This window comes from Mycobacterium sp. SM3041 (assembly GCF_039668335.1).
In the GTDB taxonomy this organism is placed as follows: Bacteria; Actinomycetota; Actinomycetes; order Mycobacteriales; family Mycobacteriaceae; genus Mycobacterium.
Window position 1 is genome coordinate 1 of the sequence record NZ_JAYXBQ010000069.1, and the last position, 115099, is coordinate 115099.

The following is a 115099-nucleotide window of genomic DNA, read 5'->3' on the forward strand; positions in this document are numbered from 1 at the left end:
GTGACCCCGGTTGGCGACCAAGGTGCCGACATCGCACGGACCACCGTCCTGGCCGCCGGGCTTCCCGACACGGTGGGTGGCGTGCAGCTCAACCGCTTCTGCTCATCGGGTCTCGAGGCGGTCAACATGGCCGCCGCGCGGGTGCGGGCGGGTTTTGATGAACTGGTTATCGCCGGCGGCGTCGAGTCGATGTCGCGGGTTCCCATGGGCTCCGACGGTGGAGCCATGTTCGCCGACCCATGGACCGCGTATCAAAACTACATTGTTCCGCAAGGTATTTCGGCTGACCTGATTGCCACGATGGAAGGCTTCACACGGACCGATGTCGATGCCTATGCCGTACGCTCGCAGGAGCTCGCGGCTGCGGCGTGGTCCGGCGGCTACTTTACGAAGTCGGTTGTGCCCGTGCAGGATCTGAACGGCTTGACCGTGCTTGATCACGACGAACACATGCGTCCGGGGACCACGCTCGAGGACCTCGCCAAGCTGACCCCATCGTTCGCCGCGATGGGTGAACTGGGCGGATTCGATGCGGTCGCGCTGCAGCGCTATCACTTTGTTGAGAAGATCGACCACCTCCATCACGGCGGCAACAGCTCCGGCATCGTCGACGGTGCCGCGCTGGTTTTGGTCGGGTCAAAGGAAGCGGGCCAAGCTTCGGGGCTCACCCCACGCGCCCGCGTGCTCGCTGCGTCGATCACCGGCGCAGATCCGACCATCATGCTGACCGGGCCCACCCCCGCTGCACATAAGGCGCTGACGCAGGCCGGCCTGACGGTCGACGACATCGACCTCTTCGAAATCAACGAGGCCTTCGCTTCGGTGGTGCTCAAGTTCCAGAAGGACCTGAACATCCCGGACGAGAAGCTGAACGTCAACGGTGGCGCCATCGCGATGGGCCACCCGCTGGGCGCCACCGGCGCCATGATCACCGGAACCATGGTCGACGAGCTCGAGCGCCGCGGCGCCAAGCGTGCCCTCATCACGCTGTGTATCGGCGGCGGCATGGGCGTGGCCACCATCATCGAACGAGTTTGAAAGGAAAACCGATGACAGACAACATGATTGCGTGGGACAAAGATGCCGACGGCATCGTCACGCTGACCATGGACGACCCAAACCAGGGCGCCAATACCATGAACGAACTGTACTTCAGTTCGATGACCGCCACGGTGGCCCGACTAGAGGCCGAACGCGACGACATCGCCGGCGTCGTGCTCACCTCGGCGAAAAAGACCTTTTTTGCCGGCGGTGACCTCAAGAACATGATGAAAACCGGGCCCGCCGATGCCCAAGCGATCATGGACCAGCTCACCTCAGCGAAGGCGGCACTGCGTCGGCTGGAAACCCTCGGCAAACCGGTGGTCGCCGCCATCAACGGGTCAGCGCTCGGCGGTGGGCTCGAACTCGCCTTGGCGTGTCATCACCGCATCGCCGCTGATATCAAGGGCGTTCAGATCGGCCTGCCCGAAGTCACCCTTGGGTTGCTACCCGCCGGCGGCGGCATCACTCGCACGGTGCGCATGCTCGGCATACAAAACGCGCTGACTCAGGTACTGCTACAGGGCACCAAGTACTCCCCTGCCGCGGCGCAATCAGTCGGGCTGGTCAGCGCAATCGTGAACTCGGTCGACGAACTCGTTCCGGCTGCGAAGGCGTGGATCAAAGCCAACCCCGAGAGCTCGGTCCAGCCGTGGGACGTGAAAGGGTACAAGCTGCCCGGCGGTTCGCCCGCCGACCCGGCATTCGCCAGCAATCTGACCGCATTCTCAGCCAATCTGCGCAAACAGCTCAAGGGCGCGAACATGCCTGCGCCCCAGGCGATCCTGGCGGCCGCGGTTGAAGGTTCACAGGTCGACTTCGACAATGCGTCGCTCATCGAGTCGCGGTATTTCGTGCATCTGCTGACTGGTCCCGTTGCCAAGAACATGATCCAGGCCTTCTTCTTCGACCTGCAATCGATCAACAATGGTGGGTCGCGGCCCGACGGAATCGACAAGCGCGATATCAAGAAGATCGGCGTTCTCGGCGCCGGGATGATGGGTGCTGGTATCGCCTACGTCTCAGCCAAAGCCGGGTATGAAGTCGTGCTCAAGGACGTTACGGTCGAAGCCGCGCAGAGGGGCAAGGACTACTCGGCGAAGCGTGAGGCGCAGCTGATCGGCCGGGGCACGACCACCGAAAGCAAATCGCAAGTGGTGCTGGACCGTATCACGCCGACTGCCGACGTGAACGACTTCAACGGCGTCGATTTCGTGATCGAAGCCGTCTTCGAGAACACCGAGCTCAAGCACAAGGTGTTCGCCGAAATTGAAGACATCGTCGCTCCAGACGCACTGTTGGGTTCCAACACGTCAACGCTGCCTATCACCGGTCTGGCCGCGGGAGTCAAGCGCCAAGAGGACTTCATTGGGATCCATTTCTTTTCTCCGGTCGACAAGATGCCGCTGGTCGAGATCATCAAGGGCGAGAAGACCTCCGACGAGGCTCTCGCGCGGGCATTCGACTATGTTCTGGCGATCCGCAAGACCCCGATTGTGGTCAACGACAGCCGCGGCTTTTTCACTTCTCGGGTGATCGGCACCTTCGGCAACGAAGCCATCGCCATGCTGCTCGAGGGTATCGATCCGCAAACCATCGAGCAGGCAGGCCTACAGGCCGGGTACCCCGCCGCACCACTGCAGCTGGCCGACGAACTGAATCTGAAGCTCATGCAAAAGGTAGCCCACGAATCCCTGGAAGCGGCCCGCAGCGGCGACACCACGATGGGCTCCGAACCGCACCCAGCATTACAGGTCGTTGACTACATGCTCGCGCAGGGACGCCCCGGGCGACTCGAACATGCCGGCTTCTACGAATACGACGAGCAGGGAACGCGCCTGGCGCTGTGGCCAGGGCTGCGGGAGCATTTCAGTACAACCGCCGACCCCCGTGCGCCACTGCAGGACCTGATCGACCGGCTACTGTTCATCGAAGCCATCGAAACGCAGAAGTGCTTTGACGAGGGCGTGCTGACGGCTAGCGCCGATGCAAATATCGGCTCAATCTTCGGTATCGGGTACCCCGCCTGGACCGGCGGGGTCCATCAGTTCATCGTCGGTTATCCCGGTGGTGGCCAGGCCGCGTTCGTCAAACGGGCAGACGAACTCGCCGCCGCGTACGGCAGGCGATTCGAAGTGCCGACCTCACTACGCGTGTAGCGAGTGGACAGCGGGATGGCCGTTGACCCGCGGGAGAGCGCAACGGCCGTCCTGCCTGCCTGCGAGTGCGAGCTATGTAGTTCGTTCGGCGGTCAGCGCGTGCTGCGGGCGTGGACTCCAGATATGGCATCGACAAAGGCATGTGCGACCAGTTCCGCGTAGTCAGGGCCTGACAACGCGATTTCGCCTCGGAGCCAGGCCATTGCGACGTCCGCCTGGCCGATCACGATCACCCGGATCGCGGTATCGATCCGGACACGCGTGTCTTCGTCGAGCTCGCCGAGAACGGCCCTCACATGGCCAGAGGCGAAATCGACACTTCGGCTGATGGCCGCCGCCCGGGCCGCCGCGAGCAGCGGGCTACTCGCGGCCTCGACATACAGACGGATCAGGCGCGGATCGTCCAAGAAGACACCGAGAAACTGGTCCATCGCCACGCAAGCGCGGGTGTGCAGGTCAAGTGGCACCCCTTCAGTTTCTGCCATCATGCGTTCGGCGATCTTGCGCATCATGTCATCGAACAACGCCAGCACTAGATCATCGCGGTTGGGAAACTGCTCGTAGAAGTAGCGCCGAACCAGCCCGGAGCGCTCACACACCGACCGCATCCGCAATCCGGCAACACCGACCGCAGCAATCTCGTCGAGGCCGGCGTCCAGAAGAATGGCGCGGCGCTGGGCGAGCCTGTCCTCTGCGCTGACGCCACGAAAAGGCCGGACTACCGTTGCCACGCGACGATGTTGACATGTTTTGTCGTCGAGTGCCATCAGCGCGCCCGGGCGCCTCCGTCCCTATCTGTGCTGCTGAAGGTCGAGGCAGGATGAGTTCTACCGTCCGAATTCATTGGTGAGCAATGTGATTGCCGACATCAGCAACCACGTCGCCGGCGATGTGGAGCGCCGTTGGGATGGCGCGCGGCATGCTGAGAAACCCGTGTGGCATCCCGTCATAGCGACGTACCGTAGTCTGCACTCCCGATTCAGCGAGCCGCGCCGCATACGCGAGCCCCTCGTCGAGCAGCGCGTCGCAACCGCCCAACACGATCAGCGCGGGCGCTAGACCTCGAAAGTCTGCCGCGCGCAGCGGCGATACGCGCGGGTCTCGTCGGGCGACCGGGTCAGGCACGTAGTGGTTGAAGAACCACTCCATGTCGCGACGGTCCAACAGAAAGCCGTCCCCGAACAGCCGGTAGGAGTCCGTGTCCAGATCGCAGTCCAATACCGGATACAGCAGGACCTGCAAGGCGATGTTGGGCGAACGGTGCAGTCGTGCACGCTGAGCCACGACAGCCGCCAGATTCCCGCCGGCGCTGTCGCCCGCAATGATCAGCGGTATCGACGGCGCAAGGGTCGAGGCAGCCCAGCACACCGCCGACCATGCATCCTCCACCCCCGCCGGATGTGGTGCCTCCGGTGCCAGCCGATACTCCACGTTCAGCACAGCGACTCGGGCGTCACGGGCGAGCAGCCGGCAGAACGGATCGGCCTCGTCGATACCGCCGAGCACCCAGCCTCCACCGTGCAGGTAGACCACCAACGCTCGTGCTTCGACAACATTGCCGTATAGGCGTGCCGGGATGCCACCCGTAGTCGTCGGGACGACGACGTCCTCGATACGGGTGAGGCCGATTGGTTCCATGCCGAATCTGCGCGAGAACGCCACTTGCAATGCCCGTGCCCGCTCTGGTGTCCCGCCAGTTATTCGCGGCGCGTTGCTGCGGCGGAGCTCACCGATGAATGCCGCCGCACCAGGATCGAGTACCGCGGTCACGCCGTCGCGCGCCTGCCGGTCACCAGCGGGACGAACAGCGTGCGCGCAAGTACCGCGGCCTGCTCGTCGTCCTGGAACGGCAGCGAAGTAGTCGGAGTCAGCACCAGCGAGTGGGCTACTCGAGCCAGCAACTCGGCGATCTGGTCCCGGTCCGCGATGAGCTCCGCATCGCCGGCCGCGCCCGCAATCCACATCTGCGCCATCGTGAGGATCGGTCCGGCATCGGTCGTGAGCATGGGCAGGATTGTGTCGCGATCAGTGGTCAACAGCCGCTGCAGGAGATCATGTTCACGGAGCGTTCGCGCAAAAACCACGCAGGCCGTCACCAAACGCTCGGCGTCGTCGTCGATCCCCGCGAGGGCGTTGTCGACGCGGGTCATCAACGCCGAAATTTCGCGACCGACCAGCGTGCGCAGCAACGCATCCCGATCTGCGAACCGCCGGTACAGCGTTCGCTCGGATACCCCCGCCGACGACGCGATATCGGCGAGCGAGGTCTTGCGTAACCCGAACTCCAACAAGCGGGCATGTGCCGCCTCAAGAATGCGCTCGCCGTAGGGGTCCAGCTCTTCGCCGGCTGACGCCAGGAGCCAGCCACTGGCGTCAGCCAGCGATGTCACGCGGTTATCCTCTCGTCTACAACAGCGTTGAACTGGTCGGCCGACGATGTCCCTTCCGCTTGCGCGAACAGACGGCTGAAGAGATCTTCCCAGATCCAGTTCGCGACGCGATCGGTTAACCGATTCGCTCCGGGCACATGCACCCGTACAGATTCCCACGCGGAAATCAGTGGACGCTGCATCGGGATCACCCGCTTGAACGGCGAGTCCGGCACACCCTCGGCATCGCACAACTCTTCGCCGAGAATCAGCCGCGCATACCCGTACGCGAAACTGTTGAACAGCTTCGTCCCTGTCTTGCCCAAACTCTCATGGTTGTTCAACGAGTCCAACACTTTGCGCGTCGACTCCGGGTCGATGCCAGACACCGAAGTCCGCAGGATCAGATAGACCAGGTGGCGTTGTTGCGCCCAGGTCACCGGCAACAGATCCACCGGTGTCCCCATACGGTAGGCAAACATCGCTCCGAGTTGCGCCATCGCCTCGAGTTCGCGATCGGTGAATCGGTAGCCGAGTCGCTGCGCCGCCAGCGCGACGAACGGGACGCCGAGCATCGAAGCGCCGAGCGTGTCGCCCAGTGAGATCGGCGCTCCATAGACAGCCTCGTCCCAGTCGCCCTTGCGGCTGAGCGAGATGCTCACCGCAGCGTGGACCAGACGCAGTCGACAGGCTGACTTCGTCGCCGGCCCGAAGCGCTCCAGGCCGCCCAGAGTCATCGCTTCTTTGGCGAAGACACCCGATTCCACCATCCGCTTGGTGGAGTCCACACTGACCCGCCCAGTCGCCATCGAGCGCGAGGCGTTCGGCATTGTTGCACCGAATACAAATCCGAACATGTACCACAGTCCGCCGATGCCGTTGATCGGATCGATGCGGCGAAACGGGATCATCCCGTCTTGTGCGAAATCCAAGTCGATGCCCGGCGGAATGTTGTCCACCGTCTCGAAGAACTCCACCACTTCGGGCACCGGGTCAGTCACCGATTCGATCCCGTGCTCCACGGCTTGCTCGAATTGCCGACGAGCCAGGCCCGACGTTCGCGCGTTCGCGCGCAGCACCGCATGCGCGGGCTCGTCGACCCGGGACACAGCACCCGCCCAGCGGTTCACATCACCGAACGGCCCGGACCCGGTCAGGAACTCCCGTCGCGCGTGCGGGAGCAGGTAGTCGATCATCGCCGATCCTGCCTCCGATGCCGCGCTCAGGCGCGCCGGCCACGGGCGCACACCTTCGGGTTGCACGGTCGTGTCTACCTCGATCGATTCAAGCGCCATTGCTTTCCTCCTCAATCAGTGCCTGTCAGTAAGACAGTACATTAGCCGACTTCTGCCTCAGAGTGAAGCGCACACACACTCCGGCGGCGAGCAAACTCGTCAACTATGCGCGGAAAACTCATGTAGCCGCCGTGACCGCCGAGCACTGGACGGCAGTCGCTCGGAACCTGGTCATGCCGCGGGCGGCCCCCGCTTGCAGCGGGTATCAATTCGTCAGTCCGACTTGTGGTCTCGCAGTACGCGATGCGGTGCGGCTGATTGCATGGATTTCGCGATGCCGTCAGTTCCGCGCGCGGTGGCGGCGCGCTTTGCGGGGACCTTTGCCCCAGTAGACGTCTGTGGGGTTGTGGATCGCCCACCCGCCCGCGTTGTAGCCGCTGGTGGTGAAGCACTCGGTGCAGAACTGCTCTCCGAAGACCGAGAGATAGATGCTGCGGTAGACCGCGATCGTGCGAGCCGCGTCGCTGGTGGCCGCCACGGCGTCGGGATGCGCATCCAGCAGGTAGTACCGCCGGAAGTCATCGACGGGTTCGGTGGAGAAGCGGATCAGGCCCAGGCGCTCGAGATTGCCGAGGTATTCGCGGCTGCGGGTTGGCCAGGAGCACCCGGCCATGTCTGCGATGAAGGAGATGCCTGCGGCCAGGCGTTCGGAGCCTACTCCGAAGGGTGTGTTGGTGCGGATATCGATGGATGGCTGCGGGCCGCCGACGGCGAGGAAGCGAAGAATCCGGGCTTCGTCGCTGGTGAGTTCGTCGAGGATGCGCTCGAACGACGGTTGTCGGGGTCGGGCGTGATCGTCTGAGCCCCAAGGCGTGTTGAGGAGTTGGTCCCCGCGGTCACGCAGAGTAGGTGTTCCACGCAGGGTAACCGCGGCGACCGTGCTGGATAGGGCGTCTGCCGAGGCGAGGTGCTCAGCGGCGCCCAAGGTCAGCTTGGCAGCGATCTCCGCGGCGTCGAACGTGGCTTTGGCGACAGTCTCGGCGGCACGCAACACAGACCCGGATGCCACACGGGCGGCGCTGACAGCGTCGACCGGGCTGGCGGCGATCTTGGCTGCGTCGCCGGCGGCGCGAACCAACCTGTCGCGTAACGATTCTGGCCGTAGCCGTCGGGATGATTGACCACCGGTCATGGTGTCACGCTCCGAACAGCGCGATGTGCGCTATTCCGACGAGGGCACCCAGAGCTGCGCCGTGTACGTAGAGCAGCCATGCATCCTGTTCGATCATGGCGTAGATGACGTCGACGAATTCTTTTGCCGGCAGTGCCCGCAGTTTCTGTGTTCCAAATTGGGCGATCCGCGCGCGTTGCTCGGTCATGAACGCTTCGTCTTTGCCCACGAGCGTGGTGGTGTAGTCGGCAGCAACTGCGGAGCTCGAATCGAGGACGGCCTGGAATTCTTTTGGCCCCACGGCGATTTGGATTGACTTCTTGAGGACGCCGAGAATCTGGTCGACTTCGTCGGCGACGAGGTGCTCTATGAATTTTGCGGTGCGATCGCCGCGAGGACCATGCAGCAGTTCGCGGGTGATGTTGTCGATCGTGAGAATGTCATTGGCCAGCATCTGGCCGAAGTCTTCCGCAGCGTCGTTCTGGCGTTTGGCCAGGCTGGCTTGGCGCCACGGGTAGCGATATCGCGGAGCCGGCTCGGCTGGTTCGAACGCCACTTTGATGGCGATGAGGTTGACTGTCATTCCGATCAGCATGGCGCCGACGATGATCACCAGTGCGCTGGGGATGTGGTTGAAAATCGGTACGGCCCGGTAGGAGTGCAGGATCAGAACCAGCAACAGCCCGAAAGGTAGTCCGAGCAAACCGATTCGGATCATGAGCCGGATCTCCGGTCCCGCCAGTTTCTTGGCGACGTCATTGAGGATGTCGAGGCGATCCGTGAGGACTCGTACTGCCAGCAGGCGCAGGTCCAGCAGTTGGTCGGCGTTGTCCCCGCCTTCTTCGACCGCGCGGGCGGCGATCCAGGGCATCCGCGCTTCGATACGCCCGATCAGCATGTCTCTGATCCCGGGCGACATTTGCGACCACAGCTCAGGGTGCTCGCTCTCCATCACCCGCGTGACGAGTGGTCGGAGATCAGCATTGACCAAGTCGACAAGGTGAGCGATCACGGACGCTTCGGCGAACTCGGCGACAAAGTCCTTGGGGGTGCCGATTTTCGACACGACGTTGTGAACCACCATCGCGGCCATTTTTTCCCCGCGCGCGGGGATGAAGCCCTGGTAGCCAATGATGCCGCCGGGAGCCCATAGCGGCAGAACTTGGATTCGGCGCGGCAGAAACGGAAACAGCGTCTTCACTCCCGGTAGATACACGCCGTGAAAGTTCACCGGGCTGAACAGCATGAAGATGCCCGACCAGTTGACCAGAACTCCGGCTGCAGCACTGAACAGCGGGATGGTGATCAGGTCAATCCATAAGGGCGACAACGCCAAAGAGCCAGAAAGCTGTATCAGACCGCCCGCCACGGTGATCGTCATGCTTCTCCTCGAGTCGCGGGCGAAATGACGGGCAGGCCGGTCATACGGCGAGGACCGGCGTCAGTGCGCTGAGCGGAACATGAACCTGCACAGCGCCGCCGTCCATCGACCAGACAAATCGGTCTCGGGGCCAGGGGTTTTCGTGAGCCATAGGCGCGTCAGGTAAATACAGGATCAACTCGTCGGGGGTCAGCGCGAAGGCACGGTAGTCGCCCGCGTACCCGGACCCGTCGGGCTGTGGTTCGAACTTGTCAGTGGTGAACGGATACGTGCCCGGCTCGTGTGGTGGCGCCGCCTGATTCAGGGCGTCGGTCAAGTACGGCCGAACCAGTGGGGGCAGCGTGGTCTTCGGGTCTGCTCCGGGTTTGAGCAGGTCCGCGAGACTGAGCATCCGGCCGTGCGCTTCGTCGAACGTGAACGTACGGTATGCGTCGTTGGGTGGGTTTCCGACGGTCTGCCAAAACTCTTGGAAAACAATAGATCTCAGTGTTCCATGGCTGAACGTCTGATAGTCGAGGTGGTAGTCGCTATCTCGGACCATCTCAGCGCCGGATTGCTGCCACCTGTTCGCAAGGCCGTGCAGATAGGCCAGCATCGGCGCACCGGTGGTTGGTGCGTTGAGTAGATCATTCGGATACTTCACCGACAGAACCGTTTCCGCGCCGCGCACCGACGAAATGGCTGCCACGCATACTCCGTCCGGGCCCGTCCAGTTTCTGCCCAGCACAGTAGTGCAGCCGCTACCCAATGCGTGAGCGGAATTTGCACCGAGAAGCCACCCCGTGGCCGCAAGCACGAGGATTGCGATGCCTCGAGTACTCTTCGGGTTACCCCGGGCAGCGACGCTATTTGACATCGACCTGACTCGCCAACCAGCGTCCATCGAGGTGCTCCATCGTGATGGCGATGCGGCTCCGGTCGATGCGCGGTTGCGGGTTTGTGCTGTTACTGATCGATTGGTCAACGAAGATCAGCACTTCGACCTTGTCTTTGGCTGCTGTCTTGACGGCCGCATCGACGATCGTGCCGTGGCTGACAGCCTTGTTGTCGATCAGCAGCTGGCGTAGTTGAGCGGCTGATTGGCTGTACATGTCTTTGAATTGGCCGGTGGCACCGTCGAGTACCTGGGCGAAGTTCTGGTCGATTTTGGTGTTGTCGATGCTGGTGAGTGCGGTGGCATAGGATTTGGCGGCGTTGGTAGCTGCGGCGGCGGCCGCAGCGATGTCGTGCTGTTGTTTCAGCTGCCACCCAAAGAATGTCGCCAATCCCACTGCAGTACAAACGAAAACAGCCGCAATGCCGAGCAGTGCCGTTCGCGCGATTCGTCTACTCCTGGACTGCAGTCGGTCACGTTGCGCCGGGTCGGCTTCTTCCTCGGTTCCGTCGGTGTCGTCGGCCCGGATGCCGTCAGCCGGCGACGGCTCGTCGACCTCATCGTCGTTGTTATCGCTCAGTTGCGGTTCGCGGGGTGCGCCGTCAGCCACGCCAGCTGGGGTTGCGCTTGTGGTATCGGCGATGCCGTTTTCGGCCAGCATCCGGTCGAAAACGTCTTTGGTTTCTGAACGGTTGAACATTGGTAGCCTCCTGGCCATCGTCGGTCTAGCGGGGTGGCTCGTATGGCAGCGGCGGGCCGCCGTACGGCAGTGGGATGGTGTTGGGCCCCGCGGGGGTCGGATCAGTTTTCGCGAGGGGGTCGTATCCCGGTGGCGGGCCTGCAGTGTCGTCACCGGGTGGTCGGGGGGCGTTGCGAGCGCCGCGAATAAGCACCGCTGGGTCGGGGTTGTCGCAGTAGGTGAAGCGGTACGGTTCTGGGTAGTCCGCCTGTGAAGGTGGGTGCCGTGGCAGCTTGTAGTCGCAGCTGTACCGGGGGTAGGGATCGACGAGTGCCCATATTCCGCCGTCACGGACAATGCCGGATACTGCTTCCAGCATGGAACCACGGGTGTCTGGGAACAGGGCCTTGAGTGCTGGGACCCGAACATAGGACAGCTGGGCGATGGTGGTGAGATTGCCGAGCAGTTGCACCATGGTGTCCGAGTTGTCGGCGATTACAGCGTCCAGCTGCTTGAGTGGCGCAGTGCCCGAATCGACGAAACGGCGATAGCCATTGTCCATGCGGTTGACGCCGCGGAGGATATTGCGGAGATCAGTGGTTGTGTGGCTCAGCCCATCACGAACTTCGGCGATGGTTGTCAGGACGGTGCGGCTGTTCCGCAGGATGCCGACTGTCTCGGGCAGCACCGAATCGAGAGTCGTGATCAGGAACGTGCCACCGTCGACAATGGCGGACAACTTGCGTGGTCCGTCGCGTCCCATCCGCAGTTCGCGCATGATGGTCGCGGCTTTGTCGGGGTCGACTTGGTCCAGTGCGCCTTCGGCATGGTCGAGCAACCGCGAAAACGGCACGGGAATAGTCGCATCTGCTGGCGCGACGGTACTGCCGTTCGACAGGTACGGTCCGCTGTCTCGGCGGGGGCGGAAATCCAGGTACTGCTCGCCGGCAGCGGTCAAGGCCGAGACCCGGACGACAGTGTCCTGCGGAATCTGTACGCCGGTGTCGATTTCGGCAACTGCGGTAACGGTTTTGCCGGTGATGTTGACCGCCTGCACACGTCCAATCGGTACTCCACGCAGCGTGACATCTTGGTTCGCCAGCAGTCCGCCGGACTCGCCAAGGATCACGGTGACTGCATATTGCGAACGAAGCGGATTGACCCTCAGACCGACAAACACCACGTAGATGGTGGCGATGACAAGTGTCATTACCAGCCCGATGACGGCGACGAGCCTTCGGCGGCGGGCCAATGCTCCGACGCCGTTGATGATCGAGCGCCCGGCCTTCGATGCGTACGATTGGCGCCGGGTCATTGCCGAGGTCCGTAAATCTTGCCCAGCAGCAGATTCCATTCATAGCGCAGGCTGCCGATCATGGCGTGCCAGTCGGTCCCGTCGGGACCGTGCATCATCGGATCGCCGGGAAAGTTCTTGTCGGGCAGCGAGCCGAGCGCGAGCTGGACAATTTCTCCGGTTCCGCGCAACGATGTCGAGGCCGTCGATTTCAGGACGATCGGTAGCAGGCGATTCAGTGGCGTCAGCGACAGATTCGGGTCGAGGCTGATGTCGTTGAACGCTGCCGACAACTTGTTGAGGTCGGCGATCAAGCTGCGCGTATCGGTGCCCCGCAGCGACGGAAACCGCGAGAGCTGACGGGTGATCCGTGCTGCGGCATCGGTCAGGTCGGCGATCCGTCCGATGTTGTCGAGGACAACGCCGGTGGCCGGCGCCGCGGCGGCAAGCGCAGCATTGAGGGTATCTTGATGTGCAGATAGGACTTTAGCCAGTTCGGACGTCGCGTCCAATGCCGATTGAACCTCACTCGAACGCGCATTGAGTCGCGAGATCAGCGCAGACGAATTATTGAGCAACGCTGCAACGTCGGCGCCGCGTCCGCCGATGGCCGTTCCGGCACCATTGAGCAATGTGGTGATGTTCTTGATGACGCCACCATTGACCAGTAGAGCCGCCGAACTGAGTACTTCCTCGACGGTGGCACCACCACTGGTCGACTCGATCGGTATCGTGGCCCCCGCTGGCAGCGGCTTAGCGCCGGCTCGGCCAGGCTTGACGGCAATAAATAGGTCTCCCAGGGGAGTTGCCGAGCGCAATTGAGCTGTGCTGTCTACAGGCAATGTAACGGTGGAGCGAATCCGCATCGTGACGTACGCAGCGAAATTGTGCGCTCGGATCGACTCGACTTCTCCGATATCGGCACCGTTGAGGCGCACTTTTGCCTTTGCCGGCAGATTCAGGGCATTGGTAAATGCGGCGGTGACGACGTACGAAGCGGTTCCGCCACTCGGGGCCGCAAGCGGTAATGATTCCAGGCCCATGCCACAGCCAGACAACAGCATGGACGTTCCGGCCGCAATTCCGCAGCGTACTACCCGCCGGGACCGACTCCAGCGCGCCGTCATCGTTGCACTCCTGCCATCAGTTCCAACATTCCGGTGACTCCGAAGTCGGGTCCGTAGTCGCGTAATGTGCTGGTGGCACAACCGAGTTGCTTCTTACCGATCAGGTTGCACACTTCCTTACCGAACTGACTGTCGAACAGGAGCTTGTCGGCCAACGCGTGCACGCGGATTGTGCCGGTGTCGGAGTCGATCGTGTTGTAGACGTTGTTGATTGCCAGTGGTGCGACGTCGAAGAACTCGGCGAGCTCGCGGCGATAGTCGACGACCGCGCGGGTGACGGTGGTGAAATCCGTCGCAGTGCTTTTGAGTCCTTCGCGATTCTTCTCCAAGAGATCCGCTGCTCTCGTGAGGATTTCGTTGAGTTGTCGTCCGGTCGTACCTGTACCGAGGTGCTCGTCGGCTACGATGTCGCTGAGTTGGCGGACGTCGGATCCGAATTCACGGATAGCGGTATCGTTGTTGGACGCGGCGGCGGTGAGATCGGCTAGGTTGCGCGCGATTGTTTGGATGTTCTTGCTGCTCTGAGCACCGCCGTCCGACCCCAACTGCAGAGCCTTGGACAGTTGGTCGAGGGTCGACTTGATATCCGCGCCGTTGCCGGATGTCATCTTGTCTCCGATGGCGATGAGGTCCGCGATCGGACCGCCACCGTGACCGTCCCCTTTTAGCGCGCTCGAGAGCTTGTCGACCATCGCCAGGGTGCGGTCAAATTCGACCGGGGTTCGCGTGCGGCCCAGGCGCAGAAGGTCACCGCTACGCAGTTTCGGACCGCCCTGGTAGGGCGGAGTGAGTTCAATATGGCGGTCAGTGAGAATCGAAGTCGACACCGTGACTGCCTGAACATCGGCAGGGATATCAACGCCGGTATCGAGCTCCAACGTCACCTCGACGTATGTGGGTTTGGGCACGATTCTGGTCACTTTGCCGACCTGGATGCCGAGCACCGACACGGCGTTGCCTTCATACAAGCCGATGGTGTCCTCGAATTGTGCTGTGACCACGAGGGGTTGGGCGCCGCCCTGCCGCACCATCACCATCGCGACAGCGGCCACACAGCTGATGACAACTACTGTGCATGCGATGAATATTCGGCGGCTCATTGGCAGTCCTTGAAGTATTCGACCAGGTTGAACTGCTTGGCACGACCGCTGATGGCGCACATCCAGGAATCGACCAGTGGACCGGCCGGCAAAGTCGCATCCGCCGCGGTGCCGCTGCCGGTCGCATTGGCGATGTTGCGCATCGGGATCGGCAGCGCCTGTAGCAGGGCTCGGAACTGGCCGTCGTGCGAGCTGACCATGTGGGCGAGATCCTTGATGCTGTTGATCAGCTCGTTCAGCCCGGGTTGATCACCGAGTACCCTGTTCAGGGTGTCGACCAGTGCGGTGGCACTGCTGAACAATCGCTGCAACGCAGCACGTCGGGATGCCAACTCACCAAGCAGATCTCGGCCGCGCACGATGAGCGCACCCAGGTTGGCCTTCTGGTCGCGGATGGTCGCGGATAGGCTGTCCGTGCTGGCCAAAAGCGTATGTAGCTGGTCGCGACGAGTGCTGATGACAGTCGAGAGCGACTTCAAATTCTTCAAGGCCTGTGGCAGCGCTTCGGGTACGCCGTCGAGGTTGCTCGACAGGGTCGTCAGAGACTGGGCCACTTGGTCGGCGTCAATCTGATCGAAAGTCGTGGTGGCGTCGGCAAGGGTCTGCTGCAGGTTGTAGGGCACCGAAGTGTTGTCCAACTTGACGGTGGCGTGATCGAGACGACCCGGACCGGCGGGAGACAGCTCCAGGTAGCGAGATCCGAGGAGGGTAGTGAGTTTGATCGCGGCGTGGGTGTCACGGCCCAGGTGGACACCGTTGTCCACCTTGAAATCAACACGCACCCTGTCGCCGGTAAGGCTGACTCTGTCCACCTCACCAACCGTGATGCCGGCGACGGTTACCCGGTCGCCAGAGCGCAGCTGTGCTGCCTGTGCGAACTCGGCACGATAGGCGCCACGGCCCAGATCGAGGCCTTGCAACAGTGCGGCGGTGGCCAAGATCGCGCCGACAACGGCCAGCGCGATAGTGCCCAGCCAGATCTTGTTGTAGCTATCAAGCGGTCGGTCCAGGCGTTTACGCAGTGCGGTGAGCATCGGATTACCTGCATTCCGGGGTGTGGTTGATGACGTTGCCCGGTGTCGCGCCGGCCACAATCGCCGGAAACAGCGTGACCCAGGAGCGCAGAAGACTGGACGTAACGTCGCAGGCATAGATATCGGCATAAGCGCCGTCTTGACTCAGCCGGGCCAGAGCTTTGAGGCCGGCCGGGAAGTTCGCGCCCAGGAAGGCGATCCGGTTACTCGCATCGCCGGTCAGATGTGCGGCGAAACCGGGCTGCCGAGTGATGAACTCGTGCAGATCGGGATAGATATTGTCGGTGATGGTCGCCAGCCGGGACATGGTGGTTTGAATCGATCCCACCGATGCACGGAGCTCGTCGCGCCGGTCCGCCAGCGTGGTCATAACGGCGCGTGTGTTCGCAATTGTGCTCTGCAAGTTCGAGTTCTGTGCTGCCAGGTTTGACACGACGGTATTGAGGTTGGTGATGAGATCGCCGAGCACCTGATCAGGGCCGGCAAAAGTTTCAGCTAATGCCGAGGTCTGAGTGATGATGCTCAGTATCGAGCCATTGTTGCCTTGCAACGCGGCGATGATGCCCTCGGTCAGATTGTCCACTTGCTTGGGATCCAACAATGTGAGCAGCGGCTCGAAGCCGCGCAACAGATTGGTGATGTCAAACGATGGCTCGGTGTGCTCGAGAGGTATCGAGCCGTGATCGCCCAAGGGCGCGGGTTTGCCGCCGCCGACTCCAGCAGACAGGCCCAAATAGCGTTGCCCGATGATGTTCTGATACGTGACCGTCGCTATCGTGTTGGTGTAGAGAGCCTGGTCCTTCTGCACCCGGAAGCTGACCTTCGCGACAGAGCCATCCAGGTCGATCCGATCGACTCGGCCCACCCGGACCCCAGCCACCCGCACGTCATCACCCGGTCGAAGTCCAGTCACGTCGGTGAATCGTGCTGTGTAGGTGTTCGTTTCGCCAGCGATCCCACGGTCGAGTGTGACGTACACCATCCACGTCACCACGATGGCTGCGACCAGGAACAGGCTCAATCCGATCAGCGGTTTTCTGTAGCTCATCGCACCCCCGAATTGGGTTGGCCGAGTTTGACTGTGGCTCCGCGGACGACCGGTCCGAGCAGCAGCACACTTGCGGTATCGGCGTTGTGGCCGAGGATTTGGCCCAGCTGTTGTTTTTCTTGCGTGCTGCCGACGGGGCCGACGTTCCCTCCGATGACCGTCGATTGCGTGCCACTGCCGCCGGGTTCCTCGGCTGGTGTGGGTGTGGGCGAGTTCGGTGGTACCGGGATCTCAGCGGGAAGGGGCGCCGAATCTGGCGGGGCCGCATCGGGAACCTCGCCGTCATGGCGGACCGAATCGCGCGGCGGGGCAATATTGGGCCGATTCTCGGTCACACCTGCCGGCGGCGGCAACCCCATGGAGCCCAGCGCTGGATAAAGCCCCGGAGCAGTGGGCGTTTCGGGCGCGTTCTGACAGCTGGGACCGGCGAGAGCACCATAACGGGGACAGTCGGCCCGCACGTAGGTGCGAGTGGGCGTCAGACTGATGATCGCCTTCACTGTGAACTGCGTGGTATCGGGGTTATACACCTGGAGCATGTTCTCAGCGAGATGTTGCAACCGCCCCGCCACCGGATGGAATTGACTCCCGTTGTCGGCCAGCACGCCCACAACGGGCGTGAGTTCGGTCGTGATGGTGATCAACCGATCAGCCTGATGATCGAAGGCATCACCCACTGTGCCAACAGTATTCAATCCCGCGGTGAGAAAGTTACCCAGCGCCGTACGTTTATCGGCAAAGGTACGCATCGGCTGGACCGCGGCATCGAGCGCGTCGAACAAATCCGGTGAGACTGACCGCAGTGCTGTCGCTGCGTCGCTGAGTGCAGACACCGTGGAGGGCGTACCAGGATTTGCGACAATGGTGTTGAGCTGTGCCACAATGCGATTGAGGTCGCCCCCCGCCGTACGTATCGTCTGTCCTTTACCGCGGGCAGCCTCGCTGATAGCTTCCAACACGCCAACGCTGTGATCGGTAGATTGCCGGCTCAGCGCATTGAATACTCGCCGGAACTTGTTCAGCGTCGTCTGAAACAGAATGGTCGGCAGACTGGTGTCTTCCGGGATCACGGCACCGGACTGCAACCGGCCACCAAGGCCTTGGTTGTCGAGCAGCTGAACCGACGAAACCGCGAAAACATTCGAAGGAACCACCCGCGCGGTGACGGTATTCGGGATGTCCTGAGCGTATTCAGGATTGAGATTGAGATGGACCGTATTGGGCTGGCCGGACGGTGCAGCAACGACGTCTGCCACCTGGCCGACCAACACGCCGCGGAACTTCACGTCGGACTTCTCTGGCAAGCCATCACCGACATCGACCAACGCGGCGCTGACCCGCACCGTCCGATCGAGATCGCCTTTCGATTTCGCGATGGCCAACCCCGCGCTCAACGCTGCGACCAGCGCGAAGCATGCACCGATAATGAACAAGCTCCGGTTCGATGGACTATGACCGTCGTGGTCAAAAGAATTCGGCATTTGTTCAGCCCCCGAACCGCGCGCCGGATTGCACACCCCACAGCGCCATCGTCAACAACATGTTCAGCACGATCACCACGGTGATGGCTGACCGCATCGCGCGGCCGGCAGCCACGCCGACGCCGGCGGGCCCGCCTGCAGCGAAGTAGCCGTAGTAGCACTGCAAGGTCGACGAGGCGAATACGAATACGACGGCCTTTATCGTTGCGAAGACAACGTCCCGTCCACTGACAAACAGCGAAAAATAGTGCAGATACGTACCACCAGACTGCCCGGCTGCGATGCCGACCACGGCCTGACAGGAGATATAGGCCACGGCAAGGCACGCCACGAATAGTGGAACCACGGCTGTGATGGACGCGGCTACACGCGTTGTGACGAGATATGACACCGAATTGATGCCGAGGGTATCCATCGCGTCGATTTCATCGTTGATGCGCATGGCGCCCAGCTGCGCGGTGAATCGGCACCCGGCCTGTGTGGTGAATGCCAAGCCGACCATGATGGGCGCCAATTCGCGGGTACCGGCGAACGAAGAGATGAGCCCGGTGGCCGGTCCGAGTCCGATCAGATTCAGCGCGTTGTAGCCTTCGACACCGATCAGCGCACCAGCAGTGGCGCCCAGGACCAACGCCACGCCGATCGTGCCGCCGCCGACCACGATCGACCCATTTCCCCACGCAATATCAGCGAGGATTCGCACGTATTCGTTGCGGTATCGCCGGACTGTTGTTGGCATCGATATCACGATGAGGCGGAAAAAGTTCACCATGTGACCCAACTGCGCCACAGTAAGCGCAGCCTGGCCCGATGCATTGATCAGCGGGGTTATGCCGAACGGACGATACGGTGCCGCAGTCATCGGCTACAGGCTCTCTTGTGGAAACAACAGAAGGTAGAACTGGGTCATCACCACGTTGACCAGCATCAGCAGCAGGATCGACTCGACGACAGCTGCATTCACAGAATTCGCGACACCAGCCGGGCCGCCGTGGGTATCCAGACCCTTGTGGCAGCAAACGATCGCCACGACCGCCGAAAAGATCACCGCTTTCACCAAAGCCAATGCCAAATCACCCACGGTGGCGAAGGACGCGAACGTCGAGACAAATGACCCCGGCGTCCCATTTTGCAGATAGACGTTGAACAGGTAGCCAGCAATGAATCCGACGAAACAGGTCAGTCCCGTCAGTGCCAATCCGACCAGAATCACCGCGACGAACCGCGGCACCACTAGACGCTGAATGGGCGAAACCCCCATCACTTCCATCGCCGCAATTTCTTCGCGCATGGTCCGTGCCCCCAGATCCGCGCAGACGGCTGATCCAACTGCGGCAGCGAGCAGAATGGCAGCCACCAGTGGGGCGCCCTGGCGGATCACGGCCAATCCGGTCGCGGCCCCCGACAATGACGTGGCACCCACCTGGCCTGCGAGCAGGCTGAATTGGATCGACAACGTCACGCCGATCGGAATCGTTACGAAAAGAGTTGGAACAAAGGCGGTTCCAGCCATGAAGGCGGATTGTTGGATGAACTCACCCAGCTGAAAACGGCGCGTCACCACATCATCAGCCAGGTACCGCAACGTGCGGATCGCCAACACCACCTGGCCACCGACCGTGTGGAGAGACTGCAGAGGATGTCGCCGCAGGTACTGCCGGCCCCAGATAACGCTCTCTCGGAGGACAGAGCGCGGCGCATCGGAACCCGCCAACTCGCTCGCGGTCATTTGCGCGACCCTGAGTAGCGCAGAGGCTGCCGTGCAGGTGTTGACCAGTGCGTCCAAGGGTTTCCAGCATCCGCGGGAGTCAGGACGAAAGACTGCGGCTGCTGCGTGCCGATTCGGAGGGCTCCACAGCGACGCGGTGCGGCCAACCAGCGGGGGCGCATGACGTGAAGCGGAGCTTCCGGATGCGCGCCAGGAGCAAGAGCACCTGGGCCCATGACCACTCCTTCCCGTTCGCGACGATGCGATCCCAGCAACTGATACTGAGCTTTATCAGTTGCGGTCTTGTGGAACCATAACACCCGACCGACGAGATGCAACCCCTTCTGCACAAAATTGCGCCCGGACAACGTGGGGCTCAGGGCGGTGGCGACTGCTGCGATCGGCGAAGCCTTGCCATGACCCCGGCGAGCTGGGTAAACATACTGCGAGACCTCGGCCTCCAGCTGACCACGAGGAACTCAGATCGGTAGGCGATGTCCGCGAGGTGTCGCGTGCCAGCGCTATAGGATCAACCGGCGGACGAAGCAGGGGCTCATAGTCTCAGGATGGCGGGGGTGGACGTGGCAAACCAAGAGCGAACAAGGGCCGGGCGAACGCTGACCGAGAGGAAAGCTGAGCGGCGACTGGCTCTGCTCAATGCCGCACTCGACGTAATTGGCGAGGGCGGGACCCGCGCAGTGACCACGAAAGCGGTATGCGATCGCGCTGGCCTCATCCCACGCTACTTGTACGAGAGCTTCCAATCGCGTGATGATCTGGTCGTAGCCGCCTTCGACACCGCCTTCGAACGTGTTGCCACGGCGCTCCTACGCGGATTCGCCGAGGCGCAGAGCTCCGACGAATCAACACGGCTACGGGCAGCACTGGGTGCGAGCCTGGACGCGATTGCCGAGGAACCGGGGGCACTCAGGCTCTTTCTCGACGTCGCGACCGACCCGGTCCTTGAGGACAGGTCGCAGTCCATGCAGGCGATGCTTGTCAAAACCGTGTGGCAACCCATCCTGAACGAGACAACCTCTCCCCCAAGCAATCCGGCCGCGGCGGAGTTCTTGGCGACTGCGGTGACAGGCGCTGCGGTGAGCGTGCTGACTTCGTGGACAACTGGTGCACTCGACATGACGCGGGATGAACTTCTTGACTACGCGGTTCGTTTCGCTGCAACTATGCGCGCATCGGTCGCCTGATTTGGCCGGCGCACTGACAAGCCGCACTACCACACGGAGGCCCGCACCATCCCTGGTGTGCAACCACCATCAACATGGCCTACGCACATTCTCCCAACAGCACGCCTTCCGCGAGTGCGATCCACTCCGGTAAGTGCGGGTCCTGCAACGCATTCCGGCGATCGAAGGCATACGTCAGTGCCACGCCACGCATACTGGTGTTGAGCGTTTCGCGCACCCGGGCGTAGTCGGGATGCTGGTTCAGCGGCGCGCCGAACATGGCATCGGTCACCGTGCGGACCTGGCGGTAGAGGACACGCTCTTGTTGCTCGAGGCTGTCGCGCAGCTCGGCGTTATGCCGTGCGGCAAGCCACAATTCGGTCGCCGCCCAGAAGTAGTCCTGCCGGTAGGTCGACCACATCGTCATCACGGCAGCACGGATCCGTTCCCTGGGATCGTCCGGCCACGCGGTCCGCGTGCTCAGTTCATTGAACCGTGCTTCGGCGAGGTGCTGAACCGCTGCGACGAGTAAGGCGTCACGCGAAGGGAATTGGTGCAACAGGCTACCCCGACTGACCTCGGCCATCTGCTGGATGCGCAGCGTCGACGTGCCCGCGTACCCGTGCTCGACGAGCGCCCGCACGGCAGCGTCCAGGATGCGTTCCTGCACCGCGATGCCGCGGCGCTGCGCACGTCGAGGTTGCGTCATCACCGAATCATAAACTAGTCAGAGTTGACTAGTTTGCTCGGATTTGCCTACGCTCGGCCGCAACCGACGCAGGAGGACGCGCATGGCCACCGAATCCATCACCCGGACCGCCGACCGCATGTGGCACGACGTGTTCCTGCCCGACGACGTGCAGCACGTCCGGGCAATGGCCCGCGACGCCGTCGCCACACACCTGGCACCCGTGGCGCGTGAGATCGCCCAACGCGAGGAGTCCGCCGACTCGTTCCCGTGGACCGCCTTCAAAGGCCTTGCCGGCGCCGGTTGTTTCGCGGTGCCGTTCGAGCAGCCGTTCGGCGCGGGTCTGCAGCACCCGATGCTGGCGACCTGCATCGTCACCGAGGAAATCGCCTACGAGAGCTCCAGCTTGGCCGGCGTGTACGACGGGCAGTGCATCCTCAACGCCCGCGCCCTCTCGTTTGCACAGCCCCACATCCGCACGCAGGTCCTACCTGGCCTCATCAGCGGCGACGCCGTGTTCGCCTTCGCCACAACCGAACCCGACGCGTCGAGCGATCTGACGCCGACCGCGCTGCAGACCGTCGCCACGAGAACCGCGGACGGATTCGTCGTCAACGGCCGCAAACGGTGGATCACCAATTCGGTTGTCGCCGATTGGGTTTGCATCCTGTGCCGCGACGGTGACACCGACAACGCCACCATGCTCCTGATCGACATGCACAGCCCCGGCGTCCAGGTCGGTGAACCGGATCTCAAGATGGGCCACCGCGGCCAGATCACCGCCGACATCGTTTTCGAAAACGTCGCCGTGCCGGCAGACCACGCGCTCGGCGAACCCGGCCGCGGCTTGGCCACGGCGTTGGCGTCCTTGGCGGCCGGGCGCCTGGGCATCGCCGCGGCCGGTGTCGGCGTCGCCCAGATCGCCCTCGACCTGGCGGTGGCCCGGCTGCGGAGCCGAGAGCTGTTCGGCCGCAAGCTCGGCGAGATGCAGTACTGGCAGTACAAATTGGCCGAACGCGCCACCGAACTCGAAGCCGCCCGCGCGATGTACCAGAAGGCGGCCGTCCGCCTCGACCGCGGCGACCGGTCCGGCGAGCCGGAAGCATCCATGGCCAAGTCCTACGCGACCCGGCTCGCCAACGACCTCGCCCGCGACGCGCTCCAAATCCACGGCGGCTACGGGTTCGCACGGCGGGTGTCGGCGACCGGCGAAAGCTACCGACTCGAAGAGATCTACCGCGACGCCAAGATCCTGGAAATCTTCGAAGGCGCCAACGAAGTACTGCAGTGGGTCATCGCCCGCCACCTGATCGGCCGCGACATCACGGGATAGCAAACGAAACACTGCGGAGATACCTCGCCGCGGACCAGCAGTTGCTCGTCAACGGTGCACGCGGCGGAGCCTGCCGATTCGTCGTCCAACTCGCTAAACGGGGTCGGCGCCCAGGCAATCGCCACCACCAACGCCCCGCCGTGTCCAGGCGGTATGCGCTGCAGAGACCCAACGCGCCAGCAACAACAGGGCGGCGAACATCGCCAACGCCATAGACGGCCCGCGTCAGGCGATCACTGTTCGGTCTGTGGTAACGGCAAGGATTTCGTCGGCGAAGCGCGCGGAGATCCGACTGTGCGCGCTGGCACGGCGACGATGCGGCGGCCACGGCACCGATTGGCTCGTGATTGACACGTCTGGATGCAGAGATACAATTTTTGTGTGTCCGTTTCTCGAATTGAGCTCAGCCGGCTACTGCAGGACGCGCACGCCGCGGTCACCGAGGAATGGGACGACTACGCCGAGCGAGTCCTCGAGGCCGCTGAACAGCAGTTTTCCGAGTTCGGGTTACGACGTACATCGATGGACCGGGTAGCCGAGGCCGCCGGGGTTTCGCGGATCACGCTGTATCGCCGGTTCGCCAACCGGGATGCGCTGCTAGCCGCGGTGGTGGTCCGGGAATTCCGGCGGTACATCGCCGAGTTCGACGCGGCCGTCTCGCCGATCATCGACCCACACGAACGCTTCGTGCGGGGGGTGGCCGTTGCAGGAGTCCTGTTTTCGCAGGATTCGTTGCTGCAACGGCTCCTACGAACCGATCCGACCGACACCCTGCCGCTACTGACCACCGACGGTTCCATCCTGGTTCTGATGGCACGCGACTACGTACGCGGCCATCTAGGACGCGCACGCGACGAAGGAATGCCCATTTCCGGAGACCTGGAGATGATCGCCGAACTCCTTGTCCGAGTGGCCCATTCGATGCTTCTCACCCCCGACAGTACCCTCGACGCGGACGAGGAGCGGCTGGCTGATTTCGCTCGTCGCAGCATCATGCCGATGCTTTTCGGCATACCCAACCCCTGATCCCGTTCCCAGGATTGACCCTCCGAATTGTCGACAACGACGTCAAAGGAGCACCGCCATGGTAAACACGGCAACCGGCAATACATCGTCAGCCCGCGAAGGTGTGAAGATCCCCAAACGGCCCGGACCGCGCTGCGACGCGGGCTTTTTCGGCCCAGATACCTTGACCTGGGAGATCGTCGGACACCCGGTGGTAGGCCTCGCGGGCTGGCGCAATGCCATCTATACCGCGCTTAGTTCGGGGGTCTCCCAAGCGGTGGTCGATCACAGCAAGCAGATGGTCGATCCGTGGTCGCGGGTGCGGGAAACCGCCTACTGGGTGTATGTGTCCGTGTTCGGGGACACCGTGGAGGCTCGCCGGGCCGGCAAGTGGGTAGAAGGCCTGCACCGCCGATCCACCGGCTATGACCCCGCAGCTGGGCGCGATTACAGCCCGCTGCGCAAAGACCTGGCGATCGCCGGGCACTGCCTGATCTGGGATTCGCAGTTGGCGGTCTATGAGACCTACGTCCGCACCCTCTCGGACGCCGAGCGCGAACAGTACTGGCAGGAGGGATTGCGCGTCCCGGAACTGCTAGGCATCGACCCGCAGATCATGCCCCAAACCCATGCCGATTGGCTGCGCTATCTGGATGAGGTCATTCGCCCCGGGGTGAGCTATTCATTTGCCGGGCACCAGATCTACGAGTTCACGACGTCCGCGACGTGGTTACCGTTCTGGGGACGCCCGGCCGCGAAAGCGCTGTTCACCCTCATCGACGAGCTGACGCTGGCAACGATCGGGCCGATCGAACGAACCACCTATGGCAAGCCCCGGTCCGCATGGCGACTGGCTCTGACCCGAAAGGCAGGAGGACAGATAGCCGCGCTTATCGCACAGCCAGTCGTCCGCAATTTCGTCGAGCGCGCGCTCGGCGAACGCATTCACGAAGTCATGACAGAAGCCCGCCAGATCAGCCGCGGGCACTAGCCTTGACACGTCGATATCGCCGACATCAACGACTACGTACTTAAGCACTCAGTCAGTTAGCAGCACGACCAGTCCAACTTCGGCAGACCGTACCGGCACAGGTTGCTCAGGCAATGTGCCCGCGAAGCCTCCATCCTCCTCGGGGATGTAGTCGCCCTAGATATCGATCGTGACGTGCAGGTGCTACGCCCCAACCGCTTCGCCGGACAGACCGTCAACGAGGCAGTAGATATGAGTTCCCGTGATAAAGGTCTGAGGATCAACAAGATTGCGCGTCACATGGCCCGGACGTCCGCAACGATTGTCGTGATTGTGCGGTTCCCCATCGGACCCGCGGTGGAGCGAACGAGGACGGTCCACCCCGGGCACGAAGACTAGTAGCGAGGCAGGGCCAACAGGTTATCGGTCCATACGCCGTCGGCGTACGTCCGCAAGTACTTCGGGCCGACCTGGGGTGTCACGACACCGACCCGTACCTGACGCCCAGCTTCGTAGACATACGCGATCCCGCCACGGGTTTCGAGGCAGGTCGTAGTTTCGCTCATCATGGGGAAGCGCGTTATTCGTCCCTGCACCACGACCGTGCAAGTTGCGCCAAAGCTTGCGGGTCACCCGACAGCCGAGCGCAGGCTATTGGGACGTGAGCTCTCCCTTGACATCGGTCGACTTTGTGGCGGTCCCGTCGCTTCGGTGGTCGAAATTGTCACGGCATTCGCCAAGAACATCAATGAGGACGTGCGCAACAGGTGGGTCATTGGGCAGCGGTGGCGGTATCACCCATACCTTCACATCGACGCCATCGCGCTTGAATGTGGCTGCGTGCGAATGGAAATCAGGGTCCGTCCGCCAGCCACGTTCCCGCAATTGACCCAGGACTGATTCGGAAGTCACTTCACGGGACCGGTCAGCGGTGGCGTCCTTGTTGAACGCGTCTTGGATTTTGCAGGCATTTTTGTCAGGAGTGAAGCTCAGCCGCCGTACTGCGGCTTCAGCTGACCCGCCAACGACGCCAGCGGGACGTTGGCGACGACGGTCCCACCGTCCATCGACCAACTGAAACGATCTCGTGGACTTGGGCTTTCGCGGGACATCGGCTGGTCCGGCATGTAGAGGCGCAGTGAATCACCGGTCAGCGCGAAGGCGCGGTAGTTGCCCGAGTAACCCGGACCGTCACCGTCGGGCTGGAACTCCTCGACGGTGAACGGATAGGTGCCCGGCGCGTGCGGCGGCGCGGCGGCGTCGAGCACCGGCGGCAGGATCGGTGCGGCGGCAGCCGAAACCGCCTGGTTCGCATTGACTCCCGGCCGGAATAGATCGGGCAGGTACAGCCGGCGGCCGCTGTTCATGTCGAAGAGGAAAGACCGGTAGGCGTTGTTGGACTGGATGCCGAAAGGCTCGAACGTCTCGTGGACGACCACCGACTGCAGGCCCCCGGGCCCGGGAATGATCTCGTAGTCGGCGCGCGCACTGCTGTCACGCGGCGTGGTGTTGCCGGTCGCACGCCAGCCGTTGAACAGCCGCGTGTAGTAGTCACGCAATACCGGCCCGGCGGTCGAGTTGTCGATCAGTTCGGCCGGAACCCGCAGGGACAGCAGCATTTCGGCTTCTCGCTGGGATTTGACGACGGCGGTGCAGGCACCGCCGTCCCAGACCGCGCCGAGTTGCGAGCAGAAACTGTCGATGGCCGCTTGGGCGACGGGCGCGCCAGTCAAACACGTCGTGGCGACCACCGTTGCACCCACGGCAGCCAGGGCCGCCCGGACTCTACTTGCCACGTTTACCGTCCGCTCCGGCGAGCAGCACCTCGGCCGCCAGCCACCTGTCTCCCACCTTGCGCATCGTCATCGACACGCTGACGTAATCGGTCCGCTTCTCTTTGACCCCGGCACTGGTGACGTCCTGCTTCACCGACAGCAGCACGTCGACGTCATCGCCCCGCACGTCCTTGACCGCAGAGTCCTCGACCACACCCGTCGTGCTGACCTTGTTGTCGATCAACATCTTTCGCATGGTCGCCGCGGCCTTGCTGTAGGCGTCCTTGAACTCACCCGTCGCCCCACCCAGGACATCGGCGAAATTCTTGTCGATCGTGTTCTGGTCGGTGGTGGTCAGCGTGACGGCGTATGCGCGCGCTGCTGTGAGAGCTTCTGCGGCCTCGGCGTCACGCTGATGCTGGGCGTATACCAATGCCCACGCGGTGCCCGCCGCGGCCGACAGCGCGATGATCACGACGGCCACGGCCCAGCAGAGGCTGCGCCGGACGGCATACGTCTTCGGGGCCTTGGGCTCGGCGGCCTCCGCCGGCGTGGGCGACTCGGTCTCGAGGGCCTCGTCCACGTCGACGTCGGTGATGTCGGTCTCCTTGTCGGTCACAGGATTTCGACCCTGCTGGCCAGCCAGCGGTCGCCGACCTTCTCCATGGTCATGTCGATGCGGTTGCGGTCGATGCGTGGGCTCGGGTTGTTCGCGTTGGTGATCGACTGGTCGACGAACAGCAGCACCTCGACCTTGTCGGGCGTCGCCGACTTGACTGCCGCCGCGACGACGATGCCCGTTCCGGAGGCCTTGTTGTCGATCAGCACCTGCCGCAGTTGCGTGGCGCCCTGGCTGTAGGCGTCCTTGAACTCGCCGGTGGAACCATCGAGCGACTTGCGGTAGTTCTCATCGATGTTCTTGGCGTCCAACGTCGTCAGCACCACGGCGTAGTCCTTGGCGGCCTGCAGTGCCGCGTCACTCGCGGCGTTGACCCGGTACTGCTCATACTGCCGCCAGCCCAGGAAGCCCAGCGCTGCCACCAGAATCGTGAACAGCAACGCGCACACCACCGCGGCCAGACCGACCCGCCGCTTCTCGGCCGCGGCAGGTTCCGCGCTCTCCACGGCCGCATCCGTCTCTGTCACATCGGCGGCATCGGACTCGACCGGCGCTTCGGCCGCTTCGGTTTCGGTGTCGTGCACCTGGTCGAATACGTCGCTACTTGCAGTTCGTTTACTCATCACTTCTCGCGTGTCTCGTGGACCGTCAGTTCGGCATCGGGTACGGGTACGCCGCACCGCCGTACGGGGTGTCGATCGTGTAGCCCGGGTAGTGCGGCGTCTTGTCGGTCACCGCATGGGGGTCATATCCGGGCGGCGGACCGGCAGTGTCGTCACCCGGCGGCCGCGGCGCGTTGCGGGCGCCGCGAACCAACAGCGATGGATCCTGATCCTCACAGTAGGTGTATTTGTACGGCTCGGGGAAACTCGCGTCCGACGGGGCGTGCCGCGGCAGGTTGTAGTCGCACCGGTACTTCGGGTAGATGTCACCGATCGCCCAGACACCGCCATCGTGGACGACGGAGGCGAAGCGGTCGATGAACGGGTCCCGATCCGGCCGCCAGATGTACTCCAGGCCCGGAATGCGTTGATAGATCACCTGCGAGGTCGTGGTCAGGTTGCCGAGGATCTGCACCACGTTCTGCCGGTTGTCCGCGATCAGGTTGTCCAGCGTCGCCAGCTGTGGCTCACCGCGCTCGACGAGGGTGCGGAAACCGCCATCCATCTTGTTCACGCCGTCGAGCACCTTGGTCAGGTCGTTGGTGGTGGCCGCCAGGCCCGGGCGGACGTCGGCGACGGTGCTGAACACGACGCGGGTGGTGCGAATCATGCTCACGGTCTCGGGCAACACCGAATCCACGGTGTTGGCCAACAAGCTGGCACCGTCCAGGATCGCGGCCAGCTTGCGCGGGCCGTCCTTGGTGACGTGTAGCTCGTTGAACATCTTGCCGAGCTTGTCGGCGTCGAGCTGCGCCAGCGCGCCGCGGCTGTGGTCGATGATGTGCGGCAAGGTCACCGGGATGCTGGCCTGCTTGCCCGAAATGACCGCGCCATCAGTGAGATACGGGCCACCGCCGTGCTCGGGCCGGAAGTCCAGGTACTGCTCCCCCGCCGCCGAGAGGCCGGAGACCCGCACCGGGCTGTCGGTCGGGATGTGCGCCGACGCGTCGACCGAGGCAACCGCCTCGACGCCGGTCTTGGTGAGGTTGACCGCCGCGACGTGGCCGATCGGGATGCCACGCAACGTGACATCCTGATTGGCCAGCAGGCCACCGGATTCGGGCAGCATGATCCGGATGGCGATGGTCCGGTGGAACGGGTTGAACCGCAGGCCGTCGATCGCGATGTAGCCGAAGGCGATCACCGCGGTGAGCAGCAGGCCGAACAGCGCCAGCACGACCTTGCGGCTAGCCACCGCCTTGACGATCCGAATGATGAACGCCACCAGGCTGTTCAGCGCGTTCATCGGGTTCGGTCCGATCCGTAGATGCGGCCGAGCAGCATGTTCCACTCGTAACGCAGGCTGCCGATCATCAGGTGCCAGTCGGTGCCGTCGGGTCCGTGGATACCGGGGTCGCCCGCGTAGTTCTTGTCGGGCAGCGCACCGATCGCGATTCTCGAGATCTCCGCCTCCACGTGCACCGCGGTAGAGGTGGTGGCCTTGACCAGGATGCCGATGAGGCGGTTGAACGCGGTCAGCGAGATGTTCGGGTCCATGGCGATCTCGTTGAACACCGCCGACAGCTTGTTCACGTCGGCCGCGACACTGCGGGTGTCGGTGCCCTGCATCGACGGGAACTTGGACAGCTGCCGCGTGATCCGGCCGACGTTGTCCACCACGTCCATGATCCGCGTGGTGTTGTCGGAGATGACCGCCAGCGCGGGGGCGCCGGCGGCCAGCGCGGTGTCGATGCTCTGCTGGTGCCGGGCGACCTCGGCCGCCATGTTCGACGTGCTGCGCAACGTCGCGTCCAGCTGCGCCGTCCGCGCCGACATCTTCGACAGGAACTGGTTGGTTTCCGAGATGAGCGCGGCCAGCTTCTCGCCGCGCCCGCCGACCACCCGGCCGGCGCCGTTGACATCGGTGGTCAGCGCGCGGATGGCACCGCCGTTGACGAGCATGGCCAGCGAGTTGAGGAGTTCCTCGACCGTCGGTGCCGCCGCCGTCGACCCCAACGGGATGGTGTCACCGCCCCGCAGCAGCGCACCGCCGTCCCCCTTGTCGTCCGGCGGGCGAATCTGCAGGAACACGTCGCCGAGCGGTGTGGCCGAACGCAATTCGGCCGTACTGCCCACCGGCAGCGGCACATCCTGGCGGATCCGCATGGACACCTTCGCGGTGAAGTCCACGGCGTCGATCGACGTGACCTCACCGATGTCCGCGCCGTACAGGCGCACCTTCGCCTTCGACGGCAGGTTCAGCGCGTCGGTGAACACCGCGTTGAGTTCGTAGGTCCCGCCCCGGGAGCCCGGGGACGGCAACGGCACACTGTCCAGGCCCGCGGCGCAGCCGGTCATCAGCACGACACCACCGAGCACCCCGGCCCAGCGCGCGCCGCGCACAACGGATTTCACGCTCATCGCGTCGGCCCTCCCGGTGCGGGGGCGGCGGGCGCAGGCGACGGCGTGGTGGCGGCAGCCCCCTGCTTGGGCGGCTCGCCCTGACCCGACGGGCCGATACCGTTGGCCATCAGATCCATCATCGAGGTCAAGCCGAAGTCGGGGCCGTAGTCCTGCAACGTGCCGGTGGCACAGCCCAATTGCTTCAGGCCCATCAGGTTGCAGAGTTCCTTGTTCAGCTGGTTGTACGCCAACAACTTGTCGGTCAAGAGATGTCCGCGGATGCTGCCGCCCACCGGGTCCAGGACGTTGTAGACGTTGTCCAGGGCCAGCGGCAGGACATCCAGCGTCTCTTCCAATTCGCGCTTGTTGTCCGAAAGGGACCGCACCACGGGGTCCAGGTCGCCGAACGCGCCCTTGAGCTGGTCGCGATGGCGCTCGAGCAACCCGCTGACCTCTTCGAGGATCTCGTTGGCCTTGGCTCCGGTGCGCCCCGACCCCAGATTCTGGTCGGCAAGGATGTCGCTCAGTTGGTGCACATTGTTGCCGAACTTGCGGACGGCGTCATCGTTCTCGGCCGCGGACTGGGTCAGGTCCGAGACACTGCGAATGATCTCCTGCAGGTTCTTCTCGGTCTTGGCACCACCATCGGGACCGACCTTGAGGGCCTCCGACAACTTGGTCAGCGTGGACTTGATCTGGGTGCTGTTCTCAGAGCTGATCCGAGACCCCAGATCCACCAGATCGCCCAGCGGGCCACCGCCCTGCGGGTTGCCCTTGAGGGCGGTACCCAGTTTGTCGATCATGGACAGCGTCTTGTCGAATTCGACCGGAGTCCTGGTGTGGCCCAACGCGATCAGGTCGCCGTCGCGCAGCTTGTTCCCGCCACGGTAGGGCGGGGTCAGCTCGACGTGCCGATCGGTGAGGATCGAGGCGGATACGGTAGCGGCCGTGACGTCGCTGGGGATCGGGATCTTCTTGTCGATGTCCATGGTGACCTCGATGTAGCCACCCTTGTTCACCACCGAGTCGACCTTGCCCACCTGCATGCCGAGCACCGACACCGCGTTGCCGGGATACAACCCGACGGCGTCCTGGAAGTGCGCCGTCACGGTGATGTTGCGTTGCCAGATGCGCGGCGCCACGGCGGCCGCGGTCGTCACCAGTGCGACGATCACAATCACGGCGATCGCCCCGATCATCAAGGCGCGCTTACTCATTTGCAGTCCTTGAAGTATTCGACGATGTTGAACTGCCGGGCCCGGCCGCTGATGGCGCACATCCAGGAGTCGACCATGATGCCCGCAGGCAGGGTGATGTCGGCACCGTTACCGCTACCGGTCAGGTTGGCGATGTTGCGTGCGGTGATCGGCGCGACCTGCAGGATGCTGCGGACCAGAGCGTCGTGGTCGGCGAGCAGCTTGGCGAACTCGTGCAGGTTGGCGATCAAGGCGTCGAGTTGCGGCTCGTTGGCCAAGAGCGTGTGGGCCCGGTCGGCAAGCAGTGTCACGCCGTCGAACAGCCGTTGCATCGCAGCGCGCCGGGTGGTGATCTCCCCGAGAATCTGGTTGCCCTGCAACACAAGTGCGCCAAGGTCGGCCTTCTGCCGATGCAACAGCGCCGCGATGGTGTCGGCGTTGGTGATCAGCGTGCCGATCTGGTCGCGGCGGGACTGGATGACCCCGGCCAGTGAGTTCAGATTGGTCAGCGCTTCCGGTAGTGCGTCGGGCACCCCTTGCAGGCTGCCGCTCATCACCCGCACCGACTCGGCGATCTTGTCCGCATCGAGCGGCGACAGCGTGCTGGTCGCGCCCTCGAGCGTCTTCTGCAAGTCATACGGCACCTCGGTATGACTCAATTTGATGGTGTTGCCGGCGAGATGGCCCGCACCGGCGGGGCTGATCTCCAGGTACCGCGAGCCCAAGATGGTCGTGAGTTTGATGGCCGCACGTGTTTCTGTCCCCAGCCGGACGTTCTTGTCGGCTTTGAACGTCACCACCACGTGGTCACCGGCCAGCTCGACGTTCTGCACCTCGCCGACGTTGATGCCCGCGATGGTCACCGCATTGCCGGATTTGATCGCCGCGGCCTGGGCGAACTCGGCGGTGTACTGCTTCTTCCCGATGTCCAGGATGCTGACCAGCACCACGGCGGCGACCATCACGACGATGACCGTCAGGCCGATGACGCCGAGCCAGAATTTGTTGTAGTCCTCCAGGACTCGCTTGCGCCCGCCCGGGATGTTCTTCGGGCGCAGGGGGCCACCGAACAGGCTGCTCATCGGCACACCGCCGTGTGCCAGGTCTCGTTGCCGTTGCCCGGCGTCGCCGCCACGACGAACCGGCGGAACCAGTTGAGCAGACCGCGCCACAGCCCGAAATCGAGGTCGCAGACGTAGACGTCGATGTAGGTGCCCTCCTGGCCCGCGCGGGCAAGTCCCTTGAGCAGCAACGGCACATTGGCCACCGCGTACGCCAGGCGCTGCTTGCCGTCGGTCACGCTGTACTTCAGGAAACCCGGCTCCCGGTCGATGAACTGCTGCATTTGCGGCGTGATCGCGTTGACGATCGCCGACAGCCGCGTGACGTTGGCGGTGATGGACCCCACCGACGAGACCAGCTCGTCGCGCCGGCTGTTCAGCGCGGCGATCGACACCGAGGTTTCGTGCAGCATCGTCTGCAGATTGGCGCTCTGCGCGGCCAGTGTCGTCATCAGCCGGTCCAGGTTCGCGATCAAATCCCCAAGCGCGGCATCGGGACCCGCCAGTGTCTGCGTCAGCACCGACGCCTGCGTCGTCAGGGTCAGGATCGAGCCCTCGTTACCCTGGAACGCCTTGATGATGGCGTTGGTCAGATTGTCCACCTGCTGCGGATCGAGCTCGGTGAACAACGGCTCGAAACCGTTGAGCATGTAGGAGATGTCGAACGACGGATTGGTCCGGCTCTCCGGAATCTGCGCTCCGACAGCGAGTTTGCGCTTGTCGCCCTCACCCTGACTCAAACCCAGGTACCGCTGTCCGATGATGTTCTGGTAGGTCACCGAGGCCAGCGTGTTGGTGTACAGCGTCTGGTTGCTGCGCACCTGGAACGTGACCTTGGCCTGGTTGTCCGGCGTCAGCTCGATCTTGTCGACCCGGCCGACCCGAACACCGGCCACCCGGACGTCGTCACCTTCTGCCAGTCCCGACACATCACTGAAGATCGCCGAATAGCTCGAGGTGGGGCCCGCGACGTTGCGCTGCAAGGTCGCGAAGACCATCCAGGTGACGGCCACGGAGAAGACCAGGAACAGCGTCAGGAACACGACGGTGCTGCGCTTCAATTTCATGGCTGTCCCTCCGGGATCGGAGCGACGTGCACGTCCTGCCCCCGGGCCACCGGGCCCAACAGCAACTGAGTGGCGGATGTGGCTGGGCCACCGACGATCTGGCTCAACTGGTCCTTCTCGTTCTGGCTACCGACGGGCCCGACGGTGCCGCCGTAGAGCGGCGCGGACTGCTGCTGAACCTGGCCGGGTGCGCCGGCTTCGGCGGGTAGCGGCGGGCCGGGAGGTGTGGGCGCAACCACCGGGCCGGGCGCCGGCGCGGCTTGCGGCGCGGGTGGCGCGTTGGGGTCCGGCGGGCCGGGAAATTCCGGCACGATCGGAACCGAAAAGCGCGGCGGCGCAATGTTGGGACGGTTCTCGGTCACCCACGGTGGGGTCGCCATACCCATCGATTCCAGGCCGGGCTTGAGGTCGGGCGCGGTCGGGGTTTCCGGCGCGGTCTTGCAGCTCGGCCCCTCCATCGCGCCGTACCGCGGGCAGTCCGCCCGGGTGTACTGGCGCGACGGGTTCATCGAGATGACCGCTTTCCAGATGATGTGGCCGGTGTCCTGATTGACGCCCTCGTCGTAGATCTTGTTGGCCAGCGCCTGCAATCGTGTCGAGACGCCGTGGAATTCGCCGGCGTGGTCGGCCAGCACACCGATCGCCGGTGTCAGTCCGGTGCTGACCTGGATCATCCGGTCACTCTGGTGCTCGAAGGCATCCCCCAGCGTGCCAGTGGTATTCAGGCCACCCGACAGGAAATTGGTCAGCTGCGTGCGCTTCTCGGCGAACGTCCGCATCGGCTGCACCGAACTGTCCAGCGCGGTGAACAGCTCCGGCGACACGGTCCGCAGACTCTCGGCCGCCGCCTTGAGCGCGGACAACGTCGTCGGTCCGGTGTCGTCGGACTTCACGACCGTATTCAGTTGCCGCATGATCTCGTTCACGTCATGGCCGGCGTCGGTGATCTTCTGGCCCCGGCCGTGGGTGGCCTCGGCAATGGCGGCGAAGACGCCGACATTGTTGGCGTCGGGTGACTGGCCGACGGCCTTGAGCAGCTGGCGCAGCTTGGCCAGCACGTTCTGGAACAGCACCGTGGGCAGGGTCTGGTCTTCGAGCACGACATCACCGGAACGGATGGGGCGGGCCCCCTCGCCGTTCTGCACCAGCTGCACCGTCGACACCGCAAAGATGTTGGCGGGTACCACGCGCGCGGTCACGTTGTCGGGGATCTGCGCGGCGAACTGCGGCTGGATGTTGACGTGCACCACGTTCGGCTGACCGTGCTGCGACGGCGTCACACCCGACACCATGCCGACGATGACACCGCGGAACTTGACGTCGGACCGCTCGGGCAGACCGTCACCGATGTTGATGAGCTTGAGCTCCACCCGGACGAAGTCGTCAAGCTTGCCTTGCGATTTCACCACCATGAGGACCGCGGCGAACGAGGCGATCACCGCGAAGCACAGGCCGATGACGCCCAGCTTGTGGTCGGTGGAGCCGCGCGGGTCGTGGTCGAAGGAGTTGCCCATCAGCCACCGAACCTTGCACCACTGATGACGCCCCACAGCGCCATGGTGAGCAGCATGTTGACGATCATCACGACGGTGACGCTGCCGCGCATCGCCCGGCCGGCCGCGACGCCGACGCCGGCCGGGCCGCCGGAGGCGAAATAGCCGTAGTAGCACTGGATGGTCGACGAGATGAACACGAAGATCACCGCTTTGACGGTGGCGAACAGCACGTCGCGGCCCTCGAGGAACAGTCCGAAGTAGTGCAGGTAGGTACCCGTGGACTGCCCGGCGACGACGCTGACCAACTGGCACGACAGGTAGGCCAGGGCCAGCGCCGCGAGGAACAGTGGGACCACCGCGATGACCGAGGCCACCACCCGCGTCGCCACCAGGTAGGCCACCGAGTTGATGCCGAGGGTGTCCAGTGCGTCGATCTCGTCATTGATCCGCATGGCACCCAGTTGCGCGGTGAACCGGCAGCCGGCCTGCGCGATGAAGGCCATCGCGATCATCGCCGGCGCCAGTTCTCGGGTCGTCGCGAAGGACGAGACCAAGCCGGTAGCGGGCCCCAGACCCAACAGGTTCAGCGCGTTGTAGCCCTCGACCGCGACCAGCGCCCCGGCCGTGACACCAAGAACCCCAGCAACATTCAGCGTGCCGCCGCCCACCACGATGGAGCCGTTGCCCCACGTGATGTCCGACAGCAGCCGCAGCAGTTCCTTGCGGTAGCGCAGCCACATCGTGGGCATGGCGAGCACGACCTTGCCGAAGAACTCGACCATGTGGCCGGTCCGCCCGGCACCCTTCAGCAGCCCGCGGCCGACCGCGGAGAACGGCCGCAGCAGACCCGGGGTGAATGTTGACGGAGCTGCCATGTCAGATCGACGTCTTCGGGAACACGACGACGTACAGCTGGCTCATCACCACGTTGACGATCATCATCAGCAGCACCGACTCCACCACCGCGGCGTTGACGGAGTTGGCCACACCGGCCGGACCGCCGCGGGTGTCCAGCCCCTTGTGGCAACTGATCACCGCCACGATGACACCGAAGACGACGGCCTTGACCATCGCCAGCGCGAGGTCGCCGACGGTGGAGAACGACGAGAACGTCGCGATGAACGAGCCCGGGGTGCCGTTCTGCAGATAGACATTGAACATGTAGCTCGCCAGGTAGCCGACGAAGCTCGTCACGCCGGTCAGCAGCACACCGATGAGAACCAGGGCGACCAGCCGCGGCACCACGAGGCGCTGGATCGGGGACACGCCCATGACCTCCATGGCGGAGATTTCCTCACGCATGGTGCGCGAACCGAGATCCGCGCAGACGGCCGAACCGACGGCCGTCGCCAGCAGCAGCGACGCGACCAGCGGAGCGCCCTGCCGGATGACGACTAGCCCGGTGGCCGCACCCGACAGGGATGACGCACCGACCTGGCCGGCCAGCAACGCGAACTGGATCGAGAGCGTCACGCTGATCGGAATGGTCACCAGAACCGTTGGGGTGAAGGCGGTTCCGGCCATGAACGCGGCCTGGTCCAGGAATTCGCGCACCTGGAAGCGGCCCTTGACGATGTCGAAGAACAGATACTCCAGCGTCCGCAGCCCGAGCACGATCTGCCCGCCGGCGGTGCTGAGCGATGCGATCGGGTGGTTCTGCAGGTAGCGCTTGACCCAGTCGATGGCCTCGGCGATGGCGCCCCACTTCGCCAGTCCCCGTGGTTGTGCCTGGTCGGTCATCGAGCCGCTGCTTCCTTGCCGGACACCGGCCACTCGGTGGCGATGCCGCGGCACACCAGTTCATTGCTTGCCAGGGTCTGCGCGAGCAACTCCTCGCGACTCGGCTTCTGTCCGTAGCGAAGGGCGATACCGAACGGGATGGCGCAGATGGTCTGGGCGGTGGCGCGCACGTCGACGTCGGCCCGGATGTAGCCCTGGTTGATGCCGTCGCGCAGCATGGTCGCGAGAACGCGGGCGCCGTCATCGAAGAGACGCTGGAACTCCTCGGTCATCTGCTGATCGACGCCGGCGGCCTGCACGACGATCAACTGCATGAGGCGCGGCTCGTCGGCCAACAGTTCGCTGTAGGCCATACCGATGCCCAGAAGGTGATCACGGAACTCGATGATGGACGTCAGCTGTCCCGGCCTGGAGTCGCCGATCGCGGCGAGCACGCGCGCGTTCACCTGGCGCACCGCGTGGTCGACGATGTCACGCTTGTTCTCGAAGTACCGGTAGAACATCGAGTGCCCGGAACCGAGGCGCTTGGCGATGTGACTGATCGAGGTCTGGTGATATCCCCGCTCAGCGAACTCCGCCAACGCCGCTTCGATGACCTCTTCACGCACCAGCTCAGCGCGTTTCGCACGCTGGCGTTCCGCCATGGTCGCGCGCACCTCGCCTGTCACGCGGATCACAGTAGCGTATCGATTCCGGTTTGGGACACACTCTTCGCGAAACGGAATGAACTGTCTCGCGAGAAGAGCGTTTGGGCCGCGCCGGTTTGCTGAATTCCGCACTTGACGTTGCCGCTGCACAGTAGGGCGGGTTCCTCGGCCACGGGGCCGTTTGGGCATTTTCACGAAATACCCACAGCTTCGGGTGGTGCCGTGGTAGGCCGCAGCGCCGCACTATCCTGCCCCAATGGCAATGGATCGGATCACCGTCGAAGTTCGGGATGGCATCGCCTACGCGACGCTCAACCGGGCCGACAAGATGAACAGCCTGGATCTGCCGATGCTGGAGGCGCTCGCCACGGTCCCCGGCCGATTGGCTCGCGACCGTTCGGTGCGCGTCGTGATTCTGCGTGGCGACGGGCGTGCGTTCTGCACCGGGCTGGACTTCGCCGGAGCAAAGCTGCAGGGATTGAGTGCCGTGCGCAACTTCGGCAAGTTCCCCGGACAGAAGACGAACCTGTTCCAGAAGGCCTGCTGGGCTTGGCGTGAGTTGCCGGCACCGGTGATCGCGGCCGTGCATGGCCACTGTTACGGCGGCGGACTGCAGGTCGCCCTGGCGGCGGACTTCCGGATCGCGACGCCGGACTGCAAGCTGTCGGTCATGGAGGCCCGGTGGGGCCTGATTCCGGACATGACCGGGTCGGTGACTCTGCGTGAGCTCCTGCCGATGGATGTGGCCAAGCGGCTCACCATGACCGCGGAGGTGTTCTCCGGCACCGACGCGCTGGGCTACGGACTGGTCACCGCCGTCGCCGACGATCCGTTGCTGGCCGCCGAGGAGCTGGCCGCCCAGCTGATCGAGCGGTCGCCCGACGCACTGGCCGCAACCAAGAAGCTGTTCGACTCGACCTGGACGTCGACGCCACGGTGGGCGTTCTGGTCCGAGTCGCTGTTGCAGCTACGACTGCTGCGGGGGCGCAATCACCGGTTGGCACGCAAGGCCGGCCGTGACGGCAGTCCGGCCTGGGCGCCGCGTTCGCTGGGCTGACTTCCGGACTTGTCGTCTGGCTTCGACTTGGGGTTGGGCTTGGGCGTCAGCGCCTTCGTCGCTTTCGTCAGCTCCTTTGCCACACCGGACAGCGGGTTGGGCAACTGCCCGACTGTCTGCGCCGGCAACGTCTTCTTCGGTTTCTTCGGCGTCGTCTGAGTGAGGCTGACACCGGGGGCGGCAGCCGCGGTCGTGACGGACTTCGGCGCCGCCACCGGCGTCGAGGCACCGGGCTGCATCGCCGCGGCGCGGACCTTGTTCGCCTCGGTGACGACGGCGTTGGCCACGACGTTCACGGCGTTGGTCACCACGCCCCCCGCGGTCTGGACGCCCGCCAGGAACGCGCGCAGCGGATTGCCGCTCTTCGCCAGTTCCTGAGCGACCGCATCGGGTACGTGGAACGCGCCGGCGAGGAAGAAGTTGAAGCCCGGGAAGATCACTGCCGCAACCACATTGATGACGCCGATCACCGCGACCTGGAACACGCCGCGCGGCATGACCGTCGGCTCCGGGTTCCGCACGACGGGCGCGTTGAGCGCGTCGTAGGTCTGCTGGCGGAACTGCTGGAACGCGTCGAGCACCGCGGCCGGGCCGCCGGGGATCGCGGGAGGAATGTTGAGCAGGCCCATCACGCCGACCTCGAAGGCGTTGAGCGCCCGCTTCGCCGGAATGGCGGCGTCGGCATCGATCGCCTTGTCCATGGCGGCGGCCGTGGGTCCCGTCATCGACGCGGCGGCGATGCCGAGGGCCTTGAGCGGTCCGTTGGCCGGCAGCGCGGCGAGGAAGACGCCCGGCTCCTGCAGCGTGGTGGTGACACCTGTCGTGACGGTCTGCGCCAGCAGTGGACAGATGATGGAGCAGTAGATGCCCTGGTTCTTCACGAAGCTGGTGAGCAGTCCACCCGGCGGAACTGTTGCGGTCAAACGGATTTCCCGTGTCACAGTCGGCGAAGGATGGCCGGCGGCCGGGACAGTGGCCGCCGGTGGCGCGATGACGGCCGCGGCAACGGCGGTCGCGGCGAGAGCGGCGGGCAGGCGTGCGGACAGTTGCATCGTGATCCCCTTGCGCAGCGGTGTACGGGTACCACGATCCGGCGGGCCGTTCGGTTCAATCGGCGCGGGAACCGATTTGCGCGGTCAGTGCGCCGAGGCTGATGAGCAGGTTCCTCGTCGGCGGTTGCGCGAGGTCAGCGACCGTGGTGGTGTTCAGCGACGCATAGAACGCCGCTTTGGCCTGCGCCAACGCCGAGCGGAGCCGGCATGCCGACTGCAGCGGGCAATCCAGCCCGCTGCAGTCGACCAGCTCGGTGTCACCGTCGTCTTCCAGCGACCGCACCACATCGCCCAGGCGGGCGGTACGGCCGGTGGCGGTGAGGGCAAGCCCGCCGCCGCGACCGCGGTCCGCGTCCAGCCACCCGGCCGCCGCCAGATGCGCGCACGCCTTGGTCGCGTGCGTGTAGGAGATCTGCATGTCTTCGGCGATCTGCCGCGTCGAAATCCGCTGTCGGCCGTCTTCGGCGGCGAGCCGGATCAAGATCCGCAGCCCGACGTCACTGAAACCGGTCAACCGCACACGGCCACGCTATTTAATCGCCATATCCGATGCAAATAAAGCGTGGCCGCATGCCCGGTCAGCTCACCAGGTGCTTCTTGAGCTCCGTGCGAGCCAGGGCGTTCTTGTGCACCTCGTCGGGCCCGTCGGCGAAGCGCAGGGTGCGGATGCCCGCGTACATGGCCGCGAGCGGGAAGTCCTGCGACACCCCGCCGGCGCCGTGCACCTGGATGGCCTTGTCCAGAATCCACTGCACGGTGAGGGGCGTGGCGATCTTGATGGACTGAATCTCGGTGTGCGCGCCGCGATTTCCGACGGTATCCATCAGCCAGGCGGTCTTGAGCACCAGCAGGCGCAGCTGCTCGATGCGGACACGGGATTCGGCGATCCAGTCGCGGATCACGCCCTGCTCGGCCAGCGACTTGCCGAACGCGACCCGGCTCGCGGCCCGCTGACACATCATCTCGACGGCGCGCTCGGCGACGCCGATCGCCCGCATGCAGTGGTGGATGCGGCCCGGCCCGAGACGGGCCTGGGCGATGGCGAACCCGCCGCCCTCCTCACCGATCAGGTTGGACACCGGCACCCGCACGTCGGTGAACCGCAGTTCGGCGTGCCCGCCATGGTCGTGGTCGTCGTACCCGAACACCTCCATGCCGCGCAGCACCTCGAGGCCCGGGGTGTCGCGAGGAACGAGGATCTGCGACTGCTGGCGGTGACGTTCCGAGCTGGGATCCGTCTTGCCCATGACGATGAACACCTTGCAGTTGGGATTCATCGCGCCGGTGATCCACCACTTGCGACCGTTGATGACGTACTCGTCGCCGTCACGGACGATGGACAGCTCGACGTTGGTGGCGTCCGAGCTTGCCACGTCGGGTTCGGTCATGGCGAAGGCCGACCGAATCTCGCCGTCCAACAACGGTTCCAGCCACCGGCGCTGCTGCTCCTCGGTGCCGAACTCGTTGAGCACCTCCATGTTTCCGGTGTCCGGGGCCGCGCAGTTGAACACCGCGGGTGCCAATTGGATACTGCGGCCGGTGATCTCGGCCAGCGGGGCGTACTGCAGGTTGGTCAGACCCGCACCCTTCTGCCCCGGCAGGAACAGATTCCACAAACCGCGACGACGGGCCTCGGAGCGCAACTCGGTGAGCACCGGGACGCTGTCCCACGCCCACCGGTTGTCCAGCGCGGCAAGCTGCTCGTGGAACGTCTTCTCGGCGGGATAGACGTGGCTCTCCATGAACGCCGTGAGTTCGGCGACCATCTCGTTGGTCTTGGCGTCGTAGGCGAATTCCATATCAGTGCTCCTTGAGTGCGTTGAGGCCGGCGTCCAGCAGGAAGTGCACCGCGTCACCGGCGAACGAGAACCCGTCGCCGACGGTCTGTCCGTTGACGTAGCGGTAGTGGATACCCTCGAAGATGCCCGCCATCTTGAAGAAGGCGAGGCCCAGGTAGAACCCGAAATCGCCCAGCGGGCGGTCGATTCCGGCGCGGTAGCGGTCGATGATCTCTTGTTCGGTGAGGAAGCCGGGGGCTTCGCTGACATCGGAGACCTCCCCGTTGCCCGATGCGGCCAACCGCCCGTAGGCCACCATCAAGGCCAGGTCGGTGAGCGAGTCGCCGATGGTGGCCAGTTCCCAGTCGATCACCGCGGCAGGACGGTCCCCGGCGTCGAAGAGCACGTTGTCCAGCCGGTAGTCACCGTGCACGATGCCCGGCGCCGAGTCGGCCGGAACCCGTCCCGCCAGAGCCTGATAGAGCTGCTCCACGACGGGCAGGTCCCGGGTGCGCGCGGCGAGGAACTGCTTGTGCCACCGGCCGACCTGGCGCCCGAGGAAGCCTTCGGGCCGGCCGAAGTCGGCCAGCCCCACCGAGGCGGGGTCGACGGAATGCACCGCGACCAGCGTGTCGATGAGCCGCTCCGAGATGCGCCGCGTGCGCTCGGTTCCCAGGTCCTTCAGTTCGGCGGCTTGCCGGTATGGCGTGCCGTCGATTTCGGCCATCACGTAGAACGGGGCGCCGAGCACGGATGCGTCGTCGCAGAAGCCGTACACGACGGGCACGGGTACCGCGGTGGGCGCCAGTGCCGACATCATCCGGTATTCGCGGCTCATGTCGTGCGCCGTGGCGAGCAGCTCGCCGACCGGGGGCCGACGGACGATCCAGGACGAATCACCGTCTGTGACACGGTAAGTCAGATTGGACTTGCCGCCGGCGATCAACGTCGCCGACAGCGTGGCGCCGGCACCGGGCACGGTGGACGACAGCCACACGCCGAGGCGATCCAGGTCCAGCCCCGGCAGTTCGACATGTGCACCGGCGGCCATCAGACGCCACCGCCGAGGAGCACGCCGCCGTCGATCGTCAGGGTCTGGCCGGTCATCCAGCCGGCGTCATCCGACAGCAGGAACGCCACCACCGAACCGATATCCTCCGGCACGCCAAGACGTTTGAGCGCATAGTGCGCGCTGACCTCTTCTTCACGGCCTTCGTAGAGCGCGGTCGCGAAGCGCGTCTTGACGACGGCGGGCGCAACCGCGTTGACGCGGATGTTCGGACCCAGCTCGACGGCCAGCTCCTCGGTGAGGTGAATGACCGCGGCTTTCGACACCCCGTAGAAGGCGATACCCGGCGCGGGCCGCAGCCCGGCGATCGATGCGACATTGACGATCGCGCCGCCGTGTTCGCCCTGCCAGGCCCGGTTCACCTTCTGCACCCACGAGAGCGCCGACAACACGTTGACTTCGAGAATCTTGCGCGCGGCGTCCATGTCGATGTCCATGAGCGGTCCGTACACCGGGTTGATGCCGGTGTTGTTGACGAAAAGGTCGGCACTGCCGAAGGTTTCGATCGCCTTCGCCACCACGGCATCCTGATGCTCGGTGTCGTCGCCGCGGCCGGCGACGGCCAGCGCGACATCCGGTCCACCGAGGGTCTCGACGGCGGCGTCCAGCGCTTCCTGCTTGCGGGCCGTGATCACCACCTTGGCGCCTTCGTCCACCAGACGCTGGGCGATGGCGAATCCGATGCCACGACTGGCACCCGTGACGATCGCGGTCTTTCCTTCGAATCGCGTGCTCATGTCAACTTCCTCGTGGGGGGGGTTGCGGTACTGGGCCCCACAACGTGGGACACATAGGCGAAGTGTGCCACACTGGCACACAGCCGCGCAATGTCCCATAATGGGTAAATGTCCGGAGCAGAATCGACGACCCACTCCCCGCGACTGGGGACGGCATTGAGCCGTCAGGCCGCGGTCGACGCTGCAACTCGCCTGTATCTGGCGGGCGAACCGGTCGACATGTCGGCGCTCGCCACCGAACTCGGGATCGGCCGCTCGACTCTCTACCGGCTCGTCGGAAATCGCGAAGACCTTCTCGCGACCGTGCTGGCCGAGGCCACCGAACGCACGTTTCGCCGAGCCCACGCGGAGGTCGTCGCGGAGGCGGAAGCCAAGGGCGAATCGCGCGGTGGTACCGGATTTCTCCTCGCGGTGATGGACCGCTTCCTGAACGCCGTTGTCGACGCGAAACCGCTGCAGGCGGTGTCACACCGTGAGCCGCTCCTGATCGTGCGGCTCATGCTGCTGCCCGGACTCGTCGAGCAGACCGCAGGCCGTCTGGTCGGTGAGCTCCTCGACGCCGAGGTCGCGGCCGGTCGAATGGAATTGCCGCTACCCACCGCCACTTTCGGCCTGGCGCTCATTCGCATGTGCGACGCGCATCTCTACGCGCCACTCCTCGGTGGCGGCGCCCCCGAGATCGGCACCGCACTCGACCTGGTGGCCGCGCTACTCGGCCACAGCCGATCCGACGAAGACTGAATCCTGTTGCGGCAGTCAGTTCGACGTTGCAGCAGCCAGATTGTCCGCGACTTCCGCTTCCCAACTCTCGATGGAATGCCTGGTGTCGATCTCGAACTCGAAGCGGTCCGTAATATCCGGCGTCACATCTTCGACGTCGACATAGAACTGCTCGTACCAGCGGCGCTGCTGATACACCGGCCCGTCCTCCTCGGTGAGCAGCGGGTTGTCGATGCGGGCCTTGTGCTTCCAGATCTCGACGTCCTGTTCGAAGCCGGTCTGCACGCCCTCGATGAAAGTCCTTGCGAGGTCGGCGTTTTCCTCTTCGGTCAGGCCCGGGAGCTTCTTGACGATGGCACCGTACTGCAAGACGAACGAGTTCGGGCTGACCGGGTAATGCGAGTTGATCAGGATGGTGTCGACGGTCATGCCGTTGGCCACGCTGCGCAGCCGGTCGATCATGTAGGAAGGCCCGAAATACGAAGCCTCTGAATAGAGGATGGACGTCGGGTCATGGAAGGTGCTGACAACCATGTCGTCCCGCGGCGTCGAATCCATCACCTGGGTGGCGACATGACCTTCGAAGATGTTCTTGAAGTTCCGGGGAAATGCGTAGTGCACGTAGAAGAAATGCGCCATGTCGACCTTGTTGTCGATGATCTCGCGGCAGTGCGAACCTTCGATCAACTGGATGTTCCAGGTCCAGTCGGTCCAGGCGTCCGTGCCGTACCCCTCGATCTCGGGGATGTCGACTTCCGGCGGCGGGGTGTTGCCCTGCGGGTCATTCCACACGAACAGTTGTCCGTTGCGTTCGAGTGTCAGCCAGGAGCGGGTCCGCGCCAGCCGCGGCGTCCGTTTGGCGTAGGGCACCAATGTGCACTTGCCGTCTCCGCCCCAGCGCCAGTCGTGGAACGGGCACGCGATCGAGTCCCCTTTGACAGTGCCGTACGCCAGGTTGCCGCCCATGTGCCGGCAGTACGCGTCGAGCACGTTGAGCCGGCCCTGGCTGTCGGCGAACACCACCAACGACGTGCCGAACGCGTCGATCTGATGGGGCGCACCGTCGTTGAAGTCGCGGATCAGGCCGAGGCAGTGCCAGCCGCGGGCGAACCTCGTCGGGTTCTCCCCCGCCTCGATCTGCCGGATTTCCGTCAGCTCTTGATCCGTGACCGACATGCGCTCCTCCATCGTTGTTTTCAGCGGGGGTCAGCCAGCGCGGGCATCGGCGCGGTGAGCAGACCGACGACCATCGCGACGATGTTGTCCCTGGCCTCGGCCTCACCGAGAGCACCACGGGCCGCGTCGCGATGCTCATCCAGTTGGCGTTCATGGTCGGCGAGCAGGGTGTACATGACCGAGGCCATCGCCGCCATGCGTTGGCGCCGAAGCGCTTCCGGTAGGTGATCGAGGGCGCGCAGCAGCCGGGTGGTGAGGATTCGGGTGGCCGGCCACTGCTCCGACGTGAGCGTGAGTTCAGCCATGACGGGGTGATGGCGCACGCGTTCGAGGAAGCGCGCGTAGTGGCTCGACCCATCGGAGTACGGGGTGTCGAACAGCGGCTCAACCAGAATGGTCACCAGGGCGGTGATGCTGTCGTCAGGCTCCCCGGCACTTTCATGCTCGGCCAGCAGCGCCAGCCGCGCCTGTTCCAGTGGCGCCTGACGATGGCCAATGATGGCCTTGATCAAGCCATCTCGCGATCCGAAGTGATAGTGGACAGCCGAATTGTTCCGCTGCCCGGCAGCCACCGCGACGTCACGGAGCGACACTTCCGGGCCGGATTCCGCGATCAGGCGCTCACCGGCGAGGAGCAGCTCCGTGCGGGCATCAGACCGACTCACAGGCTTCAGTGTAGTTCTCTGGCTTCAGATTGCAATCACTGACGCTTGACCAATTAAGCGACGACGCTTATTTTGAGGTGGTTCGTCCCGCCATGCGCTGGCTCCCCGGAAGGAAACCCATGACCGTCTCTTATGGACCGATCTGCCAAATCGCCTGGGTCACCGCGGACATCGAGGCGACCGAGCAGTTGCTGAGCAAGCAGTTCGGGATCGGTTCATGGGTCCGGATGCCCGACATCGAGTTCGGGCCGGAGAGCTGCCGCCTGCACGGCGAGCCCGCCGACTTCACGGCCCACATCTCCTTGTCCTACTCGGGCGACATGCAGTTGGAGCTGATCGAACCGGTGCGCGGCAAAAGCATCTACACCGAATTCCTGGCTCGCAGCGGCCCGGGCCTGCACCACGTGTGTTTCGAGCCGGCCGATTTCGACGCCGCCGTGGCGTCGGCGCAAGAGCAGGGTCTGGCCATCGTCCAGGAGGGTGAGATGTCCGGCGGGTTGATGCGTTTCGTCTATGTCGACGGCGCGTCGGCCGGGGTGCCGTATATCGAGCTCGGCAAGTTCAGCCCCGAGATTCACGCGATGTTCGAGTACATCAAGACCGCCGCGGCGGGCGCGTGATGATTCCGGAAACAGTATCAGCACAAAGTGTTTCGTCATTCTCCGACGAGGTCGACGTTCTCGTCGTCGGGCTCGGCATGGCAGGAGGCTGCGCAGCGGTGGAAGCAGCCGCCTCAGGTGCGCGCGTACTCGTGCTGGAACGTGCCGCGGTGGCCGGCGGCACCACGGCGATGGCCGGCGGCCACTTCTACCTGGGCGGCGGCACCGCGGTCCAGGAGGCAACCGGCCAGGACGACTCCGCCGCCGAGATGGCCAAGTATCTGACCGCGGTCTCCAAAGAGCCTGTGCCGGAACTGATCAACGCCTACTGCGAGGGCAGTCCCGAACATCTCCGGTGGCTGGAGGCCCTGGGCTTCGAGTTCGAGCGCAGTTACTACCCGCACAAGGCCGTCATCCAGCCGGAGACGCAGGGCCTGATGTACACCGGCAACGAGCAGGTGTGGCCGTACCGCGAGCAAGCGGTTCCGGCACCGCGAGGTCACAAGGTCCCGGTGCCCGGCGATACCGGCGGCGCGGGCATGGTGGTCAAGCTTCTCGTCGAGCGACTGGGCGAACTCGGCGCGGAAATCCGTTACGAAACAGGCATATCCGCACTCGTCGTCGACGATGACCGGGTCGTCGGCGCAACCTGGAAGCACTTCGGTGAGACGGGCGCCGTGCGGGCGAAGTCCGTCGTCCTGGCCACCGGCGGATTCGTGATGAACCGCGAGATGCTGGCGCAGCATGTGCCTCGACTGGCCGATGAGCGCGTTTTCGCCTTGGGCAGCACCTATGACGACGGCATCGGAATCCGACTCGGTCAATCCGTCGGCGCCGCGACCAGATACCTGGACCAGGCATTCATGACCGCTCCGGTATATCCGCCCGCCACCCTCCTCACCGGCCTGATCGTGAACCACAACGGGGACCGGTTCGTCGCCGAAGACTCTTATCACGCACGAACTTCCGCCTTCGTCCTCGAACAGCCCGACAGCGTCGCGTACCTCGTCGTCGACTCACGTCATGTCGAGATGCCGACGATGCCGTTGGTTCAGTTGATCGACGGTTGGGAAGATGTCGCCGAGATGGAGGCGGCACTCGGCATCCCGGCCGGCCGGTTACAGTCCTCGCTCGACAGGTACAACGCGAATGCGGCACGCGGCGAGGACCCCGACTTCCACAAGGCGACAACGTATCTCGAGCCGCAGGACGTCGGCCCATGGGCGGCGTTCGATCTGAGTCTCGGCAAGGCGTTCTACAGCGGTTTCACCCTCGGCGGTCTGGCGATCTCGGTCGACGGGGAGGTGCTCCGCGACGATGGCACCGCCATTGCCGGGCTGTACGCCGCCGGCGCCTGCGCCTCCACCATCGCGCAGGACGCCAAGGGATACTCCAGCGGCACCCAGCTCGGTGCCGGTTCATTCTTCGGCCGTCGGGCAGGGCGCGCCGCCGCCGTAGCGGCGACGGGAGCCTGATCCCGGTAGCGTTGCAGATGATGACCGGACAAGCCGACCTGCCCACGATCATGCCCGCCGCGTTCATCGGCCACGGCAGTCCGATGAACGCCGTGGAACACAACCGGTACACGGCCGCATGGACAGAGTTCGGCCAGTCGGTACCACGGCCCCGGGCGATCCTGGTGGTCAGTGCGCACTGGTACATCAACGCCACCGCGGTCACCGCCATGGCCCATCCCCGCACCATCCACGACTTCTACGGCTTCCCGCAGGAGCTGTTCGATGTGCAGTACCCCGCGCCGGGACTTCCCGAGCTGGCCGACGAGATCGCCGAGACCGTCAAACCGACGTGGGTCGGGTCCGACCGGGACAGCTGGGGCATCGACCACGGCACCTGGTCGGTGTTGGTGCATGCCTTCCCCGATGCCTCGATCCCGGTGGTGCAGTTGTCGATCAACGCCGAGAAGCCGTTGGAGGAGCACGTCGCGCTCGGCGCGCAACTGGCCGAATTGCGCAGCCGCGGAGTGCTGATCGTCGGTAGCGGCAACATCGTGCACAACTTGCGGGCCATGAACGCCCGGCTACCCGACAGTGGATTCGATTGGGCCACAAGGTTCGACGACGCGGCAGCCGATCTGCTCACGGCGGTACCGGCCGACATTCTGCGGCTTCGGGAACATCCCGACTTCGCCGCCGCCGCGCCGACCCCGGATCATTTCATCCCGATGCTCTATTTCGCCGGGCTGTGCGCAGCCGCCGACACCCCGGCGCACGTGCTCGTCGACGGCTACACCTACGGTTCGCTGTCCATGACGTCATACACCCTGACCTGACACACGCTCACGCAGTGCTGGTGGCGTCAACCTCCGTCGCACCGGCGGGTTTCAGGGTCTCGGCCGGAGTTGCGTACGCGTGGCGACGGTTGAGGAACTGGTGACGCGCATTTTCGCCGACCAGCGTGCGTACCTCGTTCAGCAGGGCACGTCGGCCCCGGTGCTGCTGGCGCAGCAGCCGGCCGGCCGAGCCGAACAGCCGAGCCGGACTCAGCACCTGCGAGGGCTTCTCCCGGTGCGTGAAGAGATCGAGGAACCGCCCGATCTGCCCCTTGTCATGCAGGTCCGCGACCATCTGCGGGAACACTGCCGGCACCCGCCCCGCCTTGCCCAGATCGTTGGCGAACCAGTAGTGATCGGAGAACTCGCGGTCGCGCCACCGGCCCCAGCGCGCCAGTGCCGCGTCCTGCGCTTCCGGTGAACCGCCCAGTCCCGCAACGATTGCCGGCACCGCCGCGTCAACCTGTGCGAATGCGTCACCGATCCCCCGCCCGGGCGACGGATCCTTGAAATGACCGGCGTCGCCGACCAGCATCCACCCGGGTCCGCACGGGTCCCGGAAGAAACCGTTGTAGTGGACCATCCCGAACAACTTGCCGACTCGCTGAGCGCCCTCGAGCGCCTCGGCCACCGGTTCACAGCTCAGGGCGTGGTCCATGAAGCTGCGTTCGAGGTTGGTGCGGAATCGCGGTAGCTCATTCAGCTCGGGGATCACGATGACCTGATACAGCCCGTTGTCGGCCGCCGCGCCGATCACGAACTTGTCGGCCCACCGATGGAAGACGTTGGTCGGCTCCTCCGGCATGTTCGCGCCCTCGAAGAACGCCCAGTACGCAAAACGTTGATTCGGTACGACGTTGTACTTACGCGCCGCAACAAGATTCGCGACGGTCGAGTTGCGGCCGTCGGCGCCGACGACGAGCCTGGCACGGAGTTCGTTCTCGTGGCCACCGTTCCTGACGCGCACGCCGGTGACCCGGCCGCCGTCCCGCAGCAGTCCGGTGACGTCGGCGGCCATCCGTACCTCTGCCCCCGCCTGCTCGGCGGCGCCGACCAGAATCGGATCGAGCAGGGTGCGCCGGACGGAGGCACTACCGCCGACGTCGCCTGCACGTTGCGGCCATCTGACATTGAACTGGAAGTCCTCGGCGCGGGAATTGGACCGCATCATGAACGGCGCACCGGTGGCGTGCAGTTGGTCCGTCACGCCAAGGCGATCGAGAAATGCCAACCCGTCGGCCTCGAAGATGTGGGTCGACAGGGTGTCCCGTGGAAACGTCGCGCGTTCGACTACCGCAACGTTCACACCCTGCCGTGCCAGCATCGCGGCCAGCGGCGAGCCGGCACACCGAGCACCGACGATGACGACGTCAAATCCTTGGGCCAACATGGTTGCTCCCGAAGTTCGCACTGCGCCGAGGCGGGCCGCACCCGGCGCAGCTGGGAAAAGCGTACGCCGCACAATGCGTGACGTACAGCAATTCTTCAGGGCTTTGCCGTGCTTACCTGAAACGGAATTTCGCCGGTTTTATCACAACACCGTCAATGCCACGACGCGCTAGACCCGTTGTTCCACAGCAGTTCTGACGTAACTGTGGTTGCGCGCGACGATGGCGTACTCACGCCACCGACAGGCCGGCGCGCCATGAATTGCATCAAAACTGTTCGCTTGCAACTGGATTCGTCACCGTAACGCTCATGATGTCGGCCGTCGAGTCCGCCGAAAACTGCGAAACCTGTTGTGCGCACGTACTGCTGCGCACGGCAGCGGTGCTACGACAAAGCGGGTCCGGGAGTCGGCGACGTCGTAGTGGAGGTCGACGGAACCGAACTGGGAGGCTGCAATCCGTAGCCGGCCTGCGGGCCCGGCGGCGTGCCGTACGTCTGCGGAGGTCCGGGCAATGCGCCGTAGCCCATTTGCGGGTTGGTACCGGGCTGCGGGCCATACGCCGGGAACTGCGAGCCGTACCCGGGCGGTGTCAGATGCGAGCCGGCAAGGAGCTTCGACGCCACGAAAGCCGCTGCCTGGTCCGTGTAAGCGGGAACATAGCCCTGCGTGTGTCCACTCCAAGAGTTGCCCGCACCGGCGTGGCAGATCGGGTCGGCAGGATTACAGAGGTCGATCGCCTTGGGACTGAGCGGTGAGTTCTGGGTCGGCGGCGCTCCGTCGGTGCGGTCTGCCTGGTTGCCGAAAGTAGCGACGGCCGCGATGTTCTTGTTGTACTCAGGCGGCAACGGATCACCCCAGTTGATGCCGGAGAAGCCGGCCACGATGTTGACGACGCTCGCGCCTTGCGAGTAGCCACCCAGAACGATCTTTGTATCGGGGCAAGCCGACGCCGTGGACTTGATGTGAGCAATCGCGTCCTTGGCCCCCTCGCCACTGTGCCGCTGCGTGATGGTGGCCTTGTAGTTCACCGCATACGACCTGATGGTCAAGCCGCCGGCCTGCTTGCGCAGCGCATCAACGAGGGCATCCCCGACCCGGCCCATACCTGCCGGCTCGTCGGTGCCGCGCGCGAAGATGACTTCGGCGTCGGGACAGTCGTCGGCAGCAGCCACCGGCGCCACGCCCGTGATGACGAGCGGGGCCGCAACCGTGAGCAAAGCGACCGCGCCAGCAACGACCGCGCGATGTACGTGGCGAAACAGCATCTCCGCATCTTACCCGCATACAGGAAAGTAAGACAAAACTCTGACCAGCAAATATTCATCCCACAGCAATTAGCACCGCGTTCACATGCGCGATCCAGTCAGGTTTCCGGCAAACTCGGCGACCGGGACCCCACCTTCCAGCAGCGCGGGTACCGACCGCGCCGGCCGGTATAGTCGCCGGCGTGGGTGCTCGTTCCGACCAGGCTTCCGCACCCATGGTGCGGGCGCATTCGTGGTGCGCCCCGTCTTTTCTGTCCTCGATCTGGAACCGCGCCCGCCTGGCGCCCCTGAACAAATTCGCGCGCTGATTTCCGCTGCCCGAACGTTCACCCCTCCAGGTCCTGTGATGAGAAATGAAGCCATCTCTGTACGCCGTTGCGGCGTCGTTGTACCTCGCTGAGTACACCCTCTATTCGAACTCCTCCGCGACCGTTCTCTTGAACGCGTCGATCTCGGATTTCTTTCGCGTGCCCTACGGGCTGGCCGCAAACGTCGGCGTGGCCTTTCTCGCCGGGTTCTGTGCGACCCTCCTGCCGGCCGGCCTGCTACTGCACCGCTGCCGGCCGCTCACCACGTTCTACGTCAGTTCGGCAGCGCTCGCGGTACTCGGCGTCGCCGCGAGCCTCAGCCCGTCGTTCTGGATCCTCATCGTGGTCCGGTTCCTGCAGGGCGCGGCGTCGGCCGTGCTGGCACAGCAGTTGTTCCGGATCGCGCGACAGCAGTTCTATCCCGATCACCACACGGCATTCCTCGGCACCTGGGGGTTCGTGGTGTCGGCGTCAGCGCTGTGTTCACCACTGATCACCGCCGTGCTCAACGACGCGTGGGGGTGGCGGGCCTTCCCGTACGAGACGGTGCTGACGACGGTCATGTCGATTCCGCTGCTGGCATGGGGCGCGCGGACACAGGCACCCGAGCCAGACACTGCGCCCGAGAGCTCCCGCCAAGGTGCGGGTTTGATCATCGGTTTCGGGCTGGCGCAGGTCGTCATCTTCCTGGCGGCCGGGACGACGAGCGACCTGACGACCAAGGCCGCGTTGAGCGCGCTGGCGACGGTCCTGGGTGTCGTGGTCATCGGCGCCTGCCGATCGTCGGCCGGGGCCGGAGGTCGCCGGCCGATTCTGTATCGCAGCTTCCTGATCGTCTTCGTGGCGGGCATCGCGACCAACGTCTTCACCTTGGTGGTGATCTATGTCCTGCAACGGGTGCACTCTTTCACCTCGTACCGGGCGGCGCTCGTTCTCGTGCCCATGGCGGTGGTCGCGGGTCTGCTGCCGATCTCGAGGTTCGGCCGCCCCGGCGATGCCGCGAAGAACACCCGGTTGGTGGCTTACGGAGCGGCTTGTCTGGCACTGGCCGGCTGCTGGATCGCGGTCAGCGCCGAGCATGTGGGTTCGTCGCTGATCAGTGCCACTGTGATGGGCGGCGCCATGGGCTTCCTCTGGAGTTCACTGGCCACCAACGTGCTGACGAGTTCCGGCCGGGTGACGTTCGATTCCGCGGTGTACCACTACCTGCGGGCGTTGGGCGCGGCCATCGGGGTGTCGGTAGGGGCAACGGCGATCGGCGGTTTCGCGGATCCGCACCGCCTGCTCATCTTCGCCGGGGTGCTGATCGCCGTCGTCGGGGTCATCGCGTCCGTCGCGGTACGGCCGGTCGTCACCGCTCCTATGGAGGTCCAACGGTGAGGCGCGACATCGTCTTCGCCTGGCCGCCCGGGCAACTCACCACGGACCCGCGCCTGGCCTACAACGGCATCTCGAAAACCTATGTGCGACAGGTGTTCGAGAGCCTCGTCGACATCGACCCGGTCACCGCCCAGCTGCGACCGTGGCTGGCGTCGTCGTGGCGTCGCCCCGATCCGCTCACCGTTGAGGTGACGGTCCCGCCCGGCCGGCACTTCTCCGATGGCACGCCGCTCACCGCAGAGCTGGTCCGAAACAGCTTCCGCGACATCATGACCGACCTTGCGGACGCCACTCCCCTGCCGGCGGCGGTTGCCGCGCTCACCGGACTGTCAGCCGTCGAATCACGCGGCGAGGCGGTCACGTTCCGGTTCGAGCGGCACAACGCCGCATTCCTGCACAGCCTCGCGGGTGTGAACCTGGCGGTCAGTAAGCCGTCGACCGGTGACATGCGCCTCGGCACCGGCTCGTGGGTGCCGGCGGAGTCGGGGTGCCTCGTCGATGGCAGGCATCGTCTGCGGTTCGACGCGCACGACGACAGATCCGCCGCGGTGCGCGCCGGTAGCACGGACGGCTTCGTGACGGCCGATATCCGCAACCCGGGGATCAGTTACGGCTTGTGCCCCAACGTATCCCGCGGTCCGCTCGCCGATCACCGAATCCGGCGTGCGTTGTCGCTGCTGATCGATCGTGAGCGACTGCGCCCGATCCTGCAGACGTGCGGCTACACCGTCGCCGGCTCGGTGCTCACGCCGACCGCGCTGCACTACCTGGATTGCTCAGACCAGTTGCGGCACGAACCGGCAGCGGCACACCGGTTGCTCGATGCGGCCGCCGCCGACGGGTTGCGATTCGAGGTGGTGTTCAACAGCTCGTTCTCCCCCGTCGACGCCGAACTGTTGTCCGCGGTTGCCGGCCAGTGGGCGGACCATCGCATCGAGCTGGTGCTGCACGACGTCGACTTCGGCGAGCTCCGGTCGCGGCAGCAGACTGGCGACTACGATTTCCGGTTCTTCTATTACACGGCAATCGATCCCGATGCGTTGCGGTACCAGTTCGCGGTCGATCAACGCAACGCGATGTGCCGCGTGGACCGCGATCGGCTCGACGACCTGCTCGACGCTCAGCTGCACTGCCCCGAGCCCGCCGAGCGCCGAAAGCTGGTGCACGACATCCAGTCCCACATCATCCATGACGGGCTGTGGCTGCCGATCGGCAACGTGCGCACCGTCGTCAGCCACCGACCGGACACCGTGCCCCGACTCGCGCTCGACGCCGAGGGCCTGGCGCGCTTCACCCATCTCTGAAACCGAAAGGCACCCAACGTGTCAGACCACACCACCGCACCCGTCGTCATCGTCGGCGCCGGCCTCGGCGGACTCGCCGCGGCGATCGCACTACAGCAGGGCGGCCACCACGCCATCGTGGTGGACAAGACCCGTGAGCTCGGCGAGGTCGGCGGCCCGCTCGGCATCTCACCACTGACGCTACGACTGTTCGGCGAATGGGGCATGCTCGAGCAGTTCAACCGGATCTCCTCTGCGACGCGCTATTTCGAGACACACGACCAGGCCGGTCACGTCGAGTCCGTCATCGACTACGCGGCAATCCCGGAAATCGGTTCGGAACACGGCCGGTTCGGATACGCCGACGCCGAGTTGTCGCCGCGCACCGTCCACCGGGCCGATCTGCATGCCCTGCTGGTGGCGCATCTCAGCCGGGACCGAGTTCGGCTGCGCCATCAGCTGACCGGTCTCGCCGAGCATGACGATCACGTCGAGCTCACGTTCGCCGACGACGCCGTCATCCGGACGCAGTTGGTCATCGGCGCCGACGGGCTGCGTTCCACTGTGCGTGGGCTTTTCAGCGATGACTCGATCAACTACTGCGGTTCGGTGATCTTCCGCGCCGTCAGCCCCGTCGACTGTCTCGGTACCCGCCCGAACGACCGGTTGCGCTCGTGGCATTCGGCCGACTACGCCAGACACGTCATCGCCATGCCGGTGCGCGCGGGCCGGCAGGTAGCGGTCGACGCGACCCTCGGTATCGACGAACCACCACTGCACCTGTGGTCGGCGCGTGCGGATTTGGCAGCACTGGCAAGGCAATTCGATGATTTCGAGACCGTTGTGGGTCAGCTGATCCGCGGCGCCACCGGGCCGGTGTACATGCACCCGGTCTACGACCGGGACCCCATCGCGCGCTGGACCACAGCGCGCGTCGCGCTGCTCGGTGACGCCGCGCATCCGATGACGCCGTTCGGCGGGCAGGGCGCCAATCAGGCGATCCAGGACGGTGCCGAACTCGCACGTCAACTGTCCGATGCGCAGGACGGTGATGTCGCCGCGGCACTCCAGCGCTACCAGGCCGTCCGGACCGAGCAGACAGCGGAGATTCAGCGGTCAGCGCGGCAGCTGGCCTCGCGGCGGGCGACCATCGCGATGCGGCTGACCGACGTGCTGGTCGACGCCTAGCCCCGCGGACGCCGAAACCTGAAGCGGCGGTGACGTTCCATGTACGTCACCGCCGCCGTCAGACCTCAGACTGCCGTCGTGCCACCGATCGACACGTAGGGCGCCGTCCGGAGGGTGTACCCGCTCTGCCGCTCAGCGATCTGCTGGGCGCGCTGCGCCTCGGTGACGTAGACCGTGGTCTTCGGCAGCACGGTCTTCAGCTCGTCGAGCGTGACGACCTGCGCCGAAAGCGTCGGCTGGACCGTGGCATTCGGATCCAGGCCCTGCCAGCGAGCGAAGATCGTGCCCTGGTTCAGGCCGCCGGTGGACACCCAGTTCGCCACGCCCGGATCGGTTTTGGCGACGACGAGGGTGTACGACCCATCCGGGTTGGCGATGGCCTGCGCGTTGTTGAGGCTCGTCGGGTCGCCCGTCGTGTAATCCGGAGAGATGGTCCAGGCGTTGGTCACCGGAACGTTGAAATACTTGGCGGTGCCCGGCGTCAGCGTGATGACGAGCGCCTCGTTGTCGGCCAGGTTGAAGTGCCCGATGCTCTGTTTCTGCGTGGACAACGTCTGAGAGCCCGCGTTGGTCGGCTGCGGCAGCGTGTTGACCGGATGCTGACCCGCCAGCGGCAGCCAGGCGTCCGACGTGACGTTGACGGCCTGCATCACGACGCCGTTGGCGATGTTGGTGATCGCCGCCGACGGCAATGTCGTATTGGTACCGGAGGTCTGCTCGATGGTCAGGCTGAGGCCCTGGTTGGTGTTCCAATCGGTGACCGTGTTGCGCACGAAGATCTGGCCGGCATTGGTCCCCGCGGGGCCGTCACCCAGGAACAGGTAGTTGGTGGTGCCGGCCAGTGCCGGGTCGCGGCCCGCGACGATGGTGAACGTGCCGTCAGGATTGACCTGCAGTTGGTCGCCGGTGATGATCGCCGATGACTGGCCCGTGGCACCGATCTGCGCCGTGATGTTGACGTCGGGCGGCATCTGGCCGTTGATCTTGCCGTGGATGACGTAGCTCTTGCCATCGCTGATGAACGCCATGCGGTACAAGGTGTCCGGGTTGTCGTAGAGCACCTGGTTGCCCGGCGAGGTCACGCCACCGATGGTGTGCGGTGGCGTGGCGATCCAGTTGAACGACGGATTGCCCGCGGCGTTGTCCGCGATGTTGATCGCGGCCATTGCCGAATACATGGCGTACTGCCGCACCGCCGCATCGAGCATCGCCATGTTCTGGGCGTCGACGCCGCCAGGCACATCGGAGAACGTCACGGCTTGGGTGTTGATCCACTTCTGCTTCAGGGCGGCGATCGCACCATCCATCGCGCCGGAGTTCAGGAGCGCGAGTGCCCTTTGCTCGGTGCTGATTTCGGTCGCGGTCGCCAGCGGGCTGGTCTGCGCCACCGTGCTGACGGTGATCACCTTGGTGGTGGTGTGCGGTCCGGGTGACATCACGTTGAGACCCAGCGGGTCACCTTTGAGATCGCTTGCGGTCACGGTGAAGCTGTCCGTCCCACCGTGCACCAACGCCTCCGGATTCGGCACGTACTTGAACGAGCCATCCGCGAACAAGGTCACGGTCCCGTTGGCCGGACCCGTCGACACGCGGAGTTTCACGTTGTCGCCGTTGGGATCCGACGTGGTGATCTGGCCGAGGGTGGCACCGTTCATCTGCAGCGTCTGCGCCGAGTCGTAGCTGATGGTCGGCGGCTTGCTGCGGAACAAGGAGTCCAGCTCGCGACGGACCAATGACAGGAACCCTTCCAGCGAGCCGGGCCGCGCGGGTGCGGTCGGCGAATGGCCGGCGAACGGTGCCAGCAGGTTCGAGACGGCCGTCGTGATGCCGGACACCGCGCCCGTGAGAAAATGCGCCGGCGCGGTGGCCGCCGTGGATACGACCGGCCGGGTGGTGGTAGCCGTCGGCGCGGCCGCCGACAGCGTCGAGAGGTTCGCGGCGCGTGGGGCGACGACCTCGGGCGCTGCCGCGGTCGCGGAAACCACGGCACTCGGTGACCCACTCTTGGCCGTCGCTGAGGTCGAGGGCACCGAGCCGGCCGCCGCCGGCGTCGATGCGGGAGTGTTCGATGAGATCGACTGTTGCGCGCCAGGAGTTTTCGGCTTCGGCTGTGGCCTGGGTGACTTGTTCTTGCTCCGCGGAGCACTTCCGGTCTTCGTGTCATCAGCGGCTGCCGGGGCGGTGTCGCTCTCGGCCGGCGTGGCGGAGGTGCCACCCGTCTGACCGGAGGCGGTGGACGAACCCGCAGTGGCCGATGTTTTTGAGCCGTTCTTCAGGCCTTTACGCGCTTTACGGCTGGAACCGGTCGAAGCCTTGTCGCCGGAGGTGGCGGCTTTCGGCGCCGCCGAATCCGACGCCGAGCTGGTGCCGGTCTTGCTTCCCGACCCCGTGGAACCATCGTCGGCCCAGGCCACCCCGTGCCCGGTGAGGACCGCGGTCCCGACGCCGAGCGCAACTGCTAGTCCTCCGACACGACCAATGCTCGATGCGGCACTCATCGCACTCCTCTCCATTGAGGTTCCGGTTGGGCGGAATCCGTTGATATGTATCGAGAAAGCGGGTCGCGACATTCTCGTCGGCCACCAGCCCATCACATGCGACCACGCCGAGCCGCACCACCGCAGCTACGGTTCCAATGAGCGGAACTACCCACTGCGCCAGCAACATTCGCGCACCGGACGATCAACGCACGGCTCGCAGTCGACGCACTCCGGCCGGTCGGCCCGAATACGCTCGCCAGACGCGTGCGGCAGTCGTCTGAACCAGGGCCACCAGCCGATGGTCAGATGCCATCCGGCCGGCCGCTCCACTTATCGATACCGCAGCGCAGATCTCGGCTCCGCGCCCGATCGGAGCGGCCAAACACGCTGTCCCGGCCAATGTTTCGTCCCGGTCTTCCGCGAAGCCCCGAGCCCGCACCAGTGCCAGCTCCTCACGCAGCGCACCCGATGTCGCCGCCTCGACCGCAGCCAGCCGGCCGGCCGGTACGTGCGCGAGCATCGCCCGCCCCATGGCCGAGGACTGCGCCGGATGGCGACGGCCCGCCGCCGGCGTAGCCGTGACCGCAGCCCGGTCACCGACGACGCCCAGATGCACGACATCGAGACCATCGAGGATGGCCAGGTTCACGGTGTGACCGGTGGCCTGATGCAGGTCCCAGAGAAACGGCATGGCTGCGCGGTGCAGCCGATCCTGATGTATCGCAAGGTAACCCAATTCGGCCAGCCGAAATCCGAGTTCGTAATCGCGTCCATTTCGCCGGAGCCAGCCGAGCTCGACCAGATGCTCGAGGATGCGGTGGACGGACGTTCTGGGTAGGCCCGTGCGCCGGACGATCTGCGTGAAGGTCTGCCGGCCAGGCCCGTCAAACGTGCCGAGCACCAGGGATGCCCGCTCGAGAACTGCACTGGGCGGGCAGCTTTCGACCTCGACGCTCATGCTTGTTGCTCCTGATTTTTGCGATGTCCTGATGTCAAGTGATGTCAGCCTGAAGCAGACGACGGAATATCGCCAGAGAAATTGATAAAGTGACGAATATGCGCCATTTCTCGCCAGCTGGCTCCGTCCAGGACCACGTGTGACGGCCGCGGACGCGCCTGCACGTGTCGATTCACCACCGACCGACCGCGTCGTGGCGGTATTGGAGTTCATCGCCACCGAAGCGGAGCCGGTATCGGTGGCCGCCATGGCATCTCGCCTCGAACTGAGCCGGTCGACGGTGACGTCGATCCTGGCGGCACTTTCGAAGGCGGGGTGGGTGACGCGGCAGGCCGACCGCCGCTACCGGCTGGGCCCCGGTCTGCTGCGGCTCGCCGGTGCGGTGCAGTCGCAGCTGACCCCCTCGGAGGCCTTCTCCCATGTGCTGGCCGAACTCGCCGACCGGGTCGGGTGCGCCGTCTCCTTGGCGCTCGTCGACCAGACCGAAATGACCATGGTCGGTGTCGCCGCCGGGCCGGGCCAGGTGCCCGCCGGCGTCGACACCGGGGCGCGCCTGCCGATGACCGCGCCGTTGGGTGTGTCGGTCATGGCCTATCGCAACAAGCAGTCACAACAGGACTGGATCGATACGGCGCCGGCGGCCCACCGTCCGGTACTGCAGGCGCTGCTGCGCCAGGTCCGCCGTAGCGGAGTGGCGGTGTTCGGCGCCGACGGTGCCGCACTCGAGATCCTCGAGGTCATGGGCGAGGTCGTCGGATTGCTGGCCGAGCACCCCCGCAGCGGCGCCCTCAGGCAGCGGTTGTTCCAGTTCCTGAGCAGATTGAGCGCCCGGCCCTACACCACCGAGGAACTGGCTGCCGACGCCGCACTGTCGATCAGTTACCTGTCCGCTCCGGTGTTCGATCGCGGCGGCAATGCCGTCTATGAATTGCAGATCGGCTGCCTGAGATCACAGGTGAGCCGCGCCGAGCGTGACGAGTACGTCCGTGAAATACGCTCGACCGCAGCTACTTTGACCGAACTCACCGGCACCTGACGGAATCACTGCGGATCGAAGACGACCTGCAGGTGGTCGGGGCCGCGCAGCTCGGTCCCGAGTCGTCCGGCGATCCGGACACTGGACGGATCGGCGAGCCGTAGGCCGGGCAGTCGGTTCAGCAGCACCTTCACCGCGATCTCCATTTGCGTGGTGGCCAGCGCCTGGCCGAGGCACACGTGCGGCCCGGTGCCGAAGCTCAGCTGTGCGGTCGCATGCCGGCTGGTGTCGAAGACGTCGGGGTTTGTGTACACGGCGGGGTCCCGGTTGGCCGCCGCGATGGCCAACAGCAGCCACGTGCCCGCGGCAATGTCGATGCCGTGCCACGTCACATCAGTGGCCGCGAAGCGCGGAATGATCGACGGCCCGGGTTCCCAGCGCAATCCTTCCTGCACCGCCCACCGGGCCTCGTCCGGATCTCTCCTGACCCGATCGAGCTGGTCTTGGTGAGTGAGCAACGCCCACAACGTATTTCCGAGACTCAGGTAGGTCGTGTCCACCCCCGCCGGAAACAGGAGCCGGACGAACGAATAGATCTCCTCGTCGGTCAGCCGGACGCCGTCGACCTCGGTGGTGACGAGCTTGGACAACAGATCGTCGGACGGGTTCTGCCGTTTGTCCTCGACCAGCGGCCGGAGGTAGTCCGTGAACGACTCCCGGGCTCGCATCGCGGCGTCGGGATCCGTCGGGTAGAAGAACAAGTCGTGGGCCCACTTGGCGAACAGGGCATAGTCGTCCACCGGGAGACCCAACAGCTCGTTGGTGATCCGGAACGGGTACTGCTGGGTGAATTCCGTGACCAGGTCGGCCCGGCCCCTGGCGGCGAACTGGTCGACGAGGTCCTGCGCGATCGGTTCGAGCAGTTCGGCACTGTACGTCTTGATCAGTGCTCGACGGAATGCCGGAGAGACGAGGGCGCGGTTGGTGCGGTGCTCTTGACCGGCCATGCATTGCAGCGTCTTGCCCATGGCGGGGCCGGTCGTCATGCCGTACATCGCCGCGGCCGGGAACGTCTCCTCGTCCTTGAACAGGTCGGTGACCAACTCATCGCTGAGAATGATCAGCGCGGGCATCCCATGGAAACGCGCCTCGGCGTACGGGGCGCGGGCCCGTAGGTCGCGCAATACACCGTGCAGGTCGGACAGTTCCTCAGCACCGAAATCCACGAACTCGCCGCTCACAACCGCTGTCACCGTGATCTCCTTCATGAGCCTGTCGGAAACGGCTCTCGACCAGGAGAATGCTCGGCGGATCATTCGGGCGCACTGCGGGTTTCGGTCACCGGAACTTTGGTTTCGGGAAATTCCGCTGATCGGAACTTCTCTAGCGGTTCGACTCGGTGTGCGGTGCCAACGCCAGCCAATAGAGCGCGACCACCGCCGGCGGCGCCAGCAGCGGCAGCCACGGTAGGCCCAGATCCACCGCGCCAGCGACCACACCGACGAGCGTGAACCCAAGCATGGCAAGCAATGTCGGCCTGGTCAGGGTGACCACCCCGGCGCCCGCCGCATGCCGCATCAGCAGGTACGCGGCCGCGGACAGTCCCGACAGCGCCGCGACCAGTGCCGGCGAGTCGGACAGAGCCAGCACCACCACCGTGAGCAGCACCGCCCCCGTCGCCGCAGCCCGGAACGCCAGCCCGGCCACCACTGCCGCCAGTGCCGACACGGCAACAATCACGGCCGTGCCGTGGGCCTGGACACCGGCCACCGCGACCATGAGGACGCCGAAACCAGCCGAAAGTGCCTGGGCACCAGGCTGACCCAACCGGGTTGCCGCGTCGGCCGTCATCGCGTCACCGCCTCGCGGCCCGCCGGCGTGCCGGCATCAACCGCAGCGCCTGATCCAGAGTGACAGTCGACGGCCACGGCACGACGTCGACGCCGACGATCCCCATGTCGCGGTACATCGCGTGGCGCTGCAGCGCCCACATGCGGGCCAGCGTCGGATCCCGTTCGCCGTCGAACGGAGGCCCTTCCAGCACGTCGACCGCCACCACGGTGTGCCGGCGGTTCCGCAGCTCGGTGAGTGCCAACGCGAATGCGGTGTCGAGCAACGTCGAGAAGGCGAACACGATCGCGCCCGGCGGGACGGCCGCGCGCGGCGCCAATGTGCCTGTCGTGGTTTCGTATTCCCGCCCGACGGCCATCGCGGCGTCGAGCACGCGGTAGAACTGGCGCTGACCGATGTCGGCGCCGATCCACCGCGGCCGCGCGCTACCGAGCGCGACGATGCCGGCGCGGTCACCATTCCGCAGCGCGCTCTGCACCACCTGCGCGGCGCCGAGCACGACCCGCTCCATCGCGGCAGAGGCCGGGCCGAGAGGCTGCATGCTCGTGTCGATGAGCACGACCACGTCCGCGGCGCGGTGGGTCAACCGTTCGGTGACATGGAGCCGGCCCCGGCGGGCGCTCACCGGCCAGTTGATGGTGCGCAACTGGTCGCCGGGAAGATAGGCACGGACGTCCGCATACTCGACACCCGGTCCGACGTGCCGGGTGAGATGCGTGCCGAGCCGGTCGGGTAATTCGATACGCGGTATGGGTGTCGATTGGGGCGGCGCAACGGGAAAGGCGAAGACTTCGGCGGTTTCGACAGTGCCCGTCCCGGCCAGCAGTCCCCCGCCCGCCACCGCGTCGACGACGGCCCGGATCGGATAGCGTCCCCAGCGCTCGGCCCGCACCGCGACGGTCTGCAGCGGTGCGGCACTGCTCTCGAGAACCTCGATGTCCATGCCTGATTCGACCGACACCGTCACCTCGGCTGCGATGGTCGGCGCGTCCGTCGTCACCCACACCGTCAGCCGCGTCTCGTCGTTCTCGAAACAGCGGGTCAGCCCCGGCTGCCCCTGCACGTACACCTTGGCAGACGGGCGCTGCCAACTGATCGAGCACAGCACACCGAGCATCGGCGCCGCGAAGGCGACGAGCTGCCACCGCGGACCCAGCACGGCGGCGGCGAGGGCCACGCCGGCACAGGTGGCGATGGCCTTCGTGAGCGATGAGGCACGCCAGCGTAATTCGACTTCACGGGGCTCGGTCGCATGTGTCACGACGGCCCACCACGGGTCCGCGGCACCGGCAGGCGTTGCAGTAGCTGTGCCACGATGTCGCCGCCGTGGACACTGCGGACCCACATCTCCGGCTTCAGACTGATCCGGTGCGAAATCACCGGAATGGCAAGTGCTTTGACGTCCTCGGGGATCACGTAGTCCCGGCCGAACAACAGCGCACGCGCACGGGCAAGTTGCACGAGATCGAGCTCGGCCCGGGGGCTGGCTCCGACGACAACCTGCGGGTGACTACGACTGGCCGCCGCCAGTGACACCACGTAGTGCAGGACGTCGTCGTGCACCGTCACCTGCTCGACCGACTCGCGCATGGCGAGCAGATCATGGGCATCGACAATCTGTTTCACCATCGGCTCGGCGGAACCACGTTCGAGGCGGCGGCGCAGCATCACCGTTTCGTCGGTACCCGACAGGTACTTCAGTTCGACTCGGACCGCGAATCTGTCGAGCTGTGCCTCCGGCAGCGGATACGTGCCCTCGTACTCGATCGGGTTGTCCGTGGCAAGGACGATGAACGGTGCCGGCAACCGGTGGGTTTCGCCGTCGATGCTCACCTGGCTTTCCGCCATGGCCTCCAGCAGTGCGGCCTGCGTCTTGGGCGGCGTCCGGTTGATCTCGTCGCCCAGCAGCAGGTTGGTGAAGATCGGCCCGCGCCGGAACTCGAACCGCCCGGACTGCATGTCGTAGATGGTCGAACCGAGCAGATCAGCGGGCAGCAGGTCCGGAGTGAACTGCACACGGGTGAAGGCCAGGCCCAGCGCTCGCGCAAAAGACTTGGCGATCAACGTCTTTCCCAGTCCCGGCAGGTCCTCGATGAGCACATGGCCACCCGCGAGCACGGCGGTCAAGATCAGTGTCAACGCGGCTCGCTTGCCCACCACAACGCGTTCGATCTCGTCGAGCACCGCCTCGGAATGGGCCGTCGTCAGCTCCGCCGGCATGGTCATAGCCGCTCCAATCGGTGCAGGATTTCGTCGAGCGTGGCCCGGCCCGGCCCGGGCTCGTCGCGGCTGGACCGACGGACGTCGTGCGGATCCACCCACTGCCACAACTGATCCCCGAAGACCATCCGGCCGGTGGCTTGCATTGCGACCGGGTCCCTGGCCTGCTGTGGGCCGGTCGCCATGAAGAACTCCCGTGCCAATGTGGGCCGCAGGTGTTGATCCCAGTCGCCGCGCGTCGTCTCCGACCACTGGATCAGCGTTTCGGTCCGAACGATCCAGTCCCGCAACGACTCTTCCGCATCGTTCCCGGCCGGTTCGACGAACCGCGGTCCGCGGTCGACGAGCCGGCGCCGGACAGCCCACAGCACGAACACTGCGACAACCGCGGACACCCACCCGACCGCTCGGCGATCTCCGAGGACGAGCATGAGCAGTTCCGCTCCGATCACCAACGTAATCCCTACGATCTCAAGCCTCTTCATGTCAGGCTCCGCAACTCGTCGAGTACCCGGAGCAGCGCCCCGGCGGCGATCTCGCGGTGATGCTCGGTCATGACGTGCGGGCTGAAGCGCGCCTCGGCGAACAAGGCGACCAGCTCGGTCGCGCTGCCCGCGTGCAATGCATGGTGTTCGACGGCCCGGGCGAGTACTTCAGACGGCGTGTCCGATTCCTGTGGCGCGGCGCCCGGAGCGTCCGCCAGAGCCCGCTCCATTGCGGCGTAGCAGGCGATGATCGACTCGCGCGGACCGCGGCTGCGGTCGCCGATCTCGGCCAGGCCGAATTCCGCTGCCCGCGTGAGGGTTTCCGGTGTGGACTCCCCGACCATCGGTTCCGGGCCGTCAGGGACCGACAACTGCGGTTCGGGAGCACGCCGGCTTCTGCGGACCAGGACACCGCCGACAGCCCACAGCAGCAACATCATCACGGTGGCGGCGAGCAGGTAGCCGAAGACGCTGGGCTCCTGTTGCGGCGGCGACATGGGCGGCCGCACCGGTGCCGTTGACGGCGGCGGTGATGGCACCGGGGTGATCGGCGCTCTGTTCTGCGGGGGTTCCGCGAAGGGCAGAGCAGGTAGTTGCAGCAGCTGCAGATGTGACAGCAGGAGCAGGATCACCAGCCAAGCGAGGAACACCCCGCCACCGATCAGCAGCAGACGGCGGACGGGCTTCCACGTGAGCTTGCCCTCGAACGACCCCGGCAATTGGAAGGCCGCCGACGCGCCCGGAGTCCTCGGACGCCGGAGCGATGCGATCAAGGCGATCGCGACGATGAGCACCGAGACGACCAGCAGGGTGTCGATGCCCACCTGACTCGCGGTGCCGCTTGCCCGCTTGTCGGGCTGCGGGTGACCGCTGCCGGGCAGATGGCCGCGCAGGGCGAGGGAAACGACGAACAGCAGTGCGAGCAGCGCGACCACACGCCCCAACGCCTTGTCGCTACCGTTCATCGGTACACCGCTCGATCGTTTGCCCTGTTTCCATCGTGGCACGTCATCGCCGCCGAAACTGCCGAAAGAGCGCGATGCGCTCGTCGCCTGACGTTCCTCGTCTGGCCGACGGAATCGACCTGTGGAAATGTGAAGCCACTCGATCGGAGGTCGGAAGTGAAATGGGCGGCAAGGTCATTGTGTTTGGCGATGACGGGCGTGGTGCTGGCCGCGTCGGGGTGCAGCCTGGAAGGCGCGCGCGGCAACTACGGCACCGGCCCGGACGCGATCATCACCGTCAACGGCGGTGAGCCACAGAACGGTCTGGTGCCCACCAACACCAACGAGAACATGGGCGGTCGCATCGTCGATTCGTTGTTCACGGGTCTGTACAGCTACACCGCTGACGGCACGCCGGTGTTGGCGAACGCGGAGTCCGTGGACACCACCGACAATCAGAACTACACCGTTCACCTCAGACGGGACTGGACCTTCACCGACGGCACCCCGGTGCGCGCCGAAAACTACGTCCGCGCATGGAATTTCGGTGCGGCGACCGTCAACGGACAACTGCAGCAGAGCTTCTTCTCACCGATCGAGGGGTACGACGCCGTCGCCGCCGAGGGTTCCCCGCTGACCGAGATGTCGGGCTTGAAGGTGGTGGACGACTACACCTTCACGGTGCGCCTCACCAGCCCCAACATCGACTTCAAACTGGGGCTCGGATTCACGCCGTTCAAGCCATTGCCCGATGTGTTCTTCGCCGAGGGCGCAGCCAAGTTCGGCGAGCACCCCGTCGGGAACGGCCCCTACATGCTCAAGGGCCCGGACGCCTGGCTGCACAACGTCAAGCTCGATGTGGTGCGCAACCCGCGTTACCAGGGTCCGGACAAGCCGAAGAACGGTGGCCTGAGCTTCATCTTCTACAGCAGCTTCGACACCGCGTACACCGACCTCGAGTCCGGCAACCTCGACGTGCTCGACACTGTGCCGGTGAGCGCGTTGGGCACCTACAAGAAGGTGCTCGGGAAAAGGGCGCTGACCAAACCGACCGCCCAGAACTTGCAGCTCGGAATCCCCTATTTCCTCCCGCACTTCAGCGGCGAGGAGGGTCGCCTGCGACGCGCGGCGATTTCGATGGCGATCAACCGGCCCGAGATCATCAAGGCGATCTTCCGCGGCGCCCGCGGCGCGGCGGAAGACTTCACCGCCCGGTCGCTACCGGGCTGGGACGCGAACATCCCGGGCAATGACGTGCTGAAGTTCGATCCGGTCAAAGCCAAGCAACTGTGGGCGCAGGCTGACGCGATCGCGCCGTGGTCGGGATCGTTCGCGGTCGCGTACAACTCCGACGGCGATCACCAGGTGTGGGTGGACGCGCTGTCGAACCAGTTGAAGAATGCGCTCGGCATCGACGCGCACGGCGCGCCGCAGCCGACGTTCAAGCAGGTCCGGGACGAAATCACCAAGCGGACCATCCGGACGGCGTTCCGCAGCGGGTGGCAGGGCGACTACCCGTCGATGATCGAGTTCCTGCAGCCCCAGTTCGTGAGCGGCGCCGGCTCCAACGATCCGGTCTACAGTTCACCGGCGTTCGACGCGAAGCTGATCGAGGCTGAACGGGCGCTCGATCCGAACCAGTCGTATGCGCTGGTCAATCAGGCCCAGGCGATCCTGCTGCACGACCTCCCGGTGATCCCGCTCTGGGACTACATCGCGGCCGGCGGCGTCGGACCAGGTGTGACGGCCCAGCTGACCTGGAACGGTCTGGCCGATTTCACCCAGATCACCAAGGGCGACGACGCCGAGAACACCAAGGGATAACCGATGCTGAGATACGGATTGAGCCGGCTCGGGCAGGTGGTGATCGTGTTCTTCGGCGCCACCTTCCTGATCTATGCGCTCGTCTTCCTACTGCCCGCCGACCCGATCTCCGCGCTGGGCGGCGGTAAGCCCATGTCGCCCGCGCTGATCGCGACGCTGCGCGCGCAGTACCACCTGGACCAGCCGTTCTACTCGCAGTACTGGCACTACATCAGCGGGGTGTTCCGGTTGGACTTCGGCACCTCCTTCTCGGGCCAGCCGGTGTTCGACGTGATGAAACGGGCCTTCCCCGTCACGGTCGATCTCGCGCTCATCGCGCTCGCCGTCGAGGCGGTGTTCGGTGTGACGTTCGGCGTGCTCGCGGGTCTGAACAAGGGCAAGTGGTTCGACACCACGATCCTGATCGTGACGCTCCTCATCGTCGCCGTCCCGATCTTCGTGATCGGCTTTGCGGCGCAGTACCTGTTCGGTGTGCGCTGGCAACTCTTCCCCGTCACCGTCGGCGGCCATCTCGACGTCTATCACCTGCTGCTGCCCGGATTCGTGCTCGGCGCGGTGTCGCTCGCCTACGTCGTCCGGCTGACCCGCTCGTCGGTCGCGGAGAACCTCTCGGCGGACTACGTGCGGACGGCGACGGCGAAGGGGCTGTCCCGTCCGCGGGTGATCCTGGTGCACGTCCTGCGCAACTCGCTGATCCCGGTGGTGACCTTTCTCGGCGCCGACCTCGGTGTGCTGATGGGCGGCGCGATCGTGACGGAAGGAATCTTCAACATTCCGGGAGTGGGCGGAACCATCTATCAGGCGGTGATCCGGGGCGAGTCGTCGACCGTCGTGTCCTTCGTGACCGTGCTCGTGCTCATCTACCTGGCGTCCAACGTGGTGGTCGACCTGCTCTATGCCGCCCTCGACCCGAGGATCCGCTATGCCTGAGCCCCAGACGCAACCCACCCCCTACCCCGGCCAGGAGCGTTTCGTCGCGGGCCCGGACGTCGTCAGCGTCGCCGCGATCGACGCGGTCGCCGCCGATGTGGATCCCGCCGGCTTCTGGAAGTCGGCATGGCTGGAGCTGCGCACCAAGCCGGAGTTCATCGTGTCGATGGTGTTGCTGGCCGTGATCGTGGTCGTCGTGCTCTTCCCGGGACTGTTCACCAGCCAGGACCCGCATTACGGTTCGCTCGAGCAGTCGCTGCTGCCGCCCAGTTCCGCGCACTGGTTCGGGACCGACCGGCAGGGCTACGACATCTACACCCGAACGATCTACGGCGCCCGTGCCTCGGTGGCGGTGGGCGTGCTGACCACGATCGTCGTGGTGCTGATCGGCGGCCTGCTCGGCGCCGTAGCCGGGTTCTTCGGTGGCTGGATCGACTCGGTGATCGCGCGGCTGTCGGACATCTTCTTCGGTATCCCGCTGATCCTCGCGGCGGTGGTCACGATGCAGATGATCAGTTCTCGCACCGTGTTCACCGTGGTGATCGTGCTCGCGATCTTCAGCTGGCCGCAGATCGCGCGCATCGCCCGATCGGCCGCGATCGCGGTCCGCAACGAGGAGTTCATCACCGCGTCGCGGTCGCTGGGCGCGTCCCGGGTTCGCACCCTGTTCACCCACGTCATACCCAACGCGCTGGGCCCGGTGATCGTCGTCGGCACCATCTCGCTGGGCATCTTCATCGTCACCGAGGCGACCCTGTCGTATCTCGGCATCGGACTACCGTCCACGGCAGTGTCGTGGGGCATCGACATCGCGGCCGGGCAGCAATTGCTCCGCGAGGGCACGCCCATCCTGTTCTACCCCGCGGCGGCGCTGGCCATCACCGTCCTCACCTTCATGATGCTCGGTGACGTGCTGCGCGACGCGCTGGACCCGAAGGCGAGGACCCGCTGATGACCCAGACACCGAACGAGGGCGCCGCGCCACTGCTCGACATCCGCGACCTGCAGGTCGACTTCCGCGCGCAGGGCAAGTCGGTGCCCGCGGTGCGAGGCGCGAGCCTCACCGTCTACCCGGGGCAGACCGTGGCCATCGTCGGCGAGTCCGGGTCGGGTAAATCGACCACGGCCGCCGCAGTGCTGGGCCTGTTGCCGGGGACCGGCAAGGTGACCGGCGGTCAGATCCTGTTCGACGGCCAGGACCTGGCCACCGCGTCGCGCCGCGACTTCGAGAAGATCCGGGGCAGCGGCGTGGGTCTGGTCCCGCAGGACCCCAACACCAACCTGAACCCGGTGTGGCGCGTCGGATTTCAGATCCGCGAAACCTTGCAGGCCAATGGCGCGGCGAAGCGGGGTGACGCGCGCAAACGCGCGATCGCGCTGCTGAGCGAGGCAGGCATGCGCGACGCCGACAAGCGGGTCAATCAGTTCCCGCACGAGTACTCGGGCGGCATGCGCCAGCGGGCGCTGATCGCGATCGGACTCGCCTGCCGGCCGAAGCTGCTGATCGCCGACGAGCCGACCTCGGCCCTGGACGTGACGGTGCAACGGCAGATTCTGGACCATCTCGAGGAATTGACCACCGAGCTCGGCACCGCGGTCCTACTCATCACGCACGATCTCGGCCTGGCCGCGGAACGCGCCAGCCACCTGGTCGTCATGTACAAGGGGCGGGTGGTCGAGTCGGGACCCGCCCTGCAAATCCTGCAGGACCCCCACCACGAGTACACCAAGCGGCTGGTGCGCGCGGCGCCCTCCTTGGCCGCGCGGCGCACCGACGGCGAGCTCGTGGGCGACCAGGCGCTGCCGCTCAAGGTCGGGACCACCCAGCACGCGTCGTCGGGCCCTCAGGACGTGCTGGTCGCGACCAACTTGATCAAAGACTTCCCGATCCGCGGTGCCGTCCCGTTCCGCAGCGGCTCGACCTTTCGCGCCGTGAACGATGTCAGTTTCACGCTGCGCCGCGGGACGACCACCGCGGTGGTCGGCGAGTCCGGCTCGGGAAAGTCGACGGTGGCGCGCATGGTGCTGGGACTGTTGGAGGCGACCTCGGGCACAGTGCATTTCGACGGTAAGGACGTCACGTCGCTGCGCGGCGCGGCAGCGAAGGAGTTCCGCCGCCGGGTACAGCCGGTGTTCCAGAACCCCTACGGGTCACTGGATCCGATGTACTCCATCTACCGGGCGATCGCCGAGCCGCTGAACATCCACGGCATCGGAGACAAGTCCTCCCGCACCGCCCGCGTGAAGGAGCTGCTGGACCTGGTCGCGCTGCCACAGTCGGTCATGCAGCGCTTCCCCAACGAGCTGTCCGGTGGTCAGCGGCAGCGCGTCGCGATCGCCCGCGCCCTCGCGCTCAACCCCGAGGTGGTGGTGTGCGACGAGGCGGTGTCGGCGTTGGACGTGCTTGTGCAGGCACAGATCCTGACGCTCTTGCGCGATCTGCAGAACGAGCTCGGCCTGAGCTACCTGTTCATCACCCACGATCTGGCGGTGGTGAAGGAGATCGCCCACAACGTGATCGTGATGTCGCGCGGCGAGGTGGTGGATTCCGGGCCCACCGACCAGGTGTACGAGAACCCGACGTCGGACTACACCCGGATGTTGATCGACGCGATCCCAGGCGGGACGATCGAGCTCGCCGGCTGATGCTGTGGCCGTGCGGCGCAGTGACTTTCGGGGATTGCCCAGCTGCCGGCTTTGCGGGCGCGGCTAACCCTGCGGGTAGAAGAGAAACAACACACAGCCCGACGCCGACTGCGGAATGTGCCATGATCCCGCCGGCGCGTGCAGGAAAGTCCCTGCGGGATAGTCGTTTACGCCGTCGTTGAACACGCCGGAGACGACGTACACTTCCTCTGGCCCTGGACTGTGATGGTCTTCATCACCCCATACCGCGCCGGGGGCGATGGTCGTCACCGCCGCCTTGGCGCCATCGGCGCCCTGCCACAGCAGTCGAGCTGTGATGCCTGGGAAGATCTCGACCGGGTCGACGTCGGCCACTGATTTCCAGGCATACCCGGGGGCGTTGGGGCCGAACCAGGCTGCATCTCCTGCGACTGAGTCCACGGAATGCAAAACCAGGGCTCCCGTTGCACTATTCCGACAACCCCAGGCTCCTGCTCGACGCCCCGATTCACCTGGACATGAAGAAGGCCCCCGGAGAGTTCTCCGGGGGCCTTCTCGCTAGTAGCGGGGACAGGATTCGAACCTGCGACCTCTGGGTTATGAGCCCAGCGAGCTACCGAGCTGCTCCACCCCGCGTCGGTGAATACAACGTTACCCAACGCTGCCGAATGAACCAAATCGTATGGTCAGACAGGGTTTTTGGGACCACCTGGTGAACCTGCGCCAGATGCAGAACTGCCCAACTCCCGAAGGAGTTGGGCAGTTCTGTGACTCGTCCGGACTACTTGGCGTCGCGGTACTTGGCCATGGCGTCGTCGAGCTTCTGCAGCGCGGCGCCGTACTGGGCGAAATTGCCGCTCTGCTGCGCCGCACGCATGCCGTCGAGGGCCGCGTTGACATCTTGCAGGGCAGCCGCTTTCGCGGGCGACAGCGTGAGCGGCACGCCAGGTGACTGCACCGCTACCGGCGGGGGCTGCGGTCCCGCGGCCGGCGGCTGGACGGCCCCCGGAACGGCCGCGGGAGGCGGTGTCCCGGCCGGCACATCGGTCGGGGCCGGGCCGGTCGCGGTGGCGCCGGCACCGGGCCCGAAGATGCCGTTGAGAGCATCACGGACCGTTGGGCCGTAGCCGACCTTGTCGTTGTACATCATCGCCACGCGGATCAGTCGCGGGTAGGACGACGCCGCGTCACTCGCACCCGGGGAGGCGTAAACCGGTGCGACATAGAGCAACCCGCCCTGCCCGACCGGCAGCGTCAAGAGATTGCCCCACCGGATCCGGTTCTGGTTGTCCCGGCCGATGACGCCCAGGTCCTGACTGACCGCGGTGTCGGTGCTGATCGCGTTGAACGCCAGCTTGGGACCGTTCACCTGACCCGGGATGGTCAGCACGGTGATCTTGCCGTACGTGGCCGGATCGGAGCTGGCGCTGATGTATGCGGCCAGGAAGTCCCGCCGGAACCGGTTCATCGCCGTGGTCAGCTGGAACGACGACGAATCACCACCCGTGGCAAGGTCTTTCGCGACGATGTAGTACGGCGGCTGGAAGCTGCTGGCCGTCGGGTTGGGATCGAGCGGCACGTCCCAGAAGTCCGATGTCGAGAAGAACGTCACCGGGTCGTTGACGTGGTACTTGGCCAGCAGCATGCGCTGAACCTTGAACAGGTCCTCCGGGTAGCGCAGGTGCTCGGCGAGTTCCTTGCTGATGGCCGACTTCGGCTTCACGGTGTCCGGGAACACCTTCATCCACGCCTGCAGCACCGGGTCGTGCTCGTCCTGCTCGTACAGCGTGACGGTGCCGTCGTAGGCGTCGACGGTGGCCTTCACCGAGTTGCGGATGTAGGAGACCTGCTTGTCCGGCAACATCCGGTTGACCGCAACCTCATTCGAGTCGGCGGTCGCACTCGACAGCGACGTCAGCTCCGAGTACGGGTAGTTGTCCAGGGTGGTGTAGCCGTCGACGATCCACACCATGCGCTTGTTGACGATCGCCGGGTAGACCGTCGAGTCGGTGGTCAGCCACGGCGCCACCGCCTCGACCCGGTGGGCCGGGTCGCGGTTGAACAGAATCTTGCTGTTCGGCCCGATGACGCTGGAGAACAAGAAGTTCCGCTCGGCGAACTTGGCGGCGAAGACCGACCGGGCCAGCCAGTTGCCGATGTCCACACCACCGGTACCGCCGTAGGTGTAGTTCTTCGTCTCGGTGTTGGTCTCGTAGTCGTACTCGCGGTCGGCGCCGTTCTTGCCGACGATGGCGTAATCCGATGGCGCGCTGGCGATCACCGGGCCGAAGTAGATGCGCGGCTGATCCAGCGGTGCCGGACCGGGCGACACGGCCGCGCCGTTGGCGCCGACCACGCTGGCCAGGAACTCCGGGTAGCCGCCGTTCTGGTTCGGGTCGTTGGCGATACCGCGCACCGTGTTGGCGGGCGAGGCGATGAAGCCGTTGCCGTGGGTGTAGACCGAGTGCTTGTTGATCCAGTCGCGCTGGTTGTCGATCAGCCGGTCCGGGTTCAATTCCCGTGCCGCGACGACGAAGTCGCGCAGCTTGCCGTCGGGCCCGTTGTAGCGGTCGATGGACAGCTGGTCCGGGAAGCTGTAGAAGTTCTTGCCTTGCTGGAACTGCGTGAACGCGGGTCCGACGATGGTCGGGTCGAGCAGGCGGATGTTCGACGTCGTCGCCCGGTCGGCCGCCACCTGCTCGGCGGTGGCGGGCGCGTTGCCGCTGTAGTCACGGTAGGTCACCGAATCGCCGGTCAACCCGTATGCGTCGCGCGTCGCTGTGATACTGCGACTGATGTAGTCGCGTTCCTTCTGCGCCGCATTGGGTTTGACGCTGAACTGCTCGACCAGCATGGGCCAGCCGGCCCCGACGATCACCGAGCTCAGCAGCAGCAGGACCAAGCCGATCGCCGGAATCCGCAAGTCCCGCAGCACCAGTGCCGAGAACACGGCCACCGCGCAGATCACCGCGATCGCCAGCAGGATCAGCTTCGCCGGCAGCACCGCGTTGATGTCCGTGTAGCCGGCGCCGGTGAACGGCTTGCCGGCCCGGGTGTGGCTGAGCAGCTCGTACCGGTCGAACCAGTAGGCAACGGCCTTGAGCAGCACCAGGATTCCCACCAGCGACACCAGCTGCATGCGCGCCGCACGGCTGAGCGCGCCCTGACGGCCCGACAATCGGATGCCGCCGAACACGTAGTGGCCCAACAGGTTCCCGACCAGCATCAGGAAGACGCCGACGAACAGGTAGCCGAGCACCAGCCGGTAGAAGGGCAGGTCGAACGCGTAGAAGCCCAGATCCTTGCCGAATTCGGGATCGGTGATGCCGAATGAGCCGCCGTGCAGGAACAGCTGCACCCGCACCCAGTAGGTCTGCGCCACGAAGCCGCCCAGCAGCCCGATGAACGCCGGGACACCGACGGCGAACAGCCGCAGTCGCGACAGGACGGTGGCGCGGTAGCGGGCCACCGGGTCGTTGGGTCCGGACGCCGGCACGAACACCGGCCGGGACCGGTACGCCAGTGCCATTCCGCCGAACGCCACGGCGCCGATGAAGACGCCGGCCACCAGGAAGACCACCAGGCGCGTCACCAGGACGGTGCTGAACACCGAACGGAAGCCGACCTCACCGAACCACAGCCAGTCCACGTAGGCGTCGACCAGTCGCGGGCCGACCATCAACAAACCGACGATCAGCAGCGCGATCCCGACCAGGATTCGGCTTCGTCGCGTCAGCTTCGGCATCCTCGCCGCAGGCCGCATCCCCACTCGTCAGCTCCAGTCTGTTGAAAAGTCTGTATGAAATCTGAAAAGGCCAGCTTGTCCTACGACTCTACGCAACCAGGGGTGATCGCGAGTTCAGCAGCGGGGAGGTTCGCCACCAGCGGACACGGCGTGCAGCGCGTCGACGGCACCACTGAGGTTCTCGACCTTGATCAGCCCGAGTCCGTCCAGGTGGGCCGAGACCGCTTCGGCGCAGTTCTCGGCGGGCACCATGAACACCGTCGCGCCGGCCTCGCGGGCGGCCAGCATCTTGTGCGTGATGCCGCCGATCGGGCCCACTTTGCCGTCGTCGCCGATGGTGCCGGTACCCGCAACGAACTTGCCGCCGTTCAGGTTTCCGTCGGTCAGCTTGTCCACCACGGCCAGGCTGAACATCAGACCGGCCGACGGGCCACCGATGTTGGCGAGGTTGAAGTCGATGACGAACGGCGCCCACGGCGCGTTGAGCACCGTCGTACCGAGGTAGCCGTAGTCACGGTCCTTGTTGGTGCCCAACGTGATGGTCGTGACGCCGATCCCGGCGTTCTTGCGCCGGTAGTCGAGCACGACGTGGTCACCGGGCTTGGTTTTCTTCAGCAGTCCGGTGAACTCTTCGACGGTGGCCACCGGAATGCCGTTGACCGCATCGATGGCATCGCCGGGGCGCAACTGACCGGCCGAGGGCCCGGGATCGGCGACGGCCTGGACCGTCACCGCCTTCGGGTACTTCAAGTAACTCAACGCCGCGTACTCGGCGTCTTCCTCGGAGTTCTTGAAGTCGGCGTTGTTGGCCTTGTCGACCTGCTCCTTGGACTTGTCCGGCGGATACACCAGGTCGCGCGGCACCAGCTGCTCGCGGCCCGACATCCACAGCGCCAGCGCCTGGCCCAGCGTCAGCCCATCGCTCTGCGACACCGTCGTCATGTTCAGGTGTCCGGAGGTCGGGTGCACCTTGACGTCGCCCTTGATGTCGACGACCTTCTTGCCGTCGACCTCGCCGAGCGTGTCGAACGTCGGGCCGGGACCCAGCGAGACGAAGGGCACGGTCACCACCGACACCAGTACGACGAACACGATGATCGGCACCAGAGCGACCACGAGCGTAGAAATCCGCCTGTTCACGCCGCCAACAGTAAAGCTCGTGGCTCGGTTCGCTGACAGCATGACCCGCGAAGCCACCCGCCGGCGATGCGGGCAGTACCGTTGACGGTATGGCTGACCTGCCTTTCGGCTTCTCCAGCGGCGAAGACCCCGACCGCGACAAGTCCAAGAAAGAACCTGGACCAGGCTCTTCCGGTGGCTCCTCGGACCCGTTCGGGTTCGGCAACGCGTTCGGCGGTCCCGGCGGCGCCGGCATGCCCGACCTCGGGCAGATCTTCACGCAGCTCGGCGCGATGTTCAGTGGCGCGGGCGCGTCGATGAACAATCCCCAGTCCGGCCCGGTCAACTACGACCTGGCCCGCAAGCTGGCGTCGAACTCCATCGGCTTCGTCAAGCCGGTGCCCGAGCAGACCGCGACGGCCATCTCCGACGCCGTGCACCTGGCGGAGACCTGGCTCGACGGCGTCACCGCCCTGCCGGCCGGCACCACCCGCGCCGTGGCGTGGACGCCGAGCGACTGGCTCGACAACACCCTCAACACCTGGAAGCGGCTGTGCGACCCGGTCGCCGAGCAGCTGTCGACGGTGTGGGTGTCGGCGTTGCCCGAAGAGGCCAAGGCGATGGCCGGACCATTGCTGGCGATGATGTCGCAGATGGGCGGCATGGCCTTCGGCTCGCAGCTGGGCCAGGCCCTGGGGACGCTGTCCAAGGAGGTGCTGACGTCCACCGACATCGGCTTGCCGCTGGGGCCGTCCGGTGTCGCCGCACTGATGCCCGAGGCCGTCGAGGCGTTCGGCGAAGGTCTCGAGCAGCCGCGCAGCGAGGTGCTGACATTCCTCGCGGCGCGCGAGGCTGCCCACCACCGGCTGTTCAGCCACGTGCCGTGGCTGGCCAGCCAGCTGCTCAGCGCCGTCGAAGCCTTCGCCAAGGGCATGAAGATCGATATGAGCGGCTTCGAGGAGATGGCCTCCGGCCTGGACCCGGCGTCGCTGATGGGCGACCCGGGCGCCATGGAGAAGCTGCTGAGCCAGGGCATGTTCGAACCGAAGGCCACCCCCGAGCAGGCCGCGGCGCTCGAACGACTGGAGACACTGCTGGCGCTCATCGAGGGCTGGGTGCAGACCGTCGTCACCGCCGCACTCGGTGAGCGGCTGCCCGGCACGTCGGCGCTCAGCGAGACGCTGCGTCGTCGTCGCGCCACCGGTGGACCGGCCGAGCAGACCTTCGCGACCCTTGTGGGCCTGGAGCTGCGGCCGCGCAAGATGCGCGAGGCCGCGACGCTATGGGAGAAGCTGACCGACGCCGTCGGCGCAGACAAGCGCGACGCCGTCTGGCAACACCCCGATCTGCTGCCCAGCGCCGCCGATCTCGACGAGCCCGCGGCCTTCATCGACCAGGCGCTCGGCGGCGACACCTCGGATCTCGACCAGGCGCTGGCCGATCTGGAGAAGGACCTCAAGCGGTCCGCCGACGAGGACGCGGGAGACGACCCAGCCGAGGGCTGAGTGCCTGTGGATAACTGATTCGCCGAATCGGCGTGCTGTTGGCACAGTTGGCCCATGACCACGTCTCGTCAGACCCTGAACCCGGCCATGCCGGTGTTGCAGCGGCCCGACGGGACGGTGCAGCTCGGCTGGGACCCGCGGCGCGCCATCGGCATTCGGCCTCCGGACGGGTTGACGGTCGGTGACCTGGCGGACTTGCTGCGCGGCATGCAGAGCGGCGTCGACGCCGAGAGCAGCCAGGCGCTCGCGCTGGCGGCCGGGCTGACCGACGTCGACGGCTGGACCGGCTTGGTCGACGCTCTGAACTCAGCGGGACTGTTGCAGACGGCGCCGGATACCGGCCGGCGACCGGTGTCGGTACGCATTCACGGCAGCGGTCCCCTCTCGGACCTGTTGGCCGGCGCCTTGAATTGTTCCGGAACCCGGGTGCGCACCAGCCGATTCGGCCACGTGGCCGTCACGCGGGACGCCGCCGATCTGGTGGTGCTGTCCGATTTCCTGGTCGCCGACCGCCGTCTGGTGCGCGACCTGCACCGTGCCGGGGTCCCGCATCTGCCGGTGCGGATCCGGGACGGCACCGGGCTGATCGGTCCCCTCGTTCTGCCCGGGGCGACGAGCTGCCTGAACTGTGCCGACCTCCACCGCAGCGACCGCGACGCGTCGTGGCCGGTGCTGGCCGCCCAATTGGAGGGCACCGTCGGCAGCGCCGACCGGGCGACGGTACTGGCCACCGCGGCGGTGGCGCTCAACCAGGTGGACCGGGTGATCGACGCGATCCGCGGCGGCGGGGCCCGCGCAGAACCACCGCCGACGCTCGATGCCACCCTCGAATTCGACATCGGCTCGCGGACCACGGTGGTGCGCCGGTGGTCGCGTCATCCGCTGTGTGACTGGTGCGATCGACTGTCGTGACAACACGCGTTGCCATGTCGCTGCCGTGCACTCAGCAACGTCATGGATGATGTGAATGTGGCTGATATCAAACGGGGCAGTGTGGCACGCAACGCGAAGCTCGCCGGTCTGGCCGGCGGCATGGCGGGACGGGCGGCGCTGGGGTTGGGCAAGCGTCTGGCGGGCAGGTCCAAGGACGAGGTGACCGCCGAGCTGATGGACAAGGCGGCCAACCAGCTGTTCACCGTGCTGGGTGAACTCAAGGGCGGTGCGATGAAGGTCGGCCAGGCCCTGTCGGTGATGGAGGCGGCGATTCCCGAGCAGTACGGCAAGCCGTACCGCGAGGCGCTGACCAAGCTGCAGCGTGAAGCCCCGCCCCTGCCGGCCGCCAAGGTGCACCGCGTGCTCGACGCGCAGCTGGGCACCAAGTGGCGCGACCGCTTCCAGTCGTTCGACGACACCCCGGTCGCGTCGGCCAGCATCGGCCAGGTACACAAGGCCGTCTGGTCCGACGGCCGCGAGGTCGCGGTCAAAATCCAGTACCCCGGCGCCGACGAGGCGCTGCGTGCCGACCTGAAGACCATCCAGCGTCTGGTCGGCGTCTTCAAGCAGCTGGCGCCCGGCGCCGATGTCCAGGGCGTCGTCGACGAGCTGATCGACCGCACCGAGATGGAACTGGACTACCGGCTGGAGGCCGACAACCAGCGGGCGTTCGCCAAGGCCTACGCCGGGCACCCGCACTTCAAGGTGCCGGCGATCGTGGCCAGCGCGCCGAAGGTCGTCATCGCCGAATGGATGGACGGCATCCCGATGTCGGTCATCATCCGGGAGGGCACCGTCGAGCAGCGCGACCTGATGGGTACCCGGCTGTCGGAGCTGACATTCGACGCGCCGGCGCGCCTGGAGATCATGCACGGGGACACCCACCCCGGGAACTTCATGCTGCTGCCCGACGGTCGCATGGGCGTCATCGACTTCGGCGCGGTGGCGCCACTGCCCGGTGGGCTGCCGACCGCGATCGGCGAGATGATCAGCCTGGCGCGGGACAAGAACTACGACAAACTGCTGCCGGTGATGGAGGAAGCCGGGTTCATCCAGCCGGGCGAAGAGGTCCCGATCTTCGAGGTCGACAACATGCTGCGGCAGTACGTCGAGCCGATCCAGACCGATGTCTTCCACTACACGCGGCGCTGGATCATGAAAATGGCTGCGGGCCAGTTGGACAACGGCGTGAACCAGATCAAGATGGCCCGTCAGCTCGACATGCCGCCGAACCTGGTCATCCCGCTGCGCGTGATCGCGTCGACCGTGGCGATCTGCTGTCAGCTGGACGCCCACGTCCCCGTGAAAGCCATTGCCACGGAACTGGTTCCGGGCTTCACGCCTTAGTCAACGGCGATTACGCGGCCGCTCGGCGCCGGCGAGCGGCCGCGTAATGCACGCCAAACACGGTGTGTCGGTGTACAAACACGGCCGCTCGCGGTTGGTGCCCCCCGATGTTGGGCCGCGGGGTCATGCCGCGACGACGTCCTTACGCGGACGACCGCGCGGACGCTTGCGTGCGATGACGGCGCCGCGCTCGAGGATCTCCCCACCCCAAACACCCCACGGCTCTTCACGTTCCAGCGCCTCGTTGAGGCACTGCAACCGGATCGGGCAGTCGGCGCACAGCGCCTTGGCCTGTTCCAGCTGAGTGGGGTTGTCAGCGAACCACATATCGGGGTCGCCGACATGACATGGCACCGCCAGCCTTTGTCGGCAAGTCTGGCTAGTCATGTCCTCATCACCTACTTCCTGGTCGTCTTGCGTCTCATCTGTCTGATGGATCGGTGACCAGGTGGTGGTTTTGAGGTTGTGCCCCAAAAACATTGGCCACGGATCCGGTGGTTTCGGGTCCGTGGCCAGGTTTTGGCTGCTGTGGGCGCTACCTAAGTAGTGCCTCGCTTCACGGACGCGAAGGTCTTGGCGTTGCGCTTGCGCTGCGGGATGTCGGCGACATGTCCAGCCGTCGCGAGACGTGCCGCCGGCATAGCGGCGGCTGCAGCGACAGCGGGAATGGCGGGAACGTCAACGATCTGATGCCAACCGGCGCCGACGCGCGATACCGCCTCATAGGCGGCAGCGGTCAACGGCGCACGGGAACCAGAGACAGCGAGGACAGCGCCACGGGACGCATCAAAGCTGATCATCGGGGCCACCTCCTCAGCGGTCGACTGCGGATTCACGGGGTGCGAATTCGCGGGATTTCGTTGCGGCTTCGAGGCTAGACGTTACCACCAAAATCAGGCAAGCGATTTTTTGACCAGCAGTTTTGGCGCAATTTGCGTCAAGTTTGGCGCAATTTAGTGGGGCTAACGGGACGCGTTCACCAATGCCAGCACATCCGGCCCGTATTGCTCCAGCTTGCGCGCACCGATGCCGGGAATGGCCACCAGCGCGGCATTGTCGGCCGGCAGGGCCTCGGCGATCGCGATCAAGGTGTTGTCGGTGAACACCACGTAGGCGGGCACCTTCATCTCCTGCGCGGTACGCAGGCGCCACTCCTTGAGCCGGCCGAGCAGCTCCTCGTCCAGGTTCGACGGGCACGATTCGCAGCGCCGCAACAGGATCGCGGTCGACGACGTCAGCGCCGCATTGCAGACCCGGCAGCGCGGCGCTGGACCCCGTTTACGTTGCGGCTGTTGGGGTTCCCGGCGGCTCTGCGGTGTAAGCCCGTTGAGGAACCGCGAGGGCTTGCGGCTCTGCCGCCCGCCGGCGGCCCGGGCTAGCGCCCACGAAATCGTCAAATGCACTCTGGCCCTGGTGATTCCGACGTAGAAGAGGCGGCGCTCCTCTTCGACCGGTTCGCTGTCCGCGCCATGTGACAGTGCGTGCGAGATGGGCAGCGTGCCGTCGACCAGACCGACCAGGAACACCGCATCCCATTCGAGGCCCTTGGCGGCGTGCAGCGACGCCAGCGTGACGCCCTGCACCACCGGTGGGTGCCGCGAATCGGCGCGCTGACGCAGCTCGACGAGCAGGCCCTGCAGGTCCAGGTTGGGACGCACCGCGACTTCCTGCTCGACCAATTCGACCAAGGCCAACAACGCATCCCAGCGTTCCCGGGCCTTGGTACCCGCCGGCGGCTCGGCCGTCAGGCCCAGCGGTTCCAGCAGATCCCGGACCAACTGGGGCAGCTCGACACCGGCGACGTCACCCTGGTGTCCCGCGGCGCGCTGCAGCGCCAGCAACGACTGCCGAATCTCCTGGCGGCTGAAGAAGCCCTCACCTCCGCGCACCTGGAACGCCACCCCGGCCGCGGTGAGCGCCTCCTCGTACACCTCGGACTGCGCGTTGATGCGGTACAGCACCGCGATTTCCGAAGGGGCAGTACCGGATTGGATGAGCTTCTTGATGGCGGCGGCGACCGCGTTGGCCTCGGCGACCTCGTCGGGATGTTCCCGGAACACCGGCTTGGGCCCCGGATCGCGTTGACCGATGAGCTGCAACCGGCTGGCGGCCATCCGGCCGGACGCCGCCGAGATCACCTGGTTCGCCAGCGACACCACCTGCGGCGTGCTGCGGTAGTCGCGCTCCAGCCGGATCAGCGCCGCATCGGGGAACCGCCGCGAGAAGTCGAGGAGGTATTGCGGGGTGGCGCCGGTGAACGAGTAGATGGTCTGGTTGGCGTCACCGACCACCGTCAGGTCGTCGCGCTCCCCCACCCAGGCGTTGAGCACCCGCTGCTGCAGCGGGGTGACGTCCTGGTACTCGTCGACGACGAAGCAGCGGTAGCGGTCGCGGAATTCGCCGGCGACGGCGGCGTCGTTCTCGATGGCCGCGGCGGTGTGCAACAGCAGGTCGTCGAAGTCCAGCAGCGCCGATCCGTCGCGCCGGGCCTTGAGGCCCTCGTAACCGGCGTACACCGCGGCGACCTTGGCGGCGTCGAACGGGATGTCCCGTTCGATCTTGGCGACCTGCTCCGGGTACAGCTCGGGGCTGATGAGGGACGACTTGGCCCATTCGATCTCACCGGCCAGGTCGCGCACGTCGTCGGTACTGGCCTGAATACCCGCCCGATTGGCCGCCTGTGCGACCACCGCGAACTTGCTGTCGAGCAACTCCCAGCCGGTGTCGCCGACCACCCGCGGCCAGAAGTACCGCAGCTGGCGCAGCGCCGCGGCGTGGAACGTCATGGCCTGGACGGCCCCGGTGCCTTGTGCTCCGTCGATCTCGTTTTCCAGGCTGCGGAGGCGGCCGCGCATCTCGCCGGCGGCGCGCTGGGTGAACGTCACGGCCAGCACCTGACTCGGCGCGACGTGTCCGGCGGCGACGAGATACGCGATGCGGCGGGTGATGGTGCGGGTCTTGCCCGTGCCGGCACCGGCCAGCACGCACACCGGGCCGCGGGGCGCGAGGACGGCCTCACGCTGTTCGTCGTCGAGGTCCTCGAGAAGTGTGGACGGCGGGGCCTCGGCTGGCATGGCCTCCATCATGGCAGGCGGGTGTGACACACGAGGCACCGCTGGGCGGCATGACGCGGCGATCGGATACGTTGAGGTGCGTTATGAGTGCACTGATCATGTACAGCACGACCTGGTGCGGCTACTGCAAGCGGCTCAAGACCGCGCTGAAGGCCGAAGGCATCTCCTACACCGAGATCGACATCGAGCAGGACCCGGCGGCCGCCGAGTTCGTCGGTTCGGTCAACAACGGCAACCACGTGGTTCCGACGGTCAAGTTCCCCGACGGCTCGACGCTGACCAACCCCAGCATCAAGGACGTCAAAGCCAAGCTGAGTTAGGGATTTGTGCACGATTTTCCGCGCTGGCCGCGGATTTTCGTGCACAAATCACTGAGCCGCCCAGGATTCGATGATCTCCCGGGCGATCGAGATCGAGCCGGGCAGCAGCAGCCGGGTGTCCGCCGTGCTGTTCCAGTCGCCGTGCTCGAGGGCCTCGCGCACCTCGGCCCGGGTGAACCAGTCGGCCTCGGCGATCTCACCGTCGTTGAACGAGAACGGCTGCTCCGGATCACCGATGGCGTGGAAGCCGACCATGAGCGAACGCGGGAACGGCCAGGGCTGACTGCCCAGGTACTTGACGTCGGTGACGGTCAGACCGATCTCCTCGGCGATCTCGCGCACCACGCAGCTCTCGAACGACTCGCCGGCCTCGACGAACCCGGCCAGCAGTGAGAACAACCGCTCGGGCCAGTTGGTCTGCCGGGCCAGCACCGCGCGGTCATGCCCGTCGTGCACGAGGCAGATGATCGCCGGGTCGATGCGCGGGAATTCCTCGTGGCCGCCGACGCTGTTGACCCGCGCCCAGCCGCCCTTGATCGGCTTGGTGGGCGCGCCGTCGATGGCGCTGAAGCGGGCGCTGTCATGCCAGTTCAGCAGTGCCGTCGCCGTCGAGACGAGCTGCGCGCTGATGTCGTCGAAGATCGGCCCGGCCCGGCGCAGGTCGAGGACCTCAACCGGCGCGTCCGTCCCGCCCGTCGGCTCCTCCAGTGCGGCGCGCACGCCCCACACATGGCGGCCGTCGGGCATCCGGCCCAGGAACACCGCGTGCTCGTCGGGCTTGTCGCCGAGTTCCGCGGCACGCCCGAGCACCACCCGGCCACCGGAGATCAACACCTGATTACGGCGGTCCACGCGCAGCAGCAGCGCGTCCTTCCAGCCGGCGATCGCCGCGTCGACGTCGGTGCGCAGCGTGTCGGCGCGGTCGGCACCGACCCGGGACAGCAGCGGGACGTTACGCAGGGTGAAATCGCTCATCGCGGGGCTTACCGTTCGACTTCGGCGTTGCGGATGTAGAGCAGCCGGTCCCCGGCCGCCAGGGCGTCGACCTCAGGCGAGTCGACCCGCAGCAGCTGCCCGTCGCGCACTACCCCGAGCACGATGTCGGTCAGGTGCCGCGGCGAACCGCCGAGCTCCTTGGCCTCGACCTCGCGCTCGGAGATCGCGAAGCCGGCGTCGGGTGTGAGCAGGTCTTCGACCATCTCGACGACGCTCGGCGTCTGGGTCGCGATGCCCAGCAGCCGGCCGGCGGTCTCCGAGGACACGACCGTCGAGTCGGCACCGGACTGCCGCAGCAGGTGCTGGTTCTCGGCCTCGCGGGCCGAGGCGACGATCTTGGCCTTGGGCGCCACCTCGCGCGCGGTCAGCGTGACGAGCACGGCGGTGGCGTCCTTGTCGGTCGCGACGACGATGGACTTCGCGTGCTGGGCGCCGGCGAGGCGCAGCACCTCCGACTTGGTGGCGTCGCCGACCACGGTGACCAGTCCGGCGGCACGCGCCCGGTCCAGGGCCGCCGGGTTCTCGTCGACGACGACGATGTCCCCGGGGGCGACCTCGTCACCGACCATGGCCTGGACCGCGGTGCGGCCCTTGGTCCCGTAACCGACGACGATGGTGTGGTTGCGCACGGTGCTCCTCCATCGCTGAATCTTCAAGGCTTGACGAGACTGCGTGGTCAGCGTCTCGACGGTCGTACCGATGAGCACGATCAGGAACGCGATCCGCATGGGCGTGATCACCAGGACGTTCACCAGGCGCGCGCTCGGTGTCAGCGGTGTGATGTCGCCATAGCCGGTGGTCGACAGCGACACCGTCGCGTAGTAGATGCAGTCCAGGAGCGACATCTCGTTCTCCTGGGCGTCGCGGTAGCCGTCGCGGTCGAGGTACACGACGAGCACCGCGGCGGCGAGCACCAGCAGCGCGTAGATGACACGCCGCACGATCCGGCGGATGGGACTGACGAACGCTTCCGGAATCTGCAGCACATCAACCAGATCCGCGTTCTGGCGGCTCGTGAGGTTCTGTTCCATCGCGGCCATGCGCCGCGACAACCTAACGCGAGCCATGCGGCTCCATTATCTGGCGGAGACTCACCACGAGACGGCTCGGCACAGCACTATGTAACCATGACCGCCGCCAACAGCACTGCCAACACCACTCCCAGCCAGGCGCCCGCGTACCGAATGGGCGCGCTGCTCGTCGGAATGGGCGCCCTGCACTTCGTCGCACCGAAGCCTTTCGACGGCATCGTCCCGGAGGAACTCCCCGGCACGGCACGGTTCTACACCTATGCGTCGGGCGTCGGCGAAGTCGCCACCGGCGCCGCGCTGCTCCTGCCCCGTACCCGCAAGCTGGGCGCGCTGGCCGCGGTCGCACTTTTCCTCAGCGTCTTCCCGGCGAACGTCAACATGGTCCGGCTGTGGTGGCCCAAGGGGTGGCCGGCTCGCGTCGCGGCACTGGCCCGGCTGCCGTTGCAGGTGCCGATGGTGACCCAGGCGCTCAAGATCTACCGCAACTCACCCGAGGTGAACTAGCGCCGCGAGCTCGTCGGCGCCGGGCAGGTCGGTGGGTGCCACCGTCTCCCCAGCGCGCACGTAGTGGAAGACCGCCCGCACCGCATCGACGGGTACGCCCTGGATGGACGACCACGCCAGGCGGTACACCGCCAGCTGAATCGCCTTGTTGCGCAGCGTTTCCGGGGTCGATGGCGGATCGCCGGTCTTCCAGTCGAGCACGGTGTAGCCACCGTCGGCATCGGCGAACACCGCGTCGATGCGGCCGCGGATGACCCGGTCACCGATCACCATGTCGAACGGCACCTCGATGTCGATCGGGGTGCGGGCCGCCCACTCCGAGAGGGCGAACGCGGCCTGCAGATCGGCGAGTTCCTCGGCGACGGCCTGCCCCAGCTCGGCGTCGACCGCACCGGGCAGGTCGTCGAGGTCGAACAGCCGCTCGGCGGAGAAGTACCGCTGCACCCAGTCGTGGAACGCGGTGCCCAGCAGCGCCTGCGGGTCCGGCCGGGCGGGCAGCCGTCGCTGCAGCCGTTGCAGTGCACCCGACCGGTCGCTGCCCAGGTCGACCAATGTGCTCACCGACAACTGCGGCGGCAGGTCGAGCGGACCGCGCTCCTGGGCCCGCTCCCGCTCGGCCAGCAGGGCGTCCACGTCGGCAGCCCAGCCGTGCCGGTCCTCGAGGTCTTCGGCCCCTGCGGCGAGCGCCTGGGCCACCAGGGCCGCGCCCCGGTCGACGTCCCCGCGCCGGGAACCAGCCGGGTCGACGGGCCAGGAGCACTCGACGACGTTGTCCCGCAACGGGTTGACGGCATTTTCCGCGGGTGCCGTGGCCCACTGCTCGATTTCACCGCAGGGGTGGCCCTCCTGCGCTGCCCGTTCGATGATGTCGCGTATCTCGATCAGGAAGTCAGAAGGCCCCGCCGGTTTCCCGGCCGTCGTCCCCCAGTGATATCCGGACAACAGCAGGGTGTCCTCGGCGCGGGTGAGGGCCACGTAGAGCAGCCGGCGTTCCTCATCGGTGCGCCGCTGATCGAGCAGCGCCTTGTGCGCGGCGATCTTGTCCGCCAACATCTTCCGGTCGTAGACATCGGAGGTGTCGAGCACCGGCACGCCATGTTCGGACAGCTCGGCACGGTCCCCACGCAACAACGGCGGCAGGTCCCCCGCGTCGGTCAGCCAGGTGCGCTGCGACGCGGTCGACGGGAACACCCGGGCAACCAGGTGCGGAACCGCGACGATCTGCCATTCCAGGCCCTTGGCCGCGTGCACCGTCAGGATCTGCACGCGGTCCGAGGCCACCGTCACCTGTGCCGGGGCCAGCCCGTTCTCCACCTCCGCGGCCGCGGTCAGGTACGCCAGCAGTCCGGCGATGGATGCTGCGCCGTCCGGTTCTGCGGCCGGCCGCGCGGCGTATCCCGCGACCACATCGGCGAAGGCATCGAGATGTTCGGTGCCGCGCCAGCCCTCGGAAACCCCACTGGCCGCGCGGGTTTCGGCGTCGATACCCAGGACCCGACGTACTTCGGCGACCAGATCCGGCAGCGGCTGGTGCAGGTGCGCACGCAACTGGCTCAATTCGGCGCCCAGGGCCAGCAGCCGGCGGTGTCCTTCGGGTGAGTAGCGGTCGGCCGGGCCCGGATCACTGATCGCGTCGGCCAGGCAGGCGTGGTCGGCGTCGGGGGCGACCTGTGCGACGGCCTGCTCGGCGGGCGACCCGGACGTCCGCGCCGGGTCGGGCGCATCCAGTTCCGAGGCGCGGCGCCAGAGCGCGGCCAGGTCAGCGGCGCCGAAGCGCCACCGCGCGCTGGTGAGCACCCGCATCGCGGCGACCCCGGCAGTCGGTTCGGCGACCAGGCGCAGCATCGCGACGACGTCGGCGACCTCGGGGATGGCCAGCAGCCCGGCCAGACCCACCACCTCGACGGGCACCCCGCGGGCTGTCAGCGCCTCGGCGATGGGCGCGGCGTCGGCGTTGCGGCGTACCAGGACCGCGGCCGTCGGCGCCGGCTCACCCGCCGCGACGGCACCGTGGTACCGGCGGGCCAAGTGATCGGCCACCCAATCACGTTCGGCAACAACATCATCCAGCAATGCACACTGAATGGTTCCCGGCTCGGCGCCCGGTCGCGGCAGCAATTCGCGCACGCTCACGCTGCGGCGCCGCGCCTCGGCGGAGACCTCGTTGGCCAGCTTGAGTGCCCGCGGCGGATTGCGCCAACTGGTCCGCAGTTCCAGGGTCGGGGCCGGCGAACCGTCGGACAGGCGGAAGTCGGTGGTGAACCGCGGCAGGTTGGTCGCCGACGCGCCGCGCCAGCCGTAGATCGACTGAATGGGATCCCCGACCGCCGTCAGCGCCAGGCCGTCGTCGACACCGCCGCCGAACAGCGACGACAGCGCGACCCGCTGAGCGTGCCCGGTGTCCTGGTATTCGTCCAGCAGGACGACGCGATACCGCTCCCGCAGCTGCGCGCCGACCTGCGGGAAACGCTCGGCGAGGCGGGCCGCGGCCGACATCTGGCTGCCGAAGTCCATCACCTGCGCTTCCCGCATCCGCTGGTGCACGGCATCGATCAGCGGCACCAGCTCGGCCCGCTCGGTCTGGGTGGCCAGCAGGTTCAGCAGCGACTGGGTGGGCCCGCCGCGCTGGCCCGGGCCTCCGGGGAGCGTGAGAATGAGCCGCTCCAGCTCGTGATGCGTGTCGCGCACGGCGTCGGTGTCGACGAGATGCTCGGACAGCTGGCCGGCCAGGCGCAGCACCATCTGGGTGACGGCGGCCGGTGACTTGTCGGTGTGCAGCTGCCCCGGGAAGTCGGCGACCACCCGAAAAGCCAACTGCCACATCTCGGTTTCGGTGACCAGCCGGGTGGCCGGCTCGATGGGCAGCAGCAGCCCGTACTCACGCAGCAAGGTGCCTGCGAAGGCGTGGTAGGTGCTGACGGTGGCGTGCTCGTCGGCCAGCGAGACGCCGGGCAGCAGACCCGACCCCGCCAGGCGGGCCAGCCGGGTACGCACACGGCGCAGCAACTGTCCGGCGGCCTTGCGGGTGAAGGTCAACCCCAGCACCTGTGACGGCGTGGCATAGCCGTTGGCCACCAGCCACACCACGCGCGCGGCCATGGTCTCGGTCTTCCCGGCACCGGCCCCCGCGATCACCACCAGCGGTCCCGGTGGCGCGGCGATGACCGCCGCCTGCTCGTCGGTCGGGGTGAACAGCCCGAGTGCCTCGGCAAGGTCGGCGGGGCTGTACGTCACGGGCATGCCCCCTTCGTACCCTGCGCCGGGCACATGGCCCGCACCGGGCACGTCGCACACCCGGAACCGACGCGCGCGACGAAGTGCGGCCCGGCCGTCGCCGCGGCAGCATCGGTGACCTTCTGCCGCCACTGCGCCTGCGCCGTCTCCCCCATCGGATCCTGTTCGCGCTCGGTGGCGCCGGTCTTGGCAGGTTTGGCCGGATACACCAGCCGGCCACCGCCGGGCTGGTCACCATGCGGCACAACACCTTCGGCGATGGCCAGCTGGTACAGCGCGAGCTGGGCGTGCTCCTGGGCATCGGCCTTGGTGGCGGGGCTCTTGCCGGTCTTGACATCGACCACCACGAGGCGGCCCTCACGGTCCCGTTCCAGGCGGTCGATACGTCCCTTCACCTGCACCTGCAGCCCCTCGTCGGCGATCGTGCCGGACACCTCGAGTTCGGTACCGACCTCGGTCAGCTCACCGCGGGTCTCCTGCCGCCACGTCGTGAACGTCGCCAGCATGGCGCGGTACCGCTCCAGCTCGTTGTCGGCATACCAGTTCGAATCGAAAGGCAGCTGCTGCCAGACCTTTTCGAGTTCACCCCGCAGCTGCGCCTCGCTGCGACCCGAATCGGCAACCAGGGCGTGCACCAGCGAGCCCAACGCCGACCGCAGATCGCGGCCGTCGCTGCCGCCGTGGCGCTCCAGCATCCAGCGCAGCGGGCAGTCGGTCAGGGTCTGCACCGTCGACGGCGACACCGTGACGACGTGGTCGTCGCCCGACCACAGCGGCTCGGCAGTGGACAGCTCCGTGCTGGCGTACCACTGCGCCGGGTCGGCGCCCGGCACGCCGGCCTCGGCCAGCCGGGCCAATTGCGCTGCCGCACAAAGCCGGTCGGTCTCCTCGACCGCGCCGTCGGGAGCACACACCACCGACCGCAACCGGCCGACCAATGCCGACGGCGACAACACGGCGGGCGCATGCACCGGGAGCTCGTCGGCGTCGGGGTCGGTGCCGCCGGCCAGGGCCGCCAGCTCCTCGAAGAACGTCGACGGCAGCAACGCCTCGTCACCGTTGTCGCTGTCCACGGCCGTCACCAGCACGCGGTTGCGGGCCCGTCCCAGCGCGGCGACCAGCAGTCGCCGTTCCTCGGCCAGCAGCGGCGCGGTGGCCGACATGCCGCGCACATCGCCCACCCCGTCGACGATGTCGAGGAGCTGCTGGGTGCCGAGTACGCCCCCACGCGGAACGGTGTTGGGCCACAACCCTTCCTGCAGGCCCGCGATCACCACGAAATCCCACTCCCGCCCCAGCGCGGCATGGGCACTGAGCACGGCCACCTCGTCGGCCTCGGCGCGCTCGGGTACCGAACCCGCCCAGGAGAGAGCGCGGACGTGGTCGATCAAGCCGGCGAGGGACGCCGCCGCGGTGCGGGCGACGTACTGGTCGGCAGTGTCGAACAGCGCGGTGACGGCATCCAGATCGGCGTTTGCCGCCACCCCGGCCGCACCCGGACGCCCCGCCGCGGCCTGCCACCGGCGCGACAACCCGCTGGCGTGCCAGGCCTGCCACAGCACGAAACGCGGATCCTGGCCCGCGGTCGCCGACCGGCGCGCCGCGTCGAGAACCGCGCGGACGCGCCGCACGGGCCGTGCCAGCTGATCGGACAGCGAATGTTCGGCACTTCCGGTCAGCGCCTCGACGAGCAGGTCACCGAAATCGCGACCGCTGCCGTCGGCGCGGCGCAGCGCGCGCCGCAACTGGCGCAGTGACACCGGGTCCACGCGGCCGATGGGACCGGTCAGCAGAGCCAGTGCCCGGTCACCGGTCAGTTGGTCGGCGACGCAGTCCAGCACCGTGAGCAGCGCACCCACCGCCGGATGCTGCGCGGGTGGCGCCATGCCGGCCTGCTGCTGCACCGGCACCCCGGCGGCGCTCAGGGCCCGGGCCAGCGCTGTCCCGGCCCGCGGTACCGACCGCACGATGACGGCCATCTGCGACCACGGCACGCCGTCGACCAGGTGCGCGCGCCGCAAGGCGTCGGCGATCAACGCGGACTCGGCATGCGGCGATCCGGCGACGCGCACCGCCAGCGAGCCGAGCTGATCCGTCGTCGCCGGTGTCAGGGCCCGGGACGCGTCCACGCCGGGCAGCCGCCGCGCGACGGCCGCGACCGCTCCGGCCACCGCGGGCGAGCACCGGTGGGACTCGGTCAGCACCACATGAGGCTGGTCCTCGGGGCCGTACAGCAGCGTCGGCTCGGCGCCGCGGTAGCCGAACACGGTCTGGCTCGGGTCACCGGCGATGACCGTCAGCTGGGCACCGGCCGCCAGCACCCGCACCAGCAGCGCGGCCTGCGGATCGAGGTGCTGCGCATCGTCGACGAGCAACAGCTTGATGCGGGCGCGTTCGGCGTCCAGCAGCGCGGGATCGACCGCGAAGGCCTCGAGCGCGGCGCCCACCAGCTCGGCCGCGCCCAGCGCGGGCACCGTCGCCTGCGGGGCCGCCATGCCGACGGCGCTGCGCAGCAGCATGACCTGCTCGTAGACCTGCGCGAACCGGGCCGCCGCCACCCACTCCGGACGGCCGGCCTTGCGGCCGATCCGGCGCAGATCCGCGGGGTCGACGCCGCGTTCGGTGCAGCGGGCCAACAGGTCCCGCAATTCGGTCGCGAACCCCGCGGTGCCCAATGCCGGCCGCAGGTGCAGCGGCCAGTCCACGCTCGCCTCGTCGCCATCCTCCAGATCACCGGCGAGGAGCTCGCGGATGATGCCGTCCTGCTCGGCACTGGTGATCAGGCGCGGCGGCGGGTCACCGGCACGCTGCGCGGCCTGCCGCAGCACGGCGAACGCGTAGGAGTGCAGGGTGCGGACCAGCGGCTCCCGGGTGACCTGGCCGGTATCGCCCAGCAGCGCCGAGGTGATGGCGCCGCGGACCCGGCTGCCCAGCCGCGCCGAACCCGTGAGCAGGAGCACCGACTCCGGATCGGTCCCCGCCGCGATATGCGTTGCCGCCGTGCGGATCAGCAGCTCGGTCTTCCCGGTTCCGGGGCCGCCCAGCACCCGCACGACACCGCGCTGCCCGGGCTCGGTCAGGGCATTAACCGAGCCGGGCGCGGTGAGTGCGGAGTGCGGGGCGGCCATGGCAGGAATGCAACCACGGGGGTACGACAAGTTCGGCCGACGGCGACGTCCGGTCGCGATGTCTGGCAGCATCAACGGGGTGAGCTTGCAGGTGTACCGCTACGGACCGGCGCGGCCGGCACAGATTCTGGCCCTGCACGGCCTGACCGGCCACGGAAAGCGCTGGCAGACACTGGCGGACGGGTATCTTGCCGAATATGCCGTGCTGGCGCCCGACCTCCTGGGACATGGCCATTCGTCGTGGGCGGCGCCGTGGAACATCGATGAGAACGTCGCGGCCCTGGCGGCCCTCCTCCAGGACGAGGCCGACGGGCCGGTGGTCGTGGTGGCACATTCATTCGGTGGCGCGATAGCGCTCAATCTCGCTGCCGCCCATCCGAATCTGGTGTCCGGCCTGGTGCTGCTGGACCCGGCGACCGGGCTGGACGGCAGCTGGATGAGCGAGATCGCCGACGCCATGCTCGGCTCCCCCGACTACCCGGACCGCCAGGAGGCCCACGCCGAGAAGGTGAACGGATCGTGGGGCGAGGTCTCGGCGAAGTACCCCGGCGAACTCGAGCGCGACCTGGACGAGCACCTGGTCGCCCTGCCGGGCGGACGCGTCGGCTGGCGCATCAGCCTGCCCGCCATGATGTCCTACTGGAGTGAGCTGGCCCGCCCGATCGTGTTGCCGCCGCAGGGCACACCGACGACGCTGGTGCTGGCCAAACGAACCCATCCGGCCTACGTCACCGGCGAACTCGTGTCCGGCTTGCAGGCCCGGCTCGGCGCCGACTTCGTACTGACCGAATTCGATTGCGACCACATGGTGCCGCACGCCATGCCCGCCGAAACCGCCGACGTGATCCGGCGTCACCTGGTCTGATCGTGGCCGCTGTCACCGACGAACAGGTGGAGAAGGTGCGGGGTCTCGTCGCCTCGATACCGCCTGGCCGGGTGTCGACGTACGGCGACATCGCCGATGCCGCAGGGCTTTCCAGCCCGCGCATCGTCGGCTGGATCATGCGGACCGATTCCTCGGACCTGCCCTGGCACCGCGTGATCAGCGCGTCGGGCCGGCCGGCAGCGCATCTGGCGACGCGGCAGCTGGAACGGCTGCGCGCCGAAGGGGTGCTGGCGGTCGACGGACGGGTTCGGCTGCGGGAGTACCGGCACCAGTTCTGAGGGCCGCTCAGCCGACGGTGATGGCGTCCAGCCGTTCCTTGATGAAGTCCGCGGAGACCACCGGCGCGAGCCCGGACACCGCACCGATGGGCGGCTGCAACGGGGTGATCAGCGCGTCGTGGTTGGCTTCGTAGAAGTAGATCAGCGACACCAGGTCCTCTTCCGGCGCGTGCGGTTGCGGCGGCAGCACGCGGTGACGCCCCGACGGCCAGCGTCGTCCGCTCCAATACTCCAGCAGGTCCCCGATGTTCACCGTCAGCGCGCCGGGTTCCCAGGGGGCGTCTTCCCAGCCCGCTGCCTCGGAATACACCTGCAGCCCACCGGCGCCCGGCTCCCGGTCGAGCACCGTGACGGTGCCGAAATCGGTGTGCGGGCCGATGCGAAACTGCCCCGGCTCGGGTTCGCCCACGACACTCACCGGCGGGTAGTGGTTGATGTTCATGGTCCACGTCGGCCGATCTGCCAGCGCGGCAAAAGGATTCGCCGGCAATCCCAGCGCGTGCGCGAACAGGGCCAGCAGGTCGTCGGACAGCCGGCGCATCTGGGCGGTGTATTGATCCACCAACGTCTGCAGGGCGGGCACCTCGGCGGGCCATACGTTGGGGGCGAACCAGATTCGATCCACCTCCGGATCCCCCGTCGACGTTTCCGCGCCCAGGCTGAAACTCTCCTTGAGATCGGGTGGCGTCTCGGTGCCCTCGGCGTAACCGTTGGCCTCGGCACCCGGGCCGATCCAGCCGTGCCCGCCGACCGGCACCGAGTACCGCTGCTTGACGTCGTCGGGCAACGCGAAGAACTCCCGGCTGGCCGCGCGCACCGCAGCCGCCAACCCCTGGTCCACCCCGTGGCCGGTGACCACGATGAAACCGGCGCGCTGCAGACCCTCGTCGACCTCGGCGGCCAACGCATCGGCCTCGGCTCCGCCGGCATACCAGCGGGAAATATCCACTGTCGCAATGGCACTCATTCGCCGATATCCTCCGCCCACAATTCGGGACGGGCCGCGATGAAGTCCTCCATCATGGCCACGCACCGCTCGTCGTCCAAAACCGTAACCGCCACACCATGTTCGGCCAGCCAGTCATGACCGCCGTGGAACGTGCGAGCCTCCCCGATCACCACCGCGCCGATGCCGAACTGCCGCACCAGCCCGCTGCAATACCAGCACGGCGACAGCGTCGTCACCATGATGGTCGAGCGGTAGCCGCGCTGGCGCCCGGCCGCGCGGAACGCGTCGGTCTCGGCGTGCACCGAGGGATCATCGTTCTGCACCCGGCGGTTGTGCCCGGCGCCCAGGAGTTCACCATCGGCGCGAAACAACGCCGCGCCGATCGGAATACCGCCTTCGGACAGCCCTTTTCGGGCTTCGGCGACCGCGACGTCGAGCATCTGCTCAGGGCTCATGCGGCGGCGCATTCTGCGGCGATCTTCTTTCGACACAACACCAGGTACGCGACACCCGCGATGACGAAGCCGACGAAGAAGGTGATGTCGCCGAGCTTCGGCACCGCACGGGCGATGTAACCGACGAACTTCTCCTGGTTGGAGAACAACAGCACCGACAGGCCCAGTCCCAGCGCGAAGGACAGCAGCCCGGGCCAGTTCGAGTACGAGCGGTCGTAGAGGTACCCGGCAATGTGTTGCCCGCGACGCAGATACTGATCGGCGAAGACCACACCCAGCCACGGTCCGATCCAGTAGGCGATCACCAGCAGGAACGCTTCATAGCTGTGCGCGGCGTCGGGCAACGCCCACCAGGCGATCAGGAAACCGGCGACGCCGAAGAAGACGGTCACCAGCGCCCGCGCGATATGCGGCGGCAACGTGATCCCGATGGTCACGAAAGCCATTGCCCCGGAATAGATATTGAGCGCATTGGCGGCGATCGCGCCGATCGCGATGGCCAGCAGGGTCGCCTTGGCCAGCCACGGCCCGAGCTCGGCCGTGAACGACGCGGTCGGATTGGCCAGGCTCGCGGTGCCGAACGTCGCCGATGCCGCCCCGACGATCTCCAGGACCGCGCACGAGATGAACAACCCGGTCGAGGCGAAGAACCCCGTCGCGAAAGTGGACACCGCCGACGGCAGATAGCGCGTGTAGTCCGCGGCGTACGGGGTCCAGCCGGCCGCGTAGCCGAACGACGTGCCGACGGTGAGCAGGAAGCCGCCGAGTCCGCCGACGCCGCCGGACGGCGCGGGCGCACCCAGATTCGCGTGCGCGAAGATTCCGACCGATGCCGCGCCGAAGACGACGACGAGCGCCGGGAACGACCACCGCTCGAACGCCTGCACCAGGTTGTGGCCGAAGAACGCGAACGCCGTCTGCAGCACCACGATGATGATCAGGCCGATCAGCGGTCCGAAGCCGAACAGGGTGGACAGGGCAAACGCACCGCTGACGCTGTTGGTGGCGAACCAACCGACGCCTGCGGTGATCGACATCAACGTCGCCGGCAACGCATTGCCCTTGAACCCGAACGCCATTCGGCCCAGCACCATCTGCGGCACGCCGTGCAGCGGCCCACGCGCGGACAGGAAATAGTGCGCGATGGCACCCAGCCCCGTCCCGACGACGATCCCGGCGACCGCCTGCCAGAAGCTCATGCCGAAGGCGAGGACGGCCAGCATGCCGACGAACACCGTCGCGAATTCCATGTTGGGCGACGTCCACGTCCAGAACAGCTGGCTCGGCTTGCCGTGCCGGTCCGCCTCGGCGATGAACTCGTTGCCACCGGGTTCGACCGCAGCGATCCGGTCTTTGTAGGTTCCGTCGGTGGTGGGTTCAACAGCCGTCATGCGAGGTAACTTTCCCACCGAACGGGGCGCGCTGCCATTCGAACGACGGTGCGCGGAATTACAGCACCAGGCGGACCAGAGCTGCGGTGCGGGCCAGCCCCGGGAAAGCCGCGGCCGTCGACCGGGGGTGCAGGGCATGCACAGCGAGCCGGAAGATCAAGGCACGCAACAACATCTGCGGCCACTCCGGCAGCGATGCCCAGCGTTCGATGAGACCGTCGTCGGCCTCGCCCCAGGACAGCGCATCGACGACGACCACGCCCGCGGCCCACGACGCCGGGCGCCAGTACGGCGTGATGTCGGTGATGCCCGGCGCGGCGGTGCCGGCGAACAGCACGGTGCCGTAGAGGTCGCCGTGCACCAGCTGGCTCGGGTTGCGGGTCGGCTTGCGCAGCGACGCAAGCTGATTGATCAGCTCGATCGAACGGCGGCCGTCGGTGGTCCCGGGTACCACCCGCGAGCCGGGCGGCAACGACTGCAGTGGCCGGTCTTCCCACGCGGCGCGGTCGGCGGCGATGAAGACATCGACGTCGCTCCACGGCACCGCGGGCGGCTGCGTCAGGAACCGTGGACGCTCGAGCTTGGCCGTCGCCTCGTGCAGGCGCACCGCCGCCGAGACGATCTCGTCGTGCCGCGGTTCCGGGGTCCCGGTGACGAACGTGTCAGCGCGCCAGCCGGCGACGACGTAGCGGCCGTCGGTGGCACGCACCGGGCGGGCCAGCCGGACGCCGTCCACGAACAGCGTCTCGCGCACCTTGGCCGACCAGGACGCCCGCGCGTTGTCGGCGACCATGGACAGCACGACCTCGCCACAGCGCCAGCCGCCCTCCCAGCTCGAGCCGAGCGGCACCGGCCGGAGACCGGTCAGGCCGAACGCCGTGAGCACATGTTCGGGAGGACGGTCGACGGTCACCCGATCAGACTAAGGTGTGCCCGGCCAGACCTGACGTCAGTACATGACCATGTCGGGCTCGAGTTGCCGGGCCCAGGCCACGATTCCGCCCTGCAGGTGCAACGCGTCGGCGAATCCGGCCTGTTTGAGGGCGAGCAGGGCCTCGGCCGAGCGGATCCCGGTCTTGCAGTACAGCACCGCAATTCGGTCCTGTGGCACCCGGGCCAGCCCGGCCCCGGAGTCGAGCGTCGACTTGGGAATCAGTTCGGCACCCTCGATGCGGTTGATGGCCCACTCCGCGGGCTCCCGCACGTCGATCAGGGCGACGGGCTTGCCGGAGTCGATCAGCTCCCGCAGCTCGAGCGGAGTCACCGTCGAGTCGGCCGCCGCCTCGGCGGCCGCGTCGGACACCACGCCGCAGAACGCGTCGTAGTCGATGAGTCCGGTGATCTTCGGGGTCGCCGGGTCCTTGCGGATCGCGATGGTGCGGTAGGTCATGTCGAGGGCGTCGTAGATCATCAGCCGGCCCAGCAACGACTCGCCGATACCGGTGATCAGCTTGATGGCCTCGGTGCCCATCACCGAGGCGACGGACGCGCAGAGAATCCCCAGCACGCCGCCCTCGGCGCATGACGGCACCGTGCCCGGGGCCGGCGGCTCCGGGTAGAGATCGCGGTAGTTCAGCCCGCGCCCGTCGGGGGCGTCCTCCCAGAACACCGACACCTGGCCGGAGAACCGGTAGATCGAGCCCCAGACGTACGGCTTGTGCGCCAGCACCGCGGCGTCGTTGACGAGGTAGCGGGTGGCGAAGTTGTCGGTGCCGTCCAGGATCAGGTCGTACTGCTCGAACAGCGGCACCGCGTTGTCGGTGTCGAGCCGGAATTCGTGCAGATTGACGGTGACCAGCGGGTTGATCTCCAGGATCGATTCGCGGGCGCTCTGGGCTTTCGACCGGCCGACGTCGGACTGGCCATGGATGATCTGGCGCTGCAGGTTAGATTCATCGACGACGTCGAACTCGACGATGCCGATGGTGCCGACGCCCGCCGCCGCGAGATAGAGCAGGGTCGGGGAACCCAGTCCCCCGGCGCCGATCACGAGCACCCGTGCGTTCTTGAGCCGCTTCTGCCCGTCGACGCCGAGGTCCGGGATGATCAGGTGGCGGCTGTATCGCGCCACCTCGTCGCGGGTCAGTTCGGCTGCCGGCTGCACCAGCGGCGGCAAGGAGCCGTTTTCCTCCTTGCGTCCGGACGGGGATGCCATGCCCTCAACAGTAATCAGCGGCTTCGCATGACATTTCGGGGCCGCTCGGCGGCGACGAGCGTGCGCTCCCTGTACGCCGAATACGGCGTGTCGGGGTACAGACACGGCCGCTCGCGGGAGGGGCGGCTAGGGAATGGGGTACGGCCAGGAGTTGACGTGGCAGGTCTTGCCGTCGGGCTTGACCGACTCCGGGTCGAACTTGGCGTCGTCGTTGTTGTTGGTCGAGAAGGTCTGCTGCATCATGATCGGCGCCAGCCCGCCGTTGTCACCGCAGGGCTCGTGCATCCGGAAGCCGAGGGCGTGGCCGACCTCATGGTTGATCAGGTACTGGCGGTACGAGCCGATGTCGCCCTGGAACGGCACCGCGCCGCGCACCCAGCGTGCCTCGTTGATGAAGACGCGGGACTGTGCCTTGCCACCGTCGGCCGGGAAGTACGCCGGGTTGAAGCACGACGACTCCAGCTGGATGTCGTAGCCGCAGCCCTCGCGGACCGTCATCGGCGAGGTCAGGGACACCCGGAAATCCGGTGTCTCCGGCGACGACGCGTCGAGCCGGGTGAAGGCGAACTTCCCGTCATGCGTCCAGCTCTTGGGGTTCGCGAGGGTTTCGGCGACCATCCGGGCGAACGCCTCGTCACCGCCGAAACTGGTGGTGTCGACGCCGTCCTCGACCTCGACGGTGTAGGTCACCGACTTGGTGGTGCCCTGACCGATCTTGCCGGTGGTACCCGGCACGATGTGCCAGGCCTTGGCGCCGGCCTCGGTGAACGGCCCGCCGTCCGGGAGGATGCCGGTGGGCAGGTTGACGTCGAACTGCGTCAGGCCCTTGGGCGGTGCGCCGACGATCGCGGTGCTCGCCGAGTTGATGGTGGGCTGGCCCACCATCGGCACGTGCGGATGCGACGGTGTGATCGGCGCCGGACCGGAGATGCTCTGGTAGACCACGATTCCGGTGACGACGGCCAGGGCCGGCAGGGCGTAGGCGCGCCACCCGTAGGTGGATACGAAGCGGCCCAGCCAGGACTGCTTGCGCCACTGCTGCCGGTCGTCCCGGTTGGACCGCAGCCGTCCGGAGTCCTCGGCCACCGGATCCCGCTGCGCGCGCAACGGCTCACGCCACTCATTGCGCACCACAGGGACGCGACCGGTGCCTCGGCCCGGGTCGTAGGTCACCGAACCAGGATGGCACAGAGCTGGGCGTACGCCGGTAATGGCACGCCACCAGGTTGTTCAAGTGGGACCGGACACAATCGCCGAACCGCTGGTAGCACGCGAAAGCCGCGAACTAACGGTAGTAGTGTCGTGGCGATAAACTGCCGGGTCGGTCAACCTGAACAACACGTTGGGCGGCCATGAACAGCGGGGTCCAGATCGGACAATGCCAGATTGAGGACGTAATGAGCGAGGTTGCCAACACCTCAGACGCCAGAGGCACGCAAGCCGGAACCGACGGTGCGCAGGGCGGCCCGACCACGAATCGACGGGGCAACCGGCTGCCTCGCGACGAACGCCGCGGACAGCTGCTGATCGCGGCGAGCGACGTCTTCGTGGACCGCGGCTACCACGCAGCCGGCATGGACGAGATCGCCGAACGCGCCGGCGTGAGCAAACCCGTCCTGTACCAACACTTCTCGTCGAAGCTGGAGCTGTACCTGGCCGTGCTGCAGCGGCACGTCGACAACCTGCTGCAAGGCGTGCGCGGCGCGCTGAGCGCCACCACCGACAACCGGCTGCGCCTGCGTGCGGCCGTCGAGGCGTTCTTCGACTTCATCGAGCACGACAGCCAGGGCTACCGGCTGATCTTCGAGAACGACTACGTCACCGAGCCGCAGGTGTCGGCGCAGGTGAAGGTCGCGACCGATTCATGCACCGACGCGGTGTTCGACCTGGTGAGCAGCGATTCCGGGTTGGAGCCCCATCGCGCCCGGATGATCGCCGTCGGGCTCGTCGCGATCAGCGTCGACTGTGCCCGCTACTGGATCAACAACGACCGGCCGATCTCCAAGGACGCGGCCGTCGACGGCACGGTGCAGTTCGCCTGGGGTGGACTGTCACACGTTCCACTCACCCGCTGACGCGGCCAGAACAAAGAAAGCTGCCCCTTTCCATGGTGGAAAGGGGCAGCTTTTGCGTGTGGGCGGTGTCAGTCCTTGCCGGTGACGCCGAAGCCGACGCGGCGGACGTCGGCAGCGCCGATCTCGACGTAGGCGATCTTTGCGGTCTGCACCAGGAACCGGCGACCCTTCTCGTCGGTCAGTGCAAGCACGCCCGAATCCTGACCGAGCGCGTCGGTCACCAACTTCTCCACTTCCTCGGGAGTCTGCGCGCTGTTGAGGAACAGTTCGCGCGGGCTGTCGGTGACACCGATCTTGACCTCCACGCTGACCCCTTTCATTCGTTTTCAAGACTTCGGTCGAGCTGCTGTCGAACTCTCCTCAGGAGGCTAGTGGACGACGGCCGCCGTGGTGGCCGCGGGCCGTTCGCCGGTGGCGAACCGGTGCGAACGCCGGCGCCGAGGTCACGACGTCGTCACAGTTGTCGGCCCGGAAACGCGGCCCGGCGGCACCGCTTTTCGAGGTCGCGACAGGTCGTCTCGGCGCGGTCGACCGAACCGAGTCCCGACCGTTATCCGACGGTCAGCGAGCCGACCTCATCCGTAACTTTTGCACCATTAGCATCGACGAGGTAAGTGATACTCGACCGGGGAAAGTCGCCATGAGCAGGACATATTCGCGATATTCGACACCGTCGGGGGCGTCCACCGGCAGCTACGGGGACACCCCGAGCCACCAGGGCTACGACCGCGGCTACAGCTACAGCTACGGCTCCAGCACCGGGTACGGCAGCGACCGGACCCACTCGTACAGCTCGTACGGCTCGTACGGCTCCGCCACCGACCTGGCCGACCGCCCCACGCGCGAGTACAGCAGCACCTACGGCGACACCGATCGGTTCACCGCAGCCGATACCGACTACGCCGGTGGCGACGCCGACGCGGCCTATGACGACGCGGCGTATGACGACTACGACGACGAGATCTACGAGTACGACGAAGGCATCGACCGGCGCTGGGTGTGGGTGGCCGGTGTCGCCGGCGCCATCCTGCTGGTGGCGGTCATCTGCACCGTCGTCATCCTCGGCGGCGGTGACAGCGGGCCTGTCACGGCGCCGATCACGCCGCCCAGCACGAGCCAGTCGGCCACGCCGACGGCCTCCGCCACGCCGTCGGCCGCACCGCGTCCCCGGGTGACGGCGGCGCCGCCGACCGCCTCGCTGGCTCCCGAGACCGTCACGACCGTCACCCCGACCGCAGCGGCGCCCACACCGGCCGAGGCCGTACCGCCGGTCGACCCCGCCGCCGTCCCCGCGGCACCCGGCCCGAACACGGTCACCTACCGCATCACCGGCAACAAGTCGCTACTCGACCTCGTGACGGTGATCTACACCGACGGGCAGGGTGCGCTGCAGACGGACGTCAACGTGGCACTGCCGTGGGCCAAGACGGTCACGCTGAACCCGGGCGTCACGCTGAGTTCGGTGACCGCCACCAGCGTCACCGGTCAGCTGAACTGCTCGATCAGCGACGGTTCGGGACAGCCGGTCGCCGTGCAGAGCAACAACACGATGATCACCACCTGCACGAAGTAATCGCCACAGGCATCCAGGACCGGGTGTGTGAGCTCAGCCGAGGCCGAGTTCGCGCACCCGGTTCTTGTGTGTCTCCTGCAGGCGCTCGAAGAACTCGGTCATCTGGGTCAGACCCTCGCCGCTGGACAGCACCAGGTCGACGAGCTCGTCGTGCTCGGCCATCACGAACTGCGCCTGGGTGATGGCCTCCCCCAGCAGCCGGCGCGACCACAGCGCCAGCCGGTGCCGCTGCCGGTCGCTGGCGCTGACCGCGGCCCGCACCTCGGCCACCACGAACTGGGAGTGCCCGGTTTCCGACAGCACCGCGCGCACCACGTCGGCGGCCTCGGCGGGCAGCGACCCGGCGATCTCCAGGTAGAAATCGGCTGCCAGGGCGTCGCCGACGTAGGTCTTGACCAGCGCCTCGAGCCACGTGCTCGGTGTGGTCAGCCGGTGGTAGTTCTCCAGTGCCGGAGCGTATTTCGTCATCGCCGGGACGACGTCGACACCGCGGCGCAGCAGCGCCTCGCGCAGCACGTCGAAGTGCCCCATCTCGGCGGCGGCCATGCGCGCCAGATTGATGCGACCGGCCAGGTTCGGCGCCATCCGCGCCTCCTCGGTCAGCCGGTAGAACGCGGCGACCTCGCCGTACGCGAGCAGGGCGAACAACTCGTTGATACCGGGATGATCGCCGGTCACCGCCGGCTGCGCCGGAGTTGCCGTCTGCTCGGGCAGCGCCTGGGACCTCGAAGGCGACGGGGAAGGCATGGCCCCAACTGTAGACCGCGACTCGCGTCACAGCCGACCGGCGATGCGACCAGCTACAATGGTCTCGGCTGTAGCCAGTTCCGGGCAAGTTCCGGATCGGGAAAAGGTCCGGCGCGGGCAACGCGCGACCGGCTGCGACCAAGGAAATGTGCGTGCACGTGTTGGCCCACCTCCATCCGCGACCGACGCGGTAGACGGTTCTCCAGCTCGCCGGAACACCCGGCTGATTCGGCAGAACCGCCCCGAGGGCCCAAGTGTTGATCGTCAGACTCGTGCGCGCGTGGACAAACAGCGAGCACAGACTCCGATGACACTGGAAGGCATCCACGCCACCTCATGACCGCATTGACTGCAAAGACAACCGAAGAAAAAACATTCGCCGACCTGGGCGTTCGGGACGAAATCGTCCAGGCACTCGCCGAGGACGGCAAGGCCCACCCGTTCGCGATCCAGGAGCTGACCCTCCCGCTCGCGCTGGCCGGCGACGACCTCATCGGCCAGGCCCGCACCGGTATGGGCAAGACCCTGGCATTCGGTGTGCCGCTGCTGCACCGCGTCGCATCCGACGCCTCGCTGCCGCTGACCGGCACCCCGCGCGCGCTCGTCGTCGTCCCCACCCGTGAGCTCTGCATCCAGGTGCACGGCGACCTGACGATGGCCAGCAAACACCTCAAGGCCGGCGAGAACGGGGAGCGCAAACTCCGCGTCGAGGCCATCTACGGCGGCCGCCCCTACGAGCCGCAGATCGAGGCCCTGCAGCAGGGCGTCGACGTCATCGTCGGTACCCCGGGCCGGCTCCTGGACCTGGCTCAGCAGGGTCACCTGCAGCTCGGCGGCCTGAGCGTTCTGGTCCTCGACGAGGCCGACGAGATGCTGGACCTGGGCTTCCTGCCCGACATCGAGCGCATCCTGCGGCTGACCCCGGACTCCCGCCAGGCCATGCTGTTCTCGGCCACCATGCCGGACCCGATCATCACGCTGGCCCGCACGTTCATGAACCAGCCGACGCACATCCGGGCCGAGGCCCCGCACTCGGCGGCGACCCACGACACCACCAAGCAGTTCGTCTACCGCGCCCACGCGCTGGACAAGGTCGAGATGGTGAGCCGCATCCTGCAGGCCAACGGCCGCGGCGCGACCATGATCTTCACCCGCACCAAGCGCACCGCGCAGAAGGTGTCCGACGAGCTCGCCGAGCGCGGCTTCAAGGTCGGCGCCGTCCACGGTGACCTGGGCCAGATCGCCCGTGAGAAGGCGCTCAAGTCCTTCCGCAACAGCGACATCGACGTTCTGGTCGCGACCGACGTCGCCGCCCGCGGTATCGACATCGACGACATCACACACGTCATCAACTACCAGATCCCCGAGGACGAGCAGTCCTACGTGCACCGCATCGGCCGTACCGGCCGCGCCGGCAAGACCGGTATCGCCGTGACGCTGGTCGACTGGGACGAGCTGACGCGCTGGGCGCTCATCGACAAGGCCCTGAACCTGGACTGCCCGGACCCGGCCGAGACCTACTCGCGGTCGCCGCACCTGTACGAAGAGCTCGACATCCCCACCGATGTCACGGGCTCGATCGGCGCCTCGCGGGCCAAGCCCGCCAAGAAGTCCTCGGACCCCGAGCTCAAGCGCGAGTCGAGCGCCGACAAGGACCGTCCCGCCCGCAACCGCAGCCGGTCGCGCCGCCGCACCCGCGCCGGTGAGTCGGCCACGGGTCATGTCGAGGCAGCGGGCGCAGTCGAGGGCGACACCGCCGTAGCCGGTGCCCCGGCCGGTGACAGCCCGGCCGAGTCGAGCCACTCGGGCCGCCGCCGCCGGCGTCGTCGTCCGAGCAAGGCCGCCTCGGAGGCCGCGGCCGTCGCAGCACCTGCTGCCGAATAGCCGCAGGCCGCCCGAGCCCTATGGTCAAACCGGAGCGACGTACCAGAGCTGATCTGATCGCCGCCGCGGCCATCGTCGTGGTGGTCGCGGTCGGCGCAGCGCTGATCTGGTGGAACAGCGACGCGCGCGCCACCGTCAGCCGGCCCGCCGACCGTCCCATCCCGGCCTTGCACGCCGCCAAGACGGTGCCGACGACGCTGCGCGAACTGTGGACCGCGGCCAGCGGCAAGACCAGCCAGCCGTCGGTCGTCGGCGGCGTCGTGGTGACCGGCGACGGCGATCAGATGCTGGGCCGCGACCCGGCGACCGGCAACACGCTGTGGAGCTACTCGCGCGCCCGTGAGCTGTGCGGCGTCACCACCGTGTACCAGTACGCGGTGGCTGTGTACCCCGACGGCCGCGGCTGCGGACAGGCCAGCGCCATCGACGCCGGCACCGGACGCCGCGGACCGGCCCGCAGCAGCCTCGCCGATGCCGAGGTGAAGCTGTCCACCGACGGGACGACGATCCTGTCGTACGGCGACAGCCGCCTGGAGCAGTGGCGTTCCGACCTGGTGCGGATGATCAGCTACGGCTACCTCGACGCGGTGGTCAAACCCGGCGTCCCGGCCTCTCCCCTGTGCCGCTTGGTGTCCGCCGCGGCCAGCTCGGCGTCGGTGGCCGTCATGGAGGCCTGCCCCAAGCAGAACGACCTGCGGCTGACGCTGCTGAAGGCCGCCAAGGAAGAGGACCAGCCGGACGTCAAGCGGGTATCGCTGCCCGGCGTCAGCGTGGACTCCGACGCACAGGTGATCGCGGTGTCGGACACCAAGGTGGCGGTCTACCTGCCGACGCCGCAGCCGTGCGTGAACGTCATCGACGAGACCGGCAACACCATCGCCAGCACGCTGCTGCCGCATGCCGCGACGCCGGTGACGGCGACGACGCGCGTCGGAGACGTCGTCACCTGGTACACGGGTGACTCGGTGCTGGTCTTCGACAGCAATGGGCTGCGCTACAAGTACACCGTCAGCGCGCAGGGTGGGCAGGCACCGATCGGCCCGGCCACCATGCTGGCGGGGCATCTGCTGGTTCCGGTGACCAGCGGCTACGACACGTTCGACGCGCAGAGCGGCGCCGGTCAGACGCACATCGCGCTGGCGCGGCAACCGGTCAACTCCGCGGTGATCCCGGCCCTGGCCGGTTCGGTGCTGCTGGAGCAGCGCGGCAGCCAGTTGGTGGCGCTGGGTCAGTGACCTGAGGTGTCACACCTCAGGGGTGAAGACCGGCAGGGCCTTGTTCTTCTTCCAGTGCTTGATCAGCGACTGCGCCAGTTCGCGATAGGCGATGGCGCCCTTGTTCTTCCGGCCGGCGAGGACCGACGCACCCGAGGCGCTGGCCTCGGCGAAGCGCACCGTGCGCGGGATCGGCGGGGCGAGCACCACGAGGCTGTAGCGGTCGGCGACGTCGAGCAGGACATCGCGGCTGTGCGTGGTGCGGGCGTCGTACAGCGTCGGCAGCGCGCCCAGCAGCCGCAGGTCGGGGTTGGTGATCTGCTGCACGTCGTTGACGGTCCGCAGGAACTGGCCGACACCGCGGTGCGCCAGCGTCTCGCACTGCAGGGGCACGACGACGTCGTTGGCGGCAGTCAGGCCGTTGAGGGTCAGCACGCCGAGTGACGGCGGGCAGTCGATGATCACCACGTCGAACTGGTCGGCGATCTTCGCCAGCGCGCGCTTGAGCGCGTACTCCCGGCCGGCCCGCATCAACAGCATCGCCTCGGCACCGGCCAGGTCGATGTTGGCCGGCAGCAGGGTCATGCCCTCGGCGGTCGAGACCAGCGCGACATCGGGTTCCACGTCGCCGAGCAGCACCTCGTGCACCGAGACCGGCAGTTTGTCGGGGTCCTGGCCCAGAGAGAAGGTCAGACAGCCCTGCGGATCGAGGTCGACGAGCAGTACGCGCTGCCCTTCCTCGGTCAGCGCTGCACCCAGCGACGCCACTGTCGTCGTTTTTGCGACCCCACCTTTTTGGTTGGCGACCGCAAGTACCCGTGTCACGGTGCCCATCCTGACACGCGGCCAAGTGGCGCCGCTCACCGTGGGGCAGAATCTCGGGCGTGAGTATTGGCGTCGACCCGGCAGGCGAACTGCTGACACACCGGCTCATCCTGCTCCGGCACGGCCAGACCGAATGGTCGCGCAGCGGCCGGCACACCGGGCGCACCGACCTCGATCTGACCGAGGAAGGCCTGCAGCAGGCCCGCAGCGCCGCCTCGGCGCTGGCCGAACTGAAGCTCGACAACCCCTTGGTGATCAGCAGTCCGCGCCGGCGGGCCGTGGTCACGGCCGAACTCGCCGGGCTGGACGTCGCCGAGACCACCGAACTGCTGGCCGAGTGGGACTACGGCGACTACGAAGGCCTGACCACACCGCAGATTCGGGAGCAGGTGCCCGACTGGCTGGTGTGGACGCACGGCTGCCCCGGCGGCGAGAGCCTGGCCGACGTCAGTGCCCGCGCCGACCGCGCCGTCGCGCTGGCCCTTGAGCACATGGCGACGCGCGACGTGGTGTTCGTCGGGCATGGGCACTTCTCGCGGGCCGTGATGACCCGCTGGATGGAGCTCCCGATCACCGACGGCATCCGGATCTCCATGGCGGCCGCGTCGATCTCGGTGTGCGGCTTCGAGCACGGCGTGCGCCAGTTGGTCGCGCTGGGTCTCACCGGCCACCCCAACCCGTGCCTGCCCGAGTGACCCCGGTTTTCGTGCTGGCAGGTCCCGATGGGGTCATGCTGGCGGACGGGCCGGCGCAGGCGTACCCGAATCTGGACGACGCGCGGCGCGCACTGGCCGCCGACGACGTGCCGATCCTGGTGGGCGCCTTGCCTTTTGACCTCGACTCCCCCGCCGCGTTGATGGCGCCGGCCGCCGTCACGTACGCCGACGCGCTGCCGTTCAGAGCTGACCGGCTGCCGGCGGTCCGCATCGCGGCCAGCCTGCCGTCGCCCGACGAACACCGGGCCCGGGTGGCCGCCGCGGTACGGGCCCTGCGCGACCCGGCGGCAGGCCTGCACAAGGTGGTGCTGGCGCGCGCGCTGGAGCTCGTCGCCGACGACGCCCTGGACCCGTACGTGGTGCTCAGCCGTCTGGCCGACGACCGCAGCGCCACAGCGTTTTTCACCGATCTCAGCGCGGCCGGCGCGCCGTACTCCGGCACCGCGCTGCTCGGCGCGAGCCCCGAACTGCTGGTGGCCCGCCGCGGCGATGTGGTGACGTGCAAACCGTTCGCGGGCTCGGCGCCGCGGTCCGCCGACCCCGAGACGGACGCCGCCAACGGCGCCGCGCTGGCGGCCTCGGCCAAGAACCGGCACGAGCACCAGCTGGTCGTCGACATCATGCGTGCGGCGCTCGAACCGCTGTGCAGCGAGCTCGACATCGCCGCCGAGCCGCAGGTGAGCGCCACCGCGGCCGTCTGGCACCTGAGCACGCCGATCGTCGGGCGGCTGCGCGAAACCTCCACCACCGCACTGGATTTGGCCATCGCACTGCATCCGACGCCAGCTGTCGGCGGGGTGCCCACCGCGGCGGCGGCACGGCTGATCAACGAACTCGAAGGCGACCGCGGGTTCTATGCCGGTGCGGTCGGCTGGTGCGACAGTGCCGGCGACGGCCGGTGGGTGGTGTCGATCCGGTGCGGGCAGCTGTCCGCCGACCGGTTGTCCATCGACGCCCGCGCCGGCGGCGGTATCGTCGCCGAATCCGATCCCGATGACGAAGTCACCGAGACCACAACGAAATTCAGGACGATGCTGACCGCACTGGGGGTAGCGCAATGATGGGACACCACAAATGACGACGATCATCCGCCCGGTACGGCCCGGCGACGAAGTCGAGATCACCGCGATGATCCACGAATTGGCCGAGTTCGAGAAGGCCGCCGACCAGTGCACCGTGACCGAGGCGCAGATCCGGACGGCGCTGTTCGGCGGCGCCGAATCGGGCCAGGCCGCCGTTTCGGGTCATTTCGTCGAGGTCGACGGCCGGCCGGCCGCGTTCGCGCTGTGGTTCCTGAACTTCTCGACGTGGGACGGCGTCTCCGGCATCTACCTCGAAGACCTGTTCGTGCGCCCCGACTTCCGGCGCCGCGGCCTGGCCCGCAAGCTCCTGTCGACGCTGGCGCAGGAATGCGTCGAGCGCGGCTACACGCGGCTGCAATGGGCGGTGCTGAACTGGAACGTGAATGCCATCGCCCTGTACGACGAGGTCGGCGGCAAACCGCAGTCCGAGTGGACGACGTACCGGGTATCCGGGCCCGAGTTGACGGCTCTGGCCCAGGGCTGATCCGGCGTCCGCTGACGTCCGGCGCAAATTTCTTCCCCAATTCCCTTCTGCACGTGGGCCTCGGCTGCCACCATCGGTGTTGATCCGCGGCCCGACCGATGAGGCCGGGCCGGCGAAGGGACGGCAATGCGATTTCAGCGTCGCCAACTGCTGTCCAGGGTGAGCATCCAGTCGAAGCTCGTGGTGATGCTGGTGCTGTGCACCATCATCGCGGCGACCGTCGTCGGCGTCATCGGGTTCCGGGCCGGCCGCGCCTCGCTGCGGGACTCGGTCCTGAACCGGCTCACCGAACTTCGGCAATCGCAGTCCCGTGAGCTCAAGGACCAGCTGTCCGACCTGAAGAACTCGATGATCATCTACGCGCGCGGCGCCCACACCCAGGGCGCGCTGGCGGAGTTCACCGCAGGATTCGACGCGCTCGCGGACAAGCCCGTCAGCCCGGCACAGTCACAGGCGATCACCGACTACTACACCAACACCTTCCTCAAGGAGGTGCAGCAGTCCAGCGGCGCCAAGCTCAACGTCGATCAACTGCTGCCGCGGGACAACGCCCAGCGGTATCTGCAGGCGAACTACACCGCCGTGCGCAAGGACGACGACACCGCGGTCAAGGTCGACGACGCGCACGACGGCAGCACCTGGTCCGCGGCGAACGCCCGCTATCAGGACTTCTTCCGGCAGATCGTCACGCGGTTCGAATTCCAGGACGCGCTGCTGCTCGACAACCGCGGCAACGTGGTCTACACCGCGTACAAGGACGTCGACCTCGGCACCAACATCCTGACCGGGCCCTACAGTGGCTCCAAACTCCGTGGCGCATACGAGAAAGCGATGTCCGCCAACGCCGTCGACTACGTCGGCATCACCGATTTCGAGGTGTACCAGCCGGCGGAGAACGTGCCGACCGCGTGGATGATCACGCCGATCGTCACCGCCGGGCGCGCGATGGGCGCGCTCGCCCTGCAGTTCCCGGTCACCAAGATCAACCGGCTCATGACGTTCGACCAGCGCTGGAAGGAATCCGGCCTGGGCAATACCGGCGAAGTCTTCCTGGTCGGCCCCGACGACCTGATGCGCTCGGATTCCCGGATGTTCCTGCAGGACCGGCAGACCTACAAGAACGACGTCGTCGCGGCCGGCACCCCGGCCGACGTCGCCGACCGCGCCATCCAGTTGGGCGGCACCACCCTGGTGCAACCGGTGCCACCGACCACCAACAAGCAGGCCCTGCGGGGTGAGTCCGGAACCCGGCTGGCCACCGACTATCTGGGCCACGAGGTGCTACTGGCCTACGCCCCCATCACGATTCCCGACGCCGAGCTGCACTGGACCATCATCGGCAAGATCGACACCGCGGAGGCGTTCCAGCGGGAGACCGCATTCACCAGGACCATCGTGTTGACGACCGTCGGCATCATCTTCGTCGTGTGCATCGCCGCGATGTTCCTGGCGCAGCTCTTCGTTCGGCCCATCCGGCGGCTGGAGGCCGGCGCGCAACGGATCAGCGCCGGCGACTACAACATCAACGTGCCCGTCGAGACACGCGACGAGATCGGCGAGCTGACAGAGGCTTTCAACGAGATGAGCCGGAGCCTGACGGTCAAGGAGGAGCTGCTCGTCGCGCAGCGCAAGGAGAACGCCAAGCTCTTGACGCTGTTGATGCCCGAACCGGTCGTCGAGCGCTACCAGCAGGGCGAGGAGATCGTCCCGGAGGAGCACCAGAACGTCACGGTGATCTTCACCGAGGTCATCGGGCTGGATCGACTGCAGGCCCAGTTGACGTCGCAGGGGTCGCTCGCCGTCGTCACCGAGCTCGAACGCCAATTCGACGCGGCCGCAGACAGTCTCGGCATCGAACGCGTCCGCGCGATCCGGAACGGCTACCTGGGCAGCTGCGGCCTCAACACCCCGAGGCTCGACAACGTCCGGCGGACCGTCGACTTCGCCCTGGAATGCCAGCGCATCATCGACCGGTTCAACAGCGAGACGGGTAACCACCTGGGCCTGCGTGCCGGCATCGACACCGGCACCGTCAGCAGTGGCCTCGGCGGCGAGTACTCCGTGGTCTACGACATGTGGGGCGCCGCGGTCAACGTCGCCTACCAGGTCAAGAGCGGTTCACCGCAACCCGGAATCGACGTCACCGACCGGGTTTATCAGGCGCTGCAGGCCACCATGACGTTCACGTCGGTCGGCACCATGTCCGTCGACGGGCAGGACGAGCCGATCTGGCGACTGGTGGTGCCGGAATGATCGCTGACGTGTTCACCTCGGCCTGGTTCTACTGGGCCGTGGGCATCGCGATCGGGCTGCCGATCGGGCTCGTCGTGCTCACCGAATGGCAGCACGCGCTGCGCCGCAGGCACAGCTTCCTGGTGCGGCCGGTGACCGTGCTGCGCAACTACCTGCTGCCCCTGGGCGCACTGCTGCTGCTCTTGACCGAGGCCCGGCAGGTACCGGCCGCAGCCACCTCGGTCCGCACCGTCGCAACGCTTTTCGCGTTCGTCGTGCTGATCCTGCTGCTGTCCGGCGTCAACGCCACCCTGTTCCAGGGGGCGCCCGCGGGGACCTGGCGCAAGCGCGTCCCGACGATCTTCGTCGACGTCGCCCGGTTCGTCCTCATCGCGGTCGGCCTGGCGGTGATCTTCTCCTACATCTGGGGAGCGAACGTCCGCGGCCTGTTCACCGCACTGGGTATCACCTCGATCGTCATCGGCCTGACACTGCAGAATTCGGTGGGCCAGATCATCTCGGGCCTGTTGATGTTGTTCGAGCAGCCGTTTCAGATCGGCGACTGGCTGGACACGGCCGCCGCACGCGGCCGGGTGGTCGAAGTCAATTGGCGTGCCGTGCATCTGGAAACCGGCGCCGGAACCCAGATCACCCCGAACTCGGTGCTGGCGGGGGCGTCGTTCACCAATCTGAGCCGGCCGGCCGACGCGCACTCGATCACCGTGACAACGATCTTCTCCCTCGACGATCCGCCGAACCAGGTGTGCGCGTTGCTCACTCGCCTGGCCGCGGACCTGCCGATGCGGCGTCCTGACGGCACCGTGTCGGCAACGCCCGCAGGCGGGCTCGAATATCAGACCACCATCCCGCTGCACTCCCCCGCCGACGACGGAGAGACGAGAAAGCTTTTCCTGCAATGGGTCTGGTATGCATCACGGCGGGCCGGTCTGCACCTGGACGAAGCCGAGGACGACTTCTCCACAACCGAACGGCTGGCCGAGGCCGTCGCCGAAGTCGTCGCACCGACCCTGCGGCTCAGTGCCGACCAACAACGCGAACTGCTGAGTGCGGCGAATCTGGAACGCTACGGCATCGGCGAACTGGTCCAGCGCGTCGGAGAGGTGCCCGACCGCATGACGTTCATCCTCTCCGGACGTGTTCAGCTGACTGCCGGCGGTGACGATGGAGCCGAGACGCTGATCGGAATCCTCGAGAACGGCAGCTATCTGGGTCAGAGCACATTGACCCGGCAGCCGGTCATCGGCAATGCCCACGCCCTCGACGAAGTCACCGTGGTGCACGTGGAACGCGACCACATCGAGACCGTGGTGCAGCGAAATCCGGTGCTGCTACAGGAATTCGGCCGGATCATCGAAGACCGCCGGGCCCACGCCCGGCGCCTGCTGAGTGCCGACTGAAACCGTCACTCCCGCTTGGAGATCCACTCCACCGTGGACGGGCTGAACAACAACCCCAGCGTGACGATGGCGACGAGCGCAACCACGATGGCGTACTGCAGCTGGCCGGATTGGAAGACGTACCAGGCGACGCCGAGCAGCAGCAGGTTGGCGAACACCCCGATACCGCGGCCCCAGCGCCGCCCGGTGATCAGTGCCCAGCCGCCGGCGAGCACCGCCCCGCCGACGCACACCAGCCAGATCGCGTTGCCGTAACCGCTGACGATGTGCTGGTCTGCGCCGGCCAGCCCGCGCACCACGTACACCACGGCGCCGATCAGGCCGAGCGCACCTTCGGCCGCCACCAGGAACCCGGCCCGGCGCACGGCCGGCGGATGGATCGCCGGATCACTCACTGCGACAACCGATCTGCCAGGTACCGCACCGCCAGCTCGTAGCCGATGGGCCCGGCGCCGGCGATCACCGTCTCGGCCACCGCCGACACGTAGGAGTGATGCCGGAAGGCCTCGCGCTTGTGGATGTTGCTCAAATGCACTTCGGCGACCGGCAATTCGGCTGCGGTGAGAGCGTCAGCGATGGCCACCGAGGTGTGGCTGTACGCGGCGGGGTTGATCACGATGCCGACGCAGTCGGTGCGCGCCGCCTGGATCGCGTCGACCAGTTCACCTTCGTGGTTGCTCTGCACCGCGCGCACGGAGAAGCCCAGTTGCGCCGCGAGGTCGGTGACGGCCTGCTCGATCTGCGCCAACGTGGTCGAGCCGTAGATTTCCGGCTGGCGAGTGCCCAACAGGTTCAGGTTGGGCCCGTTGACGAGGAGCAGGCGGCGATCGGTCACCCACTCACGGTACCGGCTGCGAACAGGCAGAATTGTCCGGTGCCGACCAACAATCCACCGTGTCGCTGCGACACCGGGGCCGTGTATGCCGCCTGCTGCGGCCCGCTGCACCGCGGCGAGCGTTCCGCTGCCACCGCAGTGGCGCTGATGCGTTCGCGGTTCACCGCGTTCGCCCTCGGTGATGTCGACTACCTGCTGGCGACCTGGCATCCGGACACCCGACCGGCAGACCTCGACCTCGATGACGCCGTCACATGGCGCCGGCTGCAGATCGTCGACACCGAGGCCGGCGGCACGGACGACCCGACCGGCGTCGTGCAGTTCCGCGCGCAGTACGTGCGCGACGGCAGCCGGCACATCCTGCACGAGCGCAGCCGATTCGCCCGCGGCAGCGATGGCCGCTGGCTGTACGTCGACGGCGACTTCGTGGACTAGCCGCCGGCGACCGAGTTGCCGACGGTCGCGGCGCGGATAGGCTCGTCACCCGTGCGTGCCGTGCTGATCGTGAATCCGAACGCAACCTCGACGACCCCGGCAGGCCGGGACCTCCTTGCCCACGCGCTGGAGAGCCGCGTCGACCTCACCGTCGCGCATACCGACCACCGTGGCCATGCCATCGAGATCGGGCACCAGGCCGCCGCTGACGGCACCGACGTGGTGATCGTGCACGGCGGCGACGGCACCGTGAACGAGGTGGTCAACGGCATCCTCGGGCACGCGAACGGCGTGCCGGGCGCCTCCAACACCGCCGTCGGCGTGGTGCCCGGCGGCTCGGCGAACGTGTTCGCCCGGGCCCTCGGCATCAGCCCCGATCCACTGGAGGCGACGAACCAGCTCGTCGACCTGCTCAGCGATTACCGCCGGGGCGTGCCCTGGCGCCGCATCGGGCTGATGGACTGCGGGGACCGCTGGTCGGTGTTCACCGCCGGTATGGGCGTCGACGGTGAGGTCGTGGCGGCCGTCGAGGCGCAGCGGGCCAAAGGCCGCAAGGTGACCGCGTCGCGGTACATCCGGGTGGCGATCCGCGAGGCCGTCGGCAGCGCCCGCAAGCCCCCGCGGTTGACGCTGCACCTGCCGAACCGCGAGCCGGTCACCGGTGTGCACTTCGCGTTCGTGTCGAATGCCAGCCCGTGGACCTACGCCAACAGCCGGCCGGTCTGGACCAACCCCACGACGACGTTCGAAACGGGCCTGGGCGTGTTCGCGACCACGAGCATGGGCATCTGGGCCAACCTGCGATTGCTACGACGGATGCTGTCGCGTACGCCACAGATTGAAGGCCCGCACCTGATCCGCGATGACGACCTGCCGTGGCTGCGCGTGACAAGTGACACACCTATCGCGTGTCAGATCGACGGAGATTTCGTTGGCCTGCGCGAAAGCATGACGTTCACGTCGGTGCCGGCGGCTCTCAATGTGGTCGCGCCCCCAGCAAAAACACAGTGACCAGCGATCTTGGTAACACTTTGCAAAATTTAGGGCGCAGGTGGGCCCAGTGTAGTACAACTGGTTCAGGGGCCTGCCAACGCGGGTCCGCAGTGACATTGCCCACGAGTTAACGCGCCGCTATTGACATCTGTCCAGCCTGTGAAAACATCAGATGCAACAGTGCAGAAACATTTCGTGTGCACCCGTTAACAGCCGAAGTGAAAAAACATTGCGCGCTTTGCTGCGCGCCCAGTGAGGAGTGTTGACCATGGATTGGCGCCACAAGGCGGTCTGTCGCGACGAGGATCCGGAACTGTTCTTCCCCGTGGGAAACAGCGGCCCGGCCATCGCTCAGATCGCTGACGCGAAGCTCGTGTGCAACCGCTGCCCGGTGACCACCGAGTGCCTGAGCTGGGCACTCGAGTCCGGCCAGGACGCGGGTGTCTGGGGCGGCATGAGCGAAGACGAGCGTCGCGCGCTGAAGCGTCGCAACGCCCGCACCAAGGCCCGCACCAGCGTCTAGCCACGGCATTCGAAAAATGACCCCGGCGACGAGCCGGGGTCATTTTTTGTGGGGCAGGGCCGATGGCCGGCCCCGCTCGCGAATGTGCCGTCAGATCGTCGAATCAGCGATTTTCGTGATCTGTGTGCACGCTCGCGGCGGGTGACCAGACGCGAAACATATTGCGCGGCTGGGTTATTGCGCGGCCCGGCCCCTGTGCCTACTGCGCGGCTCGGCCGCGGCGACCGATCGGGACCCGCAGCACCACATCCGTGCCACCACCCGGCGCCGCATTCA

At 66.4% G+C, this 115099-nt stretch carries 107 protein-coding genes and 1 tRNA gene (1 of these 108 cut by a window edge); 38 read left to right on the forward strand and 70 right to left on the reverse strand.

The window, feature by feature from the left end:
- Together VXD91_RS21710 and VXD91_RS21715 are read left to right on the forward strand one after the other, a co-directional pair.
- A partial coding sequence (locus VXD91_RS21710) for an acetyl-CoA C-acetyltransferase (protein WP_346416372.1) occupies positions 1–1038 on the forward strand: 1038 nt, incomplete at its 5' end.
- 11 nt (positions 1039–1049) lie between these two features.
- Positions 1050–3200, forward strand: a complete 2151-nt coding sequence (locus VXD91_RS21715; protein WP_346416373.1) for a 3-hydroxyacyl-CoA dehydrogenase NAD-binding domain-containing protein — start codon at positions 1050–1052, stop codon at positions 3198–3200.
- A 92-nt stretch (positions 3201–3292) separates the two neighbouring features.
- On the opposite strand, the gene VXD91_RS21720 is transcribed toward VXD91_RS21715, so the two are convergent.
- The 16 genes from VXD91_RS21720 to VXD91_RS21795 all read right to left on the reverse strand — a co-directional run bounded on the left by VXD91_RS21720 (position 3293) and on the right by VXD91_RS21795 (position 19722).
- Positions 3293–3967, reverse strand: coding sequence for a helix-turn-helix domain-containing protein (locus VXD91_RS21720; protein ID WP_346416374.1), 675 nt, complete (start codon positions 3965–3967; stop codon positions 3293–3295).
- A 73-nt stretch (positions 3968–4040) separates the two neighbouring features.
- Positions 4041–4970: an alpha/beta hydrolase gene (locus VXD91_RS21725; RefSeq protein ID WP_346416376.1), complete on the reverse strand. Its 930-nt coding sequence runs from the start codon at positions 4968–4970 to the stop codon at positions 4041–4043.
- Positions 4967–5590, reverse strand: a complete 624-nt coding sequence (locus VXD91_RS21730; RefSeq protein WP_346416377.1) for a TetR family transcriptional regulator — start codon at positions 5588–5590, stop codon at positions 4967–4969. Before VXD91_RS21730 ends, VXD91_RS21725 begins: the two co-directional genes overlap by 4 nt.
- A complete protein-coding gene (locus VXD91_RS21735) occupies positions 5587–6864 on the reverse strand; it encodes an oxygenase MpaB family protein (protein WP_346416378.1) in 1278 nt (425 codons plus the stop codon). The genes VXD91_RS21730 and VXD91_RS21735 overlap by 4 nt, the downstream gene beginning before the upstream one ends.
- A 280-nt stretch (positions 6865–7144) precedes the next feature.
- Complete coding sequence (locus tag VXD91_RS21740; protein WP_346416379.1) at positions 7145–7942, reverse strand: Abi-alpha family protein; 798 nt, start codon at positions 7940–7942, stop codon at positions 7145–7147.
- 58 nt (positions 7943–8000) lie between these two features.
- Entirely contained in the window at positions 8001–9356 is a 1356-nt protein-coding gene (locus tag VXD91_RS21745; protein ID WP_346416380.1) for a hypothetical protein, read from the reverse strand.
- A 40-nt stretch (positions 9357–9396) separates the two neighbouring features.
- Positions 9397–10044 carry an RsiV family protein gene (locus VXD91_RS21750; RefSeq protein WP_346416381.1) on the reverse strand — a complete coding sequence of 216 codons (648 nt, stop codon included), beginning with the start codon at positions 10042–10044 and terminating at the stop codon, positions 9397–9399.
- A gap of 157 nt (positions 10045–10201) precedes the next feature.
- Positions 10202–10930, reverse strand: a complete 729-nt coding sequence (locus VXD91_RS21755) for a hypothetical protein (protein WP_346416382.1) — start codon at positions 10928–10930, stop codon at positions 10202–10204.
- Between the two features lie 25 nt (positions 10931–10955).
- Positions 10956–12224, reverse strand: a complete 1269-nt coding sequence (locus VXD91_RS21760; RefSeq protein WP_346416384.1) for an MlaD family protein — start codon at positions 12222–12224, stop codon at positions 10956–10958.
- Positions 12221–13330: an MCE family protein gene (locus VXD91_RS21765; protein ID WP_346416385.1), complete on the reverse strand. Its 1110-nt coding sequence runs from the start codon at positions 13328–13330 to the stop codon at positions 12221–12223. The genes VXD91_RS21760 and VXD91_RS21765 overlap by 4 nt, the downstream gene beginning before the upstream one ends.
- Complete coding sequence (locus tag VXD91_RS21770; protein ID WP_346416463.1) at positions 13327–14430, reverse strand: MCE family protein; 1104 nt, start codon at positions 14428–14430, stop codon at positions 13327–13329. The genes VXD91_RS21765 and VXD91_RS21770 overlap by 4 nt, the downstream gene beginning before the upstream one ends.
- The gene (locus VXD91_RS21775; protein WP_346416386.1) at positions 14427–15464 is read right to left on the reverse strand and encodes an MlaD family protein; all 1038 of its coding nucleotides are present in this window, start codon (positions 15462–15464) and stop codon (positions 14427–14429) included. The genes VXD91_RS21770 and VXD91_RS21775 overlap by 4 nt, the downstream gene beginning before the upstream one ends.
- Positions 15465–15468: 4 nt before the next feature.
- A complete protein-coding gene (locus VXD91_RS21780; protein WP_346416387.1) occupies positions 15469–16512 on the reverse strand; it encodes an MlaD family protein in 1044 nt (347 codons plus the stop codon).
- Complete coding sequence (locus VXD91_RS21785) at positions 16509–17993, reverse strand: MCE family protein (RefSeq protein WP_346416388.1); 1485 nt, start codon at positions 17991–17993, stop codon at positions 16509–16511. Before VXD91_RS21785 ends, VXD91_RS21780 begins: the two co-directional genes overlap by 4 nt.
- Before the next feature lie 4 nt (positions 17994–17997).
- Positions 17998–18855, reverse strand: coding sequence for an ABC transporter permease (locus tag VXD91_RS21790; RefSeq protein WP_346416389.1), 858 nt, complete (start codon positions 18853–18855; stop codon positions 17998–18000).
- Positions 18856–18858: 3 nt separating this feature from the next.
- Entirely contained in the window at positions 18859–19722 is an 864-nt protein-coding gene (locus VXD91_RS21795; RefSeq protein ID WP_346416391.1) for an ABC transporter permease, read from the reverse strand.
- A gap of 545 nt (positions 19723–20267) precedes the next feature.
- Here VXD91_RS21795 and VXD91_RS21800 point away from each other — a divergent pair.
- Entirely contained in the window at positions 20268–20906 is a 639-nt protein-coding gene (locus VXD91_RS21800; protein WP_346416392.1) for a TetR/AcrR family transcriptional regulator, read from the forward strand.
- 79 nt (positions 20907–20985) lie between these two features.
- Here the strand turns inward: VXD91_RS21800 and VXD91_RS21805 are convergent, their stop codons facing one another.
- Positions 20986–21594, reverse strand: coding sequence for a TetR/AcrR family transcriptional regulator (locus VXD91_RS21805; protein WP_346416393.1), 609 nt, complete (start codon positions 21592–21594; stop codon positions 20986–20988).
- Between the two features lie 82 nt (positions 21595–21676).
- On the opposite strand from VXD91_RS21805, the gene VXD91_RS21810 reads away from it, so the two are divergent.
- The 3 genes from VXD91_RS21810 (at position 21677) to VXD91_RS21820 (ending at position 24902) form a co-directional block, all read left to right on the forward strand.
- Positions 21677–22906 (forward strand): acyl-CoA dehydrogenase family protein, encoded by a 1230-nt coding sequence (locus VXD91_RS21810; RefSeq protein WP_346416395.1) that lies wholly within the window; start codon positions 21677–21679, stop codon positions 22904–22906.
- Positions 22907–23287: 381 nt separating this feature from the next.
- Positions 23288–23932, forward strand: coding sequence for a TetR family transcriptional regulator (locus tag VXD91_RS21815; protein ID WP_346416396.1), 645 nt, complete (start codon positions 23288–23290; stop codon positions 23930–23932).
- 58 nt (positions 23933–23990) lie between these two features.
- Positions 23991–24902 (forward strand): oxygenase MpaB family protein, encoded by a 912-nt coding sequence (locus VXD91_RS21820; RefSeq protein ID WP_346416397.1) that lies wholly within the window; start codon positions 23991–23993, stop codon positions 24900–24902.
- 374 nt (positions 24903–25276) lie between these two features.
- Here VXD91_RS21820 and VXD91_RS21825 read toward each other — a convergent pair whose 3' ends face one another.
- The 13 genes from VXD91_RS21825 to VXD91_RS21885 all read right to left on the reverse strand — a co-directional run bounded on the left by VXD91_RS21825 (position 25277) and on the right by VXD91_RS21885 (position 37484).
- Complete coding sequence (locus VXD91_RS21825; protein ID WP_346416398.1) at positions 25277–25450, reverse strand: DUF3892 domain-containing protein; 174 nt, start codon at positions 25448–25450, stop codon at positions 25277–25279.
- Between the two features lie 420 nt (positions 25451–25870).
- Positions 25871–26677 carry a hypothetical protein gene (locus VXD91_RS21830; protein WP_346416400.1) on the reverse strand — a complete coding sequence of 269 codons (807 nt, stop codon included), beginning with the start codon at positions 26675–26677 and terminating at the stop codon, positions 25871–25873.
- Entirely contained in the window at positions 26667–27275 is a 609-nt protein-coding gene (locus VXD91_RS21835) for an Mce protein (protein WP_346416401.1), read from the reverse strand. Before VXD91_RS21835 ends, VXD91_RS21830 begins: the two co-directional genes overlap by 11 nt.
- Positions 27272–27898: an Mce protein gene (locus VXD91_RS21840; RefSeq protein WP_346416402.1), complete on the reverse strand. Its 627-nt coding sequence runs from the start codon at positions 27896–27898 to the stop codon at positions 27272–27274. The genes VXD91_RS21835 and VXD91_RS21840 overlap by 4 nt, the downstream gene beginning before the upstream one ends.
- A gap of 25 nt (positions 27899–27923) precedes the next feature.
- Positions 27924–29183 carry an MlaD family protein gene (locus VXD91_RS21845; protein WP_212806509.1) on the reverse strand — a complete coding sequence of 420 codons (1260 nt, stop codon included), beginning with the start codon at positions 29181–29183 and terminating at the stop codon, positions 27924–27926.
- A complete protein-coding gene (locus tag VXD91_RS21850; RefSeq protein WP_318984162.1) occupies positions 29180–30298 on the reverse strand; it encodes an MCE family protein in 1119 nt (372 codons plus the stop codon). The genes VXD91_RS21845 and VXD91_RS21850 overlap by 4 nt, the downstream gene beginning before the upstream one ends.
- Entirely contained in the window at positions 30295–31497 is a 1203-nt protein-coding gene (locus tag VXD91_RS21855; RefSeq protein ID WP_212806510.1) for an MCE family protein, read from the reverse strand. Before VXD91_RS21855 ends, VXD91_RS21850 begins: the two co-directional genes overlap by 4 nt.
- Positions 31494–32558, reverse strand: coding sequence for an MCE family protein (locus VXD91_RS21860; RefSeq protein ID WP_212806511.1), 1065 nt, complete (start codon positions 32556–32558; stop codon positions 31494–31496). Before VXD91_RS21860 ends, VXD91_RS21855 begins: the two co-directional genes overlap by 4 nt.
- Positions 32555–33604: an MlaD family protein gene (locus VXD91_RS21865; protein ID WP_212806512.1), complete on the reverse strand. Its 1050-nt coding sequence runs from the start codon at positions 33602–33604 to the stop codon at positions 32555–32557. Before VXD91_RS21865 ends, VXD91_RS21860 begins: the two co-directional genes overlap by 4 nt.
- Positions 33601–35118 carry an MCE family protein gene (locus tag VXD91_RS21870; protein WP_346416404.1) on the reverse strand — a complete coding sequence of 506 codons (1518 nt, stop codon included), beginning with the start codon at positions 35116–35118 and terminating at the stop codon, positions 33601–33603. Before VXD91_RS21870 ends, VXD91_RS21865 begins: the two co-directional genes overlap by 4 nt.
- On the reverse strand, positions 35118–35882 hold the full coding sequence (locus VXD91_RS21875) for an ABC transporter permease (protein ID WP_318984300.1): 765 nt from the start codon (positions 35880–35882) through the stop codon (positions 35118–35120). Before VXD91_RS21875 ends, VXD91_RS21870 begins: the two co-directional genes overlap by 1 nt.
- A 94-nt stretch (positions 35883–35976) precedes the next feature.
- The gene (locus tag VXD91_RS21880) at positions 35977–36840 is read right to left on the reverse strand and encodes an ABC transporter permease (RefSeq protein WP_208103616.1); all 864 of its coding nucleotides are present in this window, start codon (positions 36838–36840) and stop codon (positions 35977–35979) included.
- A complete protein-coding gene (locus VXD91_RS21885; protein ID WP_318984299.1) occupies positions 36837–37484 on the reverse strand; it encodes a TetR/AcrR family transcriptional regulator in 648 nt (215 codons plus the stop codon). The genes VXD91_RS21880 and VXD91_RS21885 overlap by 4 nt, the downstream gene beginning before the upstream one ends.
- Before the next feature lie 265 nt (positions 37485–37749).
- Here VXD91_RS21885 and VXD91_RS21890 point away from each other — a divergent pair, with 265 nt between their 5' ends.
- Positions 37750–38544, forward strand: a complete 795-nt coding sequence (locus tag VXD91_RS21890) for a crotonase/enoyl-CoA hydratase family protein (RefSeq protein WP_346416464.1) — start codon at positions 37750–37752, stop codon at positions 38542–38544.
- On the opposite strand, the gene VXD91_RS21895 is transcribed toward VXD91_RS21890, so the two are convergent.
- Genes VXD91_RS21895 through VXD91_RS21915 form a run of 5 tightly spaced genes read right to left on the reverse strand, consistent with a single transcriptional unit; the run spans position 38478 to position 43180 of the window.
- Entirely contained in the window at positions 38478–39596 is a 1119-nt protein-coding gene (locus VXD91_RS21895) for a hypothetical protein (protein ID WP_346416405.1), read from the reverse strand. The genes VXD91_RS21890 and VXD91_RS21895 overlap by 67 nt on opposite strands.
- 55 nt (positions 39597–39651) lie before the next feature.
- A complete protein-coding gene (locus VXD91_RS21900; protein ID WP_212806517.1) occupies positions 39652–40116 on the reverse strand; it encodes an Rrf2 family transcriptional regulator in 465 nt (154 codons plus the stop codon).
- Between the two features lie 58 nt (positions 40117–40174).
- Positions 40175–41395: an acyl-CoA dehydrogenase family protein gene (locus tag VXD91_RS21905; RefSeq protein ID WP_318984158.1), complete on the reverse strand. Its 1221-nt coding sequence runs from the start codon at positions 41393–41395 to the stop codon at positions 40175–40177.
- Position 41396: 1 nt separating this feature from the next.
- Positions 41397–42425, reverse strand: coding sequence for a phosphotransferase family protein (locus VXD91_RS21910; RefSeq protein ID WP_346416406.1), 1029 nt, complete (start codon positions 42423–42425; stop codon positions 41397–41399).
- Entirely contained in the window at positions 42425–43180 is a 756-nt protein-coding gene (locus tag VXD91_RS21915) for an SDR family oxidoreductase (protein WP_212806520.1), read from the reverse strand. Before VXD91_RS21915 ends, VXD91_RS21910 begins: the two co-directional genes overlap by 1 nt.
- A 108-nt stretch (positions 43181–43288) precedes the next feature.
- On the opposite strand from VXD91_RS21915, the gene VXD91_RS21920 reads away from it, so the two are divergent.
- Positions 43289–43921 (forward strand): QsdR family transcriptional regulator, encoded by a 633-nt coding sequence (locus VXD91_RS21920; protein WP_244872816.1) that lies wholly within the window; start codon positions 43289–43291, stop codon positions 43919–43921.
- Between the two features lie 15 nt (positions 43922–43936).
- On the opposite strand, the gene VXD91_RS21925 is transcribed toward VXD91_RS21920, so the two are convergent.
- Entirely contained in the window at positions 43937–45076 is a 1140-nt protein-coding gene (locus VXD91_RS21925; RefSeq protein WP_318984156.1) for a Rieske 2Fe-2S domain-containing protein, read from the reverse strand.
- Between the two features lie 20 nt (positions 45077–45096).
- Positions 45097–45741, reverse strand: coding sequence for a TetR family transcriptional regulator (locus VXD91_RS21930; protein ID WP_212806522.1), 645 nt, complete (start codon positions 45739–45741; stop codon positions 45097–45099).
- Positions 45742–45860: 119 nt separating this feature from the next.
- Between VXD91_RS21930 and VXD91_RS21935 the strand changes: the two genes are divergently transcribed.
- The 3 genes from VXD91_RS21935 to ygiD are packed head-to-tail and all read left to right on the forward strand — an operon-like array spanning position 45861 to position 48630.
- Complete coding sequence (locus VXD91_RS21935) at positions 45861–46361, forward strand: VOC family protein (protein WP_212806523.1); 501 nt, start codon at positions 45861–45863, stop codon at positions 46359–46361.
- Positions 46361–47815: an FAD-binding protein gene (locus tag VXD91_RS21940; protein WP_212806524.1), complete on the forward strand. Its 1455-nt coding sequence runs from the start codon at positions 46361–46363 to the stop codon at positions 47813–47815. Before VXD91_RS21935 ends, VXD91_RS21940 begins: the two co-directional genes overlap by 1 nt.
- A 20-nt stretch (positions 47816–47835) precedes the next feature.
- The gene (gene ygiD / locus VXD91_RS21945; protein WP_346416407.1) at positions 47836–48630 is read left to right on the forward strand and encodes a 4,5-DOPA dioxygenase extradiol; all 795 of its coding nucleotides are present in this window, start codon (positions 47836–47838) and stop codon (positions 48628–48630) included.
- Positions 48631–48637: 7 nt separating this feature from the next.
- On the opposite strand, the gene VXD91_RS21950 is transcribed toward ygiD, so the two are convergent.
- Positions 48638–50020: an NAD(P)/FAD-dependent oxidoreductase gene (locus VXD91_RS21950; protein WP_346416409.1), complete on the reverse strand. Its 1383-nt coding sequence runs from the start codon at positions 50018–50020 to the stop codon at positions 48638–48640.
- A 383-nt stretch (positions 50021–50403) separates the two neighbouring features.
- Positions 50404–51285 (reverse strand): cutinase family protein, encoded by an 882-nt coding sequence (locus VXD91_RS21955; protein WP_346416410.1) that lies wholly within the window; start codon positions 51283–51285, stop codon positions 50404–50406.
- A gap of 353 nt (positions 51286–51638) precedes the next feature.
- Here VXD91_RS21955 and VXD91_RS21960 point away from each other — a divergent pair, with 353 nt between their 5' ends.
- The 3 genes from VXD91_RS21960 to VXD91_RS21970 are packed head-to-tail and all read left to right on the forward strand — an operon-like array spanning position 51639 to position 55444.
- On the forward strand, positions 51639–52973 hold the full coding sequence (locus VXD91_RS21960; protein WP_346416411.1) for an MFS transporter: 1335 nt from the start codon (positions 51639–51641) through the stop codon (positions 52971–52973).
- On the forward strand, positions 52970–54277 hold the full coding sequence (locus VXD91_RS21965; RefSeq protein WP_346416412.1) for an ABC transporter substrate-binding protein: 1308 nt from the start codon (positions 52970–52972) through the stop codon (positions 54275–54277). Before VXD91_RS21960 ends, VXD91_RS21965 begins: the two co-directional genes overlap by 4 nt.
- Positions 54278–54295: 18 nt before the next feature.
- The gene (locus tag VXD91_RS21970) at positions 54296–55444 is read left to right on the forward strand and encodes an FAD-dependent monooxygenase (protein ID WP_346416413.1); all 1149 of its coding nucleotides are present in this window, start codon (positions 54296–54298) and stop codon (positions 55442–55444) included.
- A gap of 65 nt (positions 55445–55509) precedes the next feature.
- Here the strand turns inward: VXD91_RS21970 and VXD91_RS21975 are convergent, their stop codons facing one another.
- Both VXD91_RS21975 and VXD91_RS21980 read right to left on the reverse strand, forming a co-directional pair.
- Complete coding sequence (locus VXD91_RS21975; protein ID WP_346416414.1) at positions 55510–57942, reverse strand: Ig-like domain-containing protein; 2433 nt, start codon at positions 57940–57942, stop codon at positions 55510–55512.
- Positions 57943–58126: 184 nt separating this feature from the next.
- On the reverse strand, positions 58127–58882 hold the full coding sequence (locus VXD91_RS21980; protein WP_346416415.1) for an IclR family transcriptional regulator: 756 nt from the start codon (positions 58880–58882) through the stop codon (positions 58127–58129).
- 139 nt (positions 58883–59021) lie between these two features.
- Between VXD91_RS21980 and VXD91_RS21985 the strand changes: the two genes are divergently transcribed.
- Positions 59022–59918: a helix-turn-helix domain-containing protein gene (locus VXD91_RS21985; protein WP_346416416.1), complete on the forward strand. Its 897-nt coding sequence runs from the start codon at positions 59022–59024 to the stop codon at positions 59916–59918.
- A gap of 5 nt (positions 59919–59923) precedes the next feature.
- Here VXD91_RS21985 and VXD91_RS21990 read toward each other — a convergent pair whose 3' ends face one another.
- The 6 genes from VXD91_RS21990 to VXD91_RS22015 all read right to left on the reverse strand — a co-directional run bounded on the left by VXD91_RS21990 (position 59924) and on the right by VXD91_RS22015 (position 65379).
- The gene (locus tag VXD91_RS21990) at positions 59924–61111 is read right to left on the reverse strand and encodes a cytochrome P450 (RefSeq protein ID WP_346416417.1); all 1188 of its coding nucleotides are present in this window, start codon (positions 61109–61111) and stop codon (positions 59924–59926) included.
- Positions 61112–61241: 130 nt separating this feature from the next.
- Positions 61242–61709: a hypothetical protein gene (locus VXD91_RS21995; RefSeq protein ID WP_346416418.1), complete on the reverse strand. Its 468-nt coding sequence runs from the start codon at positions 61707–61709 to the stop codon at positions 61242–61244.
- A 4-nt stretch (positions 61710–61713) separates the two neighbouring features.
- Positions 61714–62970 (reverse strand): DUF58 domain-containing protein, encoded by a 1257-nt coding sequence (locus VXD91_RS22000; protein ID WP_346416419.1) that lies wholly within the window; start codon positions 62968–62970, stop codon positions 61714–61716.
- Positions 62967–63935 (reverse strand): MoxR family ATPase, encoded by a 969-nt coding sequence (locus VXD91_RS22005; RefSeq protein ID WP_346416420.1) that lies wholly within the window; start codon positions 63933–63935, stop codon positions 62967–62969. The genes VXD91_RS22000 and VXD91_RS22005 overlap by 4 nt, the downstream gene beginning before the upstream one ends.
- Positions 63932–64414, reverse strand: coding sequence for a hypothetical protein (locus tag VXD91_RS22010; protein WP_346416421.1), 483 nt, complete (start codon positions 64412–64414; stop codon positions 63932–63934). The genes VXD91_RS22005 and VXD91_RS22010 overlap by 4 nt, the downstream gene beginning before the upstream one ends.
- On the reverse strand, positions 64411–65379 hold the full coding sequence (locus tag VXD91_RS22015; protein WP_318984139.1) for a DUF4129 domain-containing protein: 969 nt from the start codon (positions 65377–65379) through the stop codon (positions 64411–64413). Before VXD91_RS22015 ends, VXD91_RS22010 begins: the two co-directional genes overlap by 4 nt.
- A 189-nt stretch (positions 65380–65568) precedes the next feature.
- Here VXD91_RS22015 and VXD91_RS22020 point away from each other — a divergent pair, with 189 nt between their 5' ends.
- Genes VXD91_RS22020 through VXD91_RS22035 form a run of 4 tightly spaced genes read left to right on the forward strand, consistent with a single transcriptional unit; the run spans position 65569 to position 70758 of the window.
- Positions 65569–67182: an ABC transporter substrate-binding protein gene (locus VXD91_RS22020; protein ID WP_346416422.1), complete on the forward strand. Its 1614-nt coding sequence runs from the start codon at positions 65569–65571 to the stop codon at positions 67180–67182.
- Between the two features lie 3 nt (positions 67183–67185).
- On the forward strand, positions 67186–68112 hold the full coding sequence (locus VXD91_RS22025; protein ID WP_346416423.1) for an ABC transporter permease: 927 nt from the start codon (positions 67186–67188) through the stop codon (positions 68110–68112).
- Positions 68105–69064 (forward strand): ABC transporter permease, encoded by a 960-nt coding sequence (locus VXD91_RS22030; RefSeq protein WP_346416425.1) that lies wholly within the window; start codon positions 68105–68107, stop codon positions 69062–69064. Before VXD91_RS22025 ends, VXD91_RS22030 begins: the two co-directional genes overlap by 8 nt.
- Entirely contained in the window at positions 69064–70758 is a 1695-nt protein-coding gene (locus tag VXD91_RS22035) for an ABC transporter ATP-binding protein (RefSeq protein ID WP_346416426.1), read from the forward strand. The genes VXD91_RS22030 and VXD91_RS22035 overlap by 1 nt, the downstream gene beginning before the upstream one ends.
- A 63-nt stretch (positions 70759–70821) precedes the next feature.
- Here VXD91_RS22035 and VXD91_RS22040 read toward each other — a convergent pair whose 3' ends face one another.
- From VXD91_RS22040 to VXD91_RS22055, 4 genes are all read right to left on the reverse strand, one after another.
- On the reverse strand, positions 70822–71178 hold the full coding sequence (locus VXD91_RS22040; protein WP_346416427.1) for a cupin domain-containing protein: 357 nt from the start codon (positions 71176–71178) through the stop codon (positions 70822–70824).
- Positions 71179–71299: 121 nt separating this feature from the next.
- Positions 71300–71373, reverse strand: a tRNA-Met gene (locus tag VXD91_RS22045).
- Between the two features lie 145 nt (positions 71374–71518).
- Positions 71519–74506, reverse strand: coding sequence for a UPF0182 family protein (locus tag VXD91_RS22050; protein ID WP_346416428.1), 2988 nt, complete (start codon positions 74504–74506; stop codon positions 71519–71521).
- Positions 74507–74596: 90 nt separating this feature from the next.
- On the reverse strand, positions 74597–75622 hold the full coding sequence (locus VXD91_RS22055) for a PDZ domain-containing protein (RefSeq protein ID WP_318984135.1): 1026 nt from the start codon (positions 75620–75622) through the stop codon (positions 74597–74599).
- 89 nt (positions 75623–75711) lie between these two features.
- On the opposite strand from VXD91_RS22055, the gene VXD91_RS22060 reads away from it, so the two are divergent.
- From VXD91_RS22060 to VXD91_RS22070, 3 genes are read left to right on the forward strand one after another with little or no spacing between them, the layout of a single operon-like run.
- Positions 75712–77106 carry a zinc-dependent metalloprotease gene (locus VXD91_RS22060; RefSeq protein WP_318984134.1) on the forward strand — a complete coding sequence of 465 codons (1395 nt, stop codon included), beginning with the start codon at positions 75712–75714 and terminating at the stop codon, positions 77104–77106.
- Between the two features lie 54 nt (positions 77107–77160).
- Positions 77161–78018, forward strand: coding sequence for a TOMM precursor leader peptide-binding protein (locus VXD91_RS22065; RefSeq protein WP_212806545.1), 858 nt, complete (start codon positions 77161–77163; stop codon positions 78016–78018).
- Between the two features lie 42 nt (positions 78019–78060).
- Positions 78061–79386, forward strand: a complete 1326-nt coding sequence (locus tag VXD91_RS22070; RefSeq protein WP_212806546.1) for an AarF/UbiB family protein — start codon at positions 78061–78063, stop codon at positions 79384–79386.
- A 123-nt stretch (positions 79387–79509) separates the two neighbouring features.
- On the opposite strand, the gene VXD91_RS22075 is transcribed toward VXD91_RS22070, so the two are convergent.
- The 3 genes from VXD91_RS22075 to VXD91_RS22085 form a co-directional block, all read right to left on the reverse strand.
- On the reverse strand, positions 79510–79773 hold the full coding sequence (locus tag VXD91_RS22075) for a WhiB family transcriptional regulator (RefSeq protein ID WP_029105582.1): 264 nt from the start codon (positions 79771–79773) through the stop codon (positions 79510–79512).
- A gap of 152 nt (positions 79774–79925) precedes the next feature.
- Positions 79926–80186, reverse strand: coding sequence for a hypothetical protein (locus tag VXD91_RS22080; RefSeq protein ID WP_318984132.1), 261 nt, complete (start codon positions 80184–80186; stop codon positions 79926–79928).
- Between the two features lie 162 nt (positions 80187–80348).
- Positions 80349–82460, reverse strand: a complete 2112-nt coding sequence (locus VXD91_RS22085; RefSeq protein ID WP_212806547.1) for an ATP-dependent DNA helicase UvrD2 — start codon at positions 82458–82460, stop codon at positions 80349–80351.
- Between the two features lie 83 nt (positions 82461–82543).
- Here VXD91_RS22085 and mrx1 point away from each other — a divergent pair, with 83 nt between their 5' ends.
- Positions 82544–82780: a mycoredoxin gene (gene mrx1, locus VXD91_RS22090; protein WP_212806548.1), complete on the forward strand. Its 237-nt coding sequence runs from the start codon at positions 82544–82546 to the stop codon at positions 82778–82780.
- Positions 82781–82828: 48 nt separating this feature from the next.
- Here mrx1 and nudC read toward each other — a convergent pair whose 3' ends face one another.
- Complete coding sequence (gene nudC, locus VXD91_RS22095) at positions 82829–83755, reverse strand: NAD(+) diphosphatase (RefSeq protein WP_346416429.1); 927 nt, start codon at positions 83753–83755, stop codon at positions 82829–82831.
- Between the two features lie 8 nt (positions 83756–83763).
- Positions 83764–84843, reverse strand: coding sequence for a potassium channel family protein (locus VXD91_RS22100; RefSeq protein ID WP_212806550.1), 1080 nt, complete (start codon positions 84841–84843; stop codon positions 83764–83766).
- A gap of 60 nt (positions 84844–84903) precedes the next feature.
- On the opposite strand from VXD91_RS22100, the gene VXD91_RS22105 reads away from it, so the two are divergent.
- Complete coding sequence (locus VXD91_RS22105; RefSeq protein ID WP_212806551.1) at positions 84904–85311, forward strand: hypothetical protein; 408 nt, start codon at positions 84904–84906, stop codon at positions 85309–85311.
- On the opposite strand, the gene VXD91_RS22110 is transcribed toward VXD91_RS22105, so the two are convergent.
- Positions 85294–88551 (reverse strand): ATP-dependent DNA helicase, encoded by a 3258-nt coding sequence (locus tag VXD91_RS22110; RefSeq protein WP_212806552.1) that lies wholly within the window; start codon positions 88549–88551, stop codon positions 85294–85296. The two genes, VXD91_RS22105 and VXD91_RS22110, sit on opposite strands and share 18 nt — an antisense overlap.
- Positions 88542–91673: an ATP-dependent DNA helicase gene (locus VXD91_RS22115; protein WP_212806553.1), complete on the reverse strand. Its 3132-nt coding sequence runs from the start codon at positions 91671–91673 to the stop codon at positions 88542–88544. The genes VXD91_RS22110 and VXD91_RS22115 overlap by 10 nt, the downstream gene beginning before the upstream one ends.
- 58 nt (positions 91674–91731) lie before the next feature.
- Between VXD91_RS22115 and VXD91_RS22120 the strand changes: the two genes are divergently transcribed.
- Together VXD91_RS22120 and VXD91_RS22125 are read left to right on the forward strand one after the other, a co-directional pair.
- Positions 91732–92538 carry an alpha/beta hydrolase gene (locus VXD91_RS22120; RefSeq protein WP_212806554.1) on the forward strand — a complete coding sequence of 269 codons (807 nt, stop codon included), beginning with the start codon at positions 91732–91734 and terminating at the stop codon, positions 92536–92538.
- Positions 92539–92540: 2 nt separating this feature from the next.
- On the forward strand, positions 92541–92837 hold the full coding sequence (locus VXD91_RS22125; protein ID WP_212806555.1) for an MGMT family protein: 297 nt from the start codon (positions 92541–92543) through the stop codon (positions 92835–92837).
- 7 nt (positions 92838–92844) lie between these two features.
- On the opposite strand, the gene VXD91_RS22130 is transcribed toward VXD91_RS22125, so the two are convergent.
- From VXD91_RS22130 to VXD91_RS22155, 6 genes are all read right to left on the reverse strand, one after another.
- Positions 92845–93804, reverse strand: coding sequence for a 2-oxoglutarate and iron-dependent oxygenase domain-containing protein (locus VXD91_RS22130; protein ID WP_346416431.1), 960 nt, complete (start codon positions 93802–93804; stop codon positions 92845–92847).
- A complete protein-coding gene (locus VXD91_RS22135; protein WP_346416465.1) occupies positions 93801–94241 on the reverse strand; it encodes a nucleoside deaminase in 441 nt (146 codons plus the stop codon). Before VXD91_RS22135 ends, VXD91_RS22130 begins: the two co-directional genes overlap by 4 nt.
- The gene (locus VXD91_RS22140; protein ID WP_346416432.1) at positions 94238–95632 is read right to left on the reverse strand and encodes a cytosine permease; all 1395 of its coding nucleotides are present in this window, start codon (positions 95630–95632) and stop codon (positions 94238–94240) included. The genes VXD91_RS22135 and VXD91_RS22140 overlap by 4 nt, the downstream gene beginning before the upstream one ends.
- A 58-nt stretch (positions 95633–95690) precedes the next feature.
- Positions 95691–96545 carry a TIGR02569 family protein gene (locus tag VXD91_RS22145; RefSeq protein ID WP_073697168.1) on the reverse strand — a complete coding sequence of 285 codons (855 nt, stop codon included), beginning with the start codon at positions 96543–96545 and terminating at the stop codon, positions 95691–95693.
- A 36-nt stretch (positions 96546–96581) separates the two neighbouring features.
- Positions 96582–97787, reverse strand: coding sequence for an adenylyltransferase/sulfurtransferase MoeZ (moeZ, locus tag VXD91_RS22150; protein ID WP_346416434.1), 1206 nt, complete (start codon positions 97785–97787; stop codon positions 96582–96584).
- A gap of 126 nt (positions 97788–97913) precedes the next feature.
- Positions 97914–98960: a DUF3152 domain-containing protein gene (locus tag VXD91_RS22155; RefSeq protein ID WP_212806559.1), complete on the reverse strand. Its 1047-nt coding sequence runs from the start codon at positions 98958–98960 to the stop codon at positions 97914–97916.
- Between the two features lie 224 nt (positions 98961–99184).
- On the opposite strand from VXD91_RS22155, the gene VXD91_RS22160 reads away from it, so the two are divergent.
- Positions 99185–99862, forward strand: a complete 678-nt coding sequence (locus tag VXD91_RS22160) for a TetR/AcrR family transcriptional regulator (protein WP_212806560.1) — start codon at positions 99185–99187, stop codon at positions 99860–99862.
- Positions 99863–99930: 68 nt separating this feature from the next.
- On the opposite strand, the gene VXD91_RS22165 is transcribed toward VXD91_RS22160, so the two are convergent.
- Positions 99931–100167, reverse strand: coding sequence for a DUF3107 domain-containing protein (locus tag VXD91_RS22165; protein ID WP_135355331.1), 237 nt, complete (start codon positions 100165–100167; stop codon positions 99931–99933).
- 335 nt (positions 100168–100502) lie between these two features.
- Between VXD91_RS22165 and VXD91_RS22170 the strand changes: the two genes are divergently transcribed.
- Positions 100503–101435 carry a hypothetical protein gene (locus tag VXD91_RS22170; RefSeq protein WP_346416436.1) on the forward strand — a complete coding sequence of 311 codons (933 nt, stop codon included), beginning with the start codon at positions 100503–100505 and terminating at the stop codon, positions 101433–101435.
- Between the two features lie 33 nt (positions 101436–101468).
- Here VXD91_RS22170 and VXD91_RS22175 read toward each other — a convergent pair whose 3' ends face one another.
- Positions 101469–102182, reverse strand: a complete 714-nt coding sequence (locus VXD91_RS22175) for a ferritin-like fold-containing protein (protein ID WP_244872814.1) — start codon at positions 102180–102182, stop codon at positions 101469–101471.
- 336 nt (positions 102183–102518) lie between these two features.
- Between VXD91_RS22175 and VXD91_RS22180 the strand changes: the two genes are divergently transcribed.
- Both VXD91_RS22180 and VXD91_RS22185 read left to right on the forward strand, forming a co-directional pair.
- Positions 102519–104066 carry a DEAD/DEAH box helicase gene (locus VXD91_RS22180; RefSeq protein WP_346416437.1) on the forward strand — a complete coding sequence of 516 codons (1548 nt, stop codon included), beginning with the start codon at positions 102519–102521 and terminating at the stop codon, positions 104064–104066.
- A 20-nt stretch (positions 104067–104086) separates the two neighbouring features.
- On the forward strand, positions 104087–105301 hold the full coding sequence (locus VXD91_RS22185; RefSeq protein ID WP_318984119.1) for a PQQ-binding-like beta-propeller repeat protein: 1215 nt from the start codon (positions 104087–104089) through the stop codon (positions 105299–105301).
- 9 nt (positions 105302–105310) lie between these two features.
- Here the strand turns inward: VXD91_RS22185 and VXD91_RS22190 are convergent, their stop codons facing one another.
- The gene (locus tag VXD91_RS22190; RefSeq protein WP_318984118.1) at positions 105311–106114 is read right to left on the reverse strand and encodes an AAA family ATPase; all 804 of its coding nucleotides are present in this window, start codon (positions 106112–106114) and stop codon (positions 105311–105313) included.
- Positions 106115–106164: 50 nt separating this feature from the next.
- Between VXD91_RS22190 and VXD91_RS22195 the strand changes: the two genes are divergently transcribed.
- From VXD91_RS22195 to VXD91_RS22215, 5 genes are all read left to right on the forward strand, one after another.
- On the forward strand, positions 106165–106800 hold the full coding sequence (locus VXD91_RS22195) for an acid phosphatase (RefSeq protein ID WP_212806565.1): 636 nt from the start codon (positions 106165–106167) through the stop codon (positions 106798–106800).
- 35 nt (positions 106801–106835) lie between these two features.
- Positions 106836–107882: an isochorismate synthase gene (locus VXD91_RS22200; protein WP_346416466.1), complete on the forward strand. Its 1047-nt coding sequence runs from the start codon at positions 106836–106838 to the stop codon at positions 107880–107882.
- A gap of 13 nt (positions 107883–107895) precedes the next feature.
- Positions 107896–108387 (forward strand): GNAT family N-acetyltransferase, encoded by a 492-nt coding sequence (locus VXD91_RS22205; protein WP_318984117.1) that lies wholly within the window; start codon positions 107896–107898, stop codon positions 108385–108387.
- A 126-nt stretch (positions 108388–108513) separates the two neighbouring features.
- On the forward strand, positions 108514–110640 hold the full coding sequence (locus VXD91_RS22210; RefSeq protein ID WP_346416439.1) for an adenylate/guanylate cyclase domain-containing protein: 2127 nt from the start codon (positions 108514–108516) through the stop codon (positions 110638–110640).
- Complete coding sequence (locus VXD91_RS22215) at positions 110637–112037, forward strand: mechanosensitive ion channel family protein (RefSeq protein WP_226519137.1); 1401 nt, start codon at positions 110637–110639, stop codon at positions 112035–112037. Before VXD91_RS22210 ends, VXD91_RS22215 begins: the two co-directional genes overlap by 4 nt.
- A gap of 5 nt (positions 112038–112042) precedes the next feature.
- On the opposite strand, the gene VXD91_RS22220 is transcribed toward VXD91_RS22215, so the two are convergent.
- Positions 112043–112432, reverse strand: a complete 390-nt coding sequence (locus tag VXD91_RS22220) for a hypothetical protein (RefSeq protein WP_212806569.1) — start codon at positions 112430–112432, stop codon at positions 112043–112045.
- Positions 112429–112872: a type II 3-dehydroquinate dehydratase gene (gene aroQ / locus VXD91_RS22225; RefSeq protein ID WP_020102966.1), complete on the reverse strand. Its 444-nt coding sequence runs from the start codon at positions 112870–112872 to the stop codon at positions 112429–112431. The genes VXD91_RS22220 and aroQ overlap by 4 nt, the downstream gene beginning before the upstream one ends.
- Positions 112873–112911: 39 nt before the next feature.
- On the opposite strand from aroQ, the gene VXD91_RS22230 reads away from it, so the two are divergent.
- From VXD91_RS22230 to whiB1, 3 genes are all read left to right on the forward strand, one after another.
- Positions 112912–113307 (forward strand): YchJ family metal-binding protein, encoded by a 396-nt coding sequence (locus VXD91_RS22230; RefSeq protein WP_212806570.1) that lies wholly within the window; start codon positions 112912–112914, stop codon positions 113305–113307.
- 51 nt (positions 113308–113358) lie between these two features.
- Entirely contained in the window at positions 113359–114318 is a 960-nt protein-coding gene (locus VXD91_RS22235; protein ID WP_226519139.1) for a diacylglycerol kinase family protein, read from the forward strand.
- Between the two features lie 250 nt (positions 114319–114568).
- Positions 114569–114823 carry a transcriptional regulator WhiB1 gene (gene whiB1, locus VXD91_RS22240; protein ID WP_020102963.1) on the forward strand — a complete coding sequence of 85 codons (255 nt, stop codon included), beginning with the start codon at positions 114569–114571 and terminating at the stop codon, positions 114821–114823.
- Between the two features lie 199 nt (positions 114824–115022).
- On the opposite strand, the gene VXD91_RS22245 is transcribed toward whiB1, so the two are convergent.
- On the reverse strand, positions 115023–115099 hold the 3' end of the coding sequence (locus VXD91_RS22245) for a histidine kinase N-terminal domain-containing protein (RefSeq protein WP_346416440.1). Its footprint extends 1417 nt past the window's final position; 77 of the gene's 1494 nt are visible here — the last part of the coding sequence; its start codon lies beyond the right edge, outside the window; the stop codon is at positions 115023–115025.

Excerpts from the sequence above, each read along its gene's own strand:
- VXD91_RS21715 (WP_346416373.1), top strand. The coding sequence starts at position 1,050 with ATGACAGACAACATGATTGCGTGGGACAAAGATGCCGACGGCATCGTC.
- VXD91_RS21720 (WP_346416374.1), bottom strand. The coding sequence starts at position 3,967 with ATGGCACTCGACGACAAAACATGTCAACATCGTCGCGTGGCAACGGTA.
- VXD91_RS21735 (WP_346416378.1), bottom strand. The coding sequence starts at position 6,864 with ATGGCGCTTGAATCGATCGAGGTAGACACGACCGTGCAACCCGAAGGT.
- VXD91_RS21745 (WP_346416380.1), bottom strand. The coding sequence starts at position 9,356 with ATGACGATCACCGTGGCGGGCGGTCTGATACAGCTTTCTGGCTCTTTG.
- VXD91_RS21755 (WP_346416382.1), bottom strand. The coding sequence starts at position 10,930 with ATGTTCAACCGTTCAGAAACCAAAGACGTTTTCGACCGGATGCTGGCC.
- VXD91_RS21760 (WP_346416384.1), bottom strand. The coding sequence starts at position 12,224 with ATGACCCGGCGCCAATCGTACGCATCGAAGGCCGGGCGCTCGATCATC.
- VXD91_RS21765 (WP_346416385.1), bottom strand. The coding sequence starts at position 13,330 with ATGACGGCGCGCTGGAGTCGGTCCCGGCGGGTAGTACGCTGCGGAATT.
- VXD91_RS21770 (WP_346416463.1), bottom strand. The coding sequence starts at position 14,430 with ATGAGCCGCCGAATATTCATCGCATGCACAGTAGTTGTCATCAGCTGT.
- VXD91_RS21775 (WP_346416386.1), bottom strand. The coding sequence starts at position 15,464 with ATGCTCACCGCACTGCGTAAACGCCTGGACCGACCGCTTGATAGCTAC.
- VXD91_RS21780 (WP_346416387.1), bottom strand. The coding sequence starts at position 16,512 with ATGAGCTACAGAAAACCGCTGATCGGATTGAGCCTGTTCCTGGTCGCA.
- VXD91_RS21785 (WP_346416388.1), bottom strand. The coding sequence starts at position 17,993 with ATGCCGAATTCTTTTGACCACGACGGTCATAGTCCATCGAACCGGAGC.
- VXD91_RS21790 (WP_346416389.1), bottom strand. The coding sequence starts at position 18,855 with ATGACTGCGGCACCGTATCGTCCGTTCGGCATAACCCCGCTGATCAAT.
- VXD91_RS21795 (WP_346416391.1), bottom strand. The coding sequence starts at position 19,722 with ATGACCGCGAGCGAGTTGGCGGGTTCCGATGCGCCGCGCTCTGTCCTC.
- VXD91_RS21800 (WP_346416392.1), top strand. The coding sequence starts at position 20,268 with ATGGCGGGGGTGGACGTGGCAAACCAAGAGCGAACAAGGGCCGGGCGA.
- VXD91_RS21805 (WP_346416393.1), bottom strand. The coding sequence starts at position 21,594 with ATGACGCAACCTCGACGTGCGCAGCGCCGCGGCATCGCGGTGCAGGAA.
- VXD91_RS21810 (WP_346416395.1), top strand. The coding sequence starts at position 21,677 with ATGGCCACCGAATCCATCACCCGGACCGCCGACCGCATGTGGCACGAC.
- VXD91_RS21820 (WP_346416397.1), top strand. The coding sequence starts at position 23,991 with ATGGTAAACACGGCAACCGGCAATACATCGTCAGCCCGCGAAGGTGTG.
- VXD91_RS21825 (WP_346416398.1), bottom strand. The coding sequence starts at position 25,450 with ATGATGAGCGAAACTACGACCTGCCTCGAAACCCGTGGCGGGATCGCG.
- VXD91_RS21840 (WP_346416402.1), bottom strand. The coding sequence starts at position 27,898 with ATGAGTAAACGAACTGCAAGTAGCGACGTATTCGACCAGGTGCACGAC.
- VXD91_RS21845 (WP_212806509.1), bottom strand. The coding sequence starts at position 29,183 with ATGAACGCGCTGAACAGCCTGGTGGCGTTCATCATTCGGATCGTCAAG.
- VXD91_RS21850 (WP_318984162.1), bottom strand. The coding sequence starts at position 30,298 with ATGAGCGTGAAATCCGTTGTGCGCGGCGCGCGCTGGGCCGGGGTGCTC.
- VXD91_RS21855 (WP_212806510.1), bottom strand. The coding sequence starts at position 31,497 with ATGAGTAAGCGCGCCTTGATGATCGGGGCGATCGCCGTGATTGTGATC.
- VXD91_RS21860 (WP_212806511.1), bottom strand. The coding sequence starts at position 32,558 with ATGAGCAGCCTGTTCGGTGGCCCCCTGCGCCCGAAGAACATCCCGGGC.
- VXD91_RS21865 (WP_212806512.1), bottom strand. The coding sequence starts at position 33,604 with ATGAAATTGAAGCGCAGCACCGTCGTGTTCCTGACGCTGTTCCTGGTC.
- VXD91_RS21870 (WP_346416404.1), bottom strand. The coding sequence starts at position 35,118 with ATGGGCAACTCCTTCGACCACGACCCGCGCGGCTCCACCGACCACAAG.
- VXD91_RS21875 (WP_318984300.1), bottom strand. The coding sequence starts at position 35,882 with ATGGTCGAGTTCTTCGGCAAGGTCGTGCTCGCCATGCCCACGATGTGG.
- VXD91_RS21880 (WP_208103616.1), bottom strand. The coding sequence starts at position 36,840 with ATGACCGACCAGGCACAACCACGGGGACTGGCGAAGTGGGGCGCCATC.
- VXD91_RS21885 (WP_318984299.1), bottom strand. The coding sequence starts at position 37,484 with ATGGCGGAACGCCAGCGTGCGAAACGCGCTGAGCTGGTGCGTGAAGAG.
- VXD91_RS21890 (WP_346416464.1), top strand. The coding sequence starts at position 37,750 with ATGGATCGGATCACCGTCGAAGTTCGGGATGGCATCGCCTACGCGACG.
- VXD91_RS21895 (WP_346416405.1), bottom strand. The coding sequence starts at position 39,596 with ATGCAACTGTCCGCACGCCTGCCCGCCGCTCTCGCCGCGACCGCCGTT.
- VXD91_RS21905 (WP_318984158.1), bottom strand. The coding sequence starts at position 41,395 with ATGGAATTCGCCTACGACGCCAAGACCAACGAGATGGTCGCCGAACTC.
- VXD91_RS21910 (WP_346416406.1), bottom strand. The coding sequence starts at position 42,425 with ATGGCCGCCGGTGCACATGTCGAACTGCCGGGGCTGGACCTGGATCGC.
- VXD91_RS21915 (WP_212806520.1), bottom strand. The coding sequence starts at position 43,180 with ATGAGCACGCGATTCGAAGGAAAGACCGCGATCGTCACGGGTGCCAGT.
- VXD91_RS21920 (WP_244872816.1), top strand. The coding sequence starts at position 43,289 with ATGTCCGGAGCAGAATCGACGACCCACTCCCCGCGACTGGGGACGGCA.
- VXD91_RS21925 (WP_318984156.1), bottom strand. The coding sequence starts at position 45,076 with ATGTCGGTCACGGATCAAGAGCTGACGGAAATCCGGCAGATCGAGGCG.
- VXD91_RS21935 (WP_212806523.1), top strand. The coding sequence starts at position 45,861 with ATGACCGTCTCTTATGGACCGATCTGCCAAATCGCCTGGGTCACCGCG.
- VXD91_RS21940 (WP_212806524.1), top strand. The coding sequence starts at position 46,361 with ATGATTCCGGAAACAGTATCAGCACAAAGTGTTTCGTCATTCTCCGAC.
- ygiD (WP_346416407.1), top strand. The coding sequence starts at position 47,836 with ATGACCGGACAAGCCGACCTGCCCACGATCATGCCCGCCGCGTTCATC.
- VXD91_RS21950 (WP_346416409.1), bottom strand. The coding sequence starts at position 50,020 with ATGTTGGCCCAAGGATTTGACGTCGTCATCGTCGGTGCTCGGTGTGCC.
- VXD91_RS21955 (WP_346416410.1), bottom strand. The coding sequence starts at position 51,285 with ATGCTGTTTCGCCACGTACATCGCGCGGTCGTTGCTGGCGCGGTCGCT.
- VXD91_RS21960 (WP_346416411.1), top strand. The coding sequence starts at position 51,639 with ATGAAGCCATCTCTGTACGCCGTTGCGGCGTCGTTGTACCTCGCTGAG.
- VXD91_RS21975 (WP_346416414.1), bottom strand. The coding sequence starts at position 57,942 with ATGAGTGCCGCATCGAGCATTGGTCGTGTCGGAGGACTAGCAGTTGCG.
- VXD91_RS21980 (WP_346416415.1), bottom strand. The coding sequence starts at position 58,882 with ATGAGCGTCGAGGTCGAAAGCTGCCCGCCCAGTGCAGTTCTCGAGCGG.
- VXD91_RS21995 (WP_346416418.1), bottom strand. The coding sequence starts at position 61,709 with ATGACGGCCGACGCGGCAACCCGGTTGGGTCAGCCTGGTGCCCAGGCA.
- VXD91_RS22005 (WP_346416420.1), bottom strand. The coding sequence starts at position 63,935 with ATGACCATGCCGGCGGAGCTGACGACGGCCCATTCCGAGGCGGTGCTC.
- VXD91_RS22010 (WP_346416421.1), bottom strand. The coding sequence starts at position 64,414 with ATGAAGAGGCTTGAGATCGTAGGGATTACGTTGGTGATCGGAGCGGAA.
- VXD91_RS22015 (WP_318984139.1), bottom strand. The coding sequence starts at position 65,379 with ATGAACGGTAGCGACAAGGCGTTGGGGCGTGTGGTCGCGCTGCTCGCA.
- VXD91_RS22020 (WP_346416422.1), top strand. The coding sequence starts at position 65,569 with ATGACGGGCGTGGTGCTGGCCGCGTCGGGGTGCAGCCTGGAAGGCGCG.
- VXD91_RS22025 (WP_346416423.1), top strand. The coding sequence starts at position 67,186 with ATGCTGAGATACGGATTGAGCCGGCTCGGGCAGGTGGTGATCGTGTTC.
- VXD91_RS22030 (WP_346416425.1), top strand. The coding sequence starts at position 68,105 with ATGCCTGAGCCCCAGACGCAACCCACCCCCTACCCCGGCCAGGAGCGT.
- VXD91_RS22035 (WP_346416426.1), top strand. The coding sequence starts at position 69,064 with ATGACCCAGACACCGAACGAGGGCGCCGCGCCACTGCTCGACATCCGC.
- VXD91_RS22060 (WP_318984134.1), top strand. The coding sequence starts at position 75,712 with ATGGCTGACCTGCCTTTCGGCTTCTCCAGCGGCGAAGACCCCGACCGC.
- VXD91_RS22065 (WP_212806545.1), top strand. The coding sequence starts at position 77,161 with ATGACCACGTCTCGTCAGACCCTGAACCCGGCCATGCCGGTGTTGCAG.
- VXD91_RS22070 (WP_212806546.1), top strand. The coding sequence starts at position 78,061 with ATGGATGATGTGAATGTGGCTGATATCAAACGGGGCAGTGTGGCACGC.
- VXD91_RS22075 (WP_029105582.1), bottom strand. The coding sequence starts at position 79,773 with ATGACTAGCCAGACTTGCCGACAAAGGCTGGCGGTGCCATGTCATGTC.
- VXD91_RS22080 (WP_318984132.1), bottom strand. The coding sequence starts at position 80,186 with ATGATCAGCTTTGATGCGTCCCGTGGCGCTGTCCTCGCTGTCTCTGGT.
- VXD91_RS22085 (WP_212806547.1), bottom strand. The coding sequence starts at position 82,460 with ATGCCAGCCGAGGCCCCGCCGTCCACACTTCTCGAGGACCTCGACGAC.
- mrx1 (WP_212806548.1), top strand. The coding sequence starts at position 82,544 with ATGAGTGCACTGATCATGTACAGCACGACCTGGTGCGGCTACTGCAAG.
- nudC (WP_346416429.1), bottom strand. The coding sequence starts at position 83,755 with ATGAGCGATTTCACCCTGCGTAACGTCCCGCTGCTGTCCCGGGTCGGT.
- VXD91_RS22100 (WP_212806550.1), bottom strand. The coding sequence starts at position 84,843 with ATGGCTCGCGTTAGGTTGTCGCGGCGCATGGCCGCGATGGAACAGAAC.
- VXD91_RS22105 (WP_212806551.1), top strand. The coding sequence starts at position 84,904 with ATGACCGCCGCCAACAGCACTGCCAACACCACTCCCAGCCAGGCGCCC.
- VXD91_RS22110 (WP_212806552.1), bottom strand. The coding sequence starts at position 88,551 with ATGCCCGTGACGTACAGCCCCGCCGACCTTGCCGAGGCACTCGGGCTG.
- VXD91_RS22115 (WP_212806553.1), bottom strand. The coding sequence starts at position 91,673 with ATGGCCGCCCCGCACTCCGCACTCACCGCGCCCGGCTCGGTTAATGCC.
- VXD91_RS22120 (WP_212806554.1), top strand. The coding sequence starts at position 91,732 with ATGTCTGGCAGCATCAACGGGGTGAGCTTGCAGGTGTACCGCTACGGA.
- VXD91_RS22130 (WP_346416431.1), bottom strand. The coding sequence starts at position 93,804 with ATGAGTGCCATTGCGACAGTGGATATTTCCCGCTGGTATGCCGGCGGA.
- VXD91_RS22135 (WP_346416465.1), bottom strand. The coding sequence starts at position 94,241 with ATGAGCCCTGAGCAGATGCTCGACGTCGCGGTCGCCGAAGCCCGAAAA.
- VXD91_RS22140 (WP_346416432.1), bottom strand. The coding sequence starts at position 95,632 with ATGACGGCTGTTGAACCCACCACCGACGGAACCTACAAAGACCGGATC.
- moeZ (WP_346416434.1), bottom strand. The coding sequence starts at position 97,787 with ATGGCATCCCCGTCCGGACGCAAGGAGGAAAACGGCTCCTTGCCGCCG.
- VXD91_RS22160 (WP_212806560.1), top strand. The coding sequence starts at position 99,185 with ATGAGCGAGGTTGCCAACACCTCAGACGCCAGAGGCACGCAAGCCGGA.
- VXD91_RS22170 (WP_346416436.1), top strand. The coding sequence starts at position 100,503 with ATGAGCAGGACATATTCGCGATATTCGACACCGTCGGGGGCGTCCACC.
- VXD91_RS22175 (WP_244872814.1), bottom strand. The coding sequence starts at position 102,182 with ATGCCTTCCCCGTCGCCTTCGAGGTCCCAGGCGCTGCCCGAGCAGACG.
- VXD91_RS22180 (WP_346416437.1), top strand. The coding sequence starts at position 102,519 with ATGACCGCATTGACTGCAAAGACAACCGAAGAAAAAACATTCGCCGAC.
- VXD91_RS22185 (WP_318984119.1), top strand. The coding sequence starts at position 104,087 with ATGGTCAAACCGGAGCGACGTACCAGAGCTGATCTGATCGCCGCCGCG.
- VXD91_RS22190 (WP_318984118.1), bottom strand. The coding sequence starts at position 106,114 with ATGGGCACCGTGACACGGGTACTTGCGGTCGCCAACCAAAAAGGTGGG.
- VXD91_RS22200 (WP_346416466.1), top strand. The coding sequence starts at position 106,836 with ATGCTGGCGGACGGGCCGGCGCAGGCGTACCCGAATCTGGACGACGCG.
- VXD91_RS22205 (WP_318984117.1), top strand. The coding sequence starts at position 107,896 with ATGACGACGATCATCCGCCCGGTACGGCCCGGCGACGAAGTCGAGATC.
- VXD91_RS22210 (WP_346416439.1), top strand. The coding sequence starts at position 108,514 with ATGCGATTTCAGCGTCGCCAACTGCTGTCCAGGGTGAGCATCCAGTCG.
- VXD91_RS22215 (WP_226519137.1), top strand. The coding sequence starts at position 110,637 with ATGATCGCTGACGTGTTCACCTCGGCCTGGTTCTACTGGGCCGTGGGC.
- whiB1 (WP_020102963.1), top strand. The coding sequence starts at position 114,569 with ATGGATTGGCGCCACAAGGCGGTCTGTCGCGACGAGGATCCGGAACTG.